Source organism: Cohnella sp. AR92 (assembly GCF_003990975.1).
Classification (GTDB): Bacteria; Bacillota; Bacilli; order Paenibacillales; family Paenibacillaceae; genus Cohnella.
This window is the reverse complement of the sequence record NZ_RZJR01000008.1, coordinates 288,358-370,936: the sequence shown is the minus strand read 5'-3', so window position 1 is coordinate 370,936 and position 82,579 is coordinate 288,358. Positions and strand designations below refer to the sequence as shown.

75 protein-coding genes (1 of these 75 cut by a window edge) are annotated in these 82,579 nt (G+C 59.6%); 62 read left to right on the top strand and 13 right to left on the bottom strand.

What is annotated here, in order from left to right:
* The 3 genes from ELR57_RS15620 to ELR57_RS15610 form a co-directional block, all read left to right on the top strand.
* Window positions 1–350 (top strand): transposase (locus ELR57_RS15620; RefSeq protein WP_148125553.1); only part of this gene is annotated, 350 nt, incomplete at its 5' end.
* 224 nt (window positions 351–574) lie between these two features.
* On the top strand, window positions 575–1,483 hold the full coding sequence (locus tag ELR57_RS15615) for a selenium metabolism-associated LysR family transcriptional regulator (RefSeq protein ID WP_126960017.1): 909 nt from the start codon (window positions 575–577) through the stop codon (window positions 1,481–1,483).
* Window positions 1,470–2,312, top strand: coding sequence for a PHP domain-containing protein (locus ELR57_RS15610; RefSeq protein ID WP_126960016.1), 843 nt, complete (start codon window positions 1,470–1,472; stop codon window positions 2,310–2,312). The genes ELR57_RS15615 and ELR57_RS15610 overlap by 14 nt, the downstream gene beginning before the upstream one ends.
* 539 nt (window positions 2,313–2,851) lie before the next feature.
* On the opposite strand, the gene ELR57_RS15605 is transcribed toward ELR57_RS15610, so the two are convergent.
* The gene (locus tag ELR57_RS15605) at window positions 2,852–4,606 is read right to left on the bottom strand and encodes an Rqc2 family fibronectin-binding protein (RefSeq protein ID WP_126960015.1); all 1,755 of its coding nucleotides are present in this window, start codon (window positions 4,604–4,606) and stop codon (window positions 2,852–2,854) included.
* A 188-nt stretch (window positions 4,607–4,794) separates the two neighbouring features.
* On the opposite strand from ELR57_RS15605, the gene ELR57_RS15600 reads away from it, so the two are divergent.
* The 16 genes from ELR57_RS15600 (at window position 4,795) to spoVM (ending at window position 22,964) form a co-directional block, all read left to right on the top strand.
* Window positions 4,795–7,602 (top strand): calcium-translocating P-type ATPase, SERCA-type, encoded by a 2,808-nt coding sequence (locus ELR57_RS15600; protein ID WP_370452277.1) that lies wholly within the window; start codon window positions 4,795–4,797, stop codon window positions 7,600–7,602.
* 188 nt (window positions 7,603–7,790) lie between these two features.
* A complete protein-coding gene (gene dapF / locus ELR57_RS15595) occupies window positions 7,791–8,621 on the top strand; it encodes a diaminopimelate epimerase (protein WP_126960013.1) in 831 nt (276 codons plus the stop codon).
* A 363-nt stretch (window positions 8,622–8,984) separates the two neighbouring features.
* Window positions 8,985–9,245 carry an extracellular matrix/biofilm regulator RemA gene (gene remA, locus ELR57_RS15590; protein ID WP_027084220.1) on the top strand — a complete coding sequence of 87 codons (261 nt, stop codon included), beginning with the start codon at window positions 8,985–8,987 and terminating at the stop codon, window positions 9,243–9,245.
* 13 nt (window positions 9,246–9,258) lie between these two features.
* Complete coding sequence (gene gmk, locus ELR57_RS15585) at window positions 9,259–9,894, top strand: guanylate kinase (RefSeq protein ID WP_126960037.1); 636 nt, start codon at window positions 9,259–9,261, stop codon at window positions 9,892–9,894.
* 4 nt (window positions 9,895–9,898) lie between these two features.
* Window positions 9,899–10,102 carry a DNA-directed RNA polymerase subunit omega gene (gene rpoZ, locus ELR57_RS15580; protein ID WP_126960012.1) on the top strand — a complete coding sequence of 68 codons (204 nt, stop codon included), beginning with the start codon at window positions 9,899–9,901 and terminating at the stop codon, window positions 10,100–10,102.
* Window positions 10,103–10,217: 115 nt separating this feature from the next.
* The gene (gene coaBC / locus ELR57_RS15575) at window positions 10,218–11,468 is read left to right on the top strand and encodes a bifunctional phosphopantothenoylcysteine decarboxylase/phosphopantothenate--cysteine ligase CoaBC (RefSeq protein WP_126960036.1); all 1,251 of its coding nucleotides are present in this window, start codon (window positions 10,218–10,220) and stop codon (window positions 11,466–11,468) included.
* Window positions 11,465–13,972 carry a primosomal protein N' gene (gene priA, locus ELR57_RS15570; protein WP_126960011.1) on the top strand — a complete coding sequence of 836 codons (2,508 nt, stop codon included), beginning with the start codon at window positions 11,465–11,467 and terminating at the stop codon, window positions 13,970–13,972. Before coaBC ends, priA begins: the two co-directional genes overlap by 4 nt.
* Window positions 13,973–14,012: 40 nt before the next feature.
* Window positions 14,013–14,498: a peptide deformylase gene (def, locus tag ELR57_RS15565; RefSeq protein WP_126960010.1), complete on the top strand. Its 486-nt coding sequence runs from the start codon at window positions 14,013–14,015 to the stop codon at window positions 14,496–14,498.
* A gap of 1 nt (window position 14,499) precedes the next feature.
* Entirely contained in the window at window positions 14,500–15,453 is a 954-nt protein-coding gene (fmt, locus tag ELR57_RS15560) for a methionyl-tRNA formyltransferase (RefSeq protein WP_126960009.1), read from the top strand.
* Window positions 15,454–15,562: 109 nt separating this feature from the next.
* Window positions 15,563–16,972, top strand: a complete 1,410-nt coding sequence (gene rsmB / locus ELR57_RS15555; protein ID WP_126960008.1) for a 16S rRNA (cytosine(967)-C(5))-methyltransferase RsmB — start codon at window positions 15,563–15,565, stop codon at window positions 16,970–16,972.
* A 222-nt stretch (window positions 16,973–17,194) separates the two neighbouring features.
* On the top strand, window positions 17,195–18,322 hold the full coding sequence (gene rlmN / locus ELR57_RS15550) for a dual-specificity RNA methyltransferase RlmN (RefSeq protein WP_126960007.1): 1,128 nt from the start codon (window positions 17,195–17,197) through the stop codon (window positions 18,320–18,322).
* Between the two features lie 5 nt (window positions 18,323–18,327).
* The gene (locus ELR57_RS15545) at window positions 18,328–19,095 is read left to right on the top strand and encodes a Stp1/IreP family PP2C-type Ser/Thr phosphatase (RefSeq protein ID WP_238162545.1); all 768 of its coding nucleotides are present in this window, start codon (window positions 18,328–18,330) and stop codon (window positions 19,093–19,095) included.
* Window positions 19,092–21,176, top strand: a complete 2,085-nt coding sequence (pknB, locus tag ELR57_RS15540; RefSeq protein ID WP_126960006.1) for a Stk1 family PASTA domain-containing Ser/Thr kinase — start codon at window positions 19,092–19,094, stop codon at window positions 21,174–21,176. Before ELR57_RS15545 ends, pknB begins: the two co-directional genes overlap by 4 nt.
* Before the next feature lie 11 nt (window positions 21,177–21,187).
* A complete protein-coding gene (gene rsgA, locus ELR57_RS15535) occupies window positions 21,188–22,090 on the top strand; it encodes a ribosome small subunit-dependent GTPase A (protein ID WP_126960005.1) in 903 nt (300 codons plus the stop codon).
* Between the two features lie 5 nt (window positions 22,091–22,095).
* Window positions 22,096–22,752, top strand: a complete 657-nt coding sequence (gene rpe, locus ELR57_RS15530) for a ribulose-phosphate 3-epimerase (RefSeq protein WP_126960004.1) — start codon at window positions 22,096–22,098, stop codon at window positions 22,750–22,752.
* Between the two features lie 131 nt (window positions 22,753–22,883).
* Window positions 22,884–22,964, top strand: coding sequence for a stage V sporulation protein SpoVM (gene spoVM, locus ELR57_RS15525; protein WP_010345573.1), 81 nt, complete (start codon window positions 22,884–22,886; stop codon window positions 22,962–22,964).
* A 167-nt stretch (window positions 22,965–23,131) separates the two neighbouring features.
* On the opposite strand, the gene rpmB is transcribed toward spoVM, so the two are convergent.
* Window positions 23,132–23,320, bottom strand: coding sequence for a 50S ribosomal protein L28 (rpmB, locus tag ELR57_RS15520; RefSeq protein WP_126960003.1), 189 nt, complete (start codon window positions 23,318–23,320; stop codon window positions 23,132–23,134).
* A gap of 154 nt (window positions 23,321–23,474) precedes the next feature.
* On the opposite strand from rpmB, the gene ELR57_RS15515 reads away from it, so the two are divergent.
* From ELR57_RS15515 to ELR57_RS15495, 5 genes are all read left to right on the top strand, one after another.
* Complete coding sequence (locus ELR57_RS15515) at window positions 23,475–23,834, top strand: Asp23/Gls24 family envelope stress response protein (RefSeq protein WP_126960002.1); 360 nt, start codon at window positions 23,475–23,477, stop codon at window positions 23,832–23,834.
* A 67-nt stretch (window positions 23,835–23,901) separates the two neighbouring features.
* Window positions 23,902–25,758, top strand: coding sequence for a DAK2 domain-containing protein (locus ELR57_RS15510; RefSeq protein WP_192896578.1), 1,857 nt, complete (start codon window positions 23,902–23,904; stop codon window positions 25,756–25,758).
* Between the two features lie 54 nt (window positions 25,759–25,812).
* A complete protein-coding gene (locus tag ELR57_RS15505) occupies window positions 25,813–26,673 on the top strand; it encodes a DegV family protein (RefSeq protein WP_126960001.1) in 861 nt (286 codons plus the stop codon).
* Between the two features lie 95 nt (window positions 26,674–26,768).
* Window positions 26,769–28,820, top strand: coding sequence for an ATP-dependent DNA helicase RecG (gene recG / locus ELR57_RS15500; RefSeq protein ID WP_126960000.1), 2,052 nt, complete (start codon window positions 26,769–26,771; stop codon window positions 28,818–28,820).
* A 176-nt stretch (window positions 28,821–28,996) separates the two neighbouring features.
* Window positions 28,997–29,284 (top strand): stage VI sporulation protein F, encoded by a 288-nt coding sequence (locus ELR57_RS15495; protein ID WP_126959999.1) that lies wholly within the window; start codon window positions 28,997–28,999, stop codon window positions 29,282–29,284.
* Between the two features lie 388 nt (window positions 29,285–29,672).
* Here the strand turns inward: ELR57_RS15495 and ELR57_RS15490 are convergent, their stop codons facing one another.
* From ELR57_RS15490 to ELR57_RS15480, 3 genes are all read right to left on the bottom strand, one after another.
* Complete coding sequence (locus ELR57_RS15490; protein WP_126959998.1) at window positions 29,673–30,344, bottom strand: SOS response-associated peptidase; 672 nt, start codon at window positions 30,342–30,344, stop codon at window positions 29,673–29,675.
* Window positions 30,345–30,483: 139 nt separating this feature from the next.
* Window positions 30,484–31,200 (bottom strand): protein kinase domain-containing protein, encoded by a 717-nt coding sequence (locus ELR57_RS15485; protein WP_126959997.1) that lies wholly within the window; start codon window positions 31,198–31,200, stop codon window positions 30,484–30,486.
* The gene (locus ELR57_RS15480; protein WP_126959996.1) at window positions 31,197–32,282 is read right to left on the bottom strand and encodes a hypothetical protein; all 1,086 of its coding nucleotides are present in this window, start codon (window positions 32,280–32,282) and stop codon (window positions 31,197–31,199) included. The genes ELR57_RS15485 and ELR57_RS15480 overlap by 4 nt, the downstream gene beginning before the upstream one ends.
* Window positions 32,283–32,475: 193 nt before the next feature.
* On the opposite strand from ELR57_RS15480, the gene ELR57_RS15475 reads away from it, so the two are divergent.
* The 15 genes from ELR57_RS15475 (at window position 32,476) to ELR57_RS15405 (ending at window position 52,245) form a co-directional block, all read left to right on the top strand.
* A complete protein-coding gene (locus ELR57_RS15475; RefSeq protein WP_126959995.1) occupies window positions 32,476–32,910 on the top strand; it encodes a hypothetical protein in 435 nt (144 codons plus the stop codon).
* Window positions 32,911–33,113: 203 nt separating this feature from the next.
* Complete coding sequence (locus ELR57_RS15470) at window positions 33,114–34,202, top strand: glycosyltransferase family 2 protein (RefSeq protein ID WP_126959994.1); 1,089 nt, start codon at window positions 33,114–33,116, stop codon at window positions 34,200–34,202.
* Window positions 34,199–36,586, top strand: coding sequence for a methyltransferase domain-containing protein (locus ELR57_RS15465; RefSeq protein ID WP_126959993.1), 2,388 nt, complete (start codon window positions 34,199–34,201; stop codon window positions 36,584–36,586). The genes ELR57_RS15470 and ELR57_RS15465 overlap by 4 nt, the downstream gene beginning before the upstream one ends.
* Before the next feature lie 4 nt (window positions 36,587–36,590).
* On the top strand, window positions 36,591–38,015 hold the full coding sequence (gene rfbG, locus ELR57_RS15460) for a CDP-glucose 4,6-dehydratase (RefSeq protein WP_238162539.1): 1,425 nt from the start codon (window positions 36,591–36,593) through the stop codon (window positions 38,013–38,015).
* Window positions 38,016–38,018: 3 nt separating this feature from the next.
* Complete coding sequence (locus tag ELR57_RS15455; RefSeq protein WP_126959992.1) at window positions 38,019–38,780, top strand: TylF/MycF/NovP-related O-methyltransferase; 762 nt, start codon at window positions 38,019–38,021, stop codon at window positions 38,778–38,780.
* 14 nt (window positions 38,781–38,794) lie between these two features.
* Window positions 38,795–40,333: a glycosyltransferase gene (locus ELR57_RS15450; RefSeq protein ID WP_126959991.1), complete on the top strand. Its 1,539-nt coding sequence runs from the start codon at window positions 38,795–38,797 to the stop codon at window positions 40,331–40,333.
* Window positions 40,334–40,826: 493 nt separating this feature from the next.
* Entirely contained in the window at window positions 40,827–41,867 is a 1,041-nt protein-coding gene (locus ELR57_RS15445) for an ABC transporter substrate-binding protein (RefSeq protein ID WP_126959990.1), read from the top strand.
* 21 nt (window positions 41,868–41,888) lie between these two features.
* The gene (locus ELR57_RS15440; RefSeq protein ID WP_126959989.1) at window positions 41,889–42,194 is read left to right on the top strand and encodes a thiamine-binding protein; all 306 of its coding nucleotides are present in this window, start codon (window positions 41,889–41,891) and stop codon (window positions 42,192–42,194) included.
* Entirely contained in the window at window positions 42,184–42,966 is a 783-nt protein-coding gene (locus ELR57_RS15435) for an ABC transporter permease (RefSeq protein ID WP_126959988.1), read from the top strand. Before ELR57_RS15440 ends, ELR57_RS15435 begins: the two co-directional genes overlap by 11 nt.
* Complete coding sequence (locus ELR57_RS15430; RefSeq protein WP_126959987.1) at window positions 42,963–43,748, top strand: ABC transporter ATP-binding protein; 786 nt, start codon at window positions 42,963–42,965, stop codon at window positions 43,746–43,748. Before ELR57_RS15435 ends, ELR57_RS15430 begins: the two co-directional genes overlap by 4 nt.
* On the top strand, window positions 43,741–44,565 hold the full coding sequence (locus ELR57_RS15425; protein WP_126959986.1) for a TatD family hydrolase: 825 nt from the start codon (window positions 43,741–43,743) through the stop codon (window positions 44,563–44,565). Before ELR57_RS15430 ends, ELR57_RS15425 begins: the two co-directional genes overlap by 8 nt.
* A gap of 80 nt (window positions 44,566–44,645) precedes the next feature.
* On the top strand, window positions 44,646–44,978 hold the full coding sequence (locus ELR57_RS15420) for an ATP-binding protein (RefSeq protein ID WP_126959985.1): 333 nt from the start codon (window positions 44,646–44,648) through the stop codon (window positions 44,976–44,978).
* A gap of 268 nt (window positions 44,979–45,246) precedes the next feature.
* Complete coding sequence (locus ELR57_RS15415) at window positions 45,247–45,909, top strand: hypothetical protein (protein ID WP_126959984.1); 663 nt, start codon at window positions 45,247–45,249, stop codon at window positions 45,907–45,909.
* A gap of 93 nt (window positions 45,910–46,002) precedes the next feature.
* A complete protein-coding gene (locus ELR57_RS15410; RefSeq protein WP_126959983.1) occupies window positions 46,003–51,762 on the top strand; it encodes a carboxypeptidase regulatory-like domain-containing protein in 5,760 nt (1,919 codons plus the stop codon).
* A gap of 210 nt (window positions 51,763–51,972) precedes the next feature.
* A complete protein-coding gene (locus ELR57_RS15405; protein ID WP_238162538.1) occupies window positions 51,973–52,245 on the top strand; it encodes a hypothetical protein in 273 nt (90 codons plus the stop codon).
* 165 nt (window positions 52,246–52,410) lie between these two features.
* Here ELR57_RS15405 and ELR57_RS15400 read toward each other — a convergent pair whose 3' ends face one another.
* Window positions 52,411–53,265: a helix-turn-helix transcriptional regulator gene (locus ELR57_RS15400; protein ID WP_126959982.1), complete on the bottom strand. Its 855-nt coding sequence runs from the start codon at window positions 53,263–53,265 to the stop codon at window positions 52,411–52,413.
* A 247-nt stretch (window positions 53,266–53,512) separates the two neighbouring features.
* On the opposite strand from ELR57_RS15400, the gene ELR57_RS15395 reads away from it, so the two are divergent.
* Both ELR57_RS15395 and ELR57_RS15390 read left to right on the top strand, forming a co-directional pair.
* A complete protein-coding gene (locus ELR57_RS15395) occupies window positions 53,513–54,313 on the top strand; it encodes an SDR family NAD(P)-dependent oxidoreductase (RefSeq protein WP_126959981.1) in 801 nt (266 codons plus the stop codon).
* A gap of 412 nt (window positions 54,314–54,725) precedes the next feature.
* The gene (locus tag ELR57_RS15390; RefSeq protein ID WP_126959980.1) at window positions 54,726–56,870 is read left to right on the top strand and encodes a penicillin-binding transpeptidase domain-containing protein; all 2,145 of its coding nucleotides are present in this window, start codon (window positions 54,726–54,728) and stop codon (window positions 56,868–56,870) included.
* A gap of 96 nt (window positions 56,871–56,966) precedes the next feature.
* Here the strand turns inward: ELR57_RS15390 and ELR57_RS15385 are convergent, their stop codons facing one another.
* The gene (locus ELR57_RS15385; RefSeq protein ID WP_126959979.1) at window positions 56,967–57,146 is read right to left on the bottom strand and encodes a hypothetical protein; all 180 of its coding nucleotides are present in this window, start codon (window positions 57,144–57,146) and stop codon (window positions 56,967–56,969) included.
* A gap of 265 nt (window positions 57,147–57,411) precedes the next feature.
* Between ELR57_RS15385 and ELR57_RS15380 the strand changes: the two genes are divergently transcribed.
* The 3 genes from ELR57_RS15380 to ELR57_RS15370 are packed head-to-tail and all read left to right on the top strand — an operon-like array spanning window position 57,412 to window position 59,376.
* Entirely contained in the window at window positions 57,412–57,612 is a 201-nt protein-coding gene (locus ELR57_RS15380) for a hypothetical protein (protein ID WP_126959978.1), read from the top strand.
* Window positions 57,602–58,861, top strand: coding sequence for a DNA polymerase IV (locus ELR57_RS15375; RefSeq protein WP_126959977.1), 1,260 nt, complete (start codon window positions 57,602–57,604; stop codon window positions 58,859–58,861). The genes ELR57_RS15380 and ELR57_RS15375 overlap by 11 nt, the downstream gene beginning before the upstream one ends.
* The gene (locus tag ELR57_RS15370) at window positions 58,861–59,376 is read left to right on the top strand and encodes a YhjD family protein (protein ID WP_126959976.1); all 516 of its coding nucleotides are present in this window, start codon (window positions 58,861–58,863) and stop codon (window positions 59,374–59,376) included. The genes ELR57_RS15375 and ELR57_RS15370 overlap by 1 nt, the downstream gene beginning before the upstream one ends.
* 79 nt (window positions 59,377–59,455) lie before the next feature.
* Here the strand turns inward: ELR57_RS15370 and murA are convergent, their stop codons facing one another.
* The 4 genes from murA to ELR57_RS15350 all read right to left on the bottom strand — a co-directional run bounded on the left by murA (window position 59,456) and on the right by ELR57_RS15350 (window position 62,155).
* The gene (gene murA, locus ELR57_RS15365; protein ID WP_126959975.1) at window positions 59,456–60,748 is read right to left on the bottom strand and encodes a UDP-N-acetylglucosamine 1-carboxyvinyltransferase; all 1,293 of its coding nucleotides are present in this window, start codon (window positions 60,746–60,748) and stop codon (window positions 59,456–59,458) included.
* 30 nt (window positions 60,749–60,778) lie between these two features.
* Window positions 60,779–61,465 (bottom strand): FHA domain-containing protein, encoded by a 687-nt coding sequence (locus ELR57_RS15360; protein ID WP_126959974.1) that lies wholly within the window; start codon window positions 61,463–61,465, stop codon window positions 60,779–60,781.
* A gap of 142 nt (window positions 61,466–61,607) precedes the next feature.
* The gene (locus tag ELR57_RS15355) at window positions 61,608–61,946 is read right to left on the bottom strand and encodes a L,D-transpeptidase (protein WP_126959973.1); all 339 of its coding nucleotides are present in this window, start codon (window positions 61,944–61,946) and stop codon (window positions 61,608–61,610) included.
* 86 nt (window positions 61,947–62,032) lie between these two features.
* Window positions 62,033–62,155: a sporulation protein YjcZ gene (locus ELR57_RS15350; protein WP_126959972.1), complete on the bottom strand. Its 123-nt coding sequence runs from the start codon at window positions 62,153–62,155 to the stop codon at window positions 62,033–62,035.
* A gap of 451 nt (window positions 62,156–62,606) precedes the next feature.
* Between ELR57_RS15350 and ELR57_RS15345 the strand changes: the two genes are divergently transcribed.
* The 4 genes from ELR57_RS15345 (at window position 62,607) to coaD (ending at window position 65,416) form a co-directional block, all read left to right on the top strand.
* Window positions 62,607–63,059, top strand: coding sequence for a hypothetical protein (locus ELR57_RS15345; RefSeq protein ID WP_126959971.1), 453 nt, complete (start codon window positions 62,607–62,609; stop codon window positions 63,057–63,059).
* Window positions 63,060–63,645: 586 nt separating this feature from the next.
* Window positions 63,646–63,822 (top strand): YjfB family protein, encoded by a 177-nt coding sequence (locus ELR57_RS15340; RefSeq protein ID WP_126959970.1) that lies wholly within the window; start codon window positions 63,646–63,648, stop codon window positions 63,820–63,822.
* A 509-nt stretch (window positions 63,823–64,331) separates the two neighbouring features.
* Entirely contained in the window at window positions 64,332–64,901 is a 570-nt protein-coding gene (rsmD, locus tag ELR57_RS15335; protein WP_126959969.1) for a 16S rRNA (guanine(966)-N(2))-methyltransferase RsmD, read from the top strand.
* Entirely contained in the window at window positions 64,898–65,416 is a 519-nt protein-coding gene (gene coaD, locus ELR57_RS15330) for a pantetheine-phosphate adenylyltransferase (RefSeq protein ID WP_126959968.1), read from the top strand. Before rsmD ends, coaD begins: the two co-directional genes overlap by 4 nt.
* Before the next feature lie 403 nt (window positions 65,417–65,819).
* Here the strand turns inward: coaD and ELR57_RS15325 are convergent, their stop codons facing one another.
* Both ELR57_RS15325 and ELR57_RS15320 read right to left on the bottom strand, forming a co-directional pair.
* Window positions 65,820–67,130, bottom strand: coding sequence for a sporulation protein (locus tag ELR57_RS15325; protein ID WP_126959967.1), 1,311 nt, complete (start codon window positions 67,128–67,130; stop codon window positions 65,820–65,822).
* 125 nt (window positions 67,131–67,255) lie between these two features.
* Complete coding sequence (locus ELR57_RS15320) at window positions 67,256–68,491, bottom strand: nucleotidyltransferase (RefSeq protein ID WP_126959966.1); 1,236 nt, start codon at window positions 68,489–68,491, stop codon at window positions 67,256–67,258.
* A 138-nt stretch (window positions 68,492–68,629) separates the two neighbouring features.
* On the opposite strand from ELR57_RS15320, the gene ELR57_RS15315 reads away from it, so the two are divergent.
* The 14 genes from ELR57_RS15315 to ELR57_RS15250 all read left to right on the top strand — a co-directional run.
* Window positions 68,630–69,148, top strand: a complete 519-nt coding sequence (locus ELR57_RS15315) for a YceD family protein (RefSeq protein ID WP_158630043.1) — start codon at window positions 68,630–68,632, stop codon at window positions 69,146–69,148.
* Between the two features lie 60 nt (window positions 69,149–69,208).
* Window positions 69,209–69,382, top strand: a complete 174-nt coding sequence (rpmF, locus tag ELR57_RS15310; protein ID WP_126959964.1) for a 50S ribosomal protein L32 — start codon at window positions 69,209–69,211, stop codon at window positions 69,380–69,382.
* A 102-nt stretch (window positions 69,383–69,484) separates the two neighbouring features.
* Window positions 69,485–70,090 carry a transcription factor FapR gene (gene fapR, locus ELR57_RS15305; protein ID WP_126959963.1) on the top strand — a complete coding sequence of 202 codons (606 nt, stop codon included), beginning with the start codon at window positions 69,485–69,487 and terminating at the stop codon, window positions 70,088–70,090.
* Window positions 70,087–71,076 (top strand): phosphate acyltransferase PlsX, encoded by a 990-nt coding sequence (gene plsX / locus ELR57_RS15300; RefSeq protein ID WP_126959962.1) that lies wholly within the window; start codon window positions 70,087–70,089, stop codon window positions 71,074–71,076. Before fapR ends, plsX begins: the two co-directional genes overlap by 4 nt.
* Before the next feature lie 10 nt (window positions 71,077–71,086).
* Window positions 71,087–72,073, top strand: a complete 987-nt coding sequence (locus ELR57_RS15295; protein WP_126959961.1) for a beta-ketoacyl-ACP synthase III — start codon at window positions 71,087–71,089, stop codon at window positions 72,071–72,073.
* Window positions 72,074–72,144: 71 nt separating this feature from the next.
* Window positions 72,145–73,074 (top strand): ACP S-malonyltransferase, encoded by a 930-nt coding sequence (gene fabD, locus ELR57_RS15290; RefSeq protein ID WP_126959960.1) that lies wholly within the window; start codon window positions 72,145–72,147, stop codon window positions 73,072–73,074.
* Between the two features lie 27 nt (window positions 73,075–73,101).
* Entirely contained in the window at window positions 73,102–73,854 is a 753-nt protein-coding gene (gene fabG / locus ELR57_RS15285; protein ID WP_305038236.1) for a 3-oxoacyl-[acyl-carrier-protein] reductase, read from the top strand.
* 86 nt (window positions 73,855–73,940) lie between these two features.
* The gene (acpP, locus tag ELR57_RS15280; protein ID WP_090117455.1) at window positions 73,941–74,174 is read left to right on the top strand and encodes an acyl carrier protein; all 234 of its coding nucleotides are present in this window, start codon (window positions 73,941–73,943) and stop codon (window positions 74,172–74,174) included.
* 125 nt (window positions 74,175–74,299) lie between these two features.
* Window positions 74,300–75,541: a beta-ketoacyl-ACP synthase II gene (fabF, locus tag ELR57_RS15275; RefSeq protein ID WP_126959959.1), complete on the top strand. Its 1,242-nt coding sequence runs from the start codon at window positions 74,300–74,302 to the stop codon at window positions 75,539–75,541.
* Window positions 75,542–75,654: 113 nt separating this feature from the next.
* Complete coding sequence (gene rnc / locus ELR57_RS15270; RefSeq protein WP_126959958.1) at window positions 75,655–76,368, top strand: ribonuclease III; 714 nt, start codon at window positions 75,655–75,657, stop codon at window positions 76,366–76,368.
* Window positions 76,369–76,394: 26 nt separating this feature from the next.
* On the top strand, window positions 76,395–79,964 hold the full coding sequence (gene smc, locus ELR57_RS15265; RefSeq protein ID WP_126959957.1) for a chromosome segregation protein SMC: 3,570 nt from the start codon (window positions 76,395–76,397) through the stop codon (window positions 79,962–79,964).
* 275 nt (window positions 79,965–80,239) lie between these two features.
* The gene (gene ftsY, locus ELR57_RS15260) at window positions 80,240–81,241 is read left to right on the top strand and encodes a signal recognition particle-docking protein FtsY (protein WP_126959956.1); all 1,002 of its coding nucleotides are present in this window, start codon (window positions 80,240–80,242) and stop codon (window positions 81,239–81,241) included.
* Window positions 81,242–81,441: 200 nt separating this feature from the next.
* Window positions 81,442–81,888, top strand: a complete 447-nt coding sequence (locus ELR57_RS15255) for a MarR family winged helix-turn-helix transcriptional regulator (RefSeq protein ID WP_126959955.1) — start codon at window positions 81,442–81,444, stop codon at window positions 81,886–81,888.
* Window positions 81,889–81,891: 3 nt separating this feature from the next.
* Window positions 81,892–82,579, top strand: partial view of a DHA2 family efflux MFS transporter permease subunit gene (locus ELR57_RS15250; protein ID WP_192896577.1) — the beginning only. The gene runs 806 nt beyond the window's last position; the window shows 688 of its 1,494 coding nt (coding positions 1–688); it begins with the start codon at window positions 81,892–81,894; its stop codon lies off the right edge, out of view.

Sequence of the window (82,579 nt, the reverse complement as noted above, 5' to 3'; positions counted from 1 at the left end):
GGGATAAGCTAGCTGCTTCGCTAATAGCGGAGATTGGGGATGCAAAGCAGTTTGAAGATCCAAAACAGTTAGTTGCCTACGCAGGGCTGGATCCGAGTGTGCATAGTTCAGGTCAATTCGTAGCGTCCAGCACTCGCATCACCAAACGCGGCTCTAAACGGCTACGACGCGCACTGTATTTGGCTGTACAATGCGGTATAAGAGGAAGTACGAACGAAAGGCTACGAGCGTACTATGATAAGAAAAGACAAGAGGGCAAGCCCTACAAGGTGACGGTGATTGCTTGCGCCAACAAGCTATTGCATCACATATACGCCATCTTGAAGAAGGGCACGCCCTACACCGCATAATCCATATTTAACCAACATCCTCCGAGCCAACGGAGGTTATTTGGCATGTACAGAATTATAACAAGGTTTTTTCCTAAGACCAAGACGCCAAAGCTTGACAAACATTAGCTGGTTTTTAGTGCTTAGGGAAGACGCAGGCTGCTTTTAAAGGGGCAAGGCCTCGCATAACCTGTGTTATAATGCAAGTGCAGTCACGTAATGACGAAGAGGGCGTGAGAGGCTAGATGTCGCTGAATATCCATCAATTGCACATATTCTATACCGTTGCCGAGCGAGGCAGCTTCTCGGCCGCCGCGCAGACGCTGCATATGACCCAGCCCGCCGTAACGATGCAGATCCAGGCGCTTGAAGAGCGCTTCGGCGTCAAGCTGCTGCATCGGTCGACGAAGAAGCTGGAGCTGACCGAAGCGGGTCACTGTTTGCTGCCGCAAGCGCGCAAAGCATTCGATCTCATGAAAGAGACCGATTTTCTAATGGCCAAATATGTGGAGAACCTGAAGGGAAGGCTGAATTTCGCGGCGAGCCTTACGATCGGGGAGTACGTGCTCCCGAGACTGCTCGGTTCCTTCCTTAAACGATATCCTGAAGTATTGGTCAGCATGCAGGTGATGAACACCTCGGATATCGTCGAAGCCATCGCCAATCAAGGCTTGGCGTTCGGCCTCGTGGAAGCTTCGACCGACGACGAAAGCGTCGTTACCGAGCCCGTCATGAACGACGAATTGATGCTGATCGTCCCTAGTTCCCACCCCTTCGCTTCTCGCGAAGAAGTCGCCTTGAAGGAGCTGATCGCGGAGCCGCTGGTGCTGCGCGAACGGGGCTCCGGAACGAGGCAGGTGCTGGTGGAAGAGCTGGCACGTCGAGGCGTTCGGGAGGAGAGCCTGCGAATCGTCAGCGACTTCGGAAGCAACGGGGCGGTGAAGTCGGCGGTTCAAGCGGGGCTGGGCCTATCGGTTCTGTCGGTATGGTCGATCAAGAACGAAGCGGCGTTAGGGCTGCTGAAGCCTGTCCGCATCCAAGGCGTGACGTTCCAACGCCAATTCTACGCCGTGCGCTCCAAGTCCTCGGATTTGCCGATGCAGGCGGAAGTGCTACTTGATTATATAAGGGGATTATCGAATGAACCAAGCTGATCTTCATACGCATACGACGGCGTCGGACGGATTGCATCGCCCGTCGGAGAACGTTCGAATGGCCAAGGAAGCCGGCCTGGCGGGCATCGCGATTACCGATCACGATACGGTGGCGGGTGTCGAAGAAGCGTTGCGGGAAGGAGAGAGGCTTGGAATCGTCGTCGTTCCGGGCGTCGAGATCAGCACGGCTTACGAAGGCACTGAGATCCATGTGCTGGGCTATTACATGAACATCCAAGACCCTCTCTTTCTCGCCAGGCTGGCCGACCAGCGGAAGGTTCGGGACAGCCGCAACGAAGGAATCCTGAACAGGCTGGGCGAGCTTGGCATACCGGTGACGATGGAGGAGCTTAGGGAGATTGCCGGCCGGGATGACAACCCGGACGAGACGATCGGGCGGCCTCACATCGCCGACGCGCTCGTTAAGCGGGGAGTCGTCGGCAGCATCCAGGAAGCGTTCGATCGGTATCTGGCCAAGGGACGCGCCGCCTATGTCGATCCTCCGCCTCGCATTACGCCGATGGAAGCTTACGACTGGATCAGGGAAGCGGGCGGCGCGGCGATCGTCGCCCATCCGGGACTGTACCGCAAGGAGGAGCTGGCCGAGATCCTTCTCGACGGCGGAGCGGACGGCGTCGAGGCTTACCACTCCGACCATTCTCCGGAGCAAGCCGAGCGGTACCGCCAGCTCGCGATCGCCCGGGGCAAGATCGTAACCGGGGGATCGGACTTCCATGGCGCGCGCAAGGGAGGCGTCTATCACGGCCCGATCGGCAACCGGACGGTAGACATCTCCGTTCTGGAGCGGCTCAAGGCGGCTGCTCGATGAGAGCGTTCGAGGCAAGGGGGAGATAGTCGAATATTTCGACTATCTCACTGCACGATGCCGTGTAGGAGGCCCCGATTCGAATATATCGACTATCTCGCTGCTTAATGCCATGTAAGAGGCTCCGATAGTCGAATATATCGACTATCTCGCTGCTTAATGCCATGTAAGAGGCCCCAATAGTCGAATATTTCGATTATCTCGCTGTTTAATGCCATGTAAGAGGCTCCGATAGTCGAATATTTCGACTATCTCGCTGCTTAATGTCATGTAAGAGGCCCCGATAGTCGAATATTTCGACTATCTCGCTGCGCAATGCCATGTAAGAGGCCCCGATAGTCGAATATTTCGACTATCTCGCTGCATAACTTCGCGTCCAAGGCTCCGGCAGCTAGCATTCCGTCTACTCCGCTCGATGAGGGCATGCGAGGCGGGAGTTATTGAACGGAAGTCAATAACTCGAATCCATTCCTGCTACCAGCTAAAAAAAGGATGTCCGTAAAGTCGATTTTGAACGACTTGGCGGACATCCTTTTGCACTTTTAAGGCTGCTTCACGACGGAGGCGAGGCCGCGGATCGTTTCCTCGTCCGGCGTGACGAACAGCGTCTTCTGGCCTTCGTAGATAACGAAGCCCGGCTTGGCGCCGTTCGGCTTGCGAACGAGGCGAATCTTCGTGTAATCGACGGGGACGCTGCTCGATTCCTTGGCTTTGCTGTAGTAGGCGGCCAGCAGCGCGGCTTCCCGCAGGGTATCTTCCCCGTAGTCGGCGCCGCGGATCAGCACGTGGGAGCCGGGGATGTCCTTTGTGTGCAGCCACGTATCGTTCGGGTGCCCCAGCCGGTTCGTGACGTAATCGTTCTGCGTGTTGTTCTTGCCCACGTAGATCGGGATTCCTTCGCTCGAAGTGTAGCAGAGCAGGAACGGGCGATCGTTCCGCTTCTTCTTCGCGCCCTTGCGCGAGCTGCGGAAGCGCAGGTAGCCTTGTTCCATGAGCTCCTCCCGAATCTCCTCGATATCCGAAGGAGTCGCGGTCTGCAGTCCCTGAAGCACGGATTCGAGGTAGCGAATCTCCTCTTGGGTCGCAGAGATCTGCTCGATCACGACCGATCGGCTGTTCTTCAGCTTGTTGTACTTGCGGAAGTAGCGCTGCAGGTTCTCGTTCGGAGTCAGCAGCGGGTCCAGCTTGATCGTGAGCAGCGGCTGCTCTTCCTCGTAGTAATCGGTCACCTCGATCTGCTTGTCCCCGCGTTGGATCAGATGAAGATGCGCGGTCAGAAGCTCGCCGATCTTGCGGTATTGATCCGCCCCGCTGGCTTCCTGCAGCGTCTCGTCCAGCTTCTCCAGCTTCTTCTCGTTCTTCGCGGTCTCGTTCTGAAGCATCCTGGCCAGGTCGGTCGTCCGTTGGCGGACGAGGTCTCGCTCCGCCTTGTCCCCGTAGTAGCTGTCGAGACATTCGTTAGCGGTCTCGTATGGCGTTCGCTTGCCCTCCAGATGAGTCAGCTCCGCGACGGAGAAGCTGGACTTGCCATCCTCCGTCTCCACGATGGACGGGAAGTAAGCGTGCTCCCGGAAGCGGTCCATCATCCCGCGGAAAATCGGCCATAGCCGTTCCGAACTTCCATCGGCTCGATAGACGATCTCTTTGGCGAGCAGAGGGCTGATCCCGGTGTACGCGTTCACGAGCGCTTGCTCAAGCGCGCGCTTGCCCGAGTCGGAAGCGTTCCCGGCCGAGGCCTCCTCCATAGCATCCCGGAATTGCTCCGGCGTCTCCGCGTCCAGCGGATTCCGCTTGCCCTGGGCGGGAGGCGCGACATAAGGCGTGCCTGGCATGACGATCCGATAGCTGCTGATCGCCGGGGTGACGTGGCGAATGCCGTCGTGGATCAGGCCGGTCGCCGGATCGTGCAGGATCAGGTTGCTGTGGCGGCCCATGATCTCGAGCGTCAGGCGCTTGATGGAGAGATCGCCGAGCTCGTCGCGATGGCGGATATCCAGCTCGACCACGCGCTCCAGGCCGTCCTGGCGAATCTCTTCGATGATTCCGCCTTCGCAATGCTTGCGCAGCAGCATGCAGAACATGGGAGGCTCCTGCGGATTCTCCCACGACTTCTCCGTGACATGGATTCGCGGCATGGAAGGGTGCGCGGACAGCAGAAGCTTCTTCCCGAAGCCTTGGCCGCGGACGTGCAGGACGATCTCGTTCTCGGTAGGTTGATAGATTTTATGAATTCGCGCGCCGGCCAGAGCCTGCAGCTCATGGGTCAAGGCGCGGGTAACGAAGCCGTCGAGCGACATGTGGCATTACTCCCGATATGATGCAGAATTCGGATGCGATCCGTCCTCCTATGATGACACAGTTGCCGCCAAAGGAAAAGCGCGAAGCATTATCGAGGGGGATATTTCCCGGCTTGTCTGAATACACATAGGGGAGAACGGCTGTCCTAGCCTTATGGGCAGCGGATTTGCGGGAGGGGATGACCGTCGTGGAATCGAAAGCCTGGCACCAGCAAAGCGAACACGAATTGGCACAGACGCTTGGCACGGATGTAAGGAGGGGGCTGTCGCCGGAGGAGGCGGCAGCGAGGCTGCAAAGCCACGGGCTGAATGAACTGTCGGAACAGAAAGGGGAGTCTCCCCTCAAGCTTCTGCTGAACCAGTTCAAGGATTTTATGGTGCTCGTGCTGGCTGGCGCGACCGTAATCTCCGGCCTGCTCGGGGAGATGCTCGATGCGCTGACGATTATCGCGATCATCGTGCTGAACGGCTTGCTCGGCTTCTATCAGGAATACCGGGCGGAGCGTTCGCTCAAAGCCCTCAAAGCGTTGTCGGCGCCGAACGCGAAGGTCATTCGCGGCGGATCGCTCGAGGTGGTTCCGGCCCGCGAGCTCGTTCCCGGCGATCTCGTCCTGCTGGAGAGCGGCGACCGGGTGCCGGCGGATCTTCGCCTGATCGAGAGCAACCAGTGCACGATCGAAGAGGCGGCGCTTACGGGGGAATCCGTGCCGGTGGCTAAGGTGGCGGGGGCCTTGTCCGCGCCGGAGCTTCCGCTGGGCGACCGCAAGAATTGCGGTTACCTCGGGACGATGGTGACCCGGGGGACGGCCAAGGGCGTCGTTACCGTGACGGGCATGGCGACCGAGATGGGCAAGATCGCCGATCTCATCCAGCAGACGGAGGAGGCGGAGACTCCTCTTCAGAAGAGGCTGGAGCAGCTGGGCAAGATTCTGATCGTCCTTGCTCTGGCGTTGACGGTTGTCGTCGTTCTCGCCGGGGTGCTGCACGGACAGGAGATGTACGGCATGTTCCTGGCCGGGGTCAGCCTGGCCGTGGCGGCCATTCCCGAGGGGCTTCCCGCGATCGTCACGATCGCGCTTGCCCTTGGGGTCCAGAGGATGATCAAGCGGCGCGCCATCGTGCGCAAACTTCCTTCCGTCGAGACGCTCGGGTGCGCTTCGGTCATTTGCTCGGACAAGACGGGCACGCTGACCCAGAACAAGATGACGGTTACCCGGCTGTGGCTCGGCGGGAGGACGATAGACGTCAGCGGGGAAGGGTACGAGCCGACGGGGCAGTTCACGGAGAGCGGAAGGACTGTCGACAGCAAGGGGGATGCATCGCTCAAGCGGCTGACCCAAGTCGCGGCCTTGTGCAACAACGCCGAGCTGAAGGAAGAGAATCCGGAAGATTCGCGCAAAAAGAAGACGGCGAAGGAAGAAGAGGCGGCGGTCGTCCAGCATTGGAACGTGAAGGGCGATCCGACCGAAGGGGCCTTGCTCGTGCTCGCCGCCAAGTCCGGAGTGTCGCGGTCCTCTATCGACAGCCTGTATCCGAGAGTCTCGGAGTTCCCGTTCGACGCGGAGCGGAAGCGGATGTCGGTCGTCGTCTCCCATCAGGGCGGACGGCTGCTGTGCACCAAAGGCGCTCCCGACATGCTGATCGAGAAGTGCTCGTACATTCTATGGGAAGGCAACGTCGTTCCGTTCACGGGCACGCTCCGCGGCAAGGTGCTGCAAGCGAACGAGGCGATGGCGAGCGACGCCCTCCGCGTCCTCGGCTTCGCTTACCGCGATCTCAAGCCGAACGAATCCTGCGAATCGGATGAGCAGGCCGAGAAAGGCCTAATCTTCATCGGGCTGACCGGAATGATCGATCCTCCTCGGCGCGAGGTGTTCGACGCCGTCGTCAAGTGCCGCCAAGCCGGCATCAAGACGGTCATGATCACGGGAGACCATCGCACGACCGCGGAGGCGATCGCCCGGACGCTCGGCATCCTGCCGCGCGACGGCAAGGTCTTGAGCGGAACGGATCTGTCCGCCATGGACGACGCCCAGCTCGATAAGGTAGCCGACGACGTGTACGTCTATGCCCGAGTGTCTCCCGAGCACAAGCTGCGAATCGTTCAGTCGCTGCAGCGCAACGGGCATATCGTCGCGATGACCGGAGACGGAGTCAATGACGCCCCCGCGGTCAAAGCGGCGGACATCGGCATCGCGATGGGCATCACCGGGACCGACGTGACCAAGGAAGCTTCGGCGTTCGTGCTCGCGGACGATAATTTCGCTTCCATCGTCAGCGCCGTCGAGGAAGGACGGGGCATCTACGAGAACATTCGCAAGTTCATCCGCTACCTGCTCGCTTCGAATGTCGGCGAGATTCTCACGATGTTCATCGCGATGATGCTGGCCATGCCGCTGCCGCTCGTTCCGATCCAGATCCTGTGGGTCAACCTCGTCACCGACGGGCTGCCGGCCATGGCGCTCGGCGTCGACCAGGCCGAGAACGACCTGATGAGGCACAAGCCTCGCTCGGCGAAGGAGAGCATCTTCGCGCGCCGGCTGGGCTGGAAGATTATCAGCCGGGGCATTCTGATCGGGATCTGCACGCTCGCGGCATTCGCCCTTACCCTTGGCGGCACGACGGGGACGGGAGACAAGCTGGTTCACGCGCAGACCGTCGCTTTCGCAACTCTCGTGCTAGCCCAGCTTATTCACGTCTTCGACTGCCGCAGCTCGCGCTCGATTTTCCACCGCCGCTTCTTCGAGAACAAATTCCTGGTGCTTGCGGTGCTGTCTTCGCTTCTGCTTCTGCTGGCCGTTCTGTACGTCGAGCCGCTGCAGCCGATCTTCAAGACCGTTCCGCTTCATCTTCGCGATTGGGCGCTCGTCTTCGTCGCCGCCGGCATCCCGACCTTCGCGATGGGCATCGGCAGCGTCTGGGGCTCCTCGCGCCGCCGTCGCCGCACGAATCGAATCTCCTACGGCAACTCGCAGACTCGTCCGGTAATCCGTTAAACGGCAAGCATGCAAGAGGCCTTCCCGGCTCTGTCCCGGGAGGGCTTCTTCCTCTTTGCGCTCCGATTGACCGCCATTAATCAAATAGTGCAAATAAAACCGCGTTTCCTATATGCGCAAAAAATAGGGGATGAGGTATGATAGTGTACCAGAAGGACAAACGCGGCAAGCTTGAGGGGGATTTATCGATGCAATTTACGAAAATGAACGGATTGGGCAACGACTTCATCGTCGTGAACGGGGAGAAGGAGCTTCCCGCCAACGCGTCCGAGCTGGCGGTCAAGCTGTGCAATCGCTTCTTCGGAATCGGAGCGGACGGGCTCGTCTACATCCTTCCTTCCGAGAAGGCGGACTTCAAGATGAGGATCATCAACTCCGACGGCTCGGAGGCGGAGCAATGCGGGAACGCGATTCGCTGCGTCGCCAAGTACGTCTACGATAACGGCTTGATCGACCGGACGGCCATCTCGATCGAGACGATCGGCGCCGGCGTGCAGCCGCTGCAGCTGACGGTAGAGAACGGCAAGACCAGCCTCGTGCGCGTCGATATGGGGGCGCCGATCCTGAACGGCCTGGACGTGCCGACGACCGTGGACGCGAATCCGGTCATCGGGCACAAGGTCGAGATCGACGGACGGGAATTCGCCTTCACCGCCGTCTCCATGGGCAATCCGCACGCGGTCATCTACGTAGATGACGCGGTGAACTTCGAGCTGGCGAAGTGGGGACCTAAGCTCGAGACGCATCCGCTCTTCCCGCGCAAGATCAACGTGGAATTCGCCAAGGTGAACACGCGTGGGCAAGTGGACATGCGGGTATGGGAACGCGGCGCGGGCCCTACGCTGGCATGCGGCACCGGCGCGTGCGCGACGCTCGTCTCTTCCGTTCTGAACGGCCTTACCGACCGCAAGGCGACCATCTCCCTCGCGGGCGGGGACCTGTTCATCGAATGGAGCGAGGAAGACAACCATGTCTATATGACGGGACCGGCCGAGATCGTCTTCCAAGGCCTGGTGTAATCCGAATCGAATAGCAGCCACTCCGGCAGAAGGGGGAGCTAGCGGGGAATCGGCTTGAAGCCGTTCGTCCTGCGGGCTTGCCCCTTCTTTGGTTTAAGAGAATTGTCGGCTCGGCTCGATAAATGCAAGATAATTGCGCGCTTCCCAGGGGCAAAGGATGGCGCCCTCTTGTCCGTGCCGCGTTTTTCAAGTAAAATAGGTCAATATGGCTTGCAACTCGGACTCATGCTGCACTTGCGCGTTGGCCGTTTGCTCTATTTGTATCCAAGTCCCGCAGTATGCAAGGGGTCGCCGTTGGCAACACTGTTGCATAGTTTGGTAGCCCGGAGCTGCTTGCGAGGAATGACCGGAGGGAAAAGTTGCATGGCGATCAAACTGATCAACATCGGTTTTGGCAACATCGTGTCAGCGAATCGCATTATATCCATCGTAAGCCCGGAATCGGCGCCGATTAAGAGAATCATCCAAGAAGCGCGTGACCGGCACATGCTGATCGATGCTACCTATGGTCGTCGTACTCGCGCCGTAATCATCACCGACAGCGATCACGTGATCCTGTCAGCCGTCCAACCGGAAACGGTCGCGCACCGTTTGTCCACCAAGGACGACGAACATGACGAATGAATTGGGGAAGTCCATGAACAGAGGTTTGCTAATTGTACTATCAGGCCCTTCGGGCGTCGGCAAGGGAACGGTATGCGCCGCGTTACGCCGCAGGATGCCGGAGCTTATCTATTCGGTATCCGCCACGACTCGCGCTCCCCGCGCCGGCGAAGTAGACGGAGTGAACTACTTCTTCAAGTCGAAGGAGCAGTTCCTGGATATGATCGCCCGCGACGCTCTGCTTGAGCATGCGGAATACGTCGGCAACTACTACGGCACTCCGCGCGAATTCGTAGAGAAGACGCTGTCCGAGGGCAAAGATATCATTCTGGAGATAGAAGTTCAGGGAGCTCTCAAGGTCAAGGAGAAGTTCGACGAAGGCGTGTTCGTTTTCCTTCTTCCTCCTTCCCTCGGCGAACTCGAACAACGCATCGTCGGCCGCGGAACCGAGACGAAGGACAAGATCGACCATCGCCTGTCCGTCGCCGTTGAAGAGATGAATTTGCTGAATCGATACGACTACGCGGTCTTCAACGACGAGATCGACCTGGCCTGCAGCCGGATCCAGGCGATCATTACGGCGGAGCATTGCAAGCGCGAGAGAATTCAGCATGAGCTGTTCGACGAGCTGAAGAGCTTGGCGGCAGCCAATAACGGATCGGAGAGATAAGAAGATGCTATATCCATCGATTGATGAACTGGTACGCAAGGTAGACAGCAAGTATACGCTCGTCGTCGCCGCTTCCAAGCGGGCAAGAGGGCTTAGAGAAGGCAAGGAGTCGCAGCTTGTGGCTCCGAAGGCGCACAAATACGTCGGCGTCGCGCTGGAAGAGATCTACCACGACTTCGTAACCGTAGAAGCGCTCAAAGCGGACTAAAGCTTCATAATCTTCGAGAAAAGAACAACCCGCGCGGTTGTTTTTTTTCTCGGTTATTCGGAATTTACGCGTTTTAAGCTGGTGTAATCCGGGGGGAGGAAAGCTTGTGGGGAACATACTGGAAGGCAAGACGATCGTGCTCGGCATCACGGGAGGGATCGCCGCGTACAAAGCGGCGACGCTGTGCAGCCGGCTCGTCTCCCATGGGGCGCAGGTTCGCGTGATCATGACCGAAGGGGCGACGAAGTTCATCTCGCCGCTGACGCTTCAGACGCTGTCCCGCCATCCCGTGGCGACGGACACCTTCGACGAGCATGATGCTTCCGTCGTTCAGCATATCGATCTGGCGGACGCGGCCGATCTGGTCGTCGTCGCTCCCGCGACCGCGAACATAATCGCCAAGATGGCGCACGGCCTGGCGGACGACATGCTTAGCACGACGCTGCTCGCGACGACGGCGCCGGTGCTGATCGCGCCCGCGATGAACGTCCATATGCTGCAGCACCCGGCCGTCCAAGGCAATCTGGAGGTCCTTGGCTCGCGAGGGATTAGCTTCGTCGAGTCCGGCACGGGCCAATTGGCTTGCGGATATGTCGGCAAGGGGCGTCTGGCCGAACCGGACGAGATCGTCGAAGTCATTATCGGCATGCTGGCGGGGCGCAAGCCGCTTGCCGGACGGAAGGTGCTGGTGACGGCGGGAGGTACGATCGAACGTCTTGACCCCGTTCGATACATCACGAACGATTCCTCCGGGAAGATGGGCTTCGCTCTGGCGGAAGCGGCGAGAGACCTCGGCGCCGACGTTACGTTAGTCTGCGCCCGAACGGACGGTCCTCCGCCCGCCGGCGTGACCGTCGTGAAGACGCCGTCCGCGGAAGAGATGCTGGCGGCCGTCATGGAGCGTTTGCCGGACATGGACGCGGTGTTCAAAGCGGCGGCCGTCGCCGATTATCGGCCGGCCGAGAAGCGGGAGAACAAGATGAAGAAAGGGCCGGAGACGATGACGCTCGAGCTCGTGCGCAACCCGGACATCCTTCAAGAGATCGGCAACTGGAAGCAGGCGAACGGCGGGGCGCGCCGGACTCCGTTCGTGGTCGGCTTCGCGGCGGAGACGACGGACGTGGAGCGGCATGCGCTGGACAAGCTGGCCCGCAAGCGCTGCGACCTGCTCGTGGCCAACGACGTGTCGCAGGAAGGCGCCGGCTTCGGCTCCGATACGAATATCGTGAACGTGTACGGCGCGGAAGGGCTTGTGCTCTCCCTCGCCCGGCAGCCGAAGCGCCTGATCGCCGAGCAGCTATGGCAGCTGATCTCGCGGCGGGCGGCTTGGGCGCCGGAGCGCTCCGAAGGGGCGGGCCCTCTATGACGGCAGCCCGCGTCATCGTCGACGTGCCGAGCCGGGATACCGATCGGCCGTTCGACTATTCGATCCCGGACCGGCTGCGCGATTGGGTCGAGGTCGGCAGCCGGGTGGCCGTGCCCTTCGGCAGCCGCACGCTGCAAGGCATCGTCGTCGAGCTGACGGACGATCCGGACGTGGACCGGAGCCGGCTCAAAGCCCTGATCGACGTGCTCGACGCCTTGCCTCCCTTGTCGGCCGAGCTGGTCGAGCTTGGGGAATGGATGAGCAGGCGGTGGATCTGCCCGCTGACCGTCGCCCTTCAGGCGATGCTGCCGTCCGCGCTCAAGGGCAAGGCGGAGAAATACATAGCCTTGGCGTACGGACGGGCTTGGCCGGCGGAGGAGCTTCTTGCGGACAGCGCCTTCCGGCAACTGCTGGAGAAGGGCGCGCCCGTGAAGCTCTCGTACCTGCTTCAGCATTATCCGCACGAAGCGGAGACGATCAAGCGGATGCTGAAGAACGGAGCGCTGATGGAGACCCAGAAGGTTGAGGACCGCCTATCCGTACGGACGGTTCTGACGGTATTCCCTCCTTCGGAAGACGAGCTGAAGGCGAGCATTCGGGAATTGGGCAAGAAGGCGCCGAAACAGCGGGAGGCGTTGGAATTCCTAATCGCGCATCCGCAGCCGATTGCCCAGCAGCAGCTGGCCGAAGCGGTCGGCACGACGGTCGGGACGGTGAAGGCGCTGGCGGACAAGGGCTGGATCGAGATTCGTCCGGTGGCGGAGGATCGCGACCCTTACGCCGGCCGTTCCTTCACTCCGACGGCTCCGATGAAGCTGACCGAGGCGCAATACGCGGCATACGGGCCGATCGCGCAAGCGATCGCCGAGGAACGGCACGAAGTGTTTCTGCTGCACGGCGTGACCGGCAGCGGCAAGACGGAGATCTACCTGCAATCGATCCAGCGATGCCTGGAGCTGGGCAAAGAAGCCATCGTGCTCGTGCCCGAGATCGCCTTGACGCCGCAGATGGTCGAACGGTTCAAGGGGAGATTCGGGGAGAGAGTCGCCGTGATGCACAGTCGGCTCTCGAACGGGGAACGGTACGACGAATGGCGCAAGATTCGCGAAGGACGCGCTCAGGTCGTCGTCGGCGCAAGGTCGGCGATCTTCGCCCCGTTCGGCCGGATCGGCCTCATCGTCATCGACGAAGAGCACGAGACGACTTATAAGCAAGAAGAGAGTCCGAAGTACCACGCCAGGGACGTGGCCGCGGAGCGGGCCCGCCTTCACGGCGCGGCCGTCGTGCTCGGCTCGGCGACCCCTTCGCTCGAGACTTATTCGGCCGCGGTCGGGCCCTATGACCGGGACACGGCTTCCGGACGCTCCTGGGATCCGGTCTACGTGCCGCTGCCGGAACGGGTGGCGGCTCGTCCTCTGCCGAAGGTCAGCATCGTTGACATGCGGGAGGAGCTGAAGCTCGGCAACCGGGCGATGTTCAGCCGCGCGCTCGCGCAAGCGATCGAGGAGAGGCTGGAGCGGCAGGAGCAGATGGTGCTGCTTCTGAATCGAAGGGGCTATTCGACCTTCGTGATGTGCCGCTCCTGCGGCTATACGGCGAACTGCCCGCACTGCGACATCGCGCTTACTTACCACCGGGGCTCCCAGAATCTGCGCTGCCACTACTGCGGCTACGCGGAACGGGAGCCGGACGCGTGCCCGTCCTGCCAGAGCCCGCACATCCGGTTCTTCGGGACGGGAACGCAGAAGGTGGAGGAGGCTCTCGCCCAGTCGTTCCCCGGCATCCGCGTCATTCGGATGGACGTCGATACGACGACGGAGAAGGGCTCGCACGAGAAGTGGCTGACCCAGTTCCGCGAGCGCAAGGCCGACGTGCTGCTGGGTACGCAGATGGTCGCCAAAGGGCTTGATTTTCCGCATGTGACTCTCGTTGGCGTTCTAGCGGCCGACTCGGCCCTGAAGCTGCCGGATTTCCGCTCTCCGGAGAGAACGTTCCAGCTGCTCACTCAGGTAGCGGGCCGCGCCGGCCGCCACGAGCTTCCCGGGGAGGTCATTATCCAGACTTACGAGCCGGAGCATCCGTGCATCGCCACGGTCGAACGTCACGACTATGCCGGCTTTACGGAACAGGAGCTGCGTCACCGGCGAGTCCTGGGCTATCCTCCGTTCGGCAGGCTGATCACGATCACCTTCACCCACGAGCAGGTTCCCCTGCTGCATACGCTAGGGGAGTCGTTCGCTTCGAAGCTTCGCGCGCGGGCGGCGGCGGAAGGCGTTCGCCAGACCGTCGCGAGCGGAACGGGAGTGTCGCTGGAGGTGCTCGGTCCGGTTCCTTCGCCGATTCCGAGGCTGAAGGATCGCTACCGGTATCAATGTATGGTAAAATATCGGGGAGAAGTCGACGCGGTCGGCTGGACGTCCGCCGTGCTGCGGGAGCTGTCGGAGACGGCGAAGCGCTCCGGCGCGACGGTCAGCGTGGACGTCGACCCTCAGATGATGTTATAGAATATACTTTCGTATCTCTTAATAAAGGAATGATGATAGCATGGCCATTCGCCTTATTGTGAAGCACCCGGACGACGTCCTGCGCGAGCCGGCGAAGGAAGTCACCAAATTCAACTCGAACCTGCACAAGCTGCTCGACGACATGGCGGACACGATGTACGAGGCAGACGGCGTCGGCCTCGCCGCTCCGCAGGTCGGCATCTCGAAGCGGGTCATCGTCGTGGATGCGGACGAAGAGCATGGATTGGTCGAGCTCGTGAACCCGGAGCTCGTCTCCAAGGAAGGCGAGCAATTCGGACCGGAGGGCTGTCTCAGCATTCCCGGGCTGCAAGGCGACGTACGCCGCGCTCTCCGGGTAACCGTGCGAGGCCAGGATCGCAACGGCAATCCCGTCGAGTACTCGGGCAGCGATCTGTTCGCGCGCGCGCTGCAGCATGAGATCGATCACTTGAACGGCGTCCTGTTTATCGACCTGGCGGAATCGGTCTACGAGCGGAAGGCGGTTCCGGAGCAAGGCGGGGAATAAGATGAGAATCGTATTTATGGGAACGCCGGAATTCGCCGTTCCTTCGCTTCAGGCTCTGTTGGACGGAGGGTATGACGTGGTCGGGGTCGTGACCCAGCCGGACCGCCCGAAGGGGCGGAAGCGGGAGCTGACTCCTCCGCCGGTCAAGGTCGTCGCCTTGGAGCGCGGCCTGCCGGTGCTTCAGCCCGAACGGCTTCGCGCGCCGGAGGCGGTTGAAGAAGTGAAGGCGCTGCGGCCGGACCTGATCGTGACGGCCGCTTACGGCCAGATTCTGCCGAAGTCCCTGTTGGAAGCGCCGAAGCTGGGCTGCGTGAACGTCCACGGATCTCTGTTGCCGCGGTACCGCGGAGGGGCTCCGATCCAGCGCTCGATCATCAACGGCGAGAGCGTGACCGGCGTTACCCTCATGTTCATGGCCGCGGGGCTGGACACGGGGGATATGATCGACCGCGTCGAGGTTCCGATCGAGGACGGGGATACGTCCGGCACGATGTTCGAGAAGCTGAGCCTCGCGGGCTCGAAGCTGCTGCTGCAATGGCTGCCTAGCCTGGAAGCGGGCACGGCTCCCCGGGAGGTGCAGGACGAGTCGCTGGCGACATTCGCCTCCAACCTTACGAGAGACGATGAGCGGCTCCATTGGGAGCAGGATTCCCGGTCGCTGTTCAACCGGGTTAGAGGCCTCTACCCGATGGCCGGAGGCTTCACGTACTTAAACGGAGAAGTGTTCAAGGTATGGGGCTGCCGCGCGCCGGAGGAAGCGGACCGGGAGCTGGCCGCCGAGTGGGAAGCCGAAGCGCCGGGTACGGTGCTGCAGACCGGCCCGTTCGGCATTCGCGTCCGGACCGGCGACGGGAGTCTGGTACTGACGGAAGTGCAGCCGGCAGGCAAGAAGGCGCTGCCCGCTGCGGACTATGCGAGGGGGGCAAGGCTTGCCCCGGGTACGGTGCTCGGTTAGTCGAGCGCCGTATTTTGCGTTTGAGGGGTTCGCTCTTGCTGTGGCTATACTAGGAAGAGCGAGGATAAGAGGCAGGCTGTGCGCCTGCCGCAATCGGAGCGTGTAAGAGATGAGTCAATCAGAAGACAAGAAGAACAAAGGCTTTCATCGCAAGACGCCGGTCGGACCGCGCGAAGCGGCGCTGGCCGTGCTTCAGCGGGTCGATCAAGAGGGAGCCTACAGCGGCTTGGAATTGAACCGGGTGCTGACGGACGCCCGCTTGTCCCGTCCGGATGCCGCGCTCGCGACGGAGATCGTCTACGGGACGATCCAGCGGCTTCAGACGATCGACTTCGTTCTGAAGGGCCGAGTCAAGGGCTGGCCGAGAAAAGTGGAGCCTTGGGTGCGAAGCTTGCTGCGTCTTAGCTATTACCAGCTGCGATGGCTGGATCGCGTTCCCGCGCACGCGGTAACGGACGAAGCGGTTCGAATCGCGAAGAAGAGAGGGCATGCGGGCATCGCTGGACTGGTGAACGGCGTGCTGCGCGGCCTCCTTCGGGAGGGATTGATTCCGGCGCTGCCCGCCGGATTAAGCGCCGCGGAGAGAATCTCTCTCGAGCACAGCTATCCCGAATGGCTCGTTCGGAGATGGATCGGCGTCTACGGGGAGGAGACGGCGGAAGCGCTGTGCGAAGCGGGCAACGAGCCGCCGCAAGGCTCCGCCCGGGTTAACGTCGCAAGAACGACGCGCGAGGCGATTCTCGAGCAGATGAACGCGAAGGAGATCTATGCGAAGCCTTCCAAGCTCGCTCCGGCGGGCATCGTGGCTTCGCGGGCCGGCAGCCTGGCGGCAACGGATTGGTACCGCGACGGGCTTCTGACGGTGCAGGACGAGAGCTCGATGCTGGTCGCGGCGGTCGCCGACCCGAAGCCGGGGGCGAAAGTGCTGGATTGCTGCGCCGCGCCGGGCGGGAAGACGACCCATCTGGCGGAGCTGATGGGCAACTCGGGCGAAGTGCTGGCCAACGACATTCATCCGCACAAGGAACAGCTGATCGCGCAGCAGGCGGAGCGTCTCGGCCTGAGCTGCGTCCGGACGATGACGGGGGATGCAGCCGAGCTGCCCGACCGTCTTCCGGCGAATGCCATGGACGTCGTGCTGCTCGACGCCCCTTGCTCCGGCCTCGGCGTCATCCGCCGCAAGCCCGAGATCAAGTGGAACAAGCACGAGGAAGACATCGGCAGCCTGGCCAAGCTGCAAGCGGAGCTTCTCGAGAAGGTGCACGGACTGGTGAAGCCGGGCGGTACGCTCGTGTACAGCACGTGCACGATCGCCCGGGAAGAAAATGAAGACGCGGTGGCCGGATTCCTGAAGAAGCATCCGAATTATATACTGGATGCGGATTGGCCTTCCGAGATCGTAGAGGCGCTTAAGGCAGGCCATGCGCTGCCGGAGCCGTTCTCGGGAATGGTCCAGCTGCTTCCGCATCAGTTCGGGAGCGACGGCTTCTTCATCGCCAAGCTGAAGAGGCTGGAGTAGGAGGAAGCAGGCGGGAACGGGCCGCTCAGGCCGCGGAACTTTTCGAGCCGGACGGTCGATAGGAATGGAAGCCGGGCATCGAACCGGAGGACGAACGGGACTTCGAACTGAAACCGGATTGTCGAGCCCGAACCCGCGCCGGGCCGGGATTTGCGGCGCAGAGCCTCTCCCTTCTTCCGGAAGGGCGTTTGTGATAAAATAGATCGAACGGTGGTGACACATATGGACAAACAAGAACTTAAGGGTTTGGACAGCAAATTAAATTACAAGCCGGACAAACCATTTATTTACGATTATTCGCTTGAACAACTCCAGGATTGGGTCAAGGAGCAAGGCGAGTCGGCGTTCCGCGCCGGACAGATATTCGATTGGCTTTATGTGAAGCGGGTGGCGTCCTTCGAGGAGATGACGAACCTGCCGAAGGCGTTCCGCGACAAGCTGGCCGATGCGTTCGCTTTCGTGACGTTGAACGAGATTACGAAGTTCCAATCCAAGGACGGCACGGTCAAGTTCCTGTTCGGCCTGCATGACGATCATGCGATCGAGACGGTCCTCATGCGGCACAACTACGGGAACAGCGTGTGCGTCACGACGCAGGTCGGCTGCCGAATCGGCTGCACGTTCTGCGCGTCCACGTTGGGAGGCTTGAAGCGCAACCTGACGGCGGGAGAGATCGTCGCCCAGGTCGTGCAGTCGCAGCGCCTGCTCGACGCGGAAGGCGAGCGGGTATCGAGCATCGTGATCATGGGCTCGGGCGAGCCGTTCGAGAACTACGACAACATGATGACGTTCCTGCGTTTGATGACGCATCCGAAGGGCCTCAATATCGGGCAGCGCCATATCACGGTGTCCACGAGCGGCATCGTGCCCAACATCTATCGCTTCGCGGACGAGAACACGCAGATCAGCCTCGCGATCTCGATCCATGCGCCGAACGACGAGCTTCGCTCGAAGCTGATGCCGGTCAACCGCCGCTTCCGCTTCAACGAAGTGATGGACGCTTGCAAATATTATATCGAGAAGACAGGCCGCCGCCTGACGTTCGAGTACGCGTTGATCGGAGGCGTGAACGACCGTCCCGAGCATGCGGAGGAGCTGGGCGACCTGCTGCAAGGAATGCTCTGCCACGTAAACCTGATCCCGGTCAACTATGTTCCGGAGAGGAATTACGTGCGAACTCCTCGCGACGACATCTTCGAGTTCCAGCGCATTCTGGAGCGCAAGAAGATCAACGCTACCATCCGCCGGGAACAAGGCCACGACATCGCGGCAGCCTGCGGCCAGCTTCGCGCGAAGCATACGGAAGAGAAAGAGAAGCGGGAGAAGGAGAAAGAGGCTCAGGCGAGGTGATCGTTGTGAAAACGGCAATGCGGAGTCATGTTGGCAAAATAAGGCAAGTGAACGAGGATAACGCTTGGGTGGATCGGATCGAGCACGGGCTGATCGCGGCGGTCGTGGCAGACGGAATGGGCGGCCACAAAGCCGGGGAGATCGCGAGCGGCTTGACCGTCGAGAGCGTAGTCGCTTCCTTGTCGTCCTGGCAAGAGGACGTAGAGGCGGCGGATGCCGAGGATCGGCTGAAGGAGCTAATTCGCAAGGCGAATTCGGTCGTCTTCGAGACAGCCTCGGGCAACGACCAATATTCCAATATGGGGACGACGATCGTGCTGGCGCTTCTGAACCGGAACGCCGGCTTGATCGGCCATATCGGCGACAGCCGGGCTTACCTACTGCGGGACGGCGAGCTCGCACAGCTGACGGAAGACCATACGCTGGTGCAGGAGCTGACCAAGTCGGGGCAGCTGAGCCCGGAGGAAGCGGCCAATCATCCGAGGCGCAACGTGCTCCTTCGCGCGCTAGGCACGGATCGCAGCGTCGAAGTCGACGTTCGCCGTTTCGACTGGCTGCCCGGGGATCGGTTGCTTCTCTGCAGCGACGGGCTTAGCTCCCTGGTCGAGGATGCGCTCATCCGAGACACGTTAAGCGAAACGAATGACACTCTGGAGCAGAAGGCGGAGAAGCTGATCGCGCTTGCGCTGATTGCCGGAGGAGACGACAACGTCACGGTAGTGCTTGTCGATTACGAGATAGACGATGTCGTCGGTGGAGGAGGAAAGGCATGATCGGACATACGCTCGGGGGACGGTATGAACTGCTGGACCGCGTCGGCGGAGGCGGAATGGCCCTCGTATACAAGGCTCGGGACATCCTGCTGAACCGCTTCGTAGCCGTCAAAGTATTGCGTCAGCAATTCATGCACGACGAGGATTTCGTTCGTCGGTTTCGCCGCGAGGCTCAAGCGGCGGCTTCCTTGTCTCACCCGAATATCGTCAGCATCTATGACGTCGGCCAAGAGGCGGACACGCATTACATCATCATGGAATTCATCGACGGCAATAACCTGAACGAAATCATACGCGACAGGGCGCCGCTCCAGGTCGAGGAAGCGGTGCGCATCGCCGCGCAGATCGCCGACGCGCTGGATCACGCCCATCATAATCAAATTATCCATCGCGACATCAAGCCGCATAACATCCTGATCGGCAAGAACGGAAGAGTCAAGGTTACGGACTTCGGCATCGCGCGCGCGGTGACGACCTCGACCATCACCCAGACGGGCTCGGTGCTCGGCTCCGTGCATTATTTCTCTCCCGAACACGCCAAAGGCGTCAGCACCGGAGAGAAGTCTGATATCTACTCGCTCGGGATCGTTCTGTACCAGATGCTGACGGGCAGGCTGCCGTTCCTCGGCGAGAGCCCGATCAGCGTCGCGCTTAAGCATCTGCAGGACCCGTTCGAACGGCCGAAGCAGGTGAATCCTCATATTCCGCAGAGCGTCGAGAACATTATTCTCAAAGCCATGCGCAAAAATCCGCACGAGAGGTATCCTACCGCGAAGCTCATGCTTCAGGATCTGGAGACCTGCCTCCTGCCGCAGCGCCTGCACGAGCCGCCGATCCAGTTCCCTAGCGATTCGGACGAGGACGACGGCGAGCAGACTCGCGTCATTCCCGCGCTGAAGCCGGACATGAGAATGTCCGGCGAGGAGACCATCGTCAAGAAGGACGAGAAGTGGGACGAAGCGGAAGACCGCAAGCGAAGATGGGTCGCTCCTACCGTATTCGCGGTCGTTGCCGTCCTGCTGATCGGCATCCTGATCTGGGCCGTGATGGCGCTTAAGGGCCAGTTGAGCCCGAAGGACGTAGAGATCCCTCTCGTTGTCGGCAAGCACTACGAAGATGCGAAAGCGGAGCTGCTCGCGGCGGGCCTTAACGTTCTGGAGCCTTATCCGGAGGAGCCTAGCCCCGACGTGCCTGCCGGCGACGTTATTAAGCAAGACAAGCAGGACATGAAAGTGAAGGAAGGCGCGACGATCACCTTGACCGTAAGCACGGGACCGGAGCTGTCGGCGATGCCGACGCTGACGGACATCTCCTACGAAGACGCCGTCGCTCAATTGAACGATCTGGGAATCACCGAGGACCGGATCACGAAGAAGCCGGTGAACGACAAGAGCGAAGCGGGAACCGTTCTGAAGCAGGAGCCCGCCTCCGGCGAGAACTTCGATCCGAAGACGGTAACCGTTACTCTGACGGTGAGCGAAGGGCTGGCGCCTTTCCCTATGCCGAATTTGATCGGCTCGACGCTAGATGAAGCTAAGGTTACCATCCTGCAGAACGATCTGGTTCTGCAAGATGCGGATATTCATTATGAGGCTAACTATACGACCAAAGGCAAAATCTTCAAGCAGTACCCGGCGGAGCAGGGAGAGATGGTGACGGCGGGCGATAAGATCCAGATCTGGATCAGCAGCGGCTATCCGGCAGACTCGAAGCAGAGAACGTACAACGTTTACGTATCTCCGGCGCTCGAGGGAGAGACCAGCACGATCGTGATCAAGATTTCGGACGCCCGCGGCGACGACATCGAGTGGGGAACGAAGAAGATCAAGACGTCGCAGACCTACCCGGTTACTCTGGTGCTTGCGCCTAACACGAACGGCAAAATCTCGATTTACCGCAACGGCGATCTGATCGATGAAGAGCCGATTCCGTACGAAGACATTCCGGCTTCCCACGAGATTAATCCGCCGGAGCCGTCGAAGCCGGTCGATAGCGGCGGCACGGATGGCGGCACGGGCACGACGGACGGCGTAACGGATCCGGGCGGCAGCGATGCGCCCGCCGACAATTCACAGAATTAGGGAGTTTTTCGATGCCCCAAGGGATCATCTATAAAGCGCTTAGCGGCTACTATTACGTCGAGTCGGAAGACGGCCAGTCGGTGCAGTGCCGCGCGAGAGGCATTTTCAAGAAACGCGGACAATCCCCGCTGGTCGGGGACCGCGTCGTCTTCAGCGATACGGAGAACGGGGAGGGAGCGATCGAAGAGCTTCTTCCCCGCGCCTCCGAGCTGATCCGCCCTCCGGTATCGAACGTGGATCAGGCCGTGCTCGTATTCTCGGTCATACGACCGGAGCTCAATCTGCAGCTCTTGGACAAATTCCTCGTTCATATCGAACATACGGGGCTGGATACGCTGATCGTCTTCACCAAGCTGGACGCGATGGAAGCCTCGGAGGACAGCGAGCGTATCCGGGCGGACGTCGAAGCGGCCAGAAGCCTCTACGAATCGATCGGCTACGACACCATGCTCGTCAGCTCCAAGCAAGGCGAAGGAATCGAACCGCTCAGAGCCAAGCTGGCCGGGCGCGTCAGCGTCTTCGCGGGTCAATCCGGCGTGGGCAAGTCCTCGCTGGTGAATGCGCTCGTTCCGGGTCTGGAGCTCGAGACCAACGAGATCAGCGAGAAGCTGGGACGCGGCAAGCATACGACCCGTCACGTCGAGCTCATTCGGCTCGAGGGAAGCGGCTTCGTCGCGGATACGCCGGGATTCAGCCAACTGGACTTCGCGGAGCTCGGCATCGAGGAGATCGGCTCGTGCTTCAAGGAATTCCGCGAGTTGTCGGGCGGGTGCAAGTTCAGAGGCTGCACGCACATTCACGAACCGAATTGCGCGGTCAAGGAAGCCGTTGAACGAGGCGAAGCGGCGTCCAGCCGCTACGAGCATTACGCCGGCTTCATGACGGAGTGGAGAGAGAACAGACGGAGGTATTGAAAAGTATGACGATCGTAGCACCTTCCATCCTGTCGGCCGACTTCGCTCGGCTGGGAGAGGACGTTCGCGATGCGGAACGCTGCGGCGCGGACTGGATTCACATCGATATCATGGATGGCCAATTCGTGCCGAACCTGACGTTCGGACCGCCGGTTGTCGGCGCCATCCGTTCCTATACGAGCCTTCCGTTCGACGTCCACCTGATGGTGAACACGCCGGAGAAGCTTTTCGACGATCTCAAGGCGGCGGGCGCGGATCGGATCACGGTCCATGCCGAGGCATGCCTTCATCTTCACCGCACGATCCATGCGATTCGCGAGCTGGGCATCAAAGCGGGAGTAGCGTTGAACCCGCATACTCCGTTGTCCGTATTGGATCACGTGATGGAGGATATCGACCTGGCGCTTATCATGACGGTCAATCCCGGCTTTGGGGGCCAGTCGTTCATCCCGGCCATGCTGCCGAAGATCCGCGACCTGCGCGGCCGTCTGGACGCGAGAGGCCTGAGCGGGGTTCACATCGAGGTGGACGGCGGAATCAACGGGGAGACGGCGAGTCTCGTCGTCCAAGCGGGGGCCGACGCCCTGGTCGCCGGCAACTATATTTACGGCAATGGCGACCGGTCATCCGCGATTTCGACTTTGAAGAACGCGAAGGCGTGAAAATTCTCTTTTCCTGTCCGGACTAGGACAAACGTCATCCTGCATATATTGGATTAACAGCGCGTGCAGGCGATTGGCGCGTTCGTGCGTTCAGCTGCGGGGGACGCTTTAGGTCCGGAGGAGGGTGGAGGATGAAGTTCTATACCATCAAGCTGCCGAAGTTTCTGGGCGGTTTCGTTAAAGCGATTCTCAACACGTTCCAGAAAAACTAAAGCCTCCGTGGAACCCGCGGTTCCCGGAGGCTCCGGCTTAGCCGGGAGACGCATGCAAGCATAAGGCGCAATAACAAAGAGCACTTGGGAGACCAAGTGCTCTTTGTTATTACGTCGTGCATATCCGTATTCAGAAGCATTGTGCTTAAAATCGCAGTTAAGTGGAATTAAACGCGAGTCACTTGACCGGACTTCAGGGCGCGGGTGCTGACGTAAACACGTTTCGGTTTACCATTCACCAGAATGCGCACTTTCTGCACATTGACTCCCCAAGAACGACGGTTATGGTTGTTAGCGTGAGATACGTTGTTTCCGGATCCGGGCTTCTTCCCCGTGATGTAACATTTGCGAGCCATTAAATCCACCTCCCTACCAAGACCTTGCAGACACTTTCATAATCATAACATACGGCTATGGGCGTTGCAATCTGTGTTTTTGGCTTCATCTCCAACAATTTTTATAGTACAATAGGTTATGGTCCATAATACCAACATAGAGGGGTGGATTCCGTTGACCATGCAGATAGCTACCGAGAACGGTAAGATTGATATTGCGGATCAGGTGCTCGCTGTCGTTGCGGGTTCCGCTGCAATGGATTGTTTTGGACTGGTCGGCATGGCCTCCCGCAAGCAACTGAAGGACGGGATCGCCGAGCTGCTCGGAAGAGAGAACCTGTCGCGAGGCGTCGAAGTACGGCGCACCGGGGAACAGATTCATCTCGATCTATTCGTTATCGTAAGCTATGGGACGAAGATCTCCGAGGTAGCGCATAACATTCAGACGAAAGTTAAATACGTACTTGATGAGATTGTCGGGCTTCGTGTCGATTCCGTTAACGTCTATGTTCAAGGCGTACGAGTGTCTCAATAGGCAACGACCGGATGCAGCAAGACAGCAGAAGAAGAACCGATCGTACCTTCGGGAGGAGAATAGGCATTTGAGCAAACGCAGTTTGAACGGAGCGGAATGGGCTGCCATGGTATTGGCCGGAGCCGACAGGCTCGCCGCCCATGCGGAGAAAGTGAACGAATTGAACGTATTCCCCGTTCCGGACGGAGACACGGGGACGAATATGAATATGACGATGACGGCCGGGGCGAACGAGCTTCGCAGCAAGCCTTCCGTCGAGGTCGGCAGAGCGGCCGAAGTGCTGGCCAAGGGACTGCTGATGGGCGCCCGGGGCAATTCCGGCGTTATTCTATCCCAGCTGTTCCGCGGCTTCTCTCGCGCTGTCGCCGGGCAGCAGGAGATCGGGGTTCCCGCTTTCGCCAATGCCCTGCAACAGGGAGTTGATACCGCTTACAAATCGGTCGTGAAGCCGGTTGAAGGGACGATTCTGACGGTTGCGCGCGAAGCAGCCAAGCACGGTCTTGCCTACTCTCGCCGTACGGCGGATCTCACGGAATGGATGAGAGAGGTCGTCCTGAAGGCTTCGGAGACGCTCGCGCGCACTCCGGATATGCTGCCGGTCCTGAAGCAGGTCGGCGTCGTGGATTCAGGGGGCCAAGGGCTCGTCTACTTATACGAAGGATTCCTTGAGTCTCTCGAAGGCCGATCGGCATCGGGACTGGATGTCGCGGCCTCCTACGCGCAGCCTTCCTCCCATGAGGATCGCGTCTCGGCGCCTGCCGCCGTCTCTCAGCCTCAACGGGAGCATGCGACAGGATCCGCCCAGTCGAGGCTGAAGACGGAATCCATCCAATTCCCGTACGATATGGAGTTCTTCATCGTCAGGGATGCCGCCGCAAGGAAATCTTCTTTCCCGGAGGACGACTTCCGCAGAACGCTGGAGAAGGACGGGGACTCGATCATCCTGATCGACGACGGGGAGATCGTGAAGGTACACGTCCATTCCCGCCGTCCGGGCGACGTGCTGAATGCGGCTCTGCTCCATGGAGAGCTGTCGGCCATTCATATCTTGAACATGCAAGACCAGCATCGCGAGCTTCTCGAGACGGAGGATCGCAAGAGCGAAGAGGTCGCTAAGCTGCCGAATGCTTACGAGAGCGAGTCCATCGGCTTCGAAGCGGCTTCCGGGCTGCCTCCGGCTGCAGCCTATCCGGCCGAAGAGGCGAACGCCGGCCAAGTGGCGGTTGACGTCGGCGCGCCTCATCCGCTTGCTTTCGAGATGGCGCCGTTCGGAATCGTCGCGGTCAGCATGGGCAAAGGCAACGAACAGCTGCTGCTCAGCCTTGGAGTCGATTCCGTCATCTCCGGCGGGCAGAGCATGAACCCGAGCACGGAGGATCTCGTCCAAGCGATCAACTCCTTGGCCGTGGAGCATGTCTTTATCCTTCCGAACAACTCGAACGTGCAGCTCGCGGCCAAGCAAGCGGCCGAGCTGGCCGAGAAGCCGGTGACGGTCATTCCGACGACTAGCGTTCCTCAGGGGATGGCGGCTCTGCTTGCTTTCCGCGAGGAGGACTCGCTGGAATCGAATGCGGATCGCATGCTGAAGGCGATCGAGAGGGTGGCTACCGGTCAAGTGACGAAGGCCGTTCGCGATACGAGAATGGACGGAGTCGACATTCAGGAGGGCCAATTCATCGGCATTCTGAACAAGACGATCGTTACCTCCGACGCCAGCTTGATCGCGGCCGGCTGCCAGCTTCTCGGCCGAATGCTGACGTCCGGAGACGAAGTGGTGACCATCCTTGCCGGCGAAGGCTCGGATCCCGAGTACACGGGGGCCTTGCTCGCTTGGCTGGATCAGCATTACCCGGATGCCGAAGTCGAGGTGCACGAGGGCGGACAGCCGCTGTATCCTTATTGGTTTATGGCGGAGAGCGTTTAAGGGCTCTTGCAATCATTAGCGGAATAATACGTTATTATACGGAGGAATGGATCCATGACATCGGTTGCTATCGTGACAGACAGCACCGCGGATATACCCGCTGAGGTTCGGGAACGACTGGGGATCGGAATGGTTCCGCTTCGCGTTCATTTCGGAGAAGAGGGTTATCTGGATAACATCGATCTTCAACCCGCCGAATTCTATCAGAAGCTGACGACCTATCAAGGCTTGCCTAAGTCTTCGCAGCCTTCGCCAGCGGATTTTCTGGAAGCTTTCGAGAAACGGATTGCCGAAGGCAAAGAAGTCATCTCGATTAACCTGTCTTCCGCGTTAAGCGGAACCTATCAGTCGGCATTGCTAGCCAAGTCCATGCTGGATGACGAATCTAAGGTTACGGTAGTAGATTCGAAGTCGGCTTCCTACGGATATGGGATGCTGGTCGTAAGGGCGGCGGAGATGGCTAGGGACGGCGCTTCCAAGGAAGAGATTCTGGCCGCCATCGAAAGCCTAAAGAAGAGCACGAAGCTTTATTTTCTCGTGGATACCTTGGAATATCTTCATAAGGGAGGCCGGATCGGACGAGCTTCCGCGCTGTTCGGCTCCCTCCTGAACATCAAGCCGATTCTGACGATCGACGAGGAAGGCTATGTGAACGCGCTCGACAAGGCAAGAGGGCAGAAGCGGGCGTTCGCCCGGATCATCGAGCTGCTGGAGGCGGATTTCGCTGGCAAGCCCGTCGATCTGAGCGTGGTCATCACGCCTGGTAAAACCGAGCTGGCGCAAGAGCTAGTTCCCATGCTCAAAGAGAAATTCGATGTCCGTCACTATATGGAATCGGAGATCGGTCCCGTTATCGGCACGCATGCCGGGCCGGGCACGGTCGGTTTATTTATCAGCCCTGCAGCGGCCGTATGAGTCGGAGCGCAGGAAGTATACCGATGCCTTCCGCATTCGGCCCGGCCGATGCCGGATCGAATGCGGAAAGCGTCGCTTGAATGAGGTTGGTTGCAATGAGCATGGACTTATTCGCGATACCCATCGAGAAGCTTCGAGGCGTGAGCACCCAGAAATCCGGGGAGCTTCACGCCTTGGGTGTTTTATCGATCGGCGATCTGCTCGAGTATTATCCGTTCCGGTATGAGGACTATCGGTTAAGAGAGTTTGGCGAAGTGAAGGACGGAGAGAAGATTACCGTGCAAGGAACGGTGGCCGCCCCTCCGTCTCTTCAGAGATACGGACGAACGGCGCGGCTGTTGTGCCGGATAACCGTCGAAGGCCTGCTGATCACGGCGGTCTGGTTCAACCGGGCTTTCTTGAAGGATCAGCTGACGGTCGGCCGGGACATCATCGTGACGGGCAAGTGGGATCAGCGCAGACGCCAGATCACGGTCGCCGATTCCGAATTCCCCGACCGCGGAGCCGCGAAATCCGGCACGCTGCAGCCGGTGTATTCCGTCGGAGGTAACATTACTCAGAACTGGCTGCGCAAGAAGATCGACGAGGCGTTGACGCAATACGGAGCGATGATTCCCGAGATCCTGCCGGCAGCCATCGTCCATAAGCATGAGCTGATTCCGCGAAGGGAGGCGATCCTACGCATCCATCATCCGGAGAATACGCATGAGGGACAGGAAGCCCGCCGCCGCATGGTCTACGAGGAGCTGTTCCTGTTCGAGCTGAAGCTGCAGGCGTACCGGGCAGCCAACCGCAAGCAGCCGGACGGAATCGCGCATCCGATCAGCGGCGAGGAGATTCGCAAGTTCGCTATGGCTCTGCCTTTCGAGCTGACCGACGATCAGAAGCAAGTCATTAATGAGATCACGTATGACATGAAGCGGCCCTACGCCATGAATCGGCTGCTTCAAGGCGACGTCGGCTCCGGCAAAACGATCGTCTCGGCAATTGCGCTGTATTCTTCCATTCGCGCGGGCTATCAAGGCGCCTTGATGGTGCCGACCGAGATTCTGGCGGAGCAGCATTATCGTTCCTTGTCCAAGCTGTTCGAGCCTTACGGCATTCAAGTCGCCTTATTGACGGGAAGCCTCACGGACCGCAAACGCAGGGACATTCTCGCCAGCCTCCAGATGGGACTTATCGATATCGTGATCGGCACGCATGCGCTGATTCAGGACGACGTTATTTTCCGCAACCTTGGGCTTGTCGTCACCGATGAACAGCACCGCTTCGGGGTCAACCAGAGAAGCGTTCTGCGTCGCAAGGGCTTGAATCCCGACGTACTCTCCATGACGGCGACTCCGATTCCGCGCACGCTCGCGATCACCGTATTCGGAGACATGGACGTCTCCACGATCAAGGAGCGTCCGAAGGGGCGCAAGCCGATCAAGACGTACTGGGTAAAGCAAGAGAAAATGGACCAGGTGCTAGGCTTCATACGCCGCGAAGCGGAGCTCGGCCATCAGGCGTTCTTTATCTGTCCATTGATCGAAGAATCGGAGAAGCTGGACGTCCAGAACGCCATCGATCTTCACGTTCAGCTGGGGCTCGCCCTGCCCGACCTGAAGATCGGACTGCTTCACGGACGAATGTCCGCCGCCGAGAAGGAGCAAGCCATGGCCGAGTTCGCCGCCGGGCAGACGACGGTGCTCGTCTCGACGACGGTCGTCGAGGTCGGGGTGGACGTTCCGAACGCCACGCTGATGATCGTGATGGACGCGGACCGCTTCGGACTGTCGCAGCTTCATCAGCTTAGAGGACGGGTCGGCAGAAGCGAATTCCAGTCCTATTGCGTTCTCATCGCCAATCCGAAGTCGGAGAACGGACAGGAGCGCATGAAGGCGATGACGGACACGGACGACGGGTTCGAGATCGCGAGGCGCGACCTGGAATTGCGGGGACCGGGCGAGTTCTTCGGCACGAAGCAGAGCGGCGTTCCGGAGTTCCGCCTGGCGAACCTGATCGAAGACTTCGCGGTGCTGGAGCAGGCAAGGGACGACGCGGCAGAGCTGACGGCGCTGCCGGAGTTCTGGACATCGCCCGCTTATGACGCGCTGCGGGAATTTCTGCGCAGGGAAGCTTCCTTGCAGGCGGAACCGCTGGATTAAAACGGTCGGATGGAAGACGAAACGCGGCATGACGGAGACGACTCATCATCGGATTTTTGCTGGAGCAGCATGGTTGGGCATCGACTCGCCGGATGATCGGGCTAATGCCCAGGGTCTCACGCATCCAGAATCGGCATAGGATAGTCAAGACATCGCCGAGAGGAAGTGAGTAGCCGATGAGTTGGCAGAAATTCGGCATTCGGCCGGATTTGGTGGAGCGCGTGAAGTTCAAGATGAAGAATCCGACGACCAAAGAGCGGATCCGGCAGTTGATGGATGGAGCGAATAAGTACGATCTTCAGGACCGTCTGAAGGTTCGCAATTATGTGAAGTCCGCCTCCAAGATCCTGAACGAGCCGCTGACCGACATCCAGGAAGAACAAATCGTCGCTTTCGTGCTTGCGCAGAAAATAGACCCGAAGAACACGCTGCATCTCATCAAGCTGTGGGCCATGTTTCGATAGGAGGCTCTGCGATTCGAGGCGGAGTTAGTCTCATTGGAGACTCATTCGGGCGCGCGCGGAGGCTGCGAGTGGGAGTTAGTCTCATTGGAGACTAATTTGGGTGCGAGTGGGGGCTGCGAGGAGGAGTTAGTCTTAGTTGAGACTAATTCGGGCGCACGAGGAGACTGAGAAGCGGAGTTAGTCTCAGTTGAGACTAATTCGGTCGAGTTTGGGCGCATGCGGCGGCTAAGATGGCTGAGATAGTGTCGTACGGCAACATCTCGGCCGCTTACCGTACTGCTTAAAGCGGGTAGCGTGGAAGTGCCAGGTAAACAAGAAGAGATCGCGTCCGAAGACGACGCGATCTCTTTTTCATTCTATCTCCGCTCTCAAGGTTGTCTGCCGAACGCTATCTCGCCACGCGTTCGATGAGGCTCGGAGCGTCGTTCTGGACGTTGCCGACGGCGGAGCCGACCTCGTAGGCGTCCATCTCTTCCTCGGGATAAGGGACGAGCAGCTGCCTGAGCGCGGCGGGTTCCCGCACCTGGCGGTCCAGCCACAAGGCTTCGTCCTCCGGCTTCAGGATGACCGGCATCCGATCGTGGATCTCGGCCATCAGACGGTTCGGCGCCGTGGTGAGAATCGTGCACGTATGGAGCTTCTCTCCCGAAGGGGAAGTCCAAGTCTCGTACAGGCCGGCCAAGCTGAAAAGACCGCCTCTCTTCAACGTGATCCGCATCGGCTTCTTGCCGCCGGCCGAACGCTGCCATTCATAGAAGCCGTCGGCGGGCAGGATGCAGCGCTTGCTGCGGTAAGCGTTCCGATACGCGGGGCGCTCTTCGATCGTCTCCGCGCGGGCGTTGATCATCTTGTTCGCGACCTTCGGATCCTCCGCCCAAGGAGGAACCAGTCCCCACTTGAGCAGGCCGATCCGGTTGCCGCTGCCTCCGCTGATAACCGCGGGGACGAGCTGTCCCGGAGCCACGTTGTAACGGGGCTGATACGGGCTGATGACGTTCTCCGCGAAATACCTGGCGAGCATCTCCTCGAGCGTCACCGTGATCGTGTATCTGCCGCACATGGGGGGTCTCCTCCTTTTTTTTGCGAATAGAAGAAAAGCCGCTTTGAGTGTCCCTCTCATTATGAATGAAATTCTTTAAGGTGCCAAGCGCGTCCACAAGGGAACGATAGCCACTCTAATGAATTCTTGCCAGCTTCGGCTAGATTATCGCGGCGTAATTTATTTTGCCTATCATGGCAATCAGCCGATTCCAAATATCGGGGTAATTCAGATGGCATTGCGGATCGATGTCGAGCGCGACTTGGCAGGCGGCGTAAGCGTCATCCCATACATACCGATCCTGCTTGTATCGTTCTCCGCCAAGCACGGCCAGCAACTCCGGCTGAAGGTCGAAGAAGCTGAGCTCCGGCCAACGATCACCGCCCAGCCGAAGGGAGAAAGCAAAATCGATAAGAACAAGCTTCCAATTCTCGTTCTTCATCTCGATCATGATGTTCGCCGGGCGAATGTCGCGATGGATGATCTTGGCGCCGTGCAGCGCCTGCAGTACCGCACACAATTGATTTAGCAAAAGAAGCTTCCGGGCGGGCTGCAGCAGCGGGCGATGCTTCAATAAGGCTTCCAAAGACACGGCATCGAGCCATTCCAATGCGACGAAGGACAACGGTCCGCCCGCTTCATAAGCAATAACTCGAGGGACGTTCGGGATGTCGAGTAGACGGAGCGCGTTTGCCTCGCGCCAAGCGGCGTCCCCGCCGGTGCCATCAACTTTGATGAATATTCTTCTGCCGTCCTTCGTTGAATTTCCTTCCAAGTAACTAAAGCCATGGTGCGAATAAGAGGTTAAATAAGGAGTGAGATTGGCGAAAGGATAGGTTCGCTCCAGATGGGCGCTTAATTTCTTGATACTCGTCATAATGCCGTCTGCTTACGTTCGATAAATCGCTGATTGAAATAGACCGACGGATCGCGGGGAACGGTATATCGATATCTCCGATCGTTCAAATAACGGTTCATAAAAAGCTGCAACCGCGCAGGGTCCAGCAAGGTGGAAGCATCGAAATCCGCCAGCTTCAGGCGTTTCGCCATCTCGCACAAGCGGGCGAAATAATCGGGCGCTACGGATCGTTTGTGAATGACGGCATGGTACAGCAAGCTATAGAAGCAATCTTCCGGATTCGGCGTATAGAAGCCTTTCGGCGAGAAGGTTCTGTTCCTTAAGAGGCTTCGTTCCCATTCCTCATCCATATAACCGTCTCCGACATAGCGGAAATCGAAATAAACCAATTGCCCGCCTATCAGAATTCGATAGTGAACCCGTTCAGGCTCTCGAAACACGAGATCCCCGTTCAAGAGGTACGCGATATCGATTGGGTTCCGCACCAGCAAGTCGATGTCGCCGTGCTGCTCCGAGATAAAGCGATCCGGCAGCTGCTCGAAGTTGCGCAAGATGACGTAGTCCGAAGTCGAGTTGAGCACGGCGAGGACCTGCTTTAAGTCTCGCCAGCCAAGCGTTCCGGCAAGATCCTGCTTTAGTACCGGGCATTGCCCATCCCATGCTCCCGGAAATGCCTTCAGAAAGATATTCGGATCCCATCCGATCAACAAGTTCAAATCATGCGCGCTTTCCTGGGGGGTATTCGTCGCGTGGATCAGGTGGCCGCCTCCGGTCCAATGGCGATAAAGAGCCTTGGCATCGAAGACGTTCGTGTTGACAATGGCGGGTCCTCTGGAAGTCTGGCGCAGTCCGTATACCGGCTGCTCATCCGCCACGATGATGCAGAAGAACGGACCGTTGCCGCAGTGAAGCTCCTTCTCGGATCCCGGGGGAAGCTGCTGCCCGTAGAAACGAGAGAGGTTATGAGGGAAGTAGGATGGGGTCCAATGGATCTGAAAAGCTTTCTTGACGGTAAACTTGGTTAGAATATCGTTCATGATCGGCTGAACGAAGGGGGCGGCTCTCTCCCATACGATAAACAAGTGCAGCTCGGGTGTCACGCCTGCGTCTCAGCTCCTTATTCTTCTAATAAAATAATATATGTCGATGGATAAGCGTCATCCTATGCTATGAACCAAACGTAACTCTGGCATACTCCCAGATAAATACGCCATTGCCTTAAAGGATTGTCCAAACGGGAGGACGAGAGATGACATATCATGTTCTATCTTCACAATAAAGGAGGTGAACATGGTGGGAACATTTCTTGATCTTAGAAGCTCGATGAACTCGAGCAGAACGGGGTTCCCCAATGTTCCGCTGACGACGACCCCGGCTCTGTTCGGCGTTATTGGCTTGCAAACCGGCAACGTTGTGAACAAGGTCATTACGCTGAACGGTACGGTAGGCATTAGCGATCCGGTCGTTGGCAACACGTTCACCATTCAAGTTCTTCGCGGCACGACGACTTACAATGCGGCTAACGTCATTTATACGGCTACCCTTGGCGTTCGTGTGTCCTTGTTCGGGGATCTCTATTCCTTCTCGGCGCAAGACCTGCTCGCTCCGGCCGCGGCAGAAACGATCTACTCGGCCTTCATCTTCGGCGGCCCTCTCATCGTCCTGAGCGGCGTACGTTCGGGACCCGAAGTGTTCTGGGGAATCGCGTCTCATAGCGCACCGGGCTGATCGCTCGATTCCCAATCAATACTCAGAGTTAGAATCACAACGCTTAAGCATAAGCGCGAAGAAGCCGCGCGGGTACCTAACGGTATCCGGCGGCTTTTGTCGTTTGAATATGGCTCAGGCGTTCACACCTGTCCAAGCGGAGCCGATATTCGCCGCATAGACTGGGACAGAGTACACAGCCATTGGGCCGAAGGAGGAACGGCGTGGTTACTGTCAGCCTATGCATGATCGTCAAGAATGAAGAAGAGGTGCTGGACAGGTGTCTCGGATCGGTCGCCGACCTGGTCGACGAGATCGTTATCGTCGATACGGGGTCAACGGATCGAACGAAGGAGATTGCCGCCCGTTACGGCGCCCGCGTCCACGATTTCGAATGGATATTCGATTTCGCGGCCGCCCGCAATTATTCTTTCTCGCTCGCGACCGAAGAGTACATTCTGTGGCTGGACGCGGACGACCGGTTCCTGGAGCGGGATCGCAAGCTGTTCGCGGAGCTGAAAGCTACGCTGGATCCAGAGGTTGACTCGGTCGCGATGGAATATCACTTGGCATTCGACGCGGAAGGCAAGCCCGCGGCGATGGCCAAGCGCAACCGGCTCGTCCGAAGAGCTTGCGGCTTCAAGTGGCACAATCCCATTCACGAGTACCTGGAGGTGGACGGCAACGTCTACTTGACCGATATCGCCGTCACCCACGATCGCCGCGGAAGCCATTCGGCCCGCAACCTGGATATCTTCAAGCGCATCATCGAGCGGGAGGGCGGGCTCTCGGGACGCAACGTGCTCTATTACGCGAACGAGCTGGCCGATTCGCAGCAATTCAAGGAAGCGGCGGAGACTTACGAGCTCTTCTTGACGCAGCCGGACCAGTATTACGAGGATTACGTGCTCGCTTGCTCGAAGCTGGCGGAGTGCTGGCACTTCCTCGGAGACAAGGAGCGCAAGCTGCAATCCCTCGTCCGGATCATGGCCTACGATCTGCCGAGAGCCGATCATTGCTGCGCGATCGGCTATTGTTATCAGGATAAGGGCGACATCAAGAAGGCGATTTTCTGGTATGAGCTCGCGCTTCAATTAGAGCTGCCGGTTCACCACTTCGGCGTCGTCAATCTGATCGCTTGGACTTGGCTTCCCCATCTCCAGCTATGCATCTGCTACGGACTGCTGGGCGAGCTCGAGAAGGCATACGAGCATAACGAGAAGGCGCTCCATCACATGCCGAACGATCCGAACCTGCTCTCCAACCGCGCCAAGCTGAAGGAAGCGCTTGAGCAAGGGGGGTATTCGGTATGAGAACTAGCATCGTTATCGTCACGTTCAACCAGATCGAAGAGACTCGCCGGTGCCTCGCCAGCATCCGCAAGCATACGCAGGAAGGCAGCTATGAGCTGATCTTCGTCGATAACGGTTCCACCGACGGAACGGCGGACTGGCTCAGGGAGCAGCCGGACGTGAAGCTGATTGAGAATGAGAAGAATGAAGGCTTCGCCAAGGGAGTCAACAAAGGCGCCAGGGCTGCGACAGGAGACCGGCTGCTGCTGCTCAACAACGACACCGCCGTAACTCCCCGTTGGCTGGAGCAGCTGACGATCGCGCTGGAGAGCGCGGACGATATCGCGGCGGTCGGGCCGGTAGCGAATCTTGCGGGATACGGACAGTCTATTCCGACCAAATACAAAACTCCCGAAGAGCTGGAGAGGTTCGCCGAAGCCTATAACGTCTCGACGCCGAGCGCATGGAAGATGAGGCTCAAGCTGATCGGCTTCTGCCTGCTGATCAAGAGGAAGGTCTGGGAGGAGGTCGGGGAGCTCGACGAGAGCTTCGGCATCGGCAACTTCGAGGACGACGATTGGAGCTGGCGGGCGCGCCGGGCGGGCTATCGTCTGCTTCTCTGCTCGGACACCTTCATTCATCACGAGGGCAGCGCTTCTTTTCGCCATGACGAGGAGCTTCTGCGCAGGCTGCTGAGGGAGAATTCCGTCCGGTTCGAGAAGAAGTGGGGCTTCCATCCGGCGTTCGCCATGAACATTCGGACGGACGCGCTGGATGCCCTGGAACCCTATCTCAAGGGGAAAAAGGGGCTGAAGGTGCTGGAGATCGGCTGCGGCTGCGGAGGAACGCTTCTGGAGCTAAAGAACCGTTATCCGGATGCCCGGCTGTTCGGCTTCGAGGCTCATGCGCCCGCGGCGGAAGCGGCCTCGCTGCTGGCGGAGAAGGTATGGTCGATCCCCGATCCGTCGGAATGGGAGAGCGAGGACGGGGAGTACGGCTATGATGTCGTTCTGCTTCATGACATTTTCCCCACCGTCGTATCGCCGGAAGCCCTCGGCACCGCGGCAGGACTCTTGAAGGAGGGAGGCGCGCTTCTCGCGACCGTGCCGAACCGGCTGCACTTCAATCACGTCAAAGCGTATCTGGCTCCGCAGAATCGGCTGATTCCTTACACCATGCTGTCCGAAGCCGAGACGAGAAGGCGGTTCGAGGAAGCGGGCTACGAGGGAGTCGCCATCGCCAAAACGGCGGACGTCATCGATCCGGATGCGGTAGAAGCGCTTCTTAAGCTGATGGGCCGGGGGAGGAGAGACGACTTCTCGGTGCTCTACTACTTGGTTCGCGCGGTTCGCGGAGCGGCGACGAAGACGATCCCGCTCGTTCGGGAAGCCCCGGCGGCGAAGCCTTCCGGGAAGGAGACGGCGTTGCTTCAAGCGCAGGAATCGAAAGCACAAGCACCGCAAGCACAAGCACCGCAAGCACAAGCACTGCAAGCACAAGCACTGCAAGCACAAGCATCGAAAGCACACGTACCGCAAGTTCCGGGACCTGCCGCGTCTACACCGGCCCCTGCCCCTTCTCGGGAACCTGCGGCTTCCCCCTCTTCAGCCAGCTCGGTTCCTCCCGCCGCGATCTCCGGGAATCTTCCGGCCTCCCAGCACGACGTCGTCTTCACGGGGGAGCGTCTCATTCTGAATGACGCCGTGCTCGGCAGCCATCCCGATGTTTACGCGGAGCATCTGTTCCGATACAAGCTGGCTCAGAACTACTGCCAAGGCATGCTCGTGCTGGACGCCGCCTGCGGAGCGGGCTACGGAACGAGGATGCTGAAGGATGCGGGCGCGCTGGAGGTTGCCGGGATCGACATCGATCCCGTTTCGATCCAACTGGCCAATCGGGATTATTCGGGCACTGGGGTTGTTTTCCAGGAAGGCAACGTTCTGGCTCTGCCTTTCCGTAACGGCGTATTCGATCTCGTCGTCTCGTTCGAGACGATCGAGCATGTTCCCGACGGCTCCGAATGGCTGAAGGAAGCCGCCCGGGTGCTGAAGCCCGGAGGAAGGCTGATTATCTCGACTCCCAACCGCGAGGTGACGAACCCGAATCGCCAGTTCGGGCAGTCGATGAGCAATCCTTACCATTGCTTCGAGTACTCCCTGGGAGAGTTCGTCGGCGAGCTGTCGGCGCTCTACGATATCGAGCGCATCTATGGACAGACGTTCGTCGGGCAGAACCGCTACGTCGCTCCGGATTGGCCGGACATCGCTGAAGCTCTCGGCGCAAGCCCGTCCGATCTCCCGGGCTATCCCCCCGAGCAAGCCAAGTACTTCGCCCCGGCCTCGCTCGGGCGTATCAAGAACGCAAGGCCGACCTATGCGGTAGCGGTCTGCCGCAAGAAGGGCTGAAGCGGTGCGGGAGGGAACCCGCCAAGCCGCAGCCGGCAGAGCGGAAGCGGGAGAGGGAGGCTTGCCGGATCGGGCCTTCTGGAAGGGCAAGAGGGTACTCGTCACGGGGCATACCGGGTTCAAAGGCTCCTGGCTCAGCCTGTGGCTGAGCAGCATGGGGGCGGAGCTGTTCGGCTACAGCGCGGGGAAGCTGCCGGCTCCTTCCCTCTATGAGCTGGCAGGGATCGACCGTTTGGTTCCGTCGGCGACGGGAGACATCCGGAACGGGACGAGGCTGTCCGCCGCGATGGCGGCGTTCTCTCCCGATATCGTGCTTCATCTGGCGGCTCAGCCGCTCGTGCTCGCCGGCTACCGCAGCCCGGCGGAGACGTTCGAGGTGAACGCGATCGGAACGGCCCGCCTGCTGGACGCCGTGCTGCGAACCGATTCCGTCCGCGCCGTCGTCGTCGTCACCTCGGACAAATGCTACGACAATCCGGAAGCGCCGAGAGGCCTGACCGAAGAAGACCCGCTCGGCGGCGCCGACCCGTACTCCGCCAGCAAGGCGTGCGCGGAGCTGGTGACGGCGGCGTACCGCCGCTCGTTCTTCGGGCCGGGCCGCGGGCATCCGGCCTCCGTCGCCACGGCGCGCGCGGGCAACGTCATCGGCGGCGGGGACTTCGCCGAAGGCAGGCTCGCGCCGGATGCGGTTCGCGCCTGGCGGGCGGGGCGCGAACCGCAGCTGCGGCTGCCCGGGGCGATTCGCCCGTGGCAGCACGTGCTGGAGCCGCTGGCCGGCTACCTCCGGCTGGCGGAAGCGCTCTGGGCCGGCGGCGACGCGTTCGCCGGGCCCTGGAACTTCGGCCCGTCGGCGGCGGATTGCCGGACGGCGGGCTGGCTTGCCGCCGCGCTGACGGCGGCGCTGCGGGGCGAGGCGGCTGCAGCGGCTGAGGCGGAGGCTCTCGCGGAGCCTGCGCCGGCACCATCCTCCGCTCAATCGCCATTGCAACCGTCATCCGCTCAATCGCCATCGTCATCCGGGCAACCGCCAGCGTCATCAACGCAACCGTCAACGTTATCATCGCAACCGCCAACGCCGCAACCGACATCCTCGCCGCATCCGTTGCCGCCTTCCTCCGCGCAACCGTCATCGCCGCATTCCCCATCGCCGCAACCGCCAACGCCATCCTCGCCGCAGGCCCCTCCTCGACGGACCGCGCCTGCGGAAGGCGGAGAAAGAGCCCTAGAGGCGCTCTCGCTGCGCCTCGACAGCTCCAAAGCGGAAGCGAGATTAGACTGGCGCCCCCGCTGGACGGCCCTCGAAGCCGTGCGCAAGACGGCCGACTGGTACCGGGCGTGGGCGAACGAGGAGGAGCTGCTGAGCTTCTCGCTGGGGCAGCTCGCCAAATACGCTTCGGCGCCTGCCGAGACACCTGGAAGGAGCGTGTAAGCCATGCGCAAGGAGCCCTCTTCGTGGGCAGCGATCGCCCGCCATCAATCCGGCCGGGACCGGAAGGTCCGCCGGATGGCCGAAGCGGCCTTCCGTTCCTCCGAGACGTCTCTGGTCAACAAGCTGGAGGCGTTCCCGCGTTTCGCCACGAAGCGAAGCATCGCAAGGTTTCTGGCGCGGTACGAGATCTACCGCGAGCTTCAAGCGGTGAACGGCAGCATCATCGAATGCGGCGTCTTCAACGGGGCGGGGCTGTTCGCTTGGGCCCAGTTCGCCAATATTTTCGAGCCGTCCAACCATTCCCGCAAGATCATCGGCTTCGACACGTTCGCAGGCTTCCCTTCCTTGTCCGAGGAGGACGACGAGCCGGAGAAGGAATTCTCCCCCGGAGACATGCGGGGGGACACGCTCGATTCGCTGAGGGAATCCGCCCGCAAGTACGACGCCGAGCGGGACCTGGCCCATATTCCGAACCTGGAGCTGGTTCCGGGCGACTTCCTGAGAACGGGAGAGGCGTACCTGCGCAAGCATCCGCACCTGCTCGTCGCGATGCTCTACCTCGACTTCGATCTCTACGAGCCGACGAAGAAGGCGCTGGAGCTGTTCCTGCCCCGGATGCCGAAGGGAGCCGTCGTCTGCTTCGACGAGCTGAACTGCGAAGCGTTCCCGGGCGAGACGCAGGCGATGCTGGAGATGCTTCCGATCCGCGAGACCGAGCTTCGCCGGTTCCCCTTCGATCCTTGGATTTCTTATGCTCGGCTGTAAGGAGGTGCAGCAGCATGAACCAATCGGCAGGCAGCCGTCCGGAGGACCTTCCTTTCTTCTCGTTCGGCCGCTATAACCAGATCGAGCAGCCGGGGCAGGTCATGGGCGCGGAGGAGATCTCGATCGGCAGCGGCGTCGTGCTCCGGTACGGCTATTGGCTGAACGTCTGCACGCCGGTAACGGGCGAGCGGCCGAAGATCGTCATCGGAGACGGCGTCCATACCCACTTCGGCCTGCGGCTCTCGGCCGCCAACTCGATCGTTCTGGAGCCTCATTCGGCCTTCGGCCCGAACGTCTATATCGCCGATACGGATCATCAATACCGCTATGTCGGCTTGCCCGTCATCCATCAGGGCATCACGAGAACCGACGGCAGCGTCGTCGTCGGAGAAGGAACCTGGGTCGGCTCCAACGTCGTGATCGCCGGCTCGATCAAGATCGGCAAGGGCTGCGTCATCGGAGCGAACAGCATCGTCACCCGGGACGTTCCGGATTACTGCGTGGCGATCGGTTCTCCCGCCAAGGTGGTGAAGGCGTTCGATCCGGATGCCGGGGATTGGGTGCGGATTCGGGACGAAGAGCAGCTGCGGGAGCTGCTCCGGGCCAGGCGGGAGCGCCCGCTTCTGACGATCGGGATTCCGACTTACAATCGGGCGTCCGATCTTCAAAAGTGCCTGGAGACGCTGCTCCCGCAGATCGGCGAGAACGGGCTCATCGAGGTTTGCGTCTCCGACAACGCTTCGACGGACGAGACGCCGCGCGTGCTGGCCGGCTTCGTCGAGCAGCATCCCCGGCTGCGCGTGCGCCGCAATGCGGCCAATCTGGGTGCGGAGCGCAATTTTCTCGAACTGATCCCGTTCGCCCGGGGCAAGTTCCTGAAGCTGCACGGGGACGACGATTTTTTCCTGCCGACGACCGTTCAGCCCCTGCTTCACGCGGTGCTCCAGCTGCGGAACCGCTCGGTGCTGTTCCTGGACATTCTGCGGGAAGAGGGAGGGCTGGAGGCGGGCGAGGGAATGGACGATTTCCTGAGAGAGGCCTCCTTCAATGCGGGCTTTATCACCTCCCTTATCCTCGATAGGGAGGCGCTCCTCGGCATGGAAGGGCTGGACCGGCACGTCGGAAGCGGCTTTAACCATGTCCATTGGGTCTATCGGCTGCTCGAGCGCAATCCCCTTTTCGGACTCGTTCGCGGCAACCGGTTCTCCCATGCCTATAACGAACCGGCGGGTTACAACTTCGGCGACTACTTCATTCGCGGGTACCTGCAGGTGCTGGGGAGCTTCGCCGGACGCGGTCTCGGCTCCGAGGCCCTCTCGCGGGAGAAGCTGCTTCTGGTTCAGAACCTGGTGCTGCCCTGGCTTAAGCAGAGCGAGGAGGAAGGCCTGGGGACGGATGTCGCGGGCTTCGAGGACATCTTCGAGGAGCATTACCGCGACGAGCCTTATTTCGAGGAAGCGCGGAAGCACGTCCGCCATGCGCTTGCTAGACTAGAAGACTCCCGCGACCGGGAAGCCCCGCCGGCATCGCCGGATCGCGACGCAAACGGTTGACCGATAGGCGAGAAACAAGTATGATGAACAACGAGACAACCGACATATCGAACATTTACGCGGGAGCTGAGGGAACTTGGCTGAGAGGGAAGCTAATCCGCTTTCGACCGTCAGACCTGATCTGGATAATTCCAGCGGAGGCAGTTGCACCTTTACGAGAGGAATCTCCTATCAGCGATTCTTTCGAGTTGTCCGCGCTTGACGCGGAAGGTGATTAGAGAATCGCGGCCCTTAGCGGGCAGAGCGCGTTCTCCGTATCGTCCTCGCATGCATGGGCGCCCTCCGGATTTCCGGGGGGCGTTTTTTGTCGCTTCCGGCAGGGTTACCAGGCTGATGAAGCGGCAGAATAGGGACGAAGAAGCACGGTTGCATGGGTCTGTTCGGATGGCCGAGCGGTTGCGGGGACGAGAGGCGGCTGGCCGGCGCCGAGGAGTCTCCCGGACGCCGGACAAGTTGGTTGCTCGGATAAAGGGGACAGGAGTGGACGAAGAACATGAAGATCAAGTACATTCACGCGAGAAAAGCAGGCTTGCTGTCGCTGACGGCGCTGTTTATTCTGGCGGGCTGCGGCAATGGCGACAACGGCGGCGACTCGAACGGGGGAGCGGCATCGGCGTCGGCGGAAGGGAAGCAGAAGCTTCAGGAAGTGAAGGTCGTGCTCGACTGGACGCCGAATACGAATCACACGGGGCTGTACGTGGCGGCGGCCCAAGGCTTCTGGGAGAAAAGAGGGCTGAAGGTCGACATCGTCCAGCCGCCGGAGAGCGGAGCGGACGCGATGGTGGCGAGCGGAGCGGCCGACTTCGGCGTAGGAGCCCAGGAAGGGCTGACGCTGGCGCGCGAGCAGAACATGCCTCTTGTCTCTCTCGCGGCGATCATCCAGCATAATACGTCGGGCTTCGCCAGTCCGGAAGAGAAGGGAATCAAGGAGCCGAAGGACTTCGCCGGGCATACGTACGGAGGCTGGGGCTCCCCTGCGGAGGAAGCCGTCATCGGTTCCATGATGAAGACTCAGGGAGCGGACGCCAAGGACGTGAAGTTCGTCAACGCGGGAACGGCCGACTTCTTCACGGCGATCAAGAAGGACATCGACTTCGAATGGATCTTCTACGCGTGGACGGGAATCGAAGCGCAGCAGCGCGGCATCAAGCTGAACATGGTCTACCTGTCGGACTTCGACAAGCGTCTCGACTATTACACGCCGATTCTCGAGACGAGCGAGAAGATGATCTCGGACAAGCCGGATCTCGTTCGCGCCTTCGTCGAGGGGGCTTCCGAGGGCTATGAATACGCGATCGAGCATCCGGCGGAATCCGCGGACATCCTGCTGAAGGCGGTGCCGGACCTGAACGCGGACTTGGTGAAGGCGAGCCAGGAATGGCTGGCGGACAAGTACCAGGACGACGCTCCTCGCTGGGGCGAGCAGAAGCTGGAAGTATGGTCCGGCTACTCCGAGTTCCTGAAGGAGCACGGTCTGCTGACCGCCGACCTCGATTACAACGCGATGTTCACGAATGATTTTCTGCCGCAATAATGGAAGAGGGGGAGTGTCCTTATGGCTCAAGCGCTGCTAAGCATTCAAATTCTGCCTAAGCTGAAGCAAGGCGATACCGACGTGATTCCTTATGTGGATCGCGCGATCGAGATTATCAAGGAATCGGGCGTCCCTTACCGGGTCGGCCCGCTGGAGACGACGATGGAGGGCGATCTCGACGCGCTGCTCGACATCGTCAAGCGAATGAACGCGGAGATGTTCGAGCTCGGCAGCCCGTCCGTCCTGTCCCAGATCAAGTTGTCGGTAGACGGAAGCGGCAACGCCTCGATGGCCCGCCTTCTGCAGAAGTACCCCGATGGCCGGTAACGTTCGCAAGGCGCTCGTTCCGGGAGGGACGCTGCTCGCGCTGGTGCTCGTCTGGCAGGCGAGCTGCTCTCTGTTCCGCATCGATGCGTACGTGCTGCCGTCTCCTTGGACCATTGCCTCGTATATGGCGGACAACGCCGCGCGGCTGTGGGACCAGCTCTGGTTCACGCTGAGATTGGCCCTGAAGGGGATCGGGCTCGGCGTGGCGATCGGCATTCTGGCGGCGCTGCTGTTCCACCTGATTCCGGGAGTGAGATCGGCGCTGTCGCCCATTATCATCATCACGCAGAACATTCCGACGATCGCGTTGGGACCGCTGCTTATCGTCTGGTTCGGATTCGGACTCCTGCCTAAGCTCATTCTGCTCGCGCTCGTGTGCTTTTTCCCCGTCGCCTGGTCCATGCTCGCGGGGCTTGGCCAAGCGGCGCCTCACCTTCGGGAATACCTCTCGATGATCGGGGCATCCCGCTGGGAGATTCTTCGCCGGCTGGAGCTGCCCGCATCGCTGCCGTCCTTCTTCACGGGCCTGAAGCTGACGGCCACCTACGGCGTGACGGCGGCTATCGTGGCAGAATGGCTCGGCGCCAGCGAAGGCATCGGGCACTACATCGTGCTGAAGTCCAAGGGTTACGACACGACCGGCGTATTCGCCGCGATCGTCTGTATCGTCGCGATGGCGCTCGCTTTCTACGGGCTTGCCGTTCTGCTGGAGAAGCTGGTCATCCGCTGGAGGCCCGCCGCATCGAACGGGAGAGGGGGTAGAGCGGCATGAGCTTAGCATCAAGGAAGCTGGAGATCGAAGGCGTGTCCAAAAGCTACCTTAGAGACCGCAAGCATCATCCGGTGCTGGAGAAGCTCTCGATTCACGTCGACGAGGGAGAATTCGTAACGCTGATCGGCCCGTCCGGCAGCGGGAAGTCGACCTTGTTCCGGCTGATCGGCGGCGTGGAGCTGCCGGACGAAGGGAGCATCCTCATCGATGGCCAAGAAACGACCGGGCATCGCGGCCGCATCAGCTATATGCCGCAGCAAGCGTCTCTGTTCCCCTGGATGTCGGTGGCCGCCAACATCAGCTCGGCGCTGACGACGGCGGGCATCGCCGCGGATGAGGCGAAGCGTCTCGCGGCGGAGTGGCTCGCGCGCATCGGCCTTGGCGATGTCGCCAAGGAGTACCCGCACGTGCTGTCCGGAGGCATGCAGCAGCGAGTCTCGTTCCTGCGCGCGCTGCTGATGCCGCGCGCCGTCATGTGCCTCGACGAGCCGTTCGCCGCGCTCGACGCGTTGACCCGAGCCGAGATGCAGGCCTGGCTGCTGCGCCTGTGGGAGGCAGAGCGGCGCTCGGTGCTGTTCGTCACCCACAGCATCGAGGAAGCGCTGACGCTGTCGGACCGCATCTATGTGCTGTCCCGCGCTCCCGCGCGAATTCTGAAGGAGATCCGCATCCCGTTCTCCCGCCCTCGGCGGGAGGACGTGTGGAAGGAGCCGGCTTTCGTCGCCTTGAAGGAAGAAGTGCTGGAGCTGCTCGGAGAAGGGGCCGGGACCGCCCATGGATAAGCATAAGCCGCAGCCTTATCCGCTGTATGACGCGCATATCCACCTGGACTCGTATCCCGCGGAGCGAAGAGATTCGCTGCTGGCGGAAGCGGCGGCCGATGGCATCGCCGGCGTCGTTGCCGTCTCGATGGATCTCGTCTCCTGCGAGGAGAATCGGAGGCTCGCGGCGCGGTATCCGCGGCTCGTGCTTCCCGCGTACGGCCGCCACCCGGAGCAGCCGGCGCTCGACCCGGACGGTCCGGAGCTTGCTCGGCTGTGCGACTGGATTCGAGCCCGCGCGGCTTCCGGCGAATCGTTCGCCATCGGAGAGGTCGGGCTGCCTTACTATCTGCGCGCCGAGACGGAGGGCAAGGGGGAGCCGTTCGACGAGACTCCCTATCTGCTGCAACTGGAGCGCTTCGTCGCCCTGGCTGCCGAGCTCGATCGTCCGATCGTGCTGCACGCCGTCTACGAAGACGCCGATAAGGCCTTGGACCTGCTGGAGCGGTATCGGATTCGCCGCGCCCACTTCCACTGGTTCAAGGGAGCGGCGCCTGCCGTGGAACGCATGATCCGCAACGGCTGCTTCGTCTCGTTCACGCCGGACGTGCTCTACGAGCCGGATATCCGGGAGCTGGCGAGCGCCTACCCGCTGGAGCTTATGATGGCGGAGACGGACGGGCCTTGGCCGTTCGAGGGACCGCTGGCCGGCCGCGAGACGGTGCCTTCGATGACGCGGAATGTCGTCCGCGAGATCGCCTTGCTGCGGGGGCTCGGCGAGCAAGAGCTCGGCCGCAAGCTGGCCGAGAACACCCGGCGGTTGTATCGGTGGCTCTAAAGTTGAAGTTTGCATGATTAAAAGGATCGTTCCTGCGCGCCGTCGCGAGAGGGAGCGATCCTTTTGCCGATTGGGCGGTTTTGGCTTCGATTTTCAAAGTAACTCCGACCCCGGAGCCCTTCAAACGCCGCTGCTCCTTCGATTCTCTAAGTAACGCCGACCTGGTCTTGCTGCTGCGGCAAGCGGTGGACAGCCTGCAGCCGACCGCGCGGCAGCAGGGAATCGATCTGCGGGCGGAGCTTCCCGCGGCTCCTTGCCGGCTGCGGGGGGACGCCCACTTCCTGGAGCGCGCCCTGCTCAATCTGCTGGACAACGCCGTTCGCCATACTCCAAGCGGAGGAGTCGTCGTCGCAGGCTGCTCGCCGGAGGGGGACAAGGCTCGAGTGGCCGTTCGGGATTCCGGTTCCGGCTGACGATCGCCCGCCGCGTCTTCCGGGCGCACGGAGGCGAGCTGGCCGCGGGCAATCTTCCCGGCGGCGGGGCCGAGCTGAGCGGATGGCTGCCGCTGTGCGCGGATGGCTGAAGAGGTGCCTGGGGGAGAGCCGAGCGGAAGGAGATTCGGGCGGGAGCGGAGGTTGAGCGGACGCTCGGCCCGGGGTTACAATAGCGAAGGATATGGACAACAGCGAAGGAAATTTACAATAGCGAAGGAAAGTCAGCGGGACAGGGGAGAGGACATCGATGATCAAGCGGAAGTTTTACCGGGCGGAGTGGGAGAAGGGGCAGGAGGAGGCCGGCTTGCTTGCGCTGGCGGAAGGAGCGTCGGCGAGACGGCTGGTCGAGCAGGGCGACCTGATGACGGCCGCGGCGTTCAAGTGGCGCAATCAGCTTTTTCTGTATTATGAATGCATGGGGAGGGACGTCCTGCCGGAGGAGATCGCCGGAGAGGCGGAGCCTTATCTGCGGGACTGGCCCGGGCAAGCGAAGCCGCGCCGCTGGGTCGAGATGGCGGACGTCTTCCACTTCAACGAGCCGGCGAGCGAGGAGCACTGGCTCCGCCAAGCGCCGGTGGAGAAGCGGGTCGGCCGGATCGCCCATCTGAAGCCGGAGATGATCGCCAGCTACATCTACTATCATTATCAGCTGCAAGAGGAACGGGCTTTCTTCGGGGACAAGTACGAGATCATCGCGATCCACGAGAACCTGCTGTTCGGCTATCAGGAATTCCCGAAGACGATCGAGGAGCCGGTCGTGCCGGGTCGCCTTCGCACGAAGGGAACGCCGGAGAACTGGAACGACTCCCGCATGGACCTGCATTTTCAGCCTTGGGAGGATGACGGGTACCTGTACTTCAAGCCGGCGGATACGGTGTTCGCTTATTATATCGGGGATCTGGAGCGATAGCGGCCGTTCGCAGTCAACGTACATAGGCGATCAGAGCACGTCATACCTTCCTAATAGTTGCTTAAAAAGTCGGCTGTTGAGGGAGGTCATCCGGTGGCTGTTCCATCGAGTGTTCAGTTTGTTCCTATCCGCGTGGCGGGGGCGATTCCTTCGGATCCGGCGAACGACGTTTCGCCGGCCTATTCCGATATTGTTGGAGATCCGCAGTTCCCGCCAGCCTACTATGCTTTTGACGGCAAAAATGCTTATTTTCGCATCCGTCTTCGCGGAGATCCTCGCTCCAATACGAGCTTCCAGAACGATGTTTGGGGAGTGCTGATCGATACCGACAACAACTCGTCCGCCTACGAGTGGATGCTGGCCGTTCTCGGAGGCAGCAGCTGGATCGCGCTCATCCGCAACAGCGTTCAAGGCGCGAATCCGCTGGCCGACCTGCCGGAAGGCTCGGACGGCAACGGCTTCCCGAATTTTCACCGGCCGATCAACAACTTCGACCTCGCGAGGGCTCGTCTCACGGAAGACGGCTCCTCGTTTGGAGGGACACCGAACTATTTTCTTGATTTTTCCATCGATACCGGAACGCTGTTCAGTCAGCTCGCCATCAATGCGAGGTCTCCTCTCCGGTTTCTGTTCTTCACCTCCTCTACGACGCGCGGGTTCGACCGCGATTCTTTGCCCTTCTCCGACGTTCTTACCTTAAACCAAGCCAACGCACGGGCCGAGCTTCAAGCCTCCGCAATGATTATCGACCCTCCGGCCGCTTTGTTCACCGGCGAAGTCGCCGCGCTTCAGATTAGCTTTGAGGTAAGCAACATGGGTTCCAGCGGAGCCTCGACGGTATCCGCTGCGCTTGCCTTTCCGGAAGGGCAAATCCAGAGCGTCTCGATCTCCGGCGCGACCGTCGGGAACGCTAATTATAACGCCTCCTCCCGAACGTTAAGCTGGAATATCGGCAACCTGCCGAACGGCGCAATGGCGACTCTTAAGGCGACTATCACTCTTATTTTCTCGGAATCCCTTTCCCGGACTCTTTATTTCTATTCGGTGAACGGGATCGATCTACTCACCGGCAATTCGCTGCCTCAGTTGACAGGACAGCAGCAGGTTCAAGTTCAGGCTGTGGGGAGCGTATCCGGCCTCATCCAGAACAAGAACAACGGGCTTCCTCTGAGCGGCGTGCTTGTCGAGCTGCTTCCCCCCGGCAGCCCGCAAGGAGTGTCGACGTCCGAAGGCGGCTACGGGTTATCTGGCATCCCTCCCGGGAGCTATACGCTGCAATTCACCCATGCGTTGTTCCAGACTCAGCTTATTCCCATCGTTATTGGGGCGAATCAGAGTCTTGAGGTGAACGTCCTGCTCGTACCGGAACCGGCGTCCGTGTTCGGCACCGTCTTGTCGGCGCTGGACGGGTTGCCGATCGCGGGGGCGACGGTACGTTTCCTGAATGCGGTCGGCCTTCCGGCGGGGGAGGCAACGACGGATTCGAATGGTTCTTATTCCATTGCCGGGCTGTCCGCCGAGCTGCTCCGCGTGCTGGCGGGCGCGGAAGGATTCCAGCAGCATTCGGTCGTCCTTGACCTTGCGCCTGGATCGACTGAGCAGTTGAATATTGCGCTGGTTCCCGAGCCCGGAGAAGTGAACGGCCTCGTCACGACCGCGGGCGGCCAGCCGATCGCCGGAGCCGTCGTCACGCTCACGAATGAGCAGGCCATCATGCAGTTCGAGGTGCAGACCGATTCGAACGGCCGTTATTCGTTGAATCAGCTCGTCCCGCAAGTCGCTTATCTCGTTCGCGCGTCGGCGCCCGGCTTTAGCGGAGCGGTCAAGTCCGTTCGAGCCGGTCCGGGAGAGGCGGTCACGGTGAATTTTATCCTGAAGCCGGCGCCTGGAAGCTTATCCGGGCAGGTGCTGCAGGAGGCGAACGGAAATCCGCTTCCGGGCGTCTCCGTCAGCCTGCAGGACCTTAGCGGGTTCGTCCTCAGCCAGGCTTCGACGGACGCGAACGGCGAGTTCGCCATCGCTTCGATTAGCCCCGGCCCTTACCTGGTTATCGTGAACGAACCCGGCTTCGCGAATCGGTCGTTAAGCGTTCAGATCGTCTCCGGTCAGGATACTTTCATCGTCCTCTCCCTGACGCCGCTCTCCGGTTCCATCAGCGGAACGGTTTTCACGGAAGCCGGTCTTCCAATTGACAACGCGCTGGTCACGGTGTCCTACAACAACGTCGTTATCGTCCAGAGCGCGACGGCGGAGGACGGCGTCTTCACGGTGACAGGACTTTACCCATCGCTCTACATTGTCACCGTTCAAGCCGACGGCTTCGCCACGGAATCGCTCGGGGCTCTGGTTCAGCCTCTAGAGAATACCGAACTGGAATTTAGGCTAAGCCCGCTGACGGGAAGCGTCTTCGGAACGGTCAAGGATGAAGCCGGAGCCGTGCTGCAAGGAGCGTTCGTCCGCGTGAGCCAGAATCGGCTCTCCTCGACCTTGCTTCTCACGCAGACGGTCTCGGACGACAAGGGACTTTATATCGTCGACGATCTGCCGCCGGGCCTCTATATTCTCAATGTGTCCTTCCCTCAGTTCCAGACGGTGACCGGCGTCGTCGAGATTGCGGCGGGAACGCGGGAACAGCTGGATTTCGTGCTGCTGCGCAGTCCGGGAAGGATCGCCGGGGTCGTACTGAACGACCTGTCGGAGCCGATCGCCGGGGTGACCGTATCGGTGGAGATTCGCAACTCCACCGGAGCGCAAGTGTCGCTGGTATTCGCGGGCGAGGACGGGAGCTATACGAGCGACGAACTGGCGCCCGGCTTCTATCTGATCTTCATCTTCGCCCCGGGCTTCCGGTCGGACCAGGTCACGAGGGAGGTTATCCCCGGCGAGACGACGGTCGCGAACGTTCGGCTGCTGCCGCTGCCCGGCTCGATACAAGGCGTCGTCACCGATCGGGATACGGGAGCGCCCATAGCGGGAACCTCTATCAACGTCTTGACCCAGAGCGGGATCTCGCTGGACACCGCCCTTAGCGACAGCGCCGGCTTCTATCGGCTGGACGGCCTGCGTCCGGGAAGCTATACGGTTATCGCCGCGGCTCCGCTCTTCGAGAATTTTGTCGTGGGCGCTATCGTGGTGGCCGATACGGTCACTCAGACGAATATCGCCTTGCAGCAGGTAACCGGGGAGCTGACGGGAAGCGTGGTCCCTCCGCTGAACGGCGTTCAGATTCGGCTCTATTCCGTTCATAACGTGCTTCTGCAATCGGTTGCGACCTTCCAAGGAGGGAGGTTCCGGTTCCCCTTCCTCAAGGCGGGAACGTACGTCGTCGTCGCCAGCGCGGACGGCTTCTCCTCCGATCCGGTCGGCGCCGTCGTTCAAGCGGGCGGCAGCTCGGAGGCGGTTATTACGCTTCATCCCCTGCCGGGCTCTATCGAAGGGACGATTACTTCGGAGGAAGGAGTCCCGATTCCGAACGCCACGATTGAGGTCGTCAACAACACCGAGGTCATTGTCGGCTCCGGTCAATCCGAAATCGCCGGCCGCTATGTCGTCAGCAACCTGCCGACGGGGACGCTAAGCCTGATCGTCTCGGCGGTCGGCTTCGCGAGCGAGATCGGCGCGGTCCAATTGGCTCCGGGGCAGCGGCTGACCGGAGTCGACTTCGAGCTGAGGGCCAATCCCGGCGGGATCAGCGGTCTGGTGACGGACGCTTCGACAGGCTTGCCGATCGCCAGCGCCGAGATTAACGTCCGGCTCTCAGATGCTTCGGGGCTTGTCGTCGCCATCGTAGCCACGAACGAATTCGGCGAATTTCTGGTGAACGACCTAAGACCGGCTTCTTATGCGATCCTGGTGTTCGCGGAAGGCTATGCCGTCGGAGCGATCGGCGCAACCGTCGATAGCGATCAGATCACGAGCGCCTCAATTGCGCTGGCTAGGCGGCTCGGCTCCATCCTAGGCAGGGTCGTGTCGGAGGACGGCGCCGCTATCGCCAGCAACCGCTCCTTCATCAAGCTGTTCACGATAGCCGGGACACTCTATCTTTCCTTATTCACGGACGAGAGCGGCAGCTTCTTTATTCCTGATTTGCCCCTGGACACTTACCTGGTAAGCGTCTCTTCCGCCGGATTTATCACGAACTCTCAGACGGTATACGTGAACGAGGAGAAAACCGTGGAAGTGACCGTTGTCCTTGCGCGGGGCGGCGTGACGATTACCGGCAAGGTGACGAACGCTTCGACCGGCGCGCCGATCGAAGGAGCTTTGATCTCCGAGAACGGCAGAACCGGGTTCCCGATCGAGACGGTATTCTCCGATCAGAACGGAGACTATGCGTTCCGCTTCTCCGCTGCCGGCCGCTTAACGCTGTTCGCTTCCGCCGTCGGCTTCGGCGCAGAGTCCGCGGCGCTTTATCCATCCGAGGGAGAGACGATCGTCTTGAACTTCGCGCTGCAGCCGAATCCCGGCGAGGTGTTCGGTTTTGTGACGAATCTGGTCGACGGAACGGCGATTCCGGGCGTCGAGGTCAAGCTGTTCAACCGGAGCCAGGTCCAGATCGCGACCGTTCTTACGGACAATAACGGCCAGTATAGCTATCCGGAGCTGCGTCCCGGCGATTATCTGTGCATCGCTATCGCGTCGGGCTTCGCCGCCAGTCAGGGAGGCTTCTCCATTACCCCGGGCGCTTCCGTCAAATACAGCTTCGCGCTGCAGCCGCTTCCCGCCGCGCTGTTCGGGACCATCACCGACGCTTCCACGGGCAAGCCGCTTGCGAACGCGGTCGTTGTCCTGCGCCCGTTCAACAGCTTCGCGGCGCCTCTGAGCTTAACGACGTCGGATCAGAACGGGTTCTATTCCATCCAAGAGCTGTTGGAAGGCAATTACGTGCTGAATCTGTCGGCGACCGGCTACGATACGGTTCAGTCGTCCCTCTTCGCGGGCAGAGGGCAGCAGATCCGCCTCGACCTCAGCGCGAGGCGAACGACCGCGAACGTATCGGGGATGGTTACGGACATCCGGACCGGCCAGCCTCTGCCTGATGCGCTCGTGTCCGTCGTTGACCGCAATGGCATAATCGTCGGGCAGGGAGTGACGGACCGCTCGGGGTTTTACATCGTCGGAAGCGGCTCGCAGAGCGAGACGGACATCATCGCCGTCGCGCAGAATTATCAATTCGGCCACGCGGCCTCTGTCCTGTCGCCCGGTCAGCAAGCTTCCCTGAACGTGCAGCTTCGATCCAGCCCGCTAACGATTAGCGGGATTACGAGAAACGCTCTGACCGGAGCGCCGATCTCCGGCGTCGTCATCTCCGTTCTAACCGAGAACCTCGTGGTCATCGAGACGGTCGCGAGCGACGGGGACGGACTGTATGCGTTCCGGTCCTTATCTCCAGGGGTCTACTTCGTGACGGCGACGGCTCCGACGTATGCTTCGGCTTCTCATCGCGCGGACTTGACGAGCGGGATGTCGGCGGTGGTTAACTTCCTTCTGCCCGTCGAATTCGGGAACTTGACGGGAACGATTCGCGATACGTCCGGGCGGCCGCTTAACCTCGCGCTCGTTCAATTGTTCCAGGAAGAGGAGAAGGCCGCCGTGCTGGCGGCGAGATCCAGAAGCCGGAGCGGCTTCGGAAGAAGGCAAGGAGGGGCTCCGGTTCCCGCGCCCCTGCTCACGTTCCTTCGTTCTACCGTCAGCAACGCGAGCGGACGTTATACCTTATCCAATCTGCCTGCGGGACAGCTTCCGGCGACCTTCTCTTACCCGGAGAAGCAGACGGCGCATCGAACTGCGATCATTATCGCGGGGCAAACGACCGTTCTGGACGTCGTCCTGGAGGACGAAGGCGAGGAATAGGCGGATCTGCCTGCAAGGGTTGATCGACGGCTGCAGCTGATATCTGAATAGGCCGCCCCTACGGTTCTCGGCCGAGAACCGCGGGGGCGGCCTTGACTTGCGGGTCAGCGTTCAAGCGCGAGAGGATTCGTTAGGTTGGAGGGGGCAGCATGCGGCGAAAAAACGTATGCAATAGAAGAGGGCGGGGCTGTCGGGCAGGAGGAGGCCGGCTTGCTTGCGCTGGCGGAAGGAGCGTCTGTGAGACGGCTGGTCGAGCAGGGCGACCTGATGACGGCCGCGGCGTTCAAGTGGCGCAATCAGCTTTTTCTGAAGACGATCGAGGAGCCGGTCGTGCCGGGCCGCCTTCGCACGAAGGGAACGCCGGAGAACTGGAACGACTCCCGCATGGACCTGCATTTTCAGCCGTGGGAGGATGACGGGTACCTGTATTTCAAGCCGGCGGATACGGTGTTCGCTTATTACGTAGGGGATTTGAAAGCTTGAAGTTGGGGATGGGTGAACCGTACCATAAATAAGGGCAAGTTTTTTGAAGTGGATGTTGAGATTTAGTCGTCAATTGCTTTTGGAGAGCCAACAAAGGCAGGGGCTGTCCTGAAACCAGGTTTTCAGAGAACGGAACGCAGCTTCCCGTTCGTTCCTGCTGTAATACTAATACCGCTTAATGTCTCGCTCCAGTAGACGCAGTAATCCTTCCTCGGTGCCTGACCCGGGTACCGGTACGTAGAAACACCAGTGCAGGCCAGGGTCGTTATCGACTACAGAAGCGGAATGGATCACGAACTCCATCTCCTGTGCGTCTGGAAGACGAAATAAAGCAGTTGCGACCCGCCTTTGCTTGATTTCATAGAGCTCCCAGAAATGCACAAACTCCTCGCTTTCCAGCCTCAAACGTTCGAACCGTTCCATATACAAAGGATTATCCTTATAACGATCTATGTTTGCCCGCACCGTCGCCGTGGTGTATCGGGCAAACTCCTCCCAATTTACCAGTCTTTGTCGGTAATCCGAATTAAAGAACATTAGGCTCATCATATTCCGTTCGCTTATCGGCAGACTGCCGAAATCGGCTATAATCAGTTCCGCTGCCCGATTCCAGGCGATAACATCTGTTCCTTCGTCTGTGACGAAAGAAGGATAATGCAATTGATTAACGATCGTTTGCAAAAATCCGGTATCTGATCTTTCGTTATTTAGCACTGCACCTGCGCTCGCCGGGTCTACATTTGCCAGATCAAACAGATGCTTTTGCTCGTCTTCATCCAACTTCAGCGCGTTACTGATATTTAGCAAAACTTCCGGCGAAGGATTAACCTCTCTGCCTTGCTCCAGCCAAGTATAGTAAGTCACGCTTAAATTAGCGAGATAGGAGACCTCTTCTCTTCGAAGCCCCGGGGTGCGTCTTCGTCCGGGAAGCGGCTTTATCCCCGCTATTGAGGGTTGCAACCGTTCCCTGCGTGATTTAATGAATTCACCCAATGCGGATGAGGAATGATTCGTTTTCACATGTGTGACCTCCCATTAATCCTATTCGAGAATACACATTGTAACTTACAAAATTAACTAATATCTCCTCGTACACGAACATTATATCTCTGTAAAGTGTCTGTTGCCACAGGACAGAACCCTCACCGAGAACGGATGCCTGTTAATCCCGCTAATAGTAAAGACATGATGTGGTTAACAACCTCTACCGACTGTACGATTAAGATATTCACGACAGAGAAGTGCTGTCGATAGGAGGTTTTGTTTCTTGAACAAGTATGCCTATAGAAACAAGCTGGCTGTAGTCACCGGCGCTTCATCCGGAATCGGGAAAGCGTATGCCAAAGAACTGGCGGCACGAGGCTGCCATGTCGTGCTGGCAGCGCGCTCCAAGGACAAACTTGATGCATTGTCTGGGGAAATCAACCGCCAGTACGGCGTGCAGGCTTATGCGCTGGCTTGCGATTTGTCCAAAGCGGACGCCTCGCGTCAACTGGCCGAACAAATTTCCAAACTTGGCTTGTCGGTCGATATTCTTATCAACAACGCAGGCTTCGGTACTTACGGCCGTTTCGAGGAAATAGACCTGGAGCGCGAGCAGGAAGAGATTATGCTGAACACGGCTGCGCTTGTCGATCTTACGCATCGTTTTTTGCCCGATATGCTGAGGCGTGGGGACGGAATCGTCGTCAACGTGGCTTCGTTGGGCGCGTTTATGCCTTGTGCTTATACGGCTGTTTATGGGGCTACCAAAGCATTTGTATTGTCCTTCTCTGAAGCGCTATGGGCGGAAACGCGCGGGCGAGGCATTCGTGTGCTCGCGCTGTGCCCGGGTGTAACCGATACAGGGTTTTTCGATGCGGTCGGCAGTAAAGACATGGCTGCGGGCCGTAAGTTCACGACCCCGGAAAAGGTTGTACAGGCCGGATTTCGCGGGATTGACCAGAGACGCAGCTATATCCTCGATCGCCGTACCGATTACTTTATAGTTAGAATGCTCCGATTTTTTAGCAGGCGCAGGGTGGCCTTGATTATGGAACGCATGTCAAACCCAAAAAGGCACTTATAGCGGTTCGGCCGCGGCATGGATAGGCTAACAGTTTCTTGATTTAGCGCCGAGGGGCAGGCAGGATGAACGAGGGCTGTGATTCCAACGAGTCATGTATTCTGCAAAAGAGCCATCCCGCTAAGGATGGCTCTCAAACTTGCCGTTACAGATATGTTCGGTCATTTGGTGATCATCTCCCCTTCAAAGAAGGGATCGAAAGGAAAATCCTTACATATTAGGCAAGCGAAAATACCCCCATCAATCTTTCGCTCATCAATGACGGACCTCGGATGAATTCCAACAATGGAATAGAGGCCTTATTCATGAACAAACAAAATTTTCAGTTATCAGAAACATCGCCCCCTGATCGCGGTATAAACAAGAAGCAGCGTTTATAAGTTGCGACTTTGAAATATCGAGGAGGGCGTTCCAGTTGAAAGGACAATCCGGCGTTCGCTTGGCGGCGATTATTGTTCTGCTGCTCCCATTCCTGCTAGGAGGCTGTTCCGATTTGTTCGGTAAATCGTCCCCGGATCCTTCAGCTTCGGAAACGTCCACTAGCGTTCCTTCTTCGGATCCTTCGACCGTGACGGATTCGTCGGGGGGAGTAACCGCGTATTTGTCAGCGTGGGAACGGCTTGATTATGCGGGGATGTACGCGCTTCTTTCGCCTTTCGTGAAGAAGAGTCTGACGGAAGAGCAGTTCGTCAAGCGTTATCAGACGATCTACAAAGCGCTTGAGGTGTCCAATCTGGTCGTAACGGCGCTTCCGACCGGACATCAGACGGATGACGGATCGGATTCGGAGGGTACGGCGTTGACGGGGACGGGGACCGCTGTCAAGGGGTTCTCGTATCACGTTTCTATGGATACGGCGGAAGGTCCCATCTCTTTCGACAATCAGGGCCGGGTTAGAAAGACGGTAGAGGACGGCGTAACGTCCTGGTTAATCGATTGGAACCCTTCGTTTATTTTCCCCGGCATGGAAGAAGGGGATACGGTGCGAGTCGAGAAAACCCCGGCGGTACGCGGCGAGATCGTCGATCGCAACGGCAATCCGCTTGCGGTCAACGTCGAGGCGGCGCAGCTCGGCATCGTACCGAGCAAGCTTGGGGATTCGGCCGATACGATCAAAGCATCGATGGCAAAGAAGCTGGGAATGTCCGTACAGGATATCGACCGTAAGCTTGGGGCGTCGTGGGTGAAGCCGGATCTGTTCGTTCCGATCGCCGTAGTGGTCGATGACGCGGTGAGGGATGAACTCGTTGCGCTTCCGGGGGTTGCGGCTCAGAAGGTCATGGTGCGGCGCTATCCACTCGGCGAAGCGGCCGCTCATCTGATCGGATATATCGGGGAGATCAACGCCGATGAGCTGAAGATGCACGAAGCTCAAGGCTATAAGGCAGGCGATATGATCGGCAAGACGGGACTGGAGCTTACGCTGGAGGCGCAATTGCGCGGCACGCAAGGCAAAGAAGCCGTTATCGTTGATCGATCAGGCATACGAAAATCCGTGGTCGCAGGGCAGGTTGCCAGGAACGGCGTGACGTACAAGTTGACGATCGATACGGCGCTGCAGCAAGCGATCTATGAGGAAGTAAAGGCCGATGCGGCTTCCGTTGCGGCGATCCAGCCCGCGACCGGCGAAGTGCTGGCGCTGCTCAGCAGCCCGTCATACGATCCGAACGCTTTCGTACAGGGCGTGTCCAAGGAACAATACCGACAATGGAATGAAGATCCGCGGCATCCGTTCCTGAACCGTTTCTCCCGGACGTATGCGCCGGGCTCGTCCTTTAAGGTCATAACGGCAGCGATCGGACTCGATAGCGGCGCGCTTGATCCGGACGGAGCGAAGGAAATTTCCGGATTGACATGGAAGAAAGACAGTTCCTGGGGGAAGTACTACGTGAAGCGGGTGCACGACGTGAATTCGGTCGATCTAACGAAGGCGTTGACCTACTCTGACAATATTTACTTTGCCCAGACGGCGCTGGCAATCGGCAAGAAGCAATTCGTCGCAGGCGCGGCGCGATTCGGGATAGGCGAATCGTTCCCGCTCGCCTACCCGCTTAGCGCTTCGCAGCTTGCCGGCGGCGGAGGCGAGCCTTCCGGCGATATTCAGCTTGCCGACTCCGGCTACGGGCAAGGGCAGGTGGAGATGACGACGCTGCATGTCGCCTTCGCCTACTCCGCGCTTGTTAATGGCGGTAATATCGCCTATCCGCAGCTGTCGGAAGCGGATTCGGCTAATGCGGGAAAGCGGTGGAAGGAGCAAGCGATGTCGGCGGAAACGGCGAAACTCATCAAGGCCGATCTCGTGAAGGCGGTGACAAGTCCGGAAGGCGTCGGGCATGGCGCTTATATTGCCGGAGCTTCGATCGCCGGCAAGACGGGCACCGCGGAGCTGAAAGCGAGCAAGGGCGCACAAGGCCAGGAGAACGGCTGGTTCGTCGGATTTGACGCGGATAACCCCCAACTGTTGATCTCCATGATGATCGAGAACGTACAGGGTCGCGGGGGGAGCGGCTATGTGGCGCCAAAAGTAAAACGAATTTTCGAGCAAACCAAGCAGCAATAAAATAAAGTTATAAACCGATACTATCGTTTTCTGAATTATGCCATGCAATGGGAATGGATGTTTCGGTGGATGTGCGCAAGACTAGGGGGAGAATGATCAATGACGAGGGCTCCCCTTGGTTACAATATAGACGCCCAGAACGCCATAGCTTTCTTCTTTGTAATGGTTCTGGGGGCAGGTTTTCGTCCAGCCGATCGAGTTGCGGGAAGAGATCAGCGCCTCGCCGCAGGCCGGGCAGGTATCCTTGAATAATTTAGCGAGCAGAGATTTTATCATCACCTATTCCTCCTATTTCATAGCATTTTACTTGGGATTATTATAGCGTGAACTTGGGATCCCGTACATGGCTTTTTGAGGAATCATTCATGGACGCGAGAAGCATAGGGCTTCCGAGCGTCCTTTTTTTGCCCATTGAATACGAACATGCATTCTGGTTATAATATAGGAACAGGTGTTCTTAATTTGTTCTTACTTTTGAGCGCGCATGGTTTCTCTTCGGGAACGGGGGGCGCCATGCCGAACAATCAAGGAGGGAAAGGCGATGTCCATCGACAAGTATATCGGGCGGGTGGTCGTGATCGTCTATCAAGACAGGAAGGGGCAGTTCAGCAAGCGAACGATCCTGATTCGCCATATCGAATCGGGGACGATCCTCGCGCTGGACGTGGCCCGGCAGCAGCCGCGGCGCTTCCGCACCGAACGGATTCTGGCTCTCGAGCCGGTGACCGGCCATGCCTCCTGAACGCACGATCTTCTTGGTCGACGGGCAATCGTTCTACGCTTCCGTCGAGAAAGCCGCCCGCCCGGAGCTGCGCGACAAGCCGGTCGCCGTGGGGGATCCCGCCCGCAAGTCGGGCATCATCCTGGCCGCCTGCCCGATCGCGAAGTCCCGGGGAGTGACGACGGCGGAGCGGGTCGGCGAGGCGCTGGCCAAGTGTCCCGATCTGGTCGTGGTCCGTCCGAGGATGCAGACCTATATCGCCATCTCGCTGCTCATTACCGAGATCTTCGAATCGGTGACGGACCAGGTGGAGCCGTACAGCATCGACGAACAGTTCCTGGACATTACGGGCTCGCTCTCGCATTACGGCTCTCCGGAGGAGATCGCCCATCGCATCCAGACTCATATCATGATGTCCACCGGGGTGTGGTCGCGCGTGGGCATCGGGCCGACCAAGATACTTGCCAAAATGGCAACGGATAACTTCGCGAAGAAACGCCCCGACGGCATTTTCGCGCTGCCTTACGACAAGCTGGAGACGGAGCTGTGGCCGCTGCCGGTGAACCAGATGTTCATGGTCGGCTCCCGGATGACCAAGCACTTTATCCGGATGGGGCTGAACCGGATCGGCGACATCGCGAAGCTGGAGCTTGGCGTCTTCAAGCAGAAGATGCGAAGGGAGATGAAGAAGCAGAGCGACATCCAGGCCGAATATTATTGGCAGACGGCCAGGGGCATCGACCCGAGCCCGGTGGTGACGGGCATCCGGGGCAAGCTTCAATCGATCAGCCACGGCAAGGCGCTTCGCAGCAGCCTGTACCGGAAGCTGGAGGACATCGAGGTCGTGCTGCTGGAGCTGGTCGTGGAGGTATGCCGGCGAAGCCGGCGCCACGGCTATATGGGGCGCGTCGTGTCGGTGGCGGCCGCCGAGACGGACGGGGAGCGGACCGCCTGGTTCAGCCGCCAGACGACGCTTCCGCAGCCGAGCTCCCTGACCCACGAGATCGCGGATGCGGCCCGCAGGCTGTTCGTTCAGCACTGGGGCGGCCTGCCGCTTAGCAATTTGAGCATAGCGTTGACCGAACTGACCGACGACAGCGTTTTCCAGCTGACCTTATTCGAGGATCGATCCGCCGTTTATCGGCGAGAGAGGGCGACGGATGCGATCAAGGACCGTTACGGAAGCGGCGCGATCATGCGCGCCTCTTCGCTGCTGGAGTCCGGTGTCGCCAGAGAGCGGGCGGAACAGATCGGAGGACATTATAAATAATGAGCAAACTCGACGGCAACGAGCGCTGGAAGTCCAAGATGCTGCTGACCGAGCATCAGGAGCAATACGAATCGCGGAAGGAGCCGAGAACGTCCGGACAGACGACTCCGGAGGAATTGAAGATGATCCGGGATTACGTGCTCCTGCCTCATATGCTGACCATGGTGCAGAAGCACATGGAGGAGATGCAGAACTCCTCCAGCCTGCTGAAGCGGCTGTATTTGTCGGCGACGCAGGTGGTCATGAACCAGATCAATCGCGATATGTATGAGCTGAGGCGGGAGCTGAGCCGAAGGAGGATTCGCGTGGTCGGCGACGAGCAGGTCGATCTGGTCGTCTACCACCGCTATATCTGCAGGGGGTACGAGGATCGGCTGGGGATAGTCCGCGAGGTCATGCGGGCGGAGATCAGCGTGCGCTTCGCGAAGTATTTCGGCGAGATCAACCAATGGCTGGGCCAGTACAACCGCCCGGCGGCGGAGAAGGAAGAGGCCCCGGTCGAAGGACGCCGATAACGAGGCCTCTCCTATGCAAAGAGCTGCTCTTCCAGCAAGCGTCGGCGCTTGCCGGAAGAGCAGCTCTTGTTTTGTCTAATCACCCTTGAAGATGCGCGAGGCCGGGAAGCTCCCGCGAGTCCAGCTCGCGCATGGAGAGCTTGGCGCCGATGGAGCGGAAGCTGCCGATGACGTCCTCGTAGCCGCGCTCGATGTGCTCGACGCCGGTTATGCGAGTGCGTCCTTCGGCCGTCAGCCCCGCCAGCAGGAGGCAGGTGCCGGCACGCACGTCCGTCGCGTGCACCCAGCCTCCCCGCAGCGGAAGCCCGCCGCGGATAAAGGCGCTTTCCTGCCGCAGCTCGATCTCCGCGCCGAGCCGCCGCAGCTGCGGCACATGGGCGAACCGCTTCGGATAGACGCGGTCCGTTACGATGCTCTTGCCTCTGGCTTGCAGCAGAAGCGCGGTCATCGGCTGCTGCAGATCGGTTGCGAAGCCCGGGTACATGCCTGCGCGAACCCGGGTTGCCTTGAGAATGCCCGTGCCGGAAGCCGTGACGTGATTCTCGCTGCAATCCACGTGCATGCCGATCTCCTCCAGCTTGGCAAGGCAGGAGCCGAGATGGGTGGGAATGACGTCCGTCACGGTAACCTGGCCCCCGCGAAGTCCCGCCGCCATCAGGAAAGCCCCGGCGATCAGCCGGTCCGGAATGACCGCATGCGTCCCTCCGTTTAAGTAGGAGACGCCTTCAATGCGGATGCAGTCCGTTCCCGCCCCGTAAATCTTGGCCCCGAGCCTGTTCAGGAAGACGGCCGTATCGACCACCTCCGGATCCACGGCCGCGTTATACAGCCGCGTTTGCCCTTTGGCCCGCACGGCCGCCAGCATCGCGTTGATCGTCGCGCCGGAGGTCAGCGTATCGAAGTAGATGTCGGCCCCCGTCAGATCGGAGGCTTCGACGACATAATAATCGTTGAAGATCTGGACCCGGGCTCCGAGCGCTTCGAAGGCTTTGATATGCTGATCGATCGGCCGAGCCACGAAATCGTCCCCTCCCGGGAGCCCGATCGTGACCCTGCCGAACTTGGACAGCAGCGCGCCCGCGAAATAATAAGACGCCCGGTAGCTGGAAGCCTTGCCGGGGTCGATCACGGCGCTGTGAATGGAGCGCGGGTCGATGACGACTCGCCCGCCCTCCTGCTGCAGCTTCATGCCGATGTCTCGGCCGATGCTCGCAAGGATGCGGACATCGTCTATGCGAGGGATTCCCTCGAGCGTAACGACGTCGTCCGCCAGGCAAGCGGCGGCCAGCAGGGCGAGGGAGCTGTTCTTCGCTCCCGGGATATGTACCGTTCCATGGAGCGGTCCGGAGTACTCGGTCTCGATATATTTCATGGGAATAATCCTTCTTTCGCTAGGACGATGTCAGTCCGATTCCAGCACGTAGCCGCTGCCGCGAACCGCGCTGATGAGAAAGGTGTCTTTGCCGTATTTCTTGCGTATCCGATAGATCAGGGCGTTTAGTTCGTCGAGCGTCACGTCCGGAACGCCATCGGCTCCGGGCGGCCGTTCCGGCCATACCGAGGCTTTAATCTCCTCGAGCGGAACGAGGCGGTTCGCATTCTCGTGAAGCAGGTGGAGCAGCATATATTCCTTCTCGGACATCGGGATCCGCTTGCCTTCGACGACGCACTCTCTTTTCTCCCAATGAATCGCGATCGGCGGTTCCGCGACCGCCACCCTTCCGGTGACGCTTAGAGGCTCCAGATCCAAGGTCTGTTCGGCGAACGTATACGAGAAGTGGATGACGGCCATCCCCTTCGCCAGCTTGATGATATCGAAGGTGTTAAGGGGATAAGGGTGATTCGGCTTGAGCCGAACCCCGTTAAGCTCCGTTCCGTGGCGGCTGCCCAGATCGTAGAGCACCGCCTTGCCCAGCTCGTTGCGAATAACGAAGTGCCGGCGGGAGATAAAAGCGTTCGTAAAAGCCAAGTCGGGAGAAAACGAATCGGACACCCGGCCCACCAACGTCTTGTCCGCGGTCAGGTTCACGCAGGTGCCCGATGGGTAGGGCTCGCCGCGAATGACGTATAGGCATGCGAAGCTTTCCAATGTCGTTCCCTCCTAGTGGCGATGGCAGGGATCTGCCGTTGTGGAAAAAGGTCTCCACCATTCATCGTAACCCAAACCGACCCGAATGGAAACCTTCCGACGCTGACGGGCCGCTCACTTCTCAGTAACGCCGCAGCCGAATTCAAGGGCGAATCGTAACGCGGGTATAGAGGGGGACGGTCGCCGCCAGTTGCAGCACGTCCGCGTTATACATCCGAATGCAGCCGTGCGAGACGAGATGCCCGATCGATGAAGGATCGTTGGTCCCGTGAATGCCGTAATGGGGCTTGGACAGTCCCATCCAGAAGGCGCCGAACGGGCCGCCGGGATTCGGCTGCTTGTTGATAATCTCGTATTCGCCGGTCGGAGTCTGCGTCACCATCCGCCCGATGCCGACGGGATAGCCTCGAACGACGACATTGGCGTCCAGCAGATACAGCTGCCGATCGGACAGATCGACGATTATGCGGTAATCGGCCACGGAAGTCTCCCCCTCTCGGATAGAAGAACGCCGCGCCGGAGTCCGGCGCGGCGTTCTTGTTCTCGCTCATGCTAGTACGGCAACACTCAGAAAATGCCAGCGCGCAGAATGATGACCAAGAGGACGAAGAGAACGAGAGCAAACGCGGCCGTGCCGAGCCCGCCGCCGTAACAGGAGCCAACACCTGCGCCAGCTACTGGATAACTCATAATGATCACCGCCATAGGTTATTGTGATTCCTCATCACCCAATCATCGTATGTAAGCGGATGGGTAAACGGACAGGGCAAAAGCACAGGAACCTATAATTCCGCAACAACCTAGAGGACGAGGCAACCGGCGGATAGCGGACGGGATCGTCATTCGTTGCCGCTGACGGCGGCGTATTTTACTCGGCCATATAATGACGGATCATGAAATAAGAAACGACCACGATGAGGAAAATGCCGAGACAGTACAGTCCCAAGAGAGCGACGCCTTTTTTGCCGTTCATTCGCTATTGCACCACCTTTGTTTGCAAGTATGATACCGCGTTTGCAGCGGGCATTGCAAAGAAACTCGGCAATTGTCACGACTTTGTGCGAGCTTGGCCGCGGGAAGTACAAGCAAACAAGCAAGGGGTGGAAAACGATCATAAAATAGGGGGAGAGGAGGGGGAGCGATGACCCGATTATTGGATGCCAGAACGAGCCAGAACAGCAGCTTCGCCAGAAGCTTGGCCATTCCGCTGCTTCCCCCGAGCCAGGAGGCGCTCTTCGCCGTCGTCGGGTTGAATTGCTTGGATCCTTCCGGCATCGTGAGAGCCGAGTTCACCGCCTCCGTCTCGATCCAGTACGAGCCTGGCGGCCTCAGGGACGTCACGATATCGGTCTATCGGCAGCTGGTCAGGGGCAACGCCGCGCTTAGCGGAACCGTCCTGGTCTATACGGCCACCTTGAGCGAGCCGACGCTAGTGGATGCCTCGGTAAGGGTGTTCACCGTCTCGGGCAACGATTACGACATCCCCGCGGAGGAGAACAGCGCGGTTAAATACACCGTTTACGTGAGCGGGAACGCCACCGGCATGGTGAGGGTCGGGCCGGAGAGCTTCAGCGCATCGCTGTATTGCGATTGAGGCCGGCGGGGGCCTGGTCCGGAAGGGATAGAGGGCTAGAGGGCTAGAGGGGTAAATGGACAGAGGGATAGAGGGGGAGAAGGATATCGTGGGAGAACCCGGGCGCAGGCTTCGGGTTTTATGGTTGCGCGGAGATCGTCTCCGGCGAGACGAAATCGACGGAACGGGGGCTGTAGCGGGGGGAGATAGTCTCAAGTGAGACTAAATCGGCGGGACGAGGCCTGCGGTGAGGCGAGATAGTCTCCAGTGAGACTAAATCGGCGGAAGTTGGTCGGCCGCGGGGCGAGATAGTCTCCAGTGAGACTAAATCGGCGGTACAAGGTCGGCGATGGGGCGAAATAGTCTCCAATGAGACTAAATCGGCGGAAGTTGGTCGGCCGCGGGGCGAGATAGTCTCCAGTGAGACTAAATTGGCGGGGACGAGGTCGGCATTGTGGCGAGATAGTCTCCAGTGAGACTAAATCAGCGGAACGGCCCGAACAGGCCGCTTCGCCCATCACCTTGTGGCCCGCTGGAGCGAATGGGTATTCGGTTGGATTCATTCTCTATAGGAGGTTGCCGATAGTACAAGCAAGGAGGTGTTAGCTTGGATATCGCAGCTCTATCTGCAGTAATGAGTCAATCGACTTTATCGCAATCATTCGGCATTAAGGTACTGGACATGGCGATGGGACAATCGGAGCAGCAGGGACAAGATCTGGCGCAGCTGATGGCTTCGAGCCTTGATCCCAACTTAGGCAACAAGCTTGATATTCGCGTCTAAATTCACCAAACAAAATTCAAACCAAACCAACCCGGACCCGCAGATTTGCGGGTTTTTTATATTCACGCTCTCTCTATGTCCACGCTATTGAAAGGATTATTATCGAAACGAATTAACCGTCAATTGACTGCCAATCTGCTACCAAGTCGCCAAAACCACTGATTAGCACGAATTCCCAAACATCGAAAATCCCTGATATATAAGGGTTAAGACAAAAAAATCGAGCCTCGCATCGCTGCAAGGCTCTTACATGGGAGAGGAGAAACCGGACGAAGAGCTTATGGGGAAACGTAAGTCTTCTCCGCGGTTGTCCCCGGCGTTTCTGAGGCGCCGGTAGTACCAGTGTGACCGAATCGGCAAGAAATATACGCAGGCGAAGGGAGAAAATTGCTGAAATTCGAAAGCGATGCCGGAGTTTGTGCTTTTGAAGCTTTCGCGAATATGGTAACATAGCACCGAATGAAGCCGTACGGGCAGAAAACGGCGGCTAAAGTGCAGGAGATGACAACTTGAGAGTCATATCGGGAGATGCCAAGGGGCGGCCGCTCAAAGCCGTGCCCGGCCAAACGACCCGTCCAACGACGGATAAAGTGAAGGAAGCCTTGTTCAGCATGATCGGCCCTTATTTCGACGGGGAGGTCGTGTTGGATTTGTTCGCGGGAACCGGGGGTCTGGGAATCGAAGCGCTCAGCCGCGGAGCCGGCAAAGCGGTGTTCATCGACATGAACCCGCGCAGCGTGGAAGTTGTCCGGGCCAACCTGGAGACGGCGCGAGTCGCGGACAGGGCCGAGGTATACCGCAACGACGCGCGCAAGGCGATCAAGCTGCTGGAACGCAAGGGAGAGAAGTTCGATCTGATTTTCCTCGATCCGCCATATTCGATGAAGGATTGCCACGAGCTGCTGGACGAGCTGGAAGCGAGAGGCATGACGGCGGACGGAGCCGTCGCGGTCGTGGAGCATGAGTCGGGCTTCGATTACGGAGACCGGATCGGACGCTTCGAGAGGCGCCGGCTGGCGAACTATGGAGAGACGTCGATCTCGATCTACCACAAGACAGACGGAGGAGAATCGGAATGAGCAATAAGGTACGGCAAGAGGGGGAGCATCGCATCGCGGTGTATCCGGGAAGCTTCGATCCGGTCACTTTCGGGCATCTGGACATTATCCGCAGAGCCGCGAAGCAGTTCGATCAGCTGATCGTCTCCGTCCTGAACAACACGTCCAAGAATCCGCTATTCTCCGTCGAGGAGAGAGTCGCGCTGCTGAAGGAAGTCACGAAGGACTTGCCGAACGTCGAGATCGATTATTTCCGCGATCTGCTTGTCCGGTACATGCGTTCGCGCAACGCGCAGGTCAGCATCCGGGGGATCCGCTCCGTCACCGACTTCGAGTACGAGCTGCAGATGGCATCGACGAATCGCCAACTGGACGAAGGGATCGAGACGATCTTCATGATGACGAATCCGAAGTACTCGTACCTCAGCTCCAGCATCGTCAAGGAGATCGCCAAGTTCAACGCCCCGGTGCAGGATCTGGTGCCTCCGGCGGTGGAAGCGGCGCTCAAGCGCAAGTTCGGGAACGCTCCGTCTTGAGGAGATACATAAGGCATCCCGAGGGGGAAAATAGGTCCATAATTCCGTCGGTTCTTTTGCGAAGCATCCGCCGACCCGAGTCCTTTTTCCAATAGATGTGATTTTTCGCGTTTAATTGCCGCAAGATAACAAAAACCACAGATTGTATTCGAAAAATCATATATAAATGGATCGCTTTTCCCAAAAGTCCATGATTATATACGAAATTTCATATACAATAAGCCAACTAGCCGATTTCTATCGAATTGTATTCGAAAAATCGAATATATTCGCTAACCTGGCCCCGACAAAATGGGGTTGCCGTTTCTCAACAGTCTGTGCAGTTACGTGTGCAACAAAAGGAGGCTGCCCATCCGCGGGCAGCCTCTCTTTTGTCGGCGAAGGGGAGGAATATCAACTATAATCAGAAGCCCGAATCCGATGGGGGAACGCCTTGGCTGCCGCCGCTTCCCTTGCCCTTGGGCGGCTTGGGCGGGATAGGGCGCTTGGGCCGCATGACGGCGGACAAGAAAGCCAGGAGCAGGAAGACGGCGACGGAAGCTAGGGTCGTCAGAGTCGTCTCGGACAGGCTCGTCCAGCTGTCCGGAAGCGGGAAGCTGGAGGAGGACGCGTAGCCGGAGACAGTCCGTTCGCTCGGCTGGGCCCAGGAGGGGACAAGCGCGGACAGCCAGCCGCGCTCGGCGGCGATGGCGAACGGGTACGTGCAGATCAGGGCGAGAGCGGCGTGCAGCAGGCGTCCGGCGAGGAAACGGAACCAAGGGAATCCGTCGTCGGAGCGAATGACGGCGCGGGCTTGCAGCAAGCCGCTCCAGCCCGTCCAGGCGAGCACGGCTGCCAGCAGGGTGACGGCGGGAACCGGCGTTTGCGAGAACAAGGCGGAACGCCCGGTCTCGAAGGCGCCGAGGTGTAGCTCGTACAGGCCGGGGACGGCGAGCCAGACGTCGGCTTCCGGCCACGCCAGCTGCAGCATGCGAAGCAGGACGGAGCTCATCATCATGAGGCCGCCGATGGCGAAGAGAACGGAGACGGCGTGGCTGACGGCATCGGCGATCTGCTTGCCGAAAGGGCGGCCGTCCTCCTCCTTCGCTTCCCGGATAATTCGGCTTAGCCGGTGCAGCAAAGCCTTAGGCTCCGTCTGAGCGAGCGGAGGCGGCGTGGCGGGAGCGGGGGGCTTCGCGATCCGCGCCCAGACGACTCCGGCGACGACGACGGATACCCAGAGGCCCAGCGCGAGCGCCCAGCCGTAAGCGGGCGAATGAAGGAAGCCGGTTCCGATGACGAGCACCAGGACAAAAGGGTTCGGCAGATGGGAGACGAGCAGCAGCGTGTCCATATCGGAATCGCGGACAAGTCCCCGTTCCCGGAGCCGCTGCGCTTCGCGCGCTCCCGCGGGCATTCCGGCGGACCAGCCGAAGGCGATCGCCCACCCCGCTGCCCCGGGAAGCCGGAACAGGCGCCTGGTGAGCGGCTCCGCAAGGGCGGCGAGCACGTGCAGCAAGCCGGTCGCGGCGAGCAGCTCGGCGAGCATGAGCGGCGGCAGCAGGCCGGGGAAGACGGTCTGCCACCAGACCTGCAGGCCGGAGAGCGAAGCGCGGAACGCTTCGCCCGGAGACTTGACGATGCCGACCACGAGCAGAACGACGCCGGCTCCCGCAAGCAAGGACAGCGCGGCGGACGGGCGGCGCGAAGGGGCTTTATCGGATTTATCGGTCATGAAGGCTCTTCCTCCCGGTCGGATCGGAGCGCCGAACCGTCCGAGGAAGGCGGCGTCCTATTCCAATGTACGCGCCTGTCCGAGAGCTTAGACCAACTCGTCCTTTCGAAGCCGGGACGCAGCTTTTAGACTTGAACCGGAGGCTTCGTATAGTCGCGCTTTCCTTCCCGGAGCCGATCGTTCCGGAAAGCGAGAGCATAGACGGCGCCGGCCCGGGCATCCATGCGCAGGAACGGCCATTCGTCGCCGGCGGCGGATTGCACGACGGGCACGCTGGCGGTCTTCTTCATCCTGCGAAGCAGCTCGCGTCCCCGTTCGGTGAAGCCGAGAACGCGTATGTATTGGATGCCGGATTGGAGGGCGGTCGGAGATAAGTCCTCCTTCGAATGGCCGAGAAGAATCCGAAGCAGCATTCGCTGCAGCTTCGTTCGGGTATAGCGCTTGGTCTTGAGCCGGACCAGCAGCTCTTCGACGCTGTCGGTCTCCAGCTCTTGAAGGCTGCGGCGCAAGCGGAACTCCAGCCCTTCGGTCACCTCGGCGAACGCAGCCAGGCGGTCTTCTTCCAGCTGGCTGAGCAGGTGGAACAGAGGGCGCGAGAAACTCTCCCAGGTGATCGGGAAGCGGCCCGCCTCGGCCTCCCGGCGCAGGATGTCGAGCGTGGAGGCGGGCACGAACGGAGCGAGCTCCGCAAGATCCCCCGAGCGGGCCAACAGCGCTCGAAGCGCGGTCGCGCTCGCGATGGAGACGTCGGTGATCGACGTCTGGGAGTAGTCCGAGCGTTCCCGCTTGATGGAATAAGGAACGATCGGGCTGTTCAACTGCCGCAGCGCCATCAAATAATGGAGCCCGAGCGTGTGGTTTGGCTGGTCGAGGCGGAACTCGGCGTCGAGCTCGCGTCCCGTCCGGCGAAGATGAAGGCGGACCGCTTCGGCGTAGGCCGAAGGATAGGGCAAGCCTTCCTTGAGCTGGCGCCCCAGCTCGGCGCCGACTTCCTCCGGCTCGTCCGACAGAAGCTCGGCGATGCGCAGCAGCGTGTCGAGATCGCCGCTCTCGCTGCCGAAGCAGAGCGTGTCGACGACGCCGCTCGCCTGGAGCACGGCAACCGAGCCGTAAGCGAACCACTGTGCCGGCTGGGAGCTGTAGGCGGCGGGAAGCTCAAGGACGAGATCGCAGCCGGCGCGCAGCGCCATCTCCGCGCGAGCCCACTTGTCCGCGACGGCGGGCTCGCCCCGCTGCAGAAAATGGCCGCTCATGACCGCGATAACCGCGTCGGCTCCCGTTATTTTCCGCGATTGTTGTATATGATAGAGATGACCGTTGTGAAGCGGATTGTATTCGACGACAATGCCGACGGTACGCATGGACGATGAAAGTCTCCTTCGGATTGGGATTACTTTCAATATAACACGAAGCGGAAGAAGCAGACGATTCCTCCGATCTTGTTGACAAAAGCGCGGCACGGCAGATATAATAATTTTTGTTTGTTTGGAGTGATGCTCATGCTGCTTAACGTTCAAGATCTGGCCGCTCGCAAGCAGCCGGTCGCGTTAAAGGAAACTGTCGATGTGACGGAAGCGTACCGCAACGTACGCGACGTCAAGCCGCTCGGGCCGTTGACCGCGGAATTGACCGCCGTTTACGCCGACGGACTGATCGACGTATCGGGAACGATCGATTGCAAGCTTCAATTCCAATGCTCGCGCTGTCTCGATCCGATCGAGAAGGACTGGCATATTCCGTTTCAGGCGACCTTCAAGGTCGTTGCGAAGGAACAGCTGGACCAGGACGAGCCGGAAGACGAAGATATCCTGCGGATAAAAGACGAACCGCTTGAGCTTCTTCCTTATATCGAGGAAGAACTAATGCTCAGCATGCCGCTCGCTCCGATCTGCAAGGACGATTGCAAAGGCTTATGTCCCGATTGCGGACAGAACCGAAACGAGCAGGAATGCGGTTGTCATCGAGAGAAGATCGACCCGAGATTCGATGCTCTCCGAGATTGGTTCGGTTCGAAGTAATTTCGTGCGCGATGTGAACGCCGATTCAGGCAGCTTTCGATTGGATAAGGAGGTGGGAACATGGCAGTCCCTTTTGGAAAAACATCTAAATCCCGCAAAAACAAGCGTCGTACGCATTTCAAACTGGTCGTTCCAGGCATGGTTAAGTGCGATCAATGCGGCGAACTGAAGATCTCGCACCGCGTGTGCACGGTTTGCGGTACGTACAAGGCTCGTGAAATTATCAAGCAATAATGAAGATAACGCGTCCGGCGTCACCTGCGTCTTGGCGCGTTTTTCTTTACTTACAATTGGCACCAGGTATCAATAGGAACCTACAAAGGCGGTGTGCGGTACGTGGAGCGGCTCTCCAAGCGTGAAAGGCATCAGCAGTTGAATAAGCTTATCGAAGAGAACCCGTTCCTGACCGACCGCGAATTGACTCGTCTGCTCAAGGTCAGCATCCAGACCATTCGGCTGGATCGCCTGGAGCTGTCGATTCCGGAGCTGCGGGAGAGAATCAAGATGATGGCGGAGAGGACATACGATTCCGTTCGTTCCTTGCCGGTCGATGAGATTATCGGCGAGATCGTCGATCTCCAGCTCGACAAAAGCGGCATCTCCCTGTTCGAGATTCGCGAGGAGCATGTTTTCTCCCGCAGCGGCATCGCCCGGGGACATTACGTATTCGCTCAAGCGAATTCGCTCGCCGTAGCTATTATCAATGACGAAGTCGCGCTGACGGCTTTGGCGGATATTCGATTCATCAGGCCCGTGCGGCTGGGGGAGAAGTGCATCGCGAAGGCGTACGTGCGCTCCAGCGGCTCGCAGAAGGGCAAAGCCAAGGTCGAAGTGATTACCTACGTCGGCGAAGAGAAAGTATTCCATGGAAATTTCGTGATTTATCGTTCTCATATAGCTATAGCGGGGGATATGGAAGCTGAAGGAGGAGACACCCTTTGAGAATCGCTATAGACGCCATGGGCGGCGATCTCGCTCCGCAGGCGCCGGTAGAAGGAGCGGTCGCCGCGGCGAGAGAGTGGCCGGATACCGAGCTCCTTCTCGTCGGCAAGCCGGAGGCTATCAAGCCTTTCCTCGGCAGCAATCCGCCCTCCAATATCTCTATCGTGGAAGCGCTAGAGACGATCGAAGCGGACGACGAACCCGTTCGCGCGGTCCGGCGCAAGGCGAACTCTTCCATGGTGGTTGCCGGCCGGATGGTCAAGGAAGGCGAAGTCGACGCGATGATCTCGGCGGGCAATACGGGCGCGCTCATGACGGTGGGCCTGCTCGTGCTTGGCCGGATGGAAGGAATCGATCGTCCCGGCTTGACGGCCATTCTGCCTACCGTGGACGGAGTCGGCGTCGTCGCGCTCGATCTGGGCGCGAACATGGACGCGAAGCCGGAGCACCTGCTGAAGTATGCGCTCATGGGCAGCCGTTACCGCGAGAAGGTGCACGGCATCTCGAAGCCGCGCGTCGGTCTGCTGAACGTAGGGACCGAAGCGGCCAAGGGGAACGAACAGTCGAAGGCGGCTTACGAGCTTCTGAGCGGCGCGCCGGTCAACTTCATCGGCAACGTGGAAGCGCGGGACGTGCTGAACCGCAACTGCGACGTTCTGGTCTGCGACGGCTTCTCCGGCAACATTCTGCTTAAAGCGATCGAGGGCGCGGCGGAGACGATGTTCGGCGTGCTTAAGAAGGAATTGACCTCGGATTGGAAGTCGAAGCTTGCGGCCGCCGTCCTAAGGCCGAACTTCGGCCGCGTCCGGAAGATGATGGACTACAAGCGTTACAATGGAGCTCCGCTGCTCGGCGTGAACGGCCTCGTCGTCAAAGGCCACGGCTCTTCGAACGCCGAAGCGACCATGCATGCCATCCGGCAGGCGCGCACGGCGATCAGCAACAAACTTATCTCTGCATTGGCCGATGATCTCGGCGGAAAGTGAGAGAATGCGAATGAATGGTATTCCCGTTGGCATCCTCGGGACCGGCAAGTACAGCCCCGAACGCCGTCTGACCAATCAGGACCTCGAAGCGATGGTAGACACGAACGACGAATGGATCGTATCGAGAACCGGTATCCGCGAACGGCGCATCGCCGCTCCGCACGAGGCGACGTCCGACCTGGCGTACGAGGCGTCCGTCAAGGCGCTTGAGGCTGCCGGCATTACGGCCGACCAGCTTGATCTTATCATCGTGGCGACGATCACGCCGGACATGTTCTTCCCTTCGACGGCCTGCTTGGTGCAGGAACGGCTCGGAGCGAAGAACGCGGCGGCGTTCGATCTGTCCGCCGCCTGCTCCGGCTTTATCTACGGCCTGGCGAACGCTTCCGGCTTCATCGCGATGGGAACGTACAAGTACGTCCTCGTGGTCGGCGCCGACACGCTCTCGCGTATCACCGATTACACGGACCGCAACACGTGCGTGCTGTTCGGGGACGGGGCGGGAGCCGTCGTGCTCGGCCAAGTGCCGGAAGGCCGCGGCTTCAAGTCGTTCAAGCTGGGCGCGGACGGCGCCGGCGGCAACCTGCTCTGCATCCGCGGCGGCGGCTCGAGAATGCCGGCGACGGCCGAATCGGTAGAAGCCAAGCACCACTTCCTGTACATGAACGGGCGCGACGTGTTCAAGTTCGCCGTCCGCGTCATGGGAAGCGCGGCAGAGGACGTCCTTGAACAGGCAGGTCTGACGAAGCAGGACATCGACCTGCTCATCCCGCACCAGGCGAACATCCGCATCATCCAGGCGGCGCTCGATCGGCTGGAGGTTCCGGAGGAGAAATGCGTGATCAACGTGGATCGCTACGGCAACATGTCGGCGGCGTCCATCCCGGTGGCGCTGGCGGAAGCGGTAGAGCAAGGGCGCGTGAAGGAAGGGGACAAGCTCGTGCTTGTCGGCTTCGGAGGCGGCCTTACTTGGGGAGCTTCGACGATCGTCTGGTAAAAAGGCCGGCTATTATTTTTTACTCCTTCATTTAATGAGAATCGCAACGGCAATAAACAGGAGGGTTCGCCATGGGTAAAATCGCATTCGTCTTCCCCGGGCAAGGCGCGCAAGCGGTCGGAATGGGGAAGGACGCTTACGCCGAATTCGAAGCCTCGAAGAGCATCTTCGACCGCGCAGACGCGGCGCTCGGCTTCTCGTTGTCGCAGCTTGCCTTCGAGGGTCCGGACGAGCAGCTGAAGCAGACGGCTTACACGCAGCCTGCGTTGCTCGCGACAAGCATCGCTCTGCTCGAAGCGTTCCGCTCGCGCGGCATTCAGCCGGATTACGTAGCGGGACACAGCCTAGGCGAGTACAGCGCGCTCGTGGCCGCCGACGTTCTTGATTTCGAGGACGCGGTGCGTCTCGTCCGCTCGCGCGGCTTGTTCATGGAGCAAGCGGTGCCGGGCGGCAAGGGCGCCATGGCCGCTACGCTGGGCGCCGACCGAGACGCGCTTGAAGCTCTGTGCCGTGACGTGACGGCTTCCGTCGGACCGGTCGAGCTGGCCAACGTGAACTGTCCGGGCCAGATCGTCGTGTCTGGCTCGAGCGAAGGCGTCGCCGCCGTCGCGGAGAGAGGCAAGGAAGCGGGAGCCAAGCGGGTCATTCCGCTGGAAGTGAGCGGACCTTTCCACTCCTCGCTCATGCGTCCGGCAGCCGATCAGCTTGCGGAAGAGCTGAAGAAGGTCGAATTCCGCGACGCCAAGATCCCGGTGGTCGTAAACGTGAGCGCCAAGCCGGTCCAAGAAGGATCGGAGCTGAATCGCCTGTTGGTCGAACAGGTCGTATCGCCCGTCCTCTGGGAGGACTCGATCCGCTATCTGATCGGCGAAGGCGTCGATACGTTCGTCGAGATCGGTTCGGGAACGGTTCTGGCCGGGCTCATCAAGAAGATCGACAAGTCGGTAACCGTCATCTCGGTCAACAGCGCGGCGGCGATCGCGGAAGCGTCGCTGGCCTAACAAGTTGAATCAAGGAGAGGATAAACCATGGCATTGATTGATCTGACAGGCAAGGCCGCTCTCGTAACGGGCGCTTCCCGCGGCATCGGCCGTGCGATCGCCATCGCTCTTGCGGAAGCCGGAGCGGACGTGGCGATCAACTACGCAGGCAGCGAAGCGGCCGCCGCGGAGACGGCGGCCGCCGTCGAAGCGCTGGGACGCAAGGCCGTTCTCCTGCAAGGGAACGTAGGCAAGGCGGCCGAATTCGACTCGCTGGTGCAGCGCACGATCGAAGCGTTCGGCAAGCTCGACATTCTCGTGAATAATGCGGGTATCACCCGTGACAATCTAATCATGCGGATGAAAGAAGAGGAATTCGACGCCGTTATCGAGACGAACCTGAAGGGCGTCTTCAACGGCATCAAGGCCGTCACTCGTCCGATGATGAAGCAGCGTGCCGGCCGCATCATCAACATCTCCTCCGTCGTAGGCGTTCTTGGCAACGCGGGCCAAGCGAATTACGTCGCCGCGAAGGCCGGCGTCATCGGCCTGACCAAGTCGGCGGCCCGCGAGCTGGCATCCCGGGGAATTACCGTCAATGCGGTCGCTCCGGGCTACATCGAGACCGATATGACGGACAAGCTTCCCCAAGAGGCGAAGGACGGCATTCTGTCCCAGGTTCCGCTCGGCCGCATGGGCAAGCCCGAGGATATCGCAAGCGCCGTGGTGTATCTGGCCTCGGACGCAGCCGCCTATATGACAGGCCAGACGATCCATATCGACGGCGGCATGTACATGTAAGCGGTCTAGCGATTCTCGCGGACAGTTTTAAGACTATGGCTTTTTGTAAATGATTCACGTATAATACGTTAAGGGAGGTGAACCGGATGTCCGATGTATATGATCGCGTGAAACGCATCGTGGTCGAACGCCTGGGTGTAGAAGAGGCGGAAGTAACCAATGAAGCGAACTTCAAGGATGACTTGGGCGCTGACTCTCTCGACGTAGTTGAACTCGTCATGGAGCTGGAAGACGAATTCGACTTGGAGATCTCCGATGAGGATGCAGAGAAGATCACAACGGTGGGAGAAGTCGTAAATTACATACAATCTCATGCCTAATTGATCTAAAGAGTCCCGTTCGTGTGACGGGACTTCTCCACATTTAACTCAAAAATTCAAACCAACGAGGAAGCCGGCGTATGCCGGTTTCTCTCTCGATTGATAGGTAAAGAGGTGAACGCCTTTTGAAGCAGCGCGTCGTAGTTACCGGAATGGGCGTCGTTAGCGCCATCGGTAGCGATCTGAATACTTTCTGGAACAATCTGCTCGAGGGCAAATCGGGCGTAAGCCTGGTCGAAGCGTTCGACATGAGCGAATACCCGACGAAGATTGCGGCAGAAATCAAAGATTTTAACCCCGAATCGTTCGGCATCGACAAGAAGGATTCGCGGAAAATGGACCGTTTCGTGCAATTCGGCCTTGCGGCCAGCTTGCTGGCGATCAAGGACGCCGATCTTAAGATCGGCGAGAATGCGGAAGCGGACCGCGTAGGCGTAAGCGTGGGCTCTGGCATCGGAGGCCTCGGCACTTGGGAGGATCAGCACACCATCTTGATGGAGAAGGGTCCTCGCCGCGTAAGCCCGTTCTTTATTCCGATGATGATCGCGAATATGGCGAGCGGACAAGTGTCCATCGTCACCGGCGCCAAAGGCCCGAATACGACCGTCGTGACGGCCTGCGCGACAGGCACTCATTCGATCGGCGATTCCTATAAGCTCATCCAACGCGGCGATGCCGACGTGATGATCTGCGGCGGCGCGGAAGCGACGATCCGTCCGATCGCGATGGCCGGCTTCAGCAACATGCGCGCGATGAGCACCCGCAACGACGAGCCCGAGAAGGCGAGCCGCCCGTTCGATATCGGCCGTGACGGCTTCGTCATGGGCGAGGGCGCAGGCGTTCTGATTCTGGAATCGCTGGAGCACGCTAAGGCGCGCGGAGCGAAGATCTACGCGGAAGTCATCGGCTACGGCATGAGCGGCGACGCTCACCATATGACCGAGCCGGATCCGGAAGGCGCGGCAAGGTGCATGACTCGCGCCCTGAAGGACGCGGGAATCGATCCTTCCGAAGTCGGCTATATCAACGCTCACGGAACGTCGACGCCGGTTGGCGACAAGTCGGAGACGGCCGCCATCAAGAACGCGTTCGGCGATCATGCCTACAAGCTTGCGGTCAGCTCGACCAAATCGATGACCGGTCATATGCTGGGGGCAGCGGGCGGAGTGGAAGCGGTTATTCTGGGCTTGACCCTGCAGAATGGCATCATTCCTCCGACGATCAATCTCGACGAGCAAGATCCCGAGTGCGATCTGGATTATGTTCCGAATAAGCCTAGACCGACGGACACGAAGGTGGCTTTGTCGAATTCGTTCGGATTCGGCGGACATAACGCAACCGTTATTATGCGCAAATACGAAGCCTAAGGATGGGCGCGAACGTGAGACGCAGGCGGCGCGAGCCCCTGCGTCTTCTCTGTTTGCAGCCTGTCGGCAAGTTGAATCCATATCCGGCATCCGTACGGGAGGTGCATCTTAAGATGAATGAACCACTCAAGCGTCTGCAAGACCGGCTTCACCTGCATTTTCACGATTCGGCGCTGCTGAGGCAAGCTTTTACCCATACATCCTATGTCAATGAACAGCGAGGAGCTCGTGTCGAGCATAATGAAAGACTGGAATTTCTCGGCGATGCGGTCCTTCAATTGACGGTATCCGAAACTCTATATCGCATGTATCCGGATCGGCCCGAGGGAGAACTCACCCGTCTAAGAGCCAGTATCGTTTGCGAACCGTCGCTTGTCCGTTTTGCCGAGGCGCTCGATTTCGGTCAAGTCGTGCTGCTGGGCAAAGGGGAGGAGCAAACCGGAGGGAGAACCCGGCCCTCGCTGCTGGCGGATGCGTTCGAGGCGTTCGTCGGCGCTCTCTATCTCGATCAAGGCCTGGATGTGGTGCGCGCATTCCTGGACGACCATCTATTCCCTCATCTGCCGAAGGCCAGCCGTCTGCCGCTTAAGGATCACAAGACGGAGCTCCAGGAGAAAGTTCAGCAATGGAACCTGGGACCGCTGGAATACCGGACGGTCGAGGAACGAGGACCGGCTCACGACCGGGAGTTCGTCGTTATCGTTCAGGTCGGGGACCAGAAGCTGGGCGAAGGGGTCGGACGCTCGAAGAAGGAAGCGGAGCAGAAGGCGGCAGCCAAAGCTTTGCTGCACTTGCAGGAAGGCTCCAAGGAGAACGGAACATCCTAAGGGACGGGAGAGGTGACGGTTAATCGATGTATCTCAAAGGGATAGAACTCGCCGGCTTCAAATCGTTCGCCGATCGCACCGCGCTCGAATTCGGGCGGGGGATCACCGCGGTCGTCGGACCGAACGGCAGCGGCAAGAGCAATATTTCCGACGGGATCCGCTGGGTGCTCGGCGAGCAGAGCGCGAAGAGCCTGCGCGGCGGCAACATGCAGGACGTCATTTTCGCCGGGAGCGACGCGCGCAAGGCGGTCAACTTCGGCGAAGTATCGATTACTTTCGATAATCAGGACAAGACGCTTCCGCTCGACTTTACCGAAGTGACGGTCACCCGCCGGGTGCATCGCAGCGGGGACAGCGAATACCTGATCAATAAACAGCCATGCCGCCTGAAGGATATCACCGAGCTCTTCATGGATACGGGTATCGGCAAGGAAGCCTACTCGATCATCGGACAGGGCCGAATCGAAGAGATTCTGAGTACCCGTTCCGAGGATCGTCGCGGCATCTTCGAGGAAGCGTCGGGAATCGTCAAGTACAAGTCCCGCAAGAAGGAAGCGCAGAAGAAGCTTGAGGACACCGAAGCGAATCTGCTGCGGATCAACGACCTGGTGACGGAGCTGGAAGGGCAGGTCGAGCCTCTCCGCGAGCAATCCGAGAAGGCGGAGAAGTTCAAGACGCTCAAGGAAGAGCTCAAAGCCAAGGAAATCGCGCTTTACGTCCATCAGATCGAGACGGTGCACGCTACCTGGAACGAGACGAACGAGAAGCTCGCGAAGCTGAAGGAAGAAGAGCTGGCGCTGTCTGCCGAGGTCAGCCGCCACGACGCGATGCTGGAAGAGGACCGGGGGGCGCTCCATCGGTTGGAGGAGACGCTCGAGAAGCTGCAGGACGAGCTGTTGCACACTTCCGAAGAGACGGAGAAAAGCGAAGGCTACGCCGAGCTGTTGGGCGAGCGCCGGACCAACCTGGAGCGTACGCGCGAGGGGTTGACCGAGAGCTTGTCCCAGGCGGAGCAGCGGTTGGCGGAGCTTGCGGCGGAGGGCCAGGAGTTGGCGGCCCGCAAGGAGCAGACGGAGAGCGAGCTCGCCGAGCTGACGAAGAAGCACGAGCTGGAGGAGACGAAGCTGGGCTTCGTCGACGGCAGCAGCGACGCGGAGGAGAAGCTGAAGGCGGAGCTATTCGACGCGATGAACGCGATGGCGCAGGCTCGCAACGATATCCGCTACTGCGTCCAGCAGAAGGAAGTGCTCGAGAAGCGGATGAGCCGAACCGCCGAAGAGCGGGAGAAGTGGGCGGAGCAGCGCGAAGCGCTTGCCGCTCGCAGGGCCGAGCTGGAAGCGAAGCTGGCCGAATGCACGGCGGCGGTCGGCGAATCGCGGGACCGCTACGTGGCGGAAGGGGCCAGATCCGCGGACGTTCAGCGGAGCCTGGAGGAAGCGCAAGCGGAAGCGAGAAAAGCCGAGCAGAGACGCGAAGCTCTCGTCTCAAGGCGGGATACGATCAAGGAGCTTCAGAACGATTACGACGGCTTCCAGCACGGGGTAAGAGAAGTGCTGAAGGCGTCGAAGCGCGGACAGCTTCACGGCGTTCACGGAGCCGTCGCCGAGCTGATCGGAGTGCCGGCCCATCTGGAGACGGCGATCGAGACGGCGCTTGGCGGCGCAATGCAAAATATCGTCATGGAGAACGAATCGACCTCCCGCACCGCGATCGCTTACCTGAAGCAGAGGCAGTCCGGACGCGCGACGTTCCTGCCGCTGGATGTCATCAAAGCGAGAACGATCGGGGAGAGCGACCGCCGAATCCTCGGGGAAGCCGAGGGCTTCGTCGGCGTCGCCTCCGAATTGGTGAAGGCGGAGTCCCGTTATTCGGGAATCGTCGGGAGCCTGCTGGGCAATGTCCTGATCTCGGAGAAGCTCGAGCAAGCGAACCGAATCGCGTCGAGACTGCAGTATCGTTATCGCGTCGTCACCCTTGAGGGCGACGTCGTGAATCCGGGCGGCTCGATGACGGGGGGAAGCCTGCAGAAGAAGTCGTCCAGTCTGCTGGGCCGTCAACGCCAGCTCGAGGAGCTGGAACGCGACATCGCTCAAGCCGAGCAAGCGAAGACGGCGGCGAGAGATCTCGTGGACGATCTCAAGAAGGAGCTGGGTCTCGTCAGCCAGAGCATCGAGCAGCTCCGCGAGCTGGGCGAGAAGGCTCGCATGAACGAGCAGCAGGCGTCTGCCGAGCTGCAGCAGCTTCGCAATGAAGAGAAGCAGCACGGAGAGCTGGAGTCGGTGCTGGACGGCGAATCCGCCATTCTCGGCACCGAGATGGCGGCGCTGGACGAGTCGAAGGCGGAAGCCGATGCGCGTCTGGCGAAGTTCACGGAAGACGAGAACCGGCTGCAAGAAGCGATCAAGGAAGCCGAGGAGCTTCGCCGCCGAAGCCAGACCGCGAAGGAAGAGCTGCAGGCTTCGCTGACCGAGCTGAAGGTCGCGATGGCTCGTCTGGAGCAGGAACGCCAATCTCTCAGCGCGCAGACCGCTCGCTTCCAGAGCGAATGGGCGAGGCTCGATTCGGAGAAGCGCCAACTGACCGAGGCGCTCCGGAACAACGCCGAAGAGATGGAGCGGACGATCGGCGAGCTGACCGCCCAGCGGGAGAAGCTGAACGAGCTGCGCATCGCGAAACGCGAATTCACGGAGAACATCGAGTTCAAGCGTTCCGACCGCGCGGAGCGGCTGCGGGTCCTCGAAGTGAAAGAGAACGAGACCAAGGATCAGCGCGCCCGGCTGAAGCAGGTCGAGGAGCAGCTGCGGCAGGCCGAGATCTCGACGAACCGGATGGACGTCGAGCTGGACAACCTGCTCCGCAAGCTAAGCGAAGAGTACGAGATCGGCTTCGAATGGGCGAAGACGAAGTATCCGGTGCCGGAGGACGTTCCGGCGACGCAGAACGAGGTCCGGGAGCTGAAGCGGAAGATCACGCTGCTCGGGGACGTCAACCTCGGCGCGATCGAGGAGTTCAAACGCGTCAGCGAGCGCTTCGAATTCCTGTCGGGCCAGAAGGACGACCTGATCGAAGCGAAGTCGAAGCTGCACGCGATTATCCGCGAGATGGACGACGAGATGTCGAAGCGGTTCCGCACGACCTTCGAGGAGATTCGCAAGCACTTCGTCGTGGTATTCTCCCGCCTGTTCGGAGGCGGCCGCGCCGACCTGATCCTGGTCGAGCCGGATCGCCCGCTGGACACGGGGATCGACATCGTGGCGCAGCCGCCGGGCAAGAAGCTGCAGAATCTGCAGCTCCTGTCGGGCGGAGAGCGAGCCTTGACGGCGATCGCCCTGCTGTTCGCGATCCTGAACGTCAAGCCGGTTCCGTTCTGCGTGCTCGACGAAGTCGAAGCGGCGCTGGACGAAGCGAACGTCGCCCGCTATGCGCATTACATGAGGGAGTTCTCCGAGCAGACCCAGTTTATCGTCGTTACGCACCGCAAGGGAACGATGGAAGAGGCGGACCGCCTGTACGGGGTAACGATGGAAGAGGGCGGCGTGTCCAAGCTCGTCTCCGTCAAGCTGGAGGAAGGCGAAGAGATGATCGCTTCGGCGTAACTTTGGCGGATTAATGCGGATGGTTTAACGAGGGTATGAGGTTGATAGGCAATTTTCGGCGAGCTTGGCTCTTGCCCTTGGCGCTGTGCGCTTGCGCGGGATGATCGCGCTGTAACCCGACAAAGTCGGGTTACAGAGGCTCAGAAGGCCGCGAATTGTGCCGTAACCCGATATCAACGGCAATCGCCCTTATTGCACGGTCTCATCATCGGATCATATGGTATGACATAGGCAGAGATTCGCCGGGCATCGTTCCGGCGTTGGAGGAAGAGAGAATGAGTTTCTTTAAGCGGTTGAAGGAGAGCATCGCTTCGAAGACGGAAGCGATCACGAATAAGTTCAAGGACGGCCTGGCCAAGACGAGAGACGCGTTCGTCGGCCAGGTAGTCGATCTCTTCTCGAGACGGAAGAAGATCGACGAGGCGTTCTTCGAAGAGCTGGAAGAGATCCTGATCGGGGCCGATGTCGGCGTCAACACCGTGATGGAGCTCATCGACGAGCTTCGCGCGGAAGTGAAGAAGCGCAAGATCGAGGATCCTGCCGAGCTGCAGCCGATCATGACGGAGAAGCTCGTCGGGCTTCTGAAGGGATCGGAAGAGCAGACGTCGCTGAAGATGAACCCGAACGGCATTACGGTTATCCTGTTCGTCGGCGTGAACGGGGTCGGCAAGACGACGACGATCGGCAAGCTGGCTTGGCGCTTCAAGCAGGAAGGGAAGTCCGTCCTGATGGCGGCAGGCGATACGTTCCGCGCGGGAGCGATCGAACAGCTTGAAGTGTGGGGTCAGCGGGTCGGCGTCGATGTCATTCGCCAGGGAGCGGGCTCGGACCCGGCGGCGGTTATGTTCGATGCCGTCCAAGCGGCGAAGCAGCGGAACGTCGACGTGCTGCTGTGCGATACGGCGGGCCGCTTGCAGAACAAGGCGAATCTCATGGAGGAGCTCTCGAAGATTTATCGCGTCATCCAGCGCGAGATTCCGGGAGCGCCGCACGAGACCATCCTGGTACTTGACGCGACGACCGGCCAGAACGCCCTGCAGCAGGCGAAGCTGTTCGGCGAGAAGAGCGGCGTGTCCGGCCTCGTGCTGACCAAGCTGGACGGCACGGCGAAGGGCGGCATCGTGATCGCGATCCGCAGCGAGCTGAGCCTGCCGGTGAAGTTCGTCGGGCTCGGAGAGAAGATGGACGACCTGCAGGAGTTCGACGCCGAGCAGTTCGTGCATGCCCTGTTCGCGGGATTGGCTTCCGAAGAAGGCGAATCCGAAGAGGAAGCCTAATCCTTGTTCATACGCATTCTAAAGCGCGACAATCGCATAACGAGAATAGAACGGCGGAATCCTGTTCATTGGACGGATACCGTCGTTTTTTCTTTTCGTTATTCTTTTATTATTGACGTGTAAATATCTTAGTGATAAATTAGTGTGTACGCGAATCATTCGCAGGCGTACTATTTGTACGAGAGGTGTCGAGGTCTAGAATGGATAGCAATCGAATCACGGATATCTTCCTGTCGTTCCGAGAGGTCAACCAGTCGATGCACCATGCCATATGGAACGCGTCGGAGGACCTTGGCCTTACGCCGATTCAGCTGATGGTGCTCAAAATCCTGGACAAAACTCCGCAGATCGGCGTCTCCGAGCTGGCGGATTGTTTATTTGTCGGGAATAGCGCGACGAGCGGGATCGTGGATCGAATGGTGAAGATGGGGCTGCTCATCCGAGAGCGCGGAGAACGGGACCGGCGATCCGTGAGGTTGAGAATTACCCATAAAGGGGAGGAGCTGTATAATCAGGCGAACGAGAGAAGAATGCAGATGATGGAGCCTTTGATGCAAATGGATGAATCGGATGTTAACGAACTGATCAAGATTCATAAGAAAATTGTGGCTTTATTAGAGAAAACGGAGAACTTGGAGAGAGGGTAACCGATGAGTCAAGCAGTTGCAGCATTTAAACGCGGGCCTATTATGGCCGCTATTATTATCGGAGCGTTCGTTACGATCCTTAACCAAACGCTTCTTAACGTGGCTTTGCCGAAGATCATGGACGATCTTCACATCACTACGAACACGGCCCAGTGGCTGACGACGGGCTTCATGCTCGTCAACGGCGTGCTGATTCCTCTTAGCGCCTATTTGGTTGGACGCTTCTCGACACGGCAATTGTTTAATACCGCAATGTTCTTATTCTTAATAGGTACGATATTCTGCGCCTTCGCGGGGAATTTCGAGTTTCTGATGGCTGGCCGCATTATCCAAGCGGCAGGCGCGGGCATTATGATGCCGCTGATGTCGATCGTCGTCCTGACGATCTTCAAGGTCGAAGAACGCGGTAAAGCGATGGGCATGATGGGCGTCGCGATGATCTTCGCGCCGGCCGTCGGGCCGACGCTATCCGGTTGGATCGTCGAGCATCATTCTTGGCACGTTCTGTTCTACATCATCCTTCCGCTTGCCGTTATCGCTCTGATTATCGGTTTTGTCTTCATGAAGAACGTTGGCGAGCTTACCAAGCCTAAGCTGAATACGCTTGGCGTTATCTTGTCTACGCTTGGCTTCGGCGGCCTGCTGTTCGGCTTCAGCGAAGCCGGCAACGATGGCTGGGACAGTGCGACGG

Bases quoted from the DNA above. Each gene is read 5' to 3' on its own strand.
- ELR57_RS15325 (WP_126959967.1), bottom strand. From the start codon at position 67,130: ATGACCGATAAATCCGATAAAGCCCCTTCGCGCCGCCCGTCCGCCGCG.
- coaD (WP_126959968.1), top strand. From the start codon at position 64,898: ATGAGCAATAAGGTACGGCAAGAGGGGGAGCATCGCATCGCGGTGTAT.
- ELR57_RS15430 (WP_126959987.1), top strand. From the start codon at position 42,963: ATGAGCTTAGCATCAAGGAAGCTGGAGATCGAAGGCGTGTCCAAAAGC.
- smc (WP_126959957.1), top strand. From the start codon at position 76,395: ATGTATCTCAAAGGGATAGAACTCGCCGGCTTCAAATCGTTCGCCGAT.
- ELR57_RS15315 (WP_158630043.1), top strand. From the start codon at position 68,630: ATGCTGCTTAACGTTCAAGATCTGGCCGCTCGCAAGCAGCCGGTCGCG.
- ELR57_RS15465 (WP_126959993.1), top strand. From the start codon at position 34,199: ATGAGAACTAGCATCGTTATCGTCACGTTCAACCAGATCGAAGAGACT.
- gmk (WP_126960037.1), top strand. From the start codon at position 9,259: ATGAACAGAGGTTTGCTAATTGTACTATCAGGCCCTTCGGGCGTCGGC.
- spoVM (WP_010345573.1), top strand. From the start codon at position 22,884: ATGAAGTTCTATACCATCAAGCTGCCGAAGTTTCTGGGCGGTTTCGTT.
- ELR57_RS15385 (WP_126959979.1), bottom strand. From the start codon at position 57,146: ATGATAAAATCTCTGCTCGCTAAATTATTCAAGGATACCTGCCCGGCC.
- rpmB (WP_126960003.1), bottom strand. From the start codon at position 23,320: ATGGCTCGCAAATGTTACATCACGGGGAAGAAGCCCGGATCCGGAAAC.
- remA (WP_027084220.1), top strand. From the start codon at position 8,985: ATGGCGATCAAACTGATCAACATCGGTTTTGGCAACATCGTGTCAGCG.
- ELR57_RS15440 (WP_126959989.1), top strand. From the start codon at position 41,889: ATGGCTCAAGCGCTGCTAAGCATTCAAATTCTGCCTAAGCTGAAGCAA.
- ELR57_RS15450 (WP_126959991.1), top strand. From the start codon at position 38,795: ATGAACCAATCGGCAGGCAGCCGTCCGGAGGACCTTCCTTTCTTCTCG.
- priA (WP_126960011.1), top strand. From the start codon at position 11,465: ATGACGGCAGCCCGCGTCATCGTCGACGTGCCGAGCCGGGATACCGAT.
- ELR57_RS15605 (WP_126960015.1), bottom strand. From the start codon at position 4,606: ATGTCGCTCGACGGCTTCGTTACCCGCGCCTTGACCCATGAGCTGCAG.
- ELR57_RS15425 (WP_126959986.1), top strand. From the start codon at position 43,741: ATGGATAAGCATAAGCCGCAGCCTTATCCGCTGTATGACGCGCATATC.
- ftsY (WP_126959956.1), top strand. From the start codon at position 80,240: ATGAGTTTCTTTAAGCGGTTGAAGGAGAGCATCGCTTCGAAGACGGAA.
- ELR57_RS15615 (WP_126960017.1), top strand. From the start codon at position 575: ATGTCGCTGAATATCCATCAATTGCACATATTCTATACCGTTGCCGAG.
- rlmN (WP_126960007.1), top strand. From the start codon at position 17,195: ATGGACAAACAAGAACTTAAGGGTTTGGACAGCAAATTAAATTACAAG.
- ELR57_RS15295 (WP_126959961.1), top strand. From the start codon at position 71,087: ATGAATGGTATTCCCGTTGGCATCCTCGGGACCGGCAAGTACAGCCCC.
- ELR57_RS15415 (WP_126959984.1), top strand. From the start codon at position 45,247: ATGATCAAGCGGAAGTTTTACCGGGCGGAGTGGGAGAAGGGGCAGGAG.
- pknB (WP_126960006.1), top strand. From the start codon at position 19,092: ATGATCGGACATACGCTCGGGGGACGGTATGAACTGCTGGACCGCGTC.
- fmt (WP_126960009.1), top strand. From the start codon at position 14,500: ATGAGAATCGTATTTATGGGAACGCCGGAATTCGCCGTTCCTTCGCTT.
- ELR57_RS15370 (WP_126959976.1), top strand. From the start codon at position 58,861: ATGAGCAAACTCGACGGCAACGAGCGCTGGAAGTCCAAGATGCTGCTG.
- ELR57_RS15350 (WP_126959972.1), bottom strand. From the start codon at position 62,155: ATGAGTTATCCAGTAGCTGGCGCAGGTGTTGGCTCCTGTTACGGCGGC.
- ELR57_RS15255 (WP_126959955.1), top strand. From the start codon at position 81,442: ATGGATAGCAATCGAATCACGGATATCTTCCTGTCGTTCCGAGAGGTC.
- recG (WP_126960000.1), top strand. From the start codon at position 26,769: ATGAGCATGGACTTATTCGCGATACCCATCGAGAAGCTTCGAGGCGTG.
- rpoZ (WP_126960012.1), top strand. From the start codon at position 9,899: ATGCTATATCCATCGATTGATGAACTGGTACGCAAGGTAGACAGCAAG.
- ELR57_RS15455 (WP_126959992.1), top strand. From the start codon at position 38,019: ATGCGCAAGGAGCCCTCTTCGTGGGCAGCGATCGCCCGCCATCAATCC.
- fabG (WP_305038236.1), top strand. From the start codon at position 73,102: ATGGCATTGATTGATCTGACAGGCAAGGCCGCTCTCGTAACGGGCGCT.
- ELR57_RS15345 (WP_126959971.1), top strand. From the start codon at position 62,607: ATGACCCGATTATTGGATGCCAGAACGAGCCAGAACAGCAGCTTCGCC.
- rpe (WP_126960004.1), top strand. From the start codon at position 22,096: ATGACGATCGTAGCACCTTCCATCCTGTCGGCCGACTTCGCTCGGCTG.
- ELR57_RS15435 (WP_126959988.1), top strand. From the start codon at position 42,184: ATGGCCGGTAACGTTCGCAAGGCGCTCGTTCCGGGAGGGACGCTGCTC.
- fabD (WP_126959960.1), top strand. From the start codon at position 72,145: ATGGGTAAAATCGCATTCGTCTTCCCCGGGCAAGGCGCGCAAGCGGTC.
- ELR57_RS15485 (WP_126959997.1), bottom strand. From the start codon at position 31,200: ATGACGAGTATCAAGAAATTAAGCGCCCATCTGGAGCGAACCTATCCT.
- rnc (WP_126959958.1), top strand. From the start codon at position 75,655: ATGAATGAACCACTCAAGCGTCTGCAAGACCGGCTTCACCTGCATTTT.
- ELR57_RS15375 (WP_126959977.1), top strand. From the start codon at position 57,602: ATGCCTCCTGAACGCACGATCTTCTTGGTCGACGGGCAATCGTTCTAC.
- ELR57_RS15490 (WP_126959998.1), bottom strand. From the start codon at position 30,344: ATGTGCGGCAGATACACGATCACGGTGACGCTCGAGGAGATGCTCGCC.
- def (WP_126960010.1), top strand. From the start codon at position 14,013: ATGGCCATTCGCCTTATTGTGAAGCACCCGGACGACGTCCTGCGCGAG.
- ELR57_RS15610 (WP_126960016.1), top strand. From the start codon at position 1,470: ATGAACCAAGCTGATCTTCATACGCATACGACGGCGTCGGACGGATTG.
- ELR57_RS15505 (WP_126960001.1), top strand. From the start codon at position 25,813: ATGACATCGGTTGCTATCGTGACAGACAGCACCGCGGATATACCCGCT.
- ELR57_RS15320 (WP_126959966.1), bottom strand. From the start codon at position 68,491: ATGCGTACCGTCGGCATTGTCGTCGAATACAATCCGCTTCACAACGGT.
- ELR57_RS15380 (WP_126959978.1), top strand. From the start codon at position 57,412: ATGTCCATCGACAAGTATATCGGGCGGGTGGTCGTGATCGTCTATCAA.
- murA (WP_126959975.1), bottom strand. From the start codon at position 60,748: ATGAAATATATCGAGACCGAGTACTCCGGACCGCTCCATGGAACGGTA.
- dapF (WP_126960013.1), top strand. From the start codon at position 7,791: ATGCAATTTACGAAAATGAACGGATTGGGCAACGACTTCATCGTCGTG.
- ELR57_RS15495 (WP_126959999.1), top strand. From the start codon at position 28,997: ATGAGTTGGCAGAAATTCGGCATTCGGCCGGATTTGGTGGAGCGCGTG.
- acpP (WP_090117455.1), top strand. From the start codon at position 73,941: ATGTCCGATGTATATGATCGCGTGAAACGCATCGTGGTCGAACGCCTG.
- rsgA (WP_126960005.1), top strand. From the start codon at position 21,188: ATGCCCCAAGGGATCATCTATAAAGCGCTTAGCGGCTACTATTACGTC.
- ELR57_RS15445 (WP_126959990.1), top strand. From the start codon at position 40,827: ATGAAGATCAAGTACATTCACGCGAGAAAAGCAGGCTTGCTGTCGCTG.
- rsmB (WP_126960008.1), top strand. From the start codon at position 15,563: ATGAGTCAATCAGAAGACAAGAAGAACAAAGGCTTTCATCGCAAGACG.
- rpmF (WP_126959964.1), top strand. From the start codon at position 69,209: ATGGCAGTCCCTTTTGGAAAAACATCTAAATCCCGCAAAAACAAGCGT.